The 115,343-nt window shown below is 38.2% G+C and carries 109 protein-coding genes (1 of these 109 running past the window's edge); 80 read left to right on the top strand and 29 right to left on the bottom strand.

Features of this window, described 5'->3' with window-relative positions; genetic code table 11:
* From Q4489_RS10740 to ettA, 5 genes are all read right to left on the bottom strand, one after another.
* Positions 1–823, bottom strand: partial view of a Ppx/GppA phosphatase family protein gene (locus Q4489_RS10740; RefSeq protein ID WP_303480077.1) — the 5' portion only. The gene continues 695 nt to the left of window position 1, outside the view; only the first 823 of its 1,518 coding nucleotides appear in the window; it begins with the start codon at positions 821–823; the stop codon falls past the left edge of the window.
* Between the two features lie 7 nt (positions 824–830).
* The gene (gene ppk1 / locus Q4489_RS10735; protein ID WP_303480075.1) at positions 831–2,963 is read right to left on the bottom strand and encodes a polyphosphate kinase 1; all 2,133 of its coding nucleotides are present in this window, start codon (positions 2,961–2,963) and stop codon (positions 831–833) included.
* 133 nt (positions 2,964–3,096) lie between these two features.
* Positions 3,097–3,594 carry a glycine cleavage system protein R gene (locus tag Q4489_RS10730; RefSeq protein ID WP_303480073.1) on the bottom strand — a complete coding sequence of 166 codons (498 nt, stop codon included), beginning with the start codon at positions 3,592–3,594 and terminating at the stop codon, positions 3,097–3,099.
* 26 nt (positions 3,595–3,620) lie between these two features.
* The gene (locus tag Q4489_RS10725) at positions 3,621–3,983 is read right to left on the bottom strand and encodes a PilZ domain-containing protein (protein WP_303480071.1); all 363 of its coding nucleotides are present in this window, start codon (positions 3,981–3,983) and stop codon (positions 3,621–3,623) included.
* A gap of 317 nt (positions 3,984–4,300) precedes the next feature.
* Positions 4,301–5,983 carry an energy-dependent translational throttle protein EttA gene (ettA, locus tag Q4489_RS10720; RefSeq protein WP_303480069.1) on the bottom strand — a complete coding sequence of 561 codons (1,683 nt, stop codon included), beginning with the start codon at positions 5,981–5,983 and terminating at the stop codon, positions 4,301–4,303.
* A gap of 184 nt (positions 5,984–6,167) precedes the next feature.
* Here ettA and Q4489_RS10715 point away from each other — a divergent pair, with 184 nt between their 5' ends.
* On the top strand, positions 6,168–7,259 hold the full coding sequence (locus Q4489_RS10715; protein ID WP_303480068.1) for a GGDEF domain-containing protein: 1,092 nt from the start codon (positions 6,168–6,170) through the stop codon (positions 7,257–7,259).
* Between the two features lie 82 nt (positions 7,260–7,341).
* Positions 7,342–8,904, top strand: a complete 1,563-nt coding sequence (locus Q4489_RS10710; protein WP_303480066.1) for a YdiU family protein — start codon at positions 7,342–7,344, stop codon at positions 8,902–8,904.
* 9 nt (positions 8,905–8,913) lie between these two features.
* On the opposite strand, the gene Q4489_RS10705 is transcribed toward Q4489_RS10710, so the two are convergent.
* Positions 8,914–9,354 carry a CBS domain-containing protein gene (locus Q4489_RS10705; protein WP_303480065.1) on the bottom strand — a complete coding sequence of 147 codons (441 nt, stop codon included), beginning with the start codon at positions 9,352–9,354 and terminating at the stop codon, positions 8,914–8,916.
* Positions 9,355–9,546: 192 nt separating this feature from the next.
* On the opposite strand from Q4489_RS10705, the gene Q4489_RS10700 reads away from it, so the two are divergent.
* The 6 genes from Q4489_RS10700 (at position 9,547) to Q4489_RS10675 (ending at position 17,259) form a co-directional block, all read left to right on the top strand.
* A complete protein-coding gene (locus tag Q4489_RS10700) occupies positions 9,547–11,781 on the top strand; it encodes an ABC transporter permease subunit (RefSeq protein WP_303480063.1) in 2,235 nt (744 codons plus the stop codon).
* Between the two features lie 14 nt (positions 11,782–11,795).
* A complete protein-coding gene (gene pstA / locus Q4489_RS10695) occupies positions 11,796–13,430 on the top strand; it encodes a phosphate ABC transporter permease PstA (RefSeq protein ID WP_303480060.1) in 1,635 nt (544 codons plus the stop codon).
* Between the two features lie 74 nt (positions 13,431–13,504).
* Positions 13,505–14,329 (top strand): phosphate ABC transporter ATP-binding protein PstB, encoded by an 825-nt coding sequence (gene pstB / locus Q4489_RS10690; protein ID WP_303480057.1) that lies wholly within the window; start codon positions 13,505–13,507, stop codon positions 14,327–14,329.
* Between the two features lie 26 nt (positions 14,330–14,355).
* Complete coding sequence (gene phoU / locus Q4489_RS10685; protein WP_303480055.1) at positions 14,356–15,057, top strand: phosphate signaling complex protein PhoU; 702 nt, start codon at positions 14,356–14,358, stop codon at positions 15,055–15,057.
* Between the two features lie 217 nt (positions 15,058–15,274).
* Positions 15,275–15,955 carry a TIGR00153 family protein gene (locus Q4489_RS10680; RefSeq protein WP_074498892.1) on the top strand — a complete coding sequence of 227 codons (681 nt, stop codon included), beginning with the start codon at positions 15,275–15,277 and terminating at the stop codon, positions 15,953–15,955.
* Positions 15,956–15,963: 8 nt separating this feature from the next.
* Positions 15,964–17,259 carry an inorganic phosphate transporter gene (locus tag Q4489_RS10675; protein ID WP_303480051.1) on the top strand — a complete coding sequence of 432 codons (1,296 nt, stop codon included), beginning with the start codon at positions 15,964–15,966 and terminating at the stop codon, positions 17,257–17,259.
* Positions 17,260–17,403: 144 nt separating this feature from the next.
* Here the strand turns inward: Q4489_RS10675 and Q4489_RS10670 are convergent, their stop codons facing one another.
* Positions 17,404–17,688 carry a peptidylprolyl isomerase gene (locus tag Q4489_RS10670; RefSeq protein ID WP_303480047.1) on the bottom strand — a complete coding sequence of 95 codons (285 nt, stop codon included), beginning with the start codon at positions 17,686–17,688 and terminating at the stop codon, positions 17,404–17,406.
* 294 nt (positions 17,689–17,982) lie between these two features.
* On the opposite strand from Q4489_RS10670, the gene Q4489_RS10665 reads away from it, so the two are divergent.
* From Q4489_RS10665 to Q4489_RS10655, 3 genes are read left to right on the top strand one after another with little or no spacing between them, the layout of a single operon-like run.
* A complete protein-coding gene (locus Q4489_RS10665; RefSeq protein WP_303480042.1) occupies positions 17,983–18,531 on the top strand; it encodes an RNA polymerase sigma factor in 549 nt (182 codons plus the stop codon).
* Positions 18,524–19,234 carry a hypothetical protein gene (locus Q4489_RS10660; protein WP_303480040.1) on the top strand — a complete coding sequence of 237 codons (711 nt, stop codon included), beginning with the start codon at positions 18,524–18,526 and terminating at the stop codon, positions 19,232–19,234. Before Q4489_RS10665 ends, Q4489_RS10660 begins: the two co-directional genes overlap by 8 nt.
* Before the next feature lie 3 nt (positions 19,235–19,237).
* Positions 19,238–20,185, top strand: a complete 948-nt coding sequence (locus Q4489_RS10655) for a hypothetical protein (protein ID WP_303480037.1) — start codon at positions 19,238–19,240, stop codon at positions 20,183–20,185.
* Positions 20,186–20,231: 46 nt separating this feature from the next.
* Here the strand turns inward: Q4489_RS10655 and Q4489_RS10650 are convergent, their stop codons facing one another.
* From Q4489_RS10650 to Q4489_RS10625, 6 genes are all read right to left on the bottom strand, one after another.
* The gene (locus Q4489_RS10650) at positions 20,232–21,326 is read right to left on the bottom strand and encodes a serine hydrolase (protein WP_303480034.1); all 1,095 of its coding nucleotides are present in this window, start codon (positions 21,324–21,326) and stop codon (positions 20,232–20,234) included.
* A gap of 305 nt (positions 21,327–21,631) precedes the next feature.
* Positions 21,632–22,027, bottom strand: coding sequence for a hypothetical protein (locus Q4489_RS10645; RefSeq protein ID WP_303480031.1), 396 nt, complete (start codon positions 22,025–22,027; stop codon positions 21,632–21,634).
* Between the two features lie 169 nt (positions 22,028–22,196).
* Positions 22,197–24,398 carry a malate synthase G gene (locus tag Q4489_RS10640; protein WP_303480028.1) on the bottom strand — a complete coding sequence of 734 codons (2,202 nt, stop codon included), beginning with the start codon at positions 24,396–24,398 and terminating at the stop codon, positions 22,197–22,199.
* 352 nt (positions 24,399–24,750) lie between these two features.
* Positions 24,751–25,419, bottom strand: a complete 669-nt coding sequence (locus tag Q4489_RS10635; RefSeq protein ID WP_303480026.1) for an LrgB family protein — start codon at positions 25,417–25,419, stop codon at positions 24,751–24,753.
* 34 nt (positions 25,420–25,453) lie between these two features.
* Positions 25,454–25,804, bottom strand: a complete 351-nt coding sequence (locus Q4489_RS10630) for a CidA/LrgA family protein (RefSeq protein ID WP_303480023.1) — start codon at positions 25,802–25,804, stop codon at positions 25,454–25,456.
* Positions 25,805–25,809: 5 nt separating this feature from the next.
* Complete coding sequence (locus tag Q4489_RS10625) at positions 25,810–26,757, bottom strand: LysR family transcriptional regulator (protein WP_303480021.1); 948 nt, start codon at positions 26,755–26,757, stop codon at positions 25,810–25,812.
* A 322-nt stretch (positions 26,758–27,079) separates the two neighbouring features.
* Between Q4489_RS10625 and Q4489_RS10620 the strand changes: the two genes are divergently transcribed.
* The gene (locus tag Q4489_RS10620; protein ID WP_303480019.1) at positions 27,080–28,681 is read left to right on the top strand and encodes an isocitrate lyase; all 1,602 of its coding nucleotides are present in this window, start codon (positions 27,080–27,082) and stop codon (positions 28,679–28,681) included.
* An 81-nt stretch (positions 28,682–28,762) separates the two neighbouring features.
* On the opposite strand, the gene Q4489_RS10615 is transcribed toward Q4489_RS10620, so the two are convergent.
* Positions 28,763–29,116 (bottom strand): DUF3718 domain-containing protein, encoded by a 354-nt coding sequence (locus Q4489_RS10615; protein ID WP_303480015.1) that lies wholly within the window; start codon positions 29,114–29,116, stop codon positions 28,763–28,765.
* A gap of 421 nt (positions 29,117–29,537) precedes the next feature.
* Here Q4489_RS10615 and Q4489_RS10610 point away from each other — a divergent pair, with 421 nt between their 5' ends.
* The 9 genes from Q4489_RS10610 (at position 29,538) to Q4489_RS10570 (ending at position 40,056) form a co-directional block, all read left to right on the top strand.
* Positions 29,538–29,864, top strand: a complete 327-nt coding sequence (locus tag Q4489_RS10610) for a YebG family protein (protein ID WP_303480012.1) — start codon at positions 29,538–29,540, stop codon at positions 29,862–29,864.
* A 26-nt stretch (positions 29,865–29,890) separates the two neighbouring features.
* The gene (locus tag Q4489_RS10605; protein ID WP_303480009.1) at positions 29,891–30,622 is read left to right on the top strand and encodes a M48 family metallopeptidase; all 732 of its coding nucleotides are present in this window, start codon (positions 29,891–29,893) and stop codon (positions 30,620–30,622) included.
* A 701-nt stretch (positions 30,623–31,323) separates the two neighbouring features.
* Positions 31,324–31,689 carry a response regulator gene (locus tag Q4489_RS10600; protein ID WP_303480006.1) on the top strand — a complete coding sequence of 122 codons (366 nt, stop codon included), beginning with the start codon at positions 31,324–31,326 and terminating at the stop codon, positions 31,687–31,689.
* Positions 31,686–32,294 carry a chemotaxis protein gene (locus tag Q4489_RS10595; RefSeq protein WP_303480003.1) on the top strand — a complete coding sequence of 203 codons (609 nt, stop codon included), beginning with the start codon at positions 31,686–31,688 and terminating at the stop codon, positions 32,292–32,294. The genes Q4489_RS10600 and Q4489_RS10595 overlap by 4 nt, the downstream gene beginning before the upstream one ends.
* On the top strand, positions 32,294–33,250 hold the full coding sequence (locus Q4489_RS10590; protein ID WP_303480001.1) for a diguanylate cyclase: 957 nt from the start codon (positions 32,294–32,296) through the stop codon (positions 33,248–33,250). Before Q4489_RS10595 ends, Q4489_RS10590 begins: the two co-directional genes overlap by 1 nt.
* Before the next feature lie 264 nt (positions 33,251–33,514).
* The gene (gene thrA / locus Q4489_RS10585; protein WP_303479998.1) at positions 33,515–35,971 is read left to right on the top strand and encodes a bifunctional aspartate kinase/homoserine dehydrogenase I; all 2,457 of its coding nucleotides are present in this window, start codon (positions 33,515–33,517) and stop codon (positions 35,969–35,971) included.
* Positions 35,971–36,945: a homoserine kinase gene (thrB, locus tag Q4489_RS10580; protein ID WP_303479996.1), complete on the top strand. Its 975-nt coding sequence runs from the start codon at positions 35,971–35,973 to the stop codon at positions 36,943–36,945. Before thrA ends, thrB begins: the two co-directional genes overlap by 1 nt.
* A 37-nt stretch (positions 36,946–36,982) precedes the next feature.
* Complete coding sequence (gene thrC, locus Q4489_RS10575; RefSeq protein WP_303479993.1) at positions 36,983–38,275, top strand: threonine synthase; 1,293 nt, start codon at positions 36,983–36,985, stop codon at positions 38,273–38,275.
* 257 nt (positions 38,276–38,532) lie between these two features.
* Complete coding sequence (locus Q4489_RS10570; RefSeq protein ID WP_303479991.1) at positions 38,533–40,056, top strand: aminotransferase class V-fold PLP-dependent enzyme; 1,524 nt, start codon at positions 38,533–38,535, stop codon at positions 40,054–40,056.
* Here the strand turns inward: Q4489_RS10570 and Q4489_RS10565 are convergent.
* Complete coding sequence (locus tag Q4489_RS10565; RefSeq protein ID WP_303479989.1) at positions 40,044–40,622, bottom strand: GNAT family N-acetyltransferase; 579 nt, start codon at positions 40,620–40,622, stop codon at positions 40,044–40,046. The two genes, Q4489_RS10570 and Q4489_RS10565, sit on opposite strands and share 13 nt — an antisense overlap.
* A gap of 81 nt (positions 40,623–40,703) precedes the next feature.
* Between Q4489_RS10565 and Q4489_RS10560 the strand changes: the two genes are divergently transcribed.
* A complete protein-coding gene (locus Q4489_RS10560; protein ID WP_303479988.1) occupies positions 40,704–42,041 on the top strand; it encodes an FAD-binding oxidoreductase in 1,338 nt (445 codons plus the stop codon).
* A gap of 20 nt (positions 42,042–42,061) precedes the next feature.
* Here the strand turns inward: Q4489_RS10560 and Q4489_RS10555 are convergent, their stop codons facing one another.
* From Q4489_RS10555 to Q4489_RS10545, 3 genes are all read right to left on the bottom strand, one after another.
* Positions 42,062–43,018 carry a D-2-hydroxyacid dehydrogenase gene (locus Q4489_RS10555; RefSeq protein WP_303479985.1) on the bottom strand — a complete coding sequence of 319 codons (957 nt, stop codon included), beginning with the start codon at positions 43,016–43,018 and terminating at the stop codon, positions 42,062–42,064.
* Between the two features lie 5 nt (positions 43,019–43,023).
* On the bottom strand, positions 43,024–44,229 hold the full coding sequence (locus tag Q4489_RS10550) for an NnrS family protein (protein WP_303479983.1): 1,206 nt from the start codon (positions 44,227–44,229) through the stop codon (positions 43,024–43,026).
* 86 nt (positions 44,230–44,315) lie between these two features.
* Positions 44,316–44,561, bottom strand: a complete 246-nt coding sequence (locus Q4489_RS10545; protein ID WP_303479980.1) for a DUF2164 domain-containing protein — start codon at positions 44,559–44,561, stop codon at positions 44,316–44,318.
* A gap of 304 nt (positions 44,562–44,865) precedes the next feature.
* Here Q4489_RS10545 and iscX point away from each other — a divergent pair, with 304 nt between their 5' ends.
* The 12 genes from iscX to Q4489_RS10485 all read left to right on the top strand — a co-directional run bounded on the left by iscX (position 44,866) and on the right by Q4489_RS10485 (position 58,273).
* A complete protein-coding gene (gene iscX, locus Q4489_RS10540; protein WP_303479978.1) occupies positions 44,866–45,063 on the top strand; it encodes a Fe-S cluster assembly protein IscX in 198 nt (65 codons plus the stop codon).
* Between the two features lie 338 nt (positions 45,064–45,401).
* Positions 45,402–47,093, top strand: a complete 1,692-nt coding sequence (locus Q4489_RS10535) for an NAD-dependent malic enzyme (protein WP_303479976.1) — start codon at positions 45,402–45,404, stop codon at positions 47,091–47,093.
* Between the two features lie 268 nt (positions 47,094–47,361).
* Complete coding sequence (ndk, locus tag Q4489_RS10530; RefSeq protein ID WP_303479973.1) at positions 47,362–47,793, top strand: nucleoside-diphosphate kinase; 432 nt, start codon at positions 47,362–47,364, stop codon at positions 47,791–47,793.
* A gap of 291 nt (positions 47,794–48,084) precedes the next feature.
* Positions 48,085–49,254 (top strand): bifunctional tRNA (adenosine(37)-C2)-methyltransferase TrmG/ribosomal RNA large subunit methyltransferase RlmN, encoded by a 1,170-nt coding sequence (locus Q4489_RS10525; RefSeq protein WP_303479969.1) that lies wholly within the window; start codon positions 48,085–48,087, stop codon positions 49,252–49,254.
* Between the two features lie 8 nt (positions 49,255–49,262).
* The gene (gene pilW / locus Q4489_RS10520) at positions 49,263–50,507 is read left to right on the top strand and encodes a type IV pilus biogenesis/stability protein PilW (RefSeq protein ID WP_368389593.1); all 1,245 of its coding nucleotides are present in this window, start codon (positions 49,263–49,265) and stop codon (positions 50,505–50,507) included.
* 11 nt (positions 50,508–50,518) lie between these two features.
* The gene (gene rodZ / locus Q4489_RS10515) at positions 50,519–51,571 is read left to right on the top strand and encodes a cytoskeleton protein RodZ (protein WP_303479965.1); all 1,053 of its coding nucleotides are present in this window, start codon (positions 50,519–50,521) and stop codon (positions 51,569–51,571) included.
* 11 nt (positions 51,572–51,582) lie between these two features.
* Positions 51,583–52,704 carry a flavodoxin-dependent (E)-4-hydroxy-3-methylbut-2-enyl-diphosphate synthase gene (gene ispG, locus Q4489_RS10510; RefSeq protein WP_303479962.1) on the top strand — a complete coding sequence of 374 codons (1,122 nt, stop codon included), beginning with the start codon at positions 51,583–51,585 and terminating at the stop codon, positions 52,702–52,704.
* Positions 52,705–52,788: 84 nt separating this feature from the next.
* On the top strand, positions 52,789–54,063 hold the full coding sequence (hisS, locus tag Q4489_RS10505) for a histidine--tRNA ligase (protein ID WP_303479959.1): 1,275 nt from the start codon (positions 52,789–52,791) through the stop codon (positions 54,061–54,063).
* 10 nt (positions 54,064–54,073) lie between these two features.
* Positions 54,074–54,712 (top strand): tetratricopeptide repeat protein, encoded by a 639-nt coding sequence (locus tag Q4489_RS10500; protein WP_303479957.1) that lies wholly within the window; start codon positions 54,074–54,076, stop codon positions 54,710–54,712.
* Between the two features lie 40 nt (positions 54,713–54,752).
* A complete protein-coding gene (gene bamB / locus Q4489_RS10495) occupies positions 54,753–55,955 on the top strand; it encodes an outer membrane protein assembly factor BamB (RefSeq protein ID WP_303479955.1) in 1,203 nt (400 codons plus the stop codon).
* A gap of 86 nt (positions 55,956–56,041) precedes the next feature.
* Positions 56,042–57,484: a ribosome biogenesis GTPase Der gene (gene der / locus Q4489_RS10490; RefSeq protein ID WP_303479953.1), complete on the top strand. Its 1,443-nt coding sequence runs from the start codon at positions 56,042–56,044 to the stop codon at positions 57,482–57,484.
* A gap of 105 nt (positions 57,485–57,589) precedes the next feature.
* On the top strand, positions 57,590–58,273 hold the full coding sequence (locus Q4489_RS10485; RefSeq protein ID WP_303479951.1) for a PilZ domain-containing protein: 684 nt from the start codon (positions 57,590–57,592) through the stop codon (positions 58,271–58,273).
* Here the strand turns inward: Q4489_RS10485 and xseA are convergent.
* Entirely contained in the window at positions 58,270–59,604 is a 1,335-nt protein-coding gene (xseA, locus tag Q4489_RS10480) for an exodeoxyribonuclease VII large subunit (RefSeq protein ID WP_303479949.1), read from the bottom strand. The genes Q4489_RS10485 and xseA overlap by 4 nt on opposite strands.
* Before the next feature lie 152 nt (positions 59,605–59,756).
* Here xseA and guaB point away from each other — a divergent pair, with 152 nt between their 5' ends.
* The 16 genes from guaB to Q4489_RS10400 all read left to right on the top strand — a co-directional run bounded on the left by guaB (position 59,757) and on the right by Q4489_RS10400 (position 73,326).
* Positions 59,757–61,229, top strand: coding sequence for an IMP dehydrogenase (guaB, locus tag Q4489_RS10475; RefSeq protein ID WP_303479946.1), 1,473 nt, complete (start codon positions 59,757–59,759; stop codon positions 61,227–61,229).
* Positions 61,230–61,350: 121 nt separating this feature from the next.
* Positions 61,351–62,928: a glutamine-hydrolyzing GMP synthase gene (gene guaA / locus Q4489_RS10470; protein WP_303479943.1), complete on the top strand. Its 1,578-nt coding sequence runs from the start codon at positions 61,351–61,353 to the stop codon at positions 62,926–62,928.
* A gap of 111 nt (positions 62,929–63,039) precedes the next feature.
* Positions 63,040–63,426 (top strand): energy transducer TonB, encoded by a 387-nt coding sequence (locus Q4489_RS10465; RefSeq protein WP_303479941.1) that lies wholly within the window; start codon positions 63,040–63,042, stop codon positions 63,424–63,426.
* A 28-nt stretch (positions 63,427–63,454) separates the two neighbouring features.
* Complete coding sequence (locus tag Q4489_RS10460; protein WP_303479938.1) at positions 63,455–63,961, top strand: arsinothricin resistance N-acetyltransferase ArsN1 family B; 507 nt, start codon at positions 63,455–63,457, stop codon at positions 63,959–63,961.
* Positions 63,962–64,086: 125 nt separating this feature from the next.
* A complete protein-coding gene (locus tag Q4489_RS10455) occupies positions 64,087–66,138 on the top strand; it encodes a TonB-dependent receptor (protein WP_303479936.1) in 2,052 nt (683 codons plus the stop codon).
* 357 nt (positions 66,139–66,495) lie between these two features.
* Entirely contained in the window at positions 66,496–66,930 is a 435-nt protein-coding gene (locus Q4489_RS10450; protein ID WP_303479933.1) for a hypothetical protein, read from the top strand.
* A gap of 247 nt (positions 66,931–67,177) precedes the next feature.
* Entirely contained in the window at positions 67,178–68,689 is a 1,512-nt protein-coding gene (locus Q4489_RS10445) for a serine hydrolase (RefSeq protein ID WP_303479930.1), read from the top strand.
* Between the two features lie 25 nt (positions 68,690–68,714).
* Complete coding sequence (locus Q4489_RS10440) at positions 68,715–69,308, top strand: glutathione S-transferase family protein (RefSeq protein WP_303479927.1); 594 nt, start codon at positions 68,715–68,717, stop codon at positions 69,306–69,308.
* 179 nt (positions 69,309–69,487) lie between these two features.
* Positions 69,488–70,354 carry a tetratricopeptide repeat protein gene (locus Q4489_RS10435; RefSeq protein WP_303479925.1) on the top strand — a complete coding sequence of 289 codons (867 nt, stop codon included), beginning with the start codon at positions 69,488–69,490 and terminating at the stop codon, positions 70,352–70,354.
* Positions 70,355–70,412: 58 nt separating this feature from the next.
* Positions 70,413–70,877 (top strand): OsmC family protein, encoded by a 465-nt coding sequence (locus Q4489_RS10430; protein ID WP_303479922.1) that lies wholly within the window; start codon positions 70,413–70,415, stop codon positions 70,875–70,877.
* 13 nt (positions 70,878–70,890) lie between these two features.
* Positions 70,891–71,184 (top strand): hypothetical protein, encoded by a 294-nt coding sequence (locus Q4489_RS10425; protein WP_303479919.1) that lies wholly within the window; start codon positions 70,891–70,893, stop codon positions 71,182–71,184.
* A 105-nt stretch (positions 71,185–71,289) separates the two neighbouring features.
* Positions 71,290–71,793 carry a GNAT family N-acetyltransferase gene (locus Q4489_RS10420; RefSeq protein ID WP_303479917.1) on the top strand — a complete coding sequence of 168 codons (504 nt, stop codon included), beginning with the start codon at positions 71,290–71,292 and terminating at the stop codon, positions 71,791–71,793.
* Between the two features lie 138 nt (positions 71,794–71,931).
* Positions 71,932–72,105 (top strand): hypothetical protein, encoded by a 174-nt coding sequence (locus tag Q4489_RS10415; protein ID WP_303479915.1) that lies wholly within the window; start codon positions 71,932–71,934, stop codon positions 72,103–72,105.
* Between the two features lie 288 nt (positions 72,106–72,393).
* Positions 72,394–72,744 carry a RidA family protein gene (locus tag Q4489_RS10410; RefSeq protein ID WP_368389595.1) on the top strand — a complete coding sequence of 117 codons (351 nt, stop codon included), beginning with the start codon at positions 72,394–72,396 and terminating at the stop codon, positions 72,742–72,744.
* Positions 72,745–72,754: 10 nt separating this feature from the next.
* The gene (locus tag Q4489_RS10405) at positions 72,755–72,955 is read left to right on the top strand and encodes a DUF4177 domain-containing protein (protein ID WP_303479911.1); all 201 of its coding nucleotides are present in this window, start codon (positions 72,755–72,757) and stop codon (positions 72,953–72,955) included.
* Positions 72,956–73,071: 116 nt separating this feature from the next.
* Complete coding sequence (locus tag Q4489_RS10400) at positions 73,072–73,326, top strand: hypothetical protein (protein WP_303479906.1); 255 nt, start codon at positions 73,072–73,074, stop codon at positions 73,324–73,326.
* Between the two features lie 76 nt (positions 73,327–73,402).
* On the opposite strand, the gene Q4489_RS10395 is transcribed toward Q4489_RS10400, so the two are convergent.
* A complete protein-coding gene (locus Q4489_RS10395) occupies positions 73,403–73,891 on the bottom strand; it encodes a peptidylprolyl isomerase (RefSeq protein ID WP_303479903.1) in 489 nt (162 codons plus the stop codon).
* A 20-nt stretch (positions 73,892–73,911) separates the two neighbouring features.
* Positions 73,912–74,913: a tRNA-modifying protein YgfZ gene (gene ygfZ / locus Q4489_RS10390; protein ID WP_303479900.1), complete on the bottom strand. Its 1,002-nt coding sequence runs from the start codon at positions 74,911–74,913 to the stop codon at positions 73,912–73,914.
* Between the two features lie 213 nt (positions 74,914–75,126).
* Here ygfZ and Q4489_RS10385 point away from each other — a divergent pair, with 213 nt between their 5' ends.
* Entirely contained in the window at positions 75,127–75,378 is a 252-nt protein-coding gene (locus Q4489_RS10385) for a succinate dehydrogenase assembly factor 2 (RefSeq protein ID WP_074498841.1), read from the top strand.
* Positions 75,338–75,805: a protein YgfX gene (locus Q4489_RS10380; RefSeq protein WP_368389591.1), complete on the top strand. Its 468-nt coding sequence runs from the start codon at positions 75,338–75,340 to the stop codon at positions 75,803–75,805. The genes Q4489_RS10385 and Q4489_RS10380 overlap by 41 nt, the downstream gene beginning before the upstream one ends.
* Here Q4489_RS10380 and nadB read toward each other — a convergent pair.
* Positions 75,765–77,372 (bottom strand): L-aspartate oxidase, encoded by a 1,608-nt coding sequence (gene nadB / locus Q4489_RS10375; protein WP_303479891.1) that lies wholly within the window; start codon positions 77,370–77,372, stop codon positions 75,765–75,767. The genes Q4489_RS10380 and nadB overlap by 41 nt on opposite strands.
* 207 nt (positions 77,373–77,579) lie before the next feature.
* Here nadB and rpoE point away from each other — a divergent pair, with 207 nt between their 5' ends.
* From rpoE to Q4489_RS10315, 12 genes are all read left to right on the top strand, one after another.
* Positions 77,580–78,158 (top strand): RNA polymerase sigma factor RpoE, encoded by a 579-nt coding sequence (rpoE, locus tag Q4489_RS10370; RefSeq protein ID WP_074498839.1) that lies wholly within the window; start codon positions 77,580–77,582, stop codon positions 78,156–78,158.
* Between the two features lie 25 nt (positions 78,159–78,183).
* On the top strand, positions 78,184–78,783 hold the full coding sequence (locus Q4489_RS10365) for a sigma-E factor negative regulatory protein (protein ID WP_303479890.1): 600 nt from the start codon (positions 78,184–78,186) through the stop codon (positions 78,781–78,783).
* Positions 78,780–79,751, top strand: a complete 972-nt coding sequence (locus Q4489_RS10360) for a MucB/RseB C-terminal domain-containing protein (protein ID WP_303479887.1) — start codon at positions 78,780–78,782, stop codon at positions 79,749–79,751. Before Q4489_RS10365 ends, Q4489_RS10360 begins: the two co-directional genes overlap by 4 nt.
* Positions 79,748–80,230, top strand: a complete 483-nt coding sequence (locus Q4489_RS10355; protein ID WP_303479885.1) for a SoxR reducing system RseC family protein — start codon at positions 79,748–79,750, stop codon at positions 80,228–80,230. The genes Q4489_RS10360 and Q4489_RS10355 overlap by 4 nt, the downstream gene beginning before the upstream one ends.
* Positions 80,231–80,348: 118 nt before the next feature.
* On the top strand, positions 80,349–82,139 hold the full coding sequence (gene lepA, locus Q4489_RS10350) for a translation elongation factor 4 (protein ID WP_303479883.1): 1,791 nt from the start codon (positions 80,349–80,351) through the stop codon (positions 82,137–82,139).
* A gap of 9 nt (positions 82,140–82,148) precedes the next feature.
* A complete protein-coding gene (lepB, locus tag Q4489_RS10345) occupies positions 82,149–83,069 on the top strand; it encodes a signal peptidase I (RefSeq protein ID WP_303479880.1) in 921 nt (306 codons plus the stop codon).
* The gene (gene rnc / locus Q4489_RS10340) at positions 83,069–83,794 is read left to right on the top strand and encodes a ribonuclease III (protein ID WP_303479877.1); all 726 of its coding nucleotides are present in this window, start codon (positions 83,069–83,071) and stop codon (positions 83,792–83,794) included. The genes lepB and rnc overlap by 1 nt, the downstream gene beginning before the upstream one ends.
* Positions 83,787–84,692 carry a GTPase Era gene (gene era, locus Q4489_RS10335; RefSeq protein ID WP_303479874.1) on the top strand — a complete coding sequence of 302 codons (906 nt, stop codon included), beginning with the start codon at positions 83,787–83,789 and terminating at the stop codon, positions 84,690–84,692. The genes rnc and era overlap by 8 nt, the downstream gene beginning before the upstream one ends.
* A 12-nt stretch (positions 84,693–84,704) precedes the next feature.
* Entirely contained in the window at positions 84,705–85,391 is a 687-nt protein-coding gene (gene recO / locus Q4489_RS10330) for a DNA repair protein RecO (RefSeq protein ID WP_303479872.1), read from the top strand.
* Between the two features lie 2 nt (positions 85,392–85,393).
* Positions 85,394–86,125, top strand: coding sequence for a pyridoxine 5'-phosphate synthase (gene pdxJ, locus Q4489_RS10325; RefSeq protein ID WP_303479869.1), 732 nt, complete (start codon positions 85,394–85,396; stop codon positions 86,123–86,125).
* Between the two features lie 4 nt (positions 86,126–86,129).
* Positions 86,130–86,510 carry a holo-ACP synthase gene (acpS, locus tag Q4489_RS10320; protein WP_303479866.1) on the top strand — a complete coding sequence of 127 codons (381 nt, stop codon included), beginning with the start codon at positions 86,130–86,132 and terminating at the stop codon, positions 86,508–86,510.
* A 115-nt stretch (positions 86,511–86,625) separates the two neighbouring features.
* A complete protein-coding gene (locus tag Q4489_RS10315) occupies positions 86,626–86,874 on the top strand; it encodes a hypothetical protein (protein ID WP_303479864.1) in 249 nt (82 codons plus the stop codon).
* A 12-nt stretch (positions 86,875–86,886) separates the two neighbouring features.
* Here the strand turns inward: Q4489_RS10315 and barA are convergent, their stop codons facing one another.
* Positions 86,887–89,754, bottom strand: coding sequence for a two-component sensor histidine kinase BarA (gene barA, locus Q4489_RS10310; RefSeq protein ID WP_303479861.1), 2,868 nt, complete (start codon positions 89,752–89,754; stop codon positions 86,887–86,889).
* Between the two features lie 237 nt (positions 89,755–89,991).
* Here barA and relA point away from each other — a divergent pair, with 237 nt between their 5' ends.
* Genes relA through Q4489_RS10290 form a run of 4 tightly spaced genes read left to right on the top strand, consistent with a single transcriptional unit; the run spans position 89,992 to position 95,013 of the window.
* Positions 89,992–92,187 (top strand): GTP diphosphokinase, encoded by a 2,196-nt coding sequence (gene relA, locus Q4489_RS10305; protein WP_303479858.1) that lies wholly within the window; start codon positions 89,992–89,994, stop codon positions 92,185–92,187.
* Positions 92,188–92,189: 2 nt separating this feature from the next.
* Complete coding sequence (gene mazG, locus Q4489_RS10300; RefSeq protein WP_303479857.1) at positions 92,190–93,002, top strand: nucleoside triphosphate pyrophosphohydrolase; 813 nt, start codon at positions 92,190–92,192, stop codon at positions 93,000–93,002.
* 2 nt (positions 93,003–93,004) lie between these two features.
* Positions 93,005–93,808, top strand: coding sequence for an enoyl-CoA hydratase-related protein (locus Q4489_RS10295; RefSeq protein ID WP_303479854.1), 804 nt, complete (start codon positions 93,005–93,007; stop codon positions 93,806–93,808).
* Positions 93,805–95,013, top strand: a complete 1,209-nt coding sequence (locus tag Q4489_RS10290; protein WP_303479852.1) for an iron-containing alcohol dehydrogenase — start codon at positions 93,805–93,807, stop codon at positions 95,011–95,013. The genes Q4489_RS10295 and Q4489_RS10290 overlap by 4 nt, the downstream gene beginning before the upstream one ends.
* Before the next feature lie 71 nt (positions 95,014–95,084).
* On the opposite strand, the gene Q4489_RS10285 is transcribed toward Q4489_RS10290, so the two are convergent.
* The 4 genes from Q4489_RS10285 to Q4489_RS10270 form a co-directional block, all read right to left on the bottom strand.
* Positions 95,085–95,816 carry a YebC/PmpR family DNA-binding transcriptional regulator gene (locus Q4489_RS10285; RefSeq protein ID WP_303479849.1) on the bottom strand — a complete coding sequence of 244 codons (732 nt, stop codon included), beginning with the start codon at positions 95,814–95,816 and terminating at the stop codon, positions 95,085–95,087.
* Positions 95,817–96,125: 309 nt separating this feature from the next.
* Positions 96,126–96,278, bottom strand: coding sequence for a hypothetical protein (locus tag Q4489_RS10280; RefSeq protein WP_303479846.1), 153 nt, complete (start codon positions 96,276–96,278; stop codon positions 96,126–96,128).
* A gap of 13 nt (positions 96,279–96,291) precedes the next feature.
* On the bottom strand, positions 96,292–96,807 hold the full coding sequence (locus Q4489_RS10275) for a hypothetical protein (protein ID WP_303479844.1): 516 nt from the start codon (positions 96,805–96,807) through the stop codon (positions 96,292–96,294).
* 158 nt (positions 96,808–96,965) lie between these two features.
* Positions 96,966–97,844 (bottom strand): LysR substrate-binding domain-containing protein, encoded by an 879-nt coding sequence (locus tag Q4489_RS10270; protein WP_303480109.1) that lies wholly within the window; start codon positions 97,842–97,844, stop codon positions 96,966–96,968.
* Positions 97,845–98,362: 518 nt separating this feature from the next.
* Between Q4489_RS10270 and Q4489_RS10265 the strand changes: the two genes are divergently transcribed.
* The 12 genes from Q4489_RS10265 to Q4489_RS10210 all read left to right on the top strand — a co-directional run bounded on the left by Q4489_RS10265 (position 98,363) and on the right by Q4489_RS10210 (position 113,082).
* Positions 98,363–99,238 (top strand): ABC transporter ATP-binding protein, encoded by an 876-nt coding sequence (locus tag Q4489_RS10265; protein ID WP_303479841.1) that lies wholly within the window; start codon positions 98,363–98,365, stop codon positions 99,236–99,238.
* 10 nt (positions 99,239–99,248) lie between these two features.
* Positions 99,249–102,824: a M1 family aminopeptidase gene (locus tag Q4489_RS10260; protein WP_303479838.1), complete on the top strand. Its 3,576-nt coding sequence runs from the start codon at positions 99,249–99,251 to the stop codon at positions 102,822–102,824.
* Positions 102,825–103,017: 193 nt separating this feature from the next.
* Positions 103,018–104,205 carry a methyl-accepting chemotaxis protein gene (locus tag Q4489_RS10255; RefSeq protein WP_303479836.1) on the top strand — a complete coding sequence of 396 codons (1,188 nt, stop codon included), beginning with the start codon at positions 103,018–103,020 and terminating at the stop codon, positions 104,203–104,205.
* 39 nt (positions 104,206–104,244) lie between these two features.
* Positions 104,245–104,613 carry a response regulator gene (locus Q4489_RS10250; RefSeq protein WP_286269770.1) on the top strand — a complete coding sequence of 123 codons (369 nt, stop codon included), beginning with the start codon at positions 104,245–104,247 and terminating at the stop codon, positions 104,611–104,613.
* Between the two features lie 41 nt (positions 104,614–104,654).
* Positions 104,655–104,984 carry a lipid asymmetry maintenance protein MlaB gene (locus Q4489_RS10245; RefSeq protein ID WP_303479832.1) on the top strand — a complete coding sequence of 110 codons (330 nt, stop codon included), beginning with the start codon at positions 104,655–104,657 and terminating at the stop codon, positions 104,982–104,984.
* Positions 104,984–107,170, top strand: coding sequence for a chemotaxis protein CheA (locus tag Q4489_RS10240; RefSeq protein ID WP_303479829.1), 2,187 nt, complete (start codon positions 104,984–104,986; stop codon positions 107,168–107,170). The genes Q4489_RS10245 and Q4489_RS10240 overlap by 1 nt, the downstream gene beginning before the upstream one ends.
* Positions 107,171–107,178: 8 nt before the next feature.
* Entirely contained in the window at positions 107,179–107,682 is a 504-nt protein-coding gene (locus Q4489_RS10235; RefSeq protein WP_286269764.1) for a chemotaxis protein CheW, read from the top strand.
* A 38-nt stretch (positions 107,683–107,720) separates the two neighbouring features.
* On the top strand, positions 107,721–109,409 hold the full coding sequence (locus tag Q4489_RS10230) for a methyl-accepting chemotaxis protein (protein WP_303479825.1): 1,689 nt from the start codon (positions 107,721–107,723) through the stop codon (positions 109,407–109,409).
* 12 nt (positions 109,410–109,421) lie between these two features.
* Positions 109,422–110,237 (top strand): protein-glutamate O-methyltransferase CheR, encoded by an 816-nt coding sequence (locus Q4489_RS10225; RefSeq protein ID WP_303479822.1) that lies wholly within the window; start codon positions 109,422–109,424, stop codon positions 110,235–110,237.
* A 25-nt stretch (positions 110,238–110,262) separates the two neighbouring features.
* The gene (locus Q4489_RS10220) at positions 110,263–110,739 is read left to right on the top strand and encodes a chemotaxis protein CheD (RefSeq protein ID WP_303479818.1); all 477 of its coding nucleotides are present in this window, start codon (positions 110,263–110,265) and stop codon (positions 110,737–110,739) included.
* Between the two features lie 21 nt (positions 110,740–110,760).
* Entirely contained in the window at positions 110,761–111,837 is a 1,077-nt protein-coding gene (locus Q4489_RS10215; protein ID WP_303479817.1) for a chemotaxis response regulator protein-glutamate methylesterase, read from the top strand.
* A gap of 30 nt (positions 111,838–111,867) precedes the next feature.
* Positions 111,868–113,082, top strand: coding sequence for an EAL domain-containing protein (locus Q4489_RS10210; RefSeq protein WP_303479815.1), 1,215 nt, complete (start codon positions 111,868–111,870; stop codon positions 113,080–113,082).
* A 61-nt stretch (positions 113,083–113,143) separates the two neighbouring features.
* On the opposite strand, the gene Q4489_RS10205 is transcribed toward Q4489_RS10210, so the two are convergent.
* Both Q4489_RS10205 and Q4489_RS10200 read right to left on the bottom strand, forming a co-directional pair.
* Positions 113,144–113,596, bottom strand: coding sequence for a hypothetical protein (locus Q4489_RS10205; RefSeq protein WP_303479812.1), 453 nt, complete (start codon positions 113,594–113,596; stop codon positions 113,144–113,146).
* A 543-nt stretch (positions 113,597–114,139) separates the two neighbouring features.
* Entirely contained in the window at positions 114,140–115,069 is a 930-nt protein-coding gene (locus Q4489_RS10200) for a glutaminase (RefSeq protein ID WP_303479811.1), read from the bottom strand.
* Positions 115,070–115,343: the final 274 nt, after the last annotated feature.

Genomic DNA, 115,343 nt, shown 5'->3' with positions numbered 1-115,343 from the left:
CACCAGAGCAGAGCACATTGCGGCGGCTTTCCTTTAGTGTTGGCAGGTTTATTTCGTCAAAATGCGTAAAGTTAAGTAATGCGCTCTTAAGGTTTTCAACATCTTCAAGTGTGATATCACGGGGGATTTCTTGCTCTGCATTAATGATTTTAGCAATCGCTTTTACGGTACCAGATGTACCAATAGCGTGTTGCCAGCCCAAATTAATAAAGCGTTTTATGATACTATCAACTTGATGAGAGGCGCTTCTAATCGCCTGTTCGAATGCCTGTTCTGAAATAATATGGTCGGAAAAAAAGGCTTGTTGGTAACTCACGCAGCCGAGTTGTAAACTGTCTAGTGTTTTTATCTGGTAGGCTTGTCCGATTATACATTCTGTACTACCACCACCAATATCAATGACTAATTGTTGTTCGTTAGTTTGTCTGTGATGCGCCACACCTTGGTAGATTAGCCGGGCTTCTTCATGGCCTGAAATAATTTCAATGGTAAATGGGAAGATGCGCTTTGCAGCGGTTAAAAATTGTTCTGCATTTGTTGCTTGTCTTAAGGTATAAGTCGCAACCGCTCGAAAGTTCTCCGGTGTGATATGTTGTGAACTGGTAGCAAGTTTCTCTAAAGCGTTTATCCCCCTAGCAATGGCTTGGTCAGACAGCGTGAAAGTATTATCAAGACCTTGTGCTAGTTGTACTCGGTACTTTTCAGCATGCAAAATTTGAATCTGTTGGTTTACATGTCGTGCTAAGACAAAGTGAAAACTATTAGAGCCAATGTCTAATGCAGCTAAGTATTGCTCGTGTTGAGTGTGTACATTGTGAGTCATTAGTGCCTTATTTATCAATATTCTGCAGTGCTATTCGGTCATTATTTTCCTGTTCTGCTAAGTAATTATAGATAAGAATCTGTGATCTAATTGGCTTTTTATTGCCTTGTGGTATGTAAGTGTTGTCTTGATGTTCGTTAATTAATCTCGCTTTCTGATTATCTTTTAACTGAATGTCGAGAATATCGATGATACGTTTTTTCAAAACAGGATCATATATCGGACAAGCAACTTCAACTCGTTGGTCGATATTACGCTCCATCCAATCAGCAGAACTGATATAAAGGTTTTTTACGCCGTTATTATGAAATAACATGATTCGAGGGTGTTCTAAAAATCTATCGACAATGGATATCACATGAATATTTTTACTCATGCCTTTTTTGCCGGGGATTAATGAGCACATTCCACGCACAATTATCTTAATAATTACCCCTGCATTGCTGGCATTATAGAGTTTATTAATCAAACCAATATCTACTAAGTTATTAACTTTTAGCGTGATTGTTGCTTTTTTGTTGTGTTTGGCATGTTCAATTTCATTATCTATCAATTGATAAATACGACGACGTGATGTTAACGGCGAAACAATTAAATGATTGAATCGAAAGCGCTTATAGCTGTGGGCGATAAATGAAAACACATTATCTACCTCTTGTGTGATTTCCTTGTGGTGCGTAAATAAGGAAAAATCAGTATAAATGCGCGCATTTTTTTCATGGAAGTTTCCCGTGCCAATATGTGCATAGCGCACTATTTTATCATTTTCAATACGGGTAATAAGGCATAACTTTGAATGTATTTTAAGCGTATCAATGCCAAATTCTACATTAATACCAGCGTCTTTCATGCGGTGAGCCCACGTGATATTGGTTTGTTCATCAAACCTTGCTCGAAGCTCTACAACAACCGTTACTTGTTTTCCGTTTTTTACTGCCTCCATTAAAGAATGAATAATTTCCGACTTTTTTGCTACTCGGTAAATATTAATTTTAATGGTTCTTACTAGTGGGTCATAAGATGCCTTTCTGACAAATTCGGTGAAATGTCTGAATTTGTAATAAGGGTAATACACTAAAATATCTTGTGCACGAATGGCATCAAAAGATAAATTTTTATGTACTAAACCTGTAGCATCTAATGCTGGCAGCTCTTGATTTTCTAATTCGGGGCCACCCAGGTTAGGAAAGGCAATAAAATCTTTATAATGACGATATCTAACACCTGGGATTAAATCGTTAATATCCTTTATTTTTAACGCCTTTCTCAGGTATTTCAACATGTAATCGGGCATGTTCTTATCATAGCCTAAGCGAACGGGCTCAGCGGTTAAACGTTGTTTTAACCCTTTTGACATTTTATCAAGTAAGCTTTGATCGAGCTCATCATTTAAATCATATTCGGCGTCACGGGTAAGCTTAAGTGAATATGCTTCGATTGATGTGTAGTTGATGATCCCTTCAAATACATCATCTAAAAAATAATGTACCACATCATCAAGCATCACAACGCGCTGTAAGTTTTTGTGATTTTCTTTGGGTAAAATAATGAAGCGATCCACTTCTGAACGAGGAATTTCGATTAAGGCATATTGCACATCGTCAGTTTGTTTGAGGGCAACAAGAAAATAAATTCCATCATCGTCAAGACAACTCACTAACTGAGTGTTTGAATTAATAAAAATAGGCGTAATAAAACGTACGATATGGTTATGATAAAACGTAGTGATAAAACGCTTTTCTTCAGGCGTTAAATGGATATTAAAAGCAGTTGAGTTTTCTTCGTTGAACAGTAATTCGATATGGTGTTCTTTTAATTGTGCAAATGCATGTTGTGCATAAAGACGAAACTTTTCGGTTAATTGACTTACAGAATGATTTATTTCACTTAATAATTGCTTTAAATACAGGTATTGAGCGGAATCTTTATCGCCTTCACTTGTTGCGCGTTCTAATAAAAGTTTTCGTCTTAATTTCGCTACGCGAACTCGGAAAAATTCGTCAAGATTTGCCGAATAAATGGCCAAGAAACGAATACGTTCAATTAAAGGCACTCGCTCATCGCCTGCTTCTTGCAAAACACGTTCGTTAAACGATAGCCAGCTTAGTTCTTTGTCGAAAAATAACTCTTTATCAATCATTTACTAAAGTTTTATTGAATATTATTAAGAGTATAGCTAGGAATTATGACAGAAATGAGAAAGTTGACATATTTCTGTCATAGAAAATTAAGTGTTCACATAACGATGGGAACGACGTTAGTGTATTTTCGCCTTAGCGAGAAACATCTACCATTAAATCATCAGCGGTACTTTCTAATGCAGTTATCAGTTCATCAACCTTATGAGGAGCAACATCAATGCTTACTTTTGCTTTAAATAAGGCGACCCCAGTGTGAGCTGCGGCCTCATGTGCGCTAACTAGTTTTAATAAATTTCCACCTTGTTGATGAACAACAGAGGCAATATCTTGCACGATACCTGAGCGATCATTAGCCGTTAACTCTAATACAATACTTGCTTGAGATGCAGAGTGTTGGTGTGTTTGTTCGATAATACATTTAATAGTTGGAATACTATGTATTTTATCAATAAGTGCAGTGGTGTTTGCCTCTGAGACTGCAATTTCAACAACACCTGAAAAGAAACCTGATAAGTGATGTAAGCTACTAGTTTGCCAGTTACCTTCATGCTGCTTTACTACGTCAGATAAGGTGTCGACTAATCCTGGGCGATCAGGGCAAATAAAGGAAAGAATAAGTTGATTCATCATGCGTCCTTTTGATTGGATTAAAAGCGTTAATCGATAAATGTACGAGTTAATTGTGAAAGTTCTTTATGTAATTGGCTATCATCTCCTAAGTTGAGTTCGACTAAACGTCGAAGATGAGTAACACTATCAATATCAATAGCATTACAACGTAAACCGACTTCCTCTGACTCAACGTGAACAATAGCAACATGCATACTCACAGGAGTTTCATTCAGATTGAAATGGAGTACACCTAATTTATTCAAAATATCAACGTGTGTATTTGGCGCACTGACTAAGGCCCCGTTTAACGAAATATCATGAATGTTAACGGCGTAAATTTTTTCGTCTACTTCAAGTTGAGCATCTATCGAGAACAATATGCGTGTAAATTGACGTCTGTTTTCCATTGAGCAAGTAAAATGAATGAACTGATACATTTAGCATAGCGTCATTTATAAAAAAAGCACCTTAAATATTCATTAAGATGCTTTTTAAGGTAAACATTTGAGAGTGTTGATCTTTCAAGTTTATTTTTTGCAGCAATTAGTTTGGTGCTTATACAAGGCAGTGCTTCTAAACCTTTAAATGCACACTAAGCGATCGCCTTCTTAGACGCATGGAATTAACCATAGAATGACTATGCAATTATCCAAGTGCCGCGATCAGAAGGCGTTTAATTTGAACAAACCTCAAACAAAAAAGTTCAACATACTCTATTTATCAGTTACTTACTGATTCGTTTATACTTAATACGATGTGGCTCAGCAGCGTCTTTTCCTAAGGTTTTTTTCAGCCATTCTTCATAGTCAGTATAATTTCCTTCATAAAAATTGACCTGACCTTCATCACGGTAGTCAATAATATGCGTTGCGATACGATCAAGGAACCAACGGTCATGGGAAATAACCATGGCACAACCAGGAAATTCAAGTAATGCTTCTTCAAGCGCTCGTAATGTTTCAACATCAAGGTCGTTGGTTGGCTCATCGAGTAGTAATAAGTTACCGCCGGTTTTAACTAGTTTAGCTAAATGTACGCGGTTTCGTTCACCACCAGATAAATCTCCCACAAACTTTTGTTGATCGTTGCCTTTAAAATTAAAACGTGAACAATATGCACGGCTAGGGATTTCATAATTGCCAATAGTAAGAATATCATGACCTTCTGATATTTCTTCGTACACAGTAGCTTTAGGGTTCATGTCATCACGGAATTGGTCAACACTGGCTAATTTCACAGTATCACCTAATTCTACGCTACCAGAATCTGGTTGTTCCGTTTCTGATAACATTTTAAAAAGTGTCGATTTACCAGCACCGTTAGCACCGATAATGCCGACAATAGCACCTTTTGGAATACTGAAGCTTAAATTATCAATAAGCACGCGATCACCAAACGACTTAGTTAAATTATTAACTTCTAATACTTTATCGCCTAATCGAGGCCCCGGTGGAATATAGAGCTCGTTAGTTTCATTGCGTTTTTGATGCTCTTGATTATTGAGCTCTTCAAAACGTGCCATTCTGGCTTTACTTTTCGCTTGACGGCCTTTAGGGTTTGAACGCACCCACTCGAGTTCATGTTTTATGGTTTTTTGTAAGGCATTCTCTGTTCGCTTTTCTTGTTCTAAACGCGCGTCTTTTTGCTCAAGCCACGAAGAGTAATTACCTTCCCATGGAATGCCGTGGCCACGATCAAGTTCTAAGATCCAACCGGCTACATTATCTAAGAAATAACGGTCATGGGTAATGGCAACCACAGTGCCTGCGTAATCATGTAAGAAGCGCTCCAACCATGCGACCGATTCAGCATCTAAATGGTTCGTTGGTTCATCAAGTAATAACATATCTGGCTTAGAAAGTAATAAGCGGCACAATGCAACACGACGACGCTCACCACCAGAAAGAACCTCGATTTTTTGCTCCCAATCGGGTAAACGAAGCGCATCAGCAGCTCGTTCTAAAACGTTATCAATGTTATGTCCATCTTGCGCATTTATGATGTTTTCTAATTCACCTTGCTCTTTGGCTAAGGCATCAAAGTCGGCATCAGGTTCGGCGTATTCAGCATATACTTGGTCAAGACGGGCAATCGCGTTTTTTACCTCAGCAACAGATTCTTCAACAATTTCACGCACTGTTTTTGCTTCATCTAACGCGGGTTCTTGTGGTAAATAACCAATGTTAGTACCTGCTAAAGCCGTTGCTTCACCTTCAAACTCAGTATCAACACCAGCCATAATGCGCAGTAAAGTAGATTTACCAGCACCATTTAAGCCAAGTACGCCAATTTTTGCCCCCGGAAAGAAAGAAAGGGAAATATCCTTTAAAATTGTACGTTTAGGTGGCACCACTTTGCTTACGCGGTGCATCGACATAATAAATTTGTCAGGTAATGGTTGTGCCATTAAAAAACCTTTAGTTTTGAAAACAGAATGATGTCGATATTTTAGGTGAATATCATCAACAATCAATGGTTGTTATAAATATATTCTTGAATTAGCTTTTCATTACACCTTTGTTACTTTTGGTTGTTATTTAAGTTGCAGCTCGCAAAGAATTTAATTTATGCTATTGCTTATTAAAGGCTAATTGCTAAATAACAATGATGGCGACCGTATGGATTGGTGGGATAAGTTCTCAGAACGAGCAACAATTGATGATATAGAACGTTACCGTAAGAAATCGATCTTTTATCTAATTAGTTTTTGTGGTGCCGCAGTTATTTTGTATTTTTCTGCAAAAAGTTACCAATCTTATGATGTTACATTATCAGTGTTTTTGTTTTTTGGAGCAATTTTTATTACAGCTAATGCTGTTCTTGCTGTTTTATTTAAAAAAGATGAAATACATTTTTATTTTGCAGCAATTTGTGTGTTTATTTTGTTATTAGGGGTTGTTTATACAGGTGGTTACAAAAATACTGCGTTGTACTGGTTATACCCTATGCCACTTATCTTTTTTGTCTTACTTGGGGTGAAAATAGGTGGCGTAGTCAATTTTTTATTTTTTATCGCTTTACTTATATTATTGCACCCGTCAATTGCAATACCCGCCTCTTACGCACCTGCCGAAACTTCTCGCTTTTTTACTTCTTTTGCTTTAATGAACTTTATCAGCTTTATTGCAGATTATTTTCGCCACCAAAGTCACAGTAAGCTAGCTAAAATTAGCCACACTAAATTAAGACAAGCCTATACAGACAGTTTGACAAAGTTGCCTAATAGGCGCTTTTTGTCTTCAGTGTTAACCGATCGTTTTATGAAAAATAGCGAGTATTTCCCTTTGTCTTTAGTGAATATAGACATCGACCACTTTAAAGCAATTAATGATACCTATGGTCATCAGGTAGGCGATGAAGTGTTAAAAAACTTCGCCGCTTTATGTACTGAAAATATTAGAAAAGATGATGTGATAGTTCGCACAGGTGGCGAGGAATTTTTGCTTTTCTTCGTGAACACCACAAAAGATCAAGGTACTGCATTAGCGGAAAAATTAAGAGAACTTATCGCCAGTAATTTAGTCCATGTTGATGGGCAAGTATTTACTGTAACGGCAAGCTTTGGAGTCGCAGAGTGCCATCGATTTGAAGCACTAGATCACGCATTAAAAATTGCAGATAAACGTATGTATTTGGCTAAACAGTGGGGCCGAAATCAAGTTGTTTCACAAGAGCCCGAGTAATTTTGTGATGTGCTTTAGCTAAATCGGTTGATCGCGTACACTTAGTACCACTAAATTAATCTTTTATGAGTGGTAGAGAACGTTGCGTGTATTTCAGTGTGGTTTTAATGATAGTTTTGTTCAGCAATTGCCTGCTGATCCTGAATCAGAAAACTTTTGCCGTTCAGTAACGCAAGCGGCGTATTCTTTTGTGACACCAGCTACCACTGCTGATCCTTCGCTACTTGCGTTAAATTCAGCACTCGCGACAACATTAACGTTAAAGGTTAATGACGAAATAAAACTCGCTCAGATATTTACCGGTAACACCTTACTGGCAGGAACAACACCTTATGCGATGAATTATGGTGGCCATCAATTTGGGCATTGGGCTGGACAGTTAGGTGACGGTAGAGCTATTAATTTAGGGCAACTTGATGTACCTGATATTGGCCTTAAAACGCTTCAATTAAAAGGAGCTGGTAGCACGCCATACTCTCGTCGAGCGGACGGCTTGGCTGTATTACGATCGTCAATAAGAGAATATTTGTGTTCTGAAGCGATGCATCATCTAGGTGTTCCAACAACAAGAGCGTTGAGTTTATGCCTAACAGGTGACTTAGTTACTCGCGACATGTTCTATGATGGTCACCCGAAAGAAGAGCTTGGTGCAATTGTCTGCCGCGTATCATCAAGTTTTCTTCGTTTTGGCAGCTTTCAATTACCAGCTTCGCGTGGTGATATTTCATTATTAAAGCAACTGCTCGATTATACAATTACTACACACTTTCCTCATCTTGGTGAACCTAATAAAGCCAGCTATTTAGCTTGGTTTGATCAAGTGGCTGATGAAACATGTCAGCTAATGGTTCACTGGATGCGTGTTGGCTTTGTACATGGCGTGATGAATACTGATAATATGTCAATTCTAAGTGAAACCATAGATTATGGTCCTTATGGTTGGATTGACAACTTTGATTTAAATTGGACTCCAAACACAACAGACGCACAAGGTAAGCGTTATTGCTTTGGTGCTCAACCTGAAATAGCGCAATGGAACTTGTTTCAACTAGCGAATGCAATTTATCCTTTAATTGAAGATGCAGAGCCACTTAATACAGTATTGTCAACGTTTGCCAAACAATATGAACAGCGTTGGCGACAAATGATGGCGGATAAATTAGGCTTTGAACAACTGGATAACGATGCTGATCCCTCATTATTTATTGCTCTAGAAAAATTAATGACTGACACAAATGTGGATATGACGATTTTCTATCGCTCATTGGCAAAACTGCCAGTCGAACCTGATCTTTGGTTAGCACATTTGGATGATTGCTTTTATGAGTTGCTAACGCAAGCACAACAAGAACAGTGGCAGCAGTGGCTAACGGTGTATACTCAACGCCTCGCACATAACTCGATATCCAGCGAAGAGAAAGCGTCTAGAATGAATCAAGTTAACCCGAAATATGTGTTGCGTAACTATTTAGCACAACAAGTGATTGAAAAAGCTGAAAAAGGTGACTATACCGCGCTTAACCAGTTGTATGAGGTATTAAAAAGCCCTTATCAGGAACAACCTGAAGCTGCTCATTTTGCAGGGAAACGCCCAGATTGGGCAAAGCATAAAGCAGGCTGTTCTATGTTGTCATGTAGCTCTTAATTATCAAAATTATGTTTGATGTGCTTGTTGTAATTTATTGCGGTATTGTAAGGCGATAATTTTCACAATATCTCGCCATGATATGATACCTACAGGTCGGAAATGCTCATCAACAATAGGTAAACATGAAATTCTGTTGTCATAAAAAAGTAACACCGCTTCGTTAAGTGTTGTGTTTATTGTTGCAGTAACCAACTCTCTACTCATAAAAAGATGTACTTTTTGATGCAATAAAGAAGTATCGCGTGGTGTTTCTTTTCGCGTATTTATGTGTGGGCTTAACTGTTTGTATAAATCTCGATCGGTAAAAACGCCAACAAGCTCTTTACCGTTTAAGATCAATATATGATGAATAGGGTGTTGATCAAATGCGATCTTTGCTTTTGCTAAGTCATCGTCGATGTCTAAGCTTATAATATTTTTTGACATTAATTTTTCAATGCTACTCATCACTTCCCCTGAAATCATTAATAACCTACTGTTAGTAACATATCAAAGCAGATTATTTTAACAATAGCCATGACGTTTTTGTCATAAATTTATCCAATTATTAAACGATATTGTTACTTGTCACAAATGTGTCATAAAAGTGTCTTATAATCGCTGCAATTAAGATTATCTATTGACCAAAAGGTACCTTTAGTGACAATAGCATTGAAATCAGTTGGCACTCGACAGCTGAAAAACTCGTTAGCGCGATGGTTGATCACCCTAGGTGGAATCAGTGTGCTTTTTACCTTAGTGCTCATTTTTCTGTATTTATTATACGTAATTAAACCTGTTTTTGAATCAGCGAAAATAGAACAAGTTCAGACGTTTACCATAGCATCAGGCGATAATGCATTAGCCATTGGCATTGATGAATTGCAAGAACTTGCTTATACCATTAATCAGCAAGGGCAGGTTGAATACTTTTCGTTAACCGATAATGAAAACAAAACCCGTTCGCCTGTATATTCATTGTCTGTATCAGAACATCCGATAAAGAACGTTATTGATGTAGGCGCCGAAAATAAACTAATACTTGATGTACAAGGTAATGTGCAGTTAGTTTCACCTGGCTTTCAAGCAACATTTGGTGACGGCTCTCGTGACATTATCCCGAATGTGACATATCCACTGGGTGAAGACTTTATTATTGTTGATGAACAACAAGCAGCGTTTACTCATTTGTCGTTTGCAATGAATGACGAACGTGCTGTATTTGTTGGTTTTACTGAAGATAATCGTCTGATAAAAACATCACTCATTGCTGAAGATGATTTTAATTATGACCCAGCATATGATATTGAATACCAAACCGTTATTCTTGATACTCGCAAAGTAGATCAAGTACTAGTCACACCTGATTTAGCCATGGCATTTGTGCGAAGTGGCGATCAAGTGCTAGTGTTTGATCTGACTTATGATGATGAAGTTCCACTAAAAGCAACCATTATTCCGCAACTGGCACAATCAAGAAGTAAACCATTACATTTATCTTCAATGGCGTTGCTATCTGGCGGTAGCTCGGTATTACTGGGTGATAGCGCTGGTACTGTTAGCCAGTGGTTTGAAGTTGCGGGTGATGACGGCCGTGAATTTAAACAAATTCGTACATTTTCAGCGAGTGAAAACGAACCTGTTAGTCAAATAATTACAGAGCAATATCGAAAAAGTTTTTATTCACTCACCTCATCAGGCGACGTGGGCGCTTTTTACACGACGAGTGATAACGATTTATGGCGCGGGCAATTAAGCAAAACTATGCCAGATGAATTCATCATTTCACCTCGCGCTGATGGTTTGTTATTGTTGCAAGATAATCAATTTTCACTTTATGCCGTTGAAAACGAACATCCTGAAGTTACCTGGCATGCCTTATGGCAACAAGTATGGTATGAAGGGTACCCCGAACCAGAATATATTTGGCAATCAACGTCTGGTTCAGATGATTTTGAAGCAAAATTCTCATTAGTTCCCATCTCGTTCGGTACAATTAAAGCTGCTTTATATGCGATGTTATTTGCTGTACCTGTAGCGTTAGCCGCAGCAATTTATACCGCTTATTTTATGACATCTGAAATGCGTAAAAAGGTAAAACCTACCATTGAAATTATGGAGGCTTTGCCTACTGTTATTCTCGGTTTCTTGGCGGGTCTTTGGTTAGCGCCAATTGTGGAAAATAACTTGCCGGCGATTGCTTTAATGTTATTACTGTTGCCGCTCACGGTTTTTCTCACGGCATATTCTTGGTTTAAATTACCACGAAAAATTAAAAATGTGCTGCCAGATACTTTGGCGCCACTGATCCTTATACCTGTACTTTGTTTGGCGGCTTATTTTGCCTTTTCACTGTCGCCTTGGATGGAAGAAGCCTTTTTTGGTGGCGATGTTAGGCAGTTTATCACTAATGATTTAGGCATTTCATTTGATCAGCGAAATGCCTTAGTGGTTGGCATCGCAATGGGCTTTGCAGTGATTCCTACTATTTTTTCGATGGCTGAAGACGCAATTTTCAGTGTGCCAAAACACTTAACAAGTGGCTCATTAGCATTAGGTGCAACACCTTGGCAAACCTTAATAAAAGTGGTGCTACTTACCGCAAGTCCCGGCATTTTCTCAGCAGTTATGATGGGCTTAGGCCGCGCAGTAGGTGAAACAATGATTGTATTAATGGCTACAGGTAATACGCCGATTGTTGATTGGAGCATTTTTCAGGGGATGCGGACATTATCGGCCAATATTGCCGTTGAAATGCCAGAATCTGAAGTTGGTAGCTCTCATTACCGTATTCTGTTCTTAGCTGCTTTTGTTCTGTTTATATTTACATTTATTTTTAACACGTTAGCTGAATTTGTACGTCAGCGATTACGTGAAAAATATAGTTCGTTGTAAGGTAGGGTATCAAGATGAATAATTGGTTTAAATCAGGCTCTCCTTGGATTTGGCTTTCAGCGGGCGGTGTTAGTATTAGTTTAATTTCCGTTGTTGGCTTGTTGTATCTAATTGCTTCGCATGGGTTGTCGTACTTTTGGCCTTCTACTTTATATCAGTTTGATATGATTGATCAGCAAGGAAAGCCACATACGGTTATTGGTGAAATTTATGATCGAGAAAAAATTCCAGTTAAGCAATTAGCACACATGGACTTGGCGTTAGGTGATCAAGAATATCTTGAGCGCTACCTAGTGAAAACGGGTAACCGTGAATTAGTCAGTTTGGATTTTCGCTGGATTTTAGTACCTGAAATTAAGAAGACTTCTACACCGAAAGACCTAGTGGTAATTGAGCGCAGAACAAACGGTAATTTTTATGGTTTTATTGAAAGTCTGCATTTAGACGGTGAGCAAGTTTCACTTGATAAAATGGATGAATTGTTAGCGCGCGTTACGGTGTTTCAGTCTGAAATTGAACGTTTACAAAAAAGCGATATTGGCGCCATCAATTATCAAATTGAACGTTTACGACTACAAGAACGTAAATACCGATTGCAAGAGAAGTTAACACCAGAGAAAGAGCAAGAAATAAAAGCAAAAGTTGCTGCGCTGCGTGATGATTATCTCGTGCTTGAAAAAGAGTTGATGGCATTGCGTGCTAAGGTTGCCCGTGATCATATTAAAGTACGTGCGATGGATGGCCAAGTTGTCACGATTAACTTTGAACACATTTTGAAAGTTGAAGCGAATAATCAGTATAGCTTTTTAGAAAAACTAGCGACGTTTTTTAGTAAAATTGGTAGCTTTATTGTTGACGATCCAAGAGAAGCTAATACCGAAGGTGGTGTGTTTCCTGCCATTTTTGGTACGGTGCTCATGGTATTGTTAATGACCGTAATTGTGTCGCCACTAGGTGTGGTTGCTGCGATTTATTTGCATGAATATGCAGGTAATAATGCCCTGACCAAATTATTACGTATAGCGGTGATCAATTTAGCGGGTGTGCCTTCCATTGTATATGGAGTCTTTGGCTTAGGCTTTTTTGTTTATATGGTTGGTGGTTCACTTGATCAATTGTTTTATCCTGAAACTTTACCAAGCCCAACGTTTGGCACACCAGGTGTATTATGGTCAGCACTTACGTTAGCAATCTTAACCTTACCTGTGGTGATTGTTTCAACGGAAGAAGGCTTAGCACGTATTCCATCTGCTATGCGTCATGGTAGCTTGGCACTTGGCGCGACAAAAGCAGAAACCCTTTGGCGGATTATTTTACCGATTGCCAGCCCGGCAATAATGACGGGTATTATATTAGCGATTGCACGAGCTGCAGGTGAAGTTGCGCCTTTAATGTTAGTTGGTGTCGTTAAAATGGCCCCTAATTTGCCACTTGATGGGAACTTCCCCTTCTTACACTTAGATCGTAAGTTTATGCATTTAGGCTTCCACATTTATGATGTTGGTTTTCAAAGCCCAAATGTTGAAGCAGCAAGACCGTTGGTTTATGCCACAGCGTTATTGTTGGTCACCATTATTGTTGCGTTGAATATGACCGCCGTTTCAATTCGTAATAGATTACGTGAAAAATATCGCATGTTAGAGCATTAAGGATTAGTTTCCTAAATAGCTTTAAGAGGAAGTACGCTTCCAACTGCAAAATTATTGAATTTAAAGAGAATATTATGATTACAGTTAGCCCGCAGAATATTTTAGATAGTCAAAATAAATTAGACTTAGCTAATATGTCTCCAGAACAGAAAGCGCTCGATATTCATAACTTAAACTTGTTTTATGGTGAGAAGCAGGCATTGCAAAATATCACCATGGCAATCCCAAAAGGGCAAGTTACTGCGTTTATTGGACCAAGTGGTTGTGGTAAATCTACATTATTGCGTTGCATAAATAGAATGAATGATCTAGTTGATAGTTGTCATATTGAAGGGGAAATAAACCTTCATGGTCAAAATATTTATGATAAACATGTCGATGTTGCTGCATTGCGTCGAAAGGTTGGCATGGTATTTCAGCGACCAAACCCATTTCCAAAAAGTATCTATGAAAATGTTATTTATGGCTTGCGTATTATGGGTGAAAATAACCGTAGAGTTTTAGATGAAGCGGTTGAAAACTCACTAAAAGCAGCGGCGTTATGGAACGAAGTTAAAGATCGCCTTCATGACAGTGCCCTTGGACTTTCTGGCGGTCAACAGCAACGTTTAGTGATTGCCCGTGCTATTGCCATTGAACCAGAAGTGTTATTACTAGATGAACCAACGTCAGCGCTTGATCCAATATCAACGTTGACCATTGAAGAGTTAATTAACGATTTAAAACAGCAGTTTACGGTAGTAATCGTGACTCACAATATGCAACAAGCCGCGCGTGTATCTGATCAAACGGCTTTTATGTATATGGGCGATTTAATTGAATATAGTGATACTAACACGCTATTTACAACACCTGTTAAAAAGAAAACCGAAGATTATATAACCGGACGCTACGGTTAATTTGACGGTGTGAGAGGAGAAAATTTGTGGATAATTTAAATATCGGTCGTCATATATCAGGCCAGTTTAATGAAGATTTAGAGCGTGTGATAAATCACGTGATGCAAATGGGTGGCTTAGTTGAAAAGCAGCTTAGTGATGCGTTGACCTCTGTTCATGAGTCTGACGAAGAGCTTGCGAAAATCGTTCATCAAAGTGATTACAAAATTAATAATCTTGAAGTGAGTATTGATGATGAATGCACACGCATTATTGCCAAAAGGCAGCCAGCTGCCGGCGATTTACGACTAATTATGGCGATTGTTAAAACCATTGCTGATCTTGAACGTATTGGTGATGAAGCAGAGAAAATAGCAGAAGTGACCCTACAAAGCTTAAGTAATGAGCATCGTGGTTTACTGATGAATCTTGATAATCTTGGGCGTAAAGTGCTTGAAGTATTGCAAAAAACGTTAGATGCATTTACCAGAATGGATGTTGATGCAGCTATTAAAACGCATGGTAGTGATGATACTATTGATCGAGAATATGAAGCATTAATGCGCCAGTTGATGACCTACATGATGGAAGAGCCTCGTTCAATTCCTCAAATCATGACTGTAATCTGGTCTGCTCGTGCGTTAGAGCGCATCGGTGATCGATGCCAAAATATTTGTGAGTACATTATTTATTTTGTCAAAGGCAAGGTGGTTCGTCACACGTCAATAGAAGATGTGAAGAAGTTATAAAACCTTAGAAAACTTTCAAACTAGTAACCGAGCACTTTTTGTGTTTTGATAGCAACTGTTTGAATTATCGACTATCTTTAGCTGATAAAAGCGTAGTCGTTTATCATATGCGGATTTCTACTAACTTTTGAGGTTAAATACTATTGTATTTAGCGCCAAATGCGTTAATATCCGCGCCGTCGAATAATAAAGAGCAGATTTGCTCCTGGAAAAGTTTATGGCCAGTAATTCAATCTTGGGTGTTTTTGCAAAATCACCCCTGAAACCATTAGAAAAACACATTCGGAAAGTTTCGAAATGTTCAAATCACTTAATTCCTTTTTTTGCTGCCGTTGTTGAAAATGATTGGTCAACAGCAGGTAAGATCCGCACAAAAATATCAAAACTTGAGCACGATGCCGATGAGCTAAAACGCCAATTGCGTTTAGAGTTACCTGGCGGCTTATTCATGCCTGTTGATCGTGCTGATCTTTTAGAGTTGTTAACGCAGCAAGATAAGATTGCTAATAAAGCGAAAGATATTGCTGGCCGTATTATAGGCCGAAAACTCGAAATACCTGCTGAATTACAGCAAGAGTTTACTCAGTATGTTGAACGTTGTATTGATGCAATTGATAAAGCAGCAGAAGCAATTAATGAGCTAGACAGCTTGTTAGAAACGGGCTTTAAAGGGCGTGAAGTAGATATAGTTGAGAAAATGATCCTCCAACTTGATGAAATAGAAGATGATACGGACTTATTGCAAATTTCTATTCGTAAAAATTTATTAGCAATTGAAGACAATTTGAAACCGGTAGATGTTATGTTCTTATATCAAATTATTGAGTGGGTTGGTGATTTAGCTGACCTGGCAGAACGAGTTGGCGCTCGTTTAGAAATTTTACTCGCTAGAAAATAGGATTAATCATGGATATTTTAGCTACACATGGTTCAATCCTTGTAATGATCGCAGCCATCGTTGGCTTTTTTATGGCTTGGGGCATTGGAGCAAACGATGTTGCCAATGCAATGGGAACGTCAGTTGGTTCTAAAGCGCTAACTATTAAGCAGGCGATTATTATCGCTATGATATTTGAATTTGCTGGCGCTTATTTAGCTGGTGGTGAGGTAACTTCCACTATCCGTAAAGGTATTATTGATCCAAGTTATTTTGCTGCTATACCTGAACAACTCGTATTCGGGATGATTTCAGCCTTATTAGCCGCCGCGACTTGGTTATTAATTGCCTCTGTGCTTGGTTGGCCAGTATCTACTACACACTCTATTGTAGGTGCAATAATTGGTTTTGCTGCTATTGGCGTTAGCCCTGAGACTGTTGCTTGGGGTAAAGTGCTGGGCATTGTTGGTAGCTGGGTGATCACACCATTAATTTCAGGGGTTATTGCTTTTCTTATTTTTAATAGTGCACAAAAACTTATCTTTGACACCGATAAACCTCTAGATAACGCCAAACGCTATGTGCCTTTTTATATGTTTTTAGCAGGTTTTGTTTTATCGTTAGTTACGATTAAAAAAGGCTTAAAACATATTGGGCTAGATAATATTGACCTTGGTATAGTTAGTTTTGAATTAGACGGAGCCGGTGGTTATTATTTAGCAATAATTGTTGCCGTTGTTGTAGCTATTATCGGAAAATATTTCATCTCTAGATTACACTTTGAACAAGATGCAGATAAATCTGCTCATTATGCGAATGTTGAAAAAGTGTTTGCTACCTTAATGGTTGTTACTGCATGTTGTATGGCATTTGCACATGGCTCTAATGATGTGGCAAATGCTATAGGGCCACTTGCTGCTGTTGTGAGCATTATCGAGAACGGCGGAGAGATCGTGAAAAAATCTCCGCTAGTGTGGTGGATACTACCTTTGGGCGGTCTAGGGATCGTTGCAGGTTTAGCCATTTTCGGTCATCGTGTAATCGCTACTATCGGTAAAGGTATTACTCATTTAACACCTAGCCGTGGTTTTGCTGCGGAACTTGCTGCAGCTTGTACTGTTGTGATCGCTTCAGGTGCTGGTTTACCTATATCAACAACCCAAACGCTTGTAGGTGCGGTATTAGGTGTGGGTATGGCGCGTGGTATTGCTGCAATCAATTTAAATGTTGTACGTAATATTGTGGTTTCATGGGTTATCACGTTACCAGTAGGCGCGGGTCTATCAATAATTATTTTCTGGACGTTACAAAGCGTTTTCACCTGAACCAGCGTATATCGTTATAGATAAAAAAATGTCAGCATTGCTGACATTTTTTTTGGATGTTACTTCTCAATTTTCAATTAATCGTATTTAGCCGAAACGAAAAACAATTAAAATATGAAGTAATATGTACTTACTAAAGAAGGACTATTTATCTGTTCGGTTGGTGACTTCAATTAAGTGATACCCAAATTGGGTTTTTACCGGCCCTTGAATGGTGTGTAATTCGGCAGTAAAAACTATATCGTCAAACGCTTTCACCATTTGTCCTCGACTAAATGAACCTAGCGCTCCACCTTGAAGCTTAGACGGACAATCTGAATGCTGCTCTGCCAGTAAGCTAAAATCAGCGCCTGAGGCTAATTCAGCTTTTAACTGCTCACAAAGCTGTTCATCATTAACTAAAATATGACGCGCGGAAGCTGTGATCATTTTATTCCCTTAGTCTTTGAAACATTTTAATTAACAGTACCGTATTTTTAGAAACAGTAAAATCAATTGATATAGTTGATTAGTTTAGCATGACATTAGCGCATTTAAATAACTCGAAAGTCTTAAGAAGTGTGGTGTAACAAAATAGCCTGTTGAATTATATCGAGTATATTTTCTTGCTATGAAAGAGAAAGTATTAAAATAAAAAAAAATGATACGATTTCAAACTATTTATTCTCCAACATCGACATATTAGATAACGAATGAAAAATTTTAATAAAAATAGGAAATTGCGTGTTCGAACGAAGCGATGAAACGCTAGTAAAACAAGCGCTAAAAGGTAAAAAGTCTGCCTGGATAACGTTGGTCAAGCGCTATGAAAAAGCCTTGTTTAACTATGCATTACGTATGGTTAACAATCGTGAAGATGCGCTTGATTTGATGCAGGATGTTTTCGTAGCAGTGTTTCGAAATTTATCTTCTTTTAGAGGAGAAAGCCCCTTTAAAGGGTGGATGTTTAAAATTGCACATTATCGTTGTATGGAGTTTTATCGTCGTAAAAAACCAACACAATCTTTAGATGACGCACCCGAACAAGAAGATATTGACGAACAAGCTTGCCCTGAAAAGCAGATGACATTGAATCAACAACAGTTAGATATAAAACAGGCATTAGACAAACTGCCTGTTAACCAAAAAATAGTGATTGAATTAAAATTTTTCCAACATGCAACATTTGATGATATAGCTTATCAATTGGGCATTTCAATCAATACAGCAAAATCTAGACTTTATAGTGGTTTAGATAAATTGAAAGAATATGTGGAGTTAGATTATGTCTAAAAATACTGACAGCAAACATGATGAAGCGTCATTAGATACTAAATTTAGCGAGTGGTTAATGGATAAAAGCGCTGGAACTGCACGACGTAATAGAAGTGATTTAAAACAAGATCACGTATGGGAACAACGCGCACAGATCACTGAGAAAATAGAACATTATGCCGATATAACCCCAGATGAACCCGTACCAAACTGGGATCGTTCAGCAAGCTTTGAAACAGAAATAAAGCCTTGGTGGCAATGGCAAGGACTACCAGCCATGTCATTTGTGTTCTCATTATTCGCAGTATCCTTGGTTTTTTTGAATGTAGAAGTCGTGATAAAAGAACAGGGGGTTAGCGTTAGCTTTGCAGGTAATAACCAAGCAGACATAACCCAAAATGTTGAAACATTACTGGATCAAAAATTACAAAATTTTGCCAAAGAGCAACAAATAGTATTAGCGAATTATGCGGCTGATATCACTGGTAAACAGCAAGAAAGTAATATTCAACTGGCAAGTTATATCATGGGTGTTTCGCGTAAAGAACGTAAAGAAGACATGAATGATTTTATTAACTATATCAATGATCAACGACAAGATGATCAACGACAACAACAATTAACATTTAAACGATTCGCTGAAACCATACTTTATCAGAGCGCGAGTGTTCCATCTGCAAACGATAATGTAACCACAGCTAACTGGATCACAGAGGAGTAACCCATGAAAAAGTACGCAACTACGGCTTTATGTGCCGCAATACCCGCTTTTATGTCAACGACTGTATTGGCGTCATCTACTGATGAGTTTGCTGCTATGCATAAACAACTAGCGATAATGAGTAAAATCATTAAATCAGCCTCAACACAAGAGCACAACGGAAAAACAATCGCAATAAACGGGGTTGAAACTACCTATCTTAAAGGACAGGGCGTATTGTTTTCCATTAGCTCAAGCACATTTCGAAACCATTGGGGTAATGCGAGGTTTAGTTTTGATTTGCCAGACGGCGTACCATTGCCACCTAGAGCACCAATACCACCTTTACCTTCAGTAGAAGATATTGAATTTAATGGACTAGTTGATGTTGAATTGGAGCAAAAGGTTGCAGAAGCGATGGAAAGTGCCGCCAGTAATTATGAACAAGCCATGGAAGCAATGCATGAAAATCATGAAAGTTACCGTGATTTAAGAGAAAGGCGTCGTGACACAACGTATGAGCTTCGAGAAGTAGAGCGAGAGTTAAGAGATCACGAGTTCCAATTACGCAGAGCAGATAAGGAATCAAAAGCTGAATTGCAATCAGCCGTAAAATCATTACAAGCTCAAAAAGACAAGCTAAAAAGTTTAATGAAGTCATTAGAAAAGCAAGACAAGGAAGTAAGAAAAGCACAGCTTGTTAAACAAGCAGAACGCGAAAAAGAACGTATTGCTTACTATAAATCGTTGTCTTATTCACTGGCAGAAACGTTTTGTTTATATGGTAATGGCTTAAAAGCAGTGCCAAGAACTGAACATGTAAATTTACTGATTAAATCGGGCGGTGCAAAACAGGGGAATCGCTATAAAGACAGCGTTATCGTGTTTAGTAAAAAAGACATTAGTGACTGTGCTGGCGACGATATTAACACTAAGCAATTATTAGCGAAGTCTAAACGATATCAATTTTAAACCTCGTTAAATAAAGGGTCCATTGATAGTGACAATGGACCCTTTATTATTGCTCTAATGCATCAAATACCAATGAAATAATTTTATATAGGTTTTTTTGTTCAAATTGAACAGTCGACTCGGTATCTACCTGATGTACTAAAACAAAATCTGAACCTGGGTAAACCGCTAACATATGAACGCCAACACCTGTATGGTAAAACGCTTTGTTTGGACGGGTCTTATTAGCATTAATAACATACCAAAGCATGCCATAACCAAAATCTAAATAAGGGTTTGTAATAGAGTAAGATGTAGTACTTTTGGTTATCCAATCTTTTGATATAAGTTGATTGTTATGCCAAAGACCATTCTTTTCATATAACTGTCCAAAAAGTGCTAAATCATAGGCCGACATTCTAAAATGATATGCAGGAAATTTTGATTTATCGCGTTCATATTGATAAAAGCCATCAGCAGTTAGCTTAGCTATATCAGTATTGTTATCTATAGTGATATATTCACCTTTATAATCAAGCATATTCAAAGGCTTAGCTATTTCTTTGTAAAAGGCTGAATAAATGTTTTCTCCGGTCAACTTTTCAAAAATAGCGCCTGCTACGTTGAAGTCCCAGTTATTGTAAAAAAACTTTTCTCCGGGTAAGAACTCACCTCTCTTAGGCATATTGTCTAGCATAGCTGGTGAGGTTGCAGCAGAAGGTAGGTAAATTCCGGATCGGCTTTGTAAAATTTGTTTAATAGTGGCTGATTTCTCAATTTTTGTGAGCGGAGTAATATCATCTATTGATAAAGAAGCAAGGGGCGTATCTATTTTGATCTTACCTCGGTCAACATATATACCATATAGGGCGTTTAACATCGGTTTTCGTATTGAATGAATGGTATGTTTTTTATGTATATCGCCAAACGAAAATAACACCTTCCCTTCGCTCATTAATACTAAAGAAGAAGTATTTGATGTTTTGAGAAACTCATTGAGCTTTTGCAGCTTTTGCGGATTAAACGTTGCTAAGTTTAGTGTTGGTACAGCAGTCTCTTTTTTAATACCAAGTGAGTTATTCAAGGGTTGTAAAGTATAAGTGTGTGCATGACTAAATGTCGAGAGTAGTGCTAAACAGGTTAGGGCGTTAAATAAATTCATAAATATCCTTTATTATTATGTATTAAACATAATAAATTTAATAAGTTAGCACAAGGCTTTATGGTGTTTTGGTTATTTTACTAAATCAACTTTAATAACAAGGTAATGTGATAATGGATGAGTTTTTTTTGCTGTGTGGGTTAGCTCTTAGCGGTTTTAATAGCAGAATTGCGTGTTTTGTAAACCGTCTTCTCAGTTCTGGAAATTAAATGTTAAGGCAAAGGCATTGAACTCAATGTTTTTGTTTTTCATTGTGATGAGAGTTAAAAATTAGGAATGTAGAGGATTTTAGAGTGCCTATATTTTTAACCTTCAATAGGTAAGGCTTCTTTATTTTCACGTTTATCGGCGAATTGATACTTTGGTGTTTCATCGAAATATGACAGCAACACATGTAACTTATCGCTAATAATGGTTGTTAACTCATACAGCTCGTTTTTCTTTTTGGCACAACGTGCAAGTTGAGAGTGCTTGGTATTATTGGTGAGTAGTGCTGAATAATGTTGCGTAGATGTAAACAGAGAAGAATAATTAGTCCCTTGAGACATCACTTGCGGTGCAAAAAAAATATAATTTGTTTGAGCTTTTGTTAAATGTTCAGCGTCGATGTTTGTTCTTGGCCCAGCGCTTATACTTCCTGTTCCTAATAAAAGTATGCAGATGGTACTTTTGATTAGTATTTGCTTAGCCAATGATTTCATTGTCTCATCCTCTCACCAAATTTATCGCGCAATTAACAATTTGCTAACTTTCGCATTTACTCGTTTTTACATTTTTACTTTAATTGTAATAACGGGTAAATGCGAATGCTTTGGGATAAGCGGTCGAAATTTTGAGATTAATCGTTGTTACCGTTGAATTATTTGTTCATTACGCGATTAAACTGACTGCTTTGTCGGTGCTATTCAAACGCTTAACCTTTAATCGGTAGGCATGTAATAAAGGTTCTGTATAACCATTGGGTTGTGTTTCAGCTTCAAAGACAAGGGCTTTAGCGGCATTGAATGCCACATTTGATGAAAGATCATGGCACATAGGCTGATAAGCTGGGTCATTACTATTTTGTTGATCTACTATTTTTGCCATTTTTTTGAAACTATTTTCTACCTCTTCAACTTGGCAGATCCCGTGTTTTAACCAGTTAGCTACATGCTGACTTGAAATACGCAGTGTAGCCCTGTCTTCCATCAAACCAACATCGTTAATATCAGGCACTTTCGAACAACCAATGCCTTGGTCAATCCATCTAACGACATAGCCAAGAATTCCTTGAATATTATTATCGAGTTCATCGGCAATTTCTTGTTCACTCCAATGGGTATCTTTAGCTAAAGGAACCGAAAGCATGTCGTCTAAGTTTGCAGGAACACGCCTGGAAAGTTGCTCTCTTAGTTGGAATACATCAACTTGGTGGTAGTGCAAGGCGTGTAACGTTGCAGCTGTTGGTGATGGTACCCAAGCTGTGTTTGCGCCCGCATTAACATGGGCTATTTTGCTGTTTAACATATCAGCCATATTATCAGGGATCGGCCACATGCCTTTTCCTATTTGTGCTTTTTTAGATAAGCCACTTTGTAAGCCAATATCAACATTACTATTTTCATATGCGCTAATCCAAGGGGTATCTTTAATGGCATTTTTTCTTTCCATTGCACCGCACGCCATAGAAGTATGTATTTCATCACCGGTACGATCTAAAAAGCCAGTATTAATAAACACTACGCGCTCTTTCGCCGCAAAAATACATGCTTTTAAATTAACACTTGTGCGCCGTTCTTCATCCATAATTCCCATTTTAATGGTATTTTTAGCAAGACCTAATGCGCGTTCTACACGATCAAATAAGGTTACTGAAAAGGCGACTTCTTCTGGGCCGTGCATTTTGGGTTTTACAATATAGATAGATTTTTTAGCGCTGTTGGTTAATGGGTTTTTGCCTAAAATATCGTAAAGAGCAATAGTAGCCGTGATCATTGCATCAAGAATTCCCTCATAAACAGGCTTTCCTTGTTGTGTGATAATTGCGTCGTTTGTCATTAAGTGGCCAACATTGCGAATAAACATTAAACTGCGCCCACTTAAAGTGAAACTGTTTCCTTCTGGGGTTTTATAACATTTGTCGCTGACCATTGTGCGCACAAATTGTTGGTTGTTTTTGGTAACGTTCGTTGATAGCTTTCCTTGATTAAGCCCTAGCCAGTTGCGATACGCTGATACTTTATCTTCAGCATCGACGGTTGCTACAGAGTCTTCACAGTCCATAATTGTTGTTAAAGCTGACTCTAAAGTAATGTCGCTAACACCAGCTAAATCTCTCGAAGCAATTTCACTGTTTGCGTTAAAGTTAATTTCAAAGCGTAAACCGTTGTGCTCAAATAATAAGCAACTAGGCTCAGTCAGTTCACCTTGAAACCCTAACAATTGAGAAGGGTTATTTAATCGAACGGTTTTTTGATCAGCAAGGGTAATAATTAACTCATTATCAATATATTGATAACTCACGGCCTGTTGATGAGAGCCAGAGGTTAATGGCAAGGCATTATCTAGAAAATCTCTACCATAACTGATCACTTGTTGTCCCCGCACGGGGTTATATTCATGGGTTCTTCTATAACCTTCTTGATCAGCGATTGCATCAGTGCCATATAACGCGTCATACAAACTTCCCCAACGTGCATTCACCGCATTGAGTGCGAATCGTGCGTTGGTAATAGGCACAACAAGTTGTGGGCCTGCCATTCGTGCTAATTCATCATCTACATTTTCAGTCGTAATATGAAAGTTTTCTACTTTCGGTACTATGTAACCGATGTTTTCAAGAAAGCTTTTATAACTTTCGGTATTATTTACATCATTGTGAGGTTGTTCGTGCCAAGTCGTAATTGCTTGTTGTAAATCGGCTCTAGTTTGTAGTAACGCAGCATTGATAGGGGATAAATCTTCAATAATTGCAGCAAATTGTTGCCAAAAGTCAGCTGTTTTTATCGGTAAATCAACTAGCACTTCGTGCTCTACAAATTCGTAAAGGCATGTTGATACTTGTAACCCTGCTATGTGCGTGCGTTCAGACATGATGATTCCTCGTCATAATTCGTTGTGATCAAAGTAACAACATCAAAAAGAAAGTTTTCAGGGGTGTTGTCAATCTAGTGTCAGCATGAATGTACCAGTTAACAATGGTTATTCAATAGCACGAAAGTCTATGTGAAGTTTTTAGTAAAAATATACAATAAGACACAAGGCTTGCGTGTCAATTTAAGTATTTGATTTTAAGTAATAAATTGTTTTTGGTGGTTATTATTCAGCTTCGCAACAAACAATTATTGTCTTTTGTGATAACAAACATTCATAATGTGAATGTATATTATAAAGAGTTAATGTTTGCTGAATGTTTGATATGAAATGCTACGCTATTAGCAATACTCTAGCTAAGCATTACCATCAATTGGTGGATGATCGCGGGTGAAATAATTGCTGTTATAGTGGCTGATATAATTAGGGCTAAAGAACCATAGGCGGCATGTTGAAACGATAGTTGACTAATCGTAGCAGTGCCTAAAACATGACTCGCGGCTCCTACAGCAATACCTTGGGCTTTATGAGATTTTACACCAATTAATTGTAACCACGGCACTCCCATCAATGCGCCAAATAAACCTGCAAGTATTATCGCAAAAGCAGTAACTGCCTGATTGCCATTTAATTGTTCAGTAATGGCTAGTGCAATAGGGGTAGTAATTGACTTTAAAGCTATGGAGACCGAAATGCCGTACTCTTTGGTGATAATATAAGTGAATAAAAAACTAATAATAACAACGAGTGAAGCGGAAATAGTGAGTAATATAGTGATACTTTTCCATTGACTTCTCATACTGTGCAACTGCTGATAAAGTGGATAACCAAGTGCTACTACTGCAGGCTGTAATAACCACGTAATTATTTGACTATTCGTTTGATAGGTATGATAGTCAATTTGGAACCACATCAGCAGTGCAATAATCGTAATTACTGAAAACAACATTGGATTTAACCACACCTGATTTAATCGGTTTTGTAGTTTCACGAAGCCTTGATAAATCAAGATGGTTATCATACAAAAAAACAAAATAGAGCCAAAAAATACCATGTTAACGTGCTTTTTTATTTTCTTGTTGTTGTACTGTCCACCCGACAAAGGTAAGCAGCAGCCAAGTGGTAACAAAGGTAATGATAACCATAGCAATACCATGTGACCTTACTAAGTCATAGTGTTCAATAATGCCCACACCTGCTGGTACAAAACAGACTCCCATGTTTTTTAAAGTCCAACTGATACTATTTGCTACGGTTTTATCATCTATTAGTTTGTAGTGTAACGAGATGGTAAATAGCATCATTCCGTAAAGACTAGGGGGTAAACCACCAACAGCAAAATTAATTCCGTAACCTGCAAACAAACAGATTAATATGACAATAATTGAATATAATGGCGCAGGCATAATGTTTAACGGTCACTGCTGTGTTCATTTGCTGCTTCAATGACTAACTGTCTGAACCAAATATGACTTGCATCATGGTGTAGTAAAGGGCTCCATATCATTTTTAGCTCAATATCTGGAATGTCAAAAGGGGGTTTTAAAATGGTGTAATTCGCATCATCTTTATGAAGCATAGCTGCTTTAGTCGGCAGTGTTGCAACTAAACCATCTTCAAAAGCGAGTTGCATTGCCACGTGATAACTCCGGGTGAAAACCTTTATATCTCGCTTTTTACCTAAACGTGCTAATGCTTCGTCAACCCACCCTAGTTTTTGCACATCTTTCGGATCCATACCAACACCTACACCAAAACCGGTTTTAGATACCCAAACATGTTTTGAAGCTAAGTAACTGTTTAGGTTGAACTTAGTAACAACTTCATTATCTGCACTTAATAAACATGAAAATTCGTCACGCCAAATAGTTTTCTGATGAAATGATTGTGGTAGTTCATCAAACCGGTTAATTGCCATATCAATTTTACCGGCTTCAACATCATGAAAGTTAACGTCACTAGGGGTCATAATGTCTATTGTCACGTTGGGTGCTATGCGATTTACTTTTCGAAGTAAAACTGGCAAGAGAGTAGATGCGGCGTAATCGCTTGCCATTAATCGAAACACTCGCTGACTGGTTTTCTCGTTAAACTCTTCTTCACCTTGTAATGCTTCTTCTAATTCTAACAGGATTTTTCTTATCATCGGTGAAAGTGCTCTAGCACGCTCAGTTGGCACCATTCCATCAGATGTTCTTACTAAAATAGGATCGTTAAACAATGTGCGTAAACGCTTCAGACCATTACTCATGGCAGGCTGAGTAATATTTAGTTGACTTGCGGCTCGAGTCACATTTTTCTCTCGAAGCAATACGTCTAGATAGATAAGTAAGTTAAGGTCAATTTTTGAAATATTCATCTGATTAATAGTTTATATCATTTAGATAAATAAGCTTTATGTCATTTATAACGCGTCAAATCAACTAGATTTTAGTCTAACGTCTCCCTCTTTTATGTTTTATAGTATTTAATCATTATAATAAATGTTGCTTAATTGGTTGTTATTTAAGGTAAAGAATATTTTGTTTTTCACGGTATTTTTTATGTGAATAGTCATGATAAAAAATATACATTATATCTATGAGTAGTGGTTGGTTTACTCTTTTTGTTGTTCAGTATGACAAGTTACAACATGAGTTACATATTGTGATTGTCTTATTTAAAATTGCTAGGAGAGAGTAATGACCACATATCGTCAACAAGTTGAAAACGCTAAGTCATCAATTAAACAGCAGCATAATTGGCAATCAATTGATGCTGAATCAGTAACACGTATGCGTTTACAGAATCGATTCAAAACAGGGCTAGATATTGCTAAGTACACAGCAGCAATTATGCGTAAAGACATGGACGCCTACGACAAAGACTCTAGTTTATATACACAATCGTTAGGTTGCTGGCATGGTTTTATTGGTCAACAAAAGATGATTTCAATTAAAAAGCATTTTCAATCGACTGAGCGACGTTATTTATACCTTTCTGGTTGGATGATTGCAGCACTTCGTTCTGAGTTTGGTCCTTTACCCGATCAATCAATGCATGAAAAAACGTCGGTTCCTATGCTTATTGAAGAACTTTATACCTTTCTTCGTCAAGCAGATGCAAGAGAATTAGGTGGTTTATTTAGAGAACTAGATGCAGCTAAAGAAAGTGGCGATGATGTTAAATTGAATGCTGTACAGCAACAAATTGATCAACATCAAACGCATGTCGTACCGATTATTGCAGACATAGATGCGGGTTTCGGTAATGCTGAAGCAACGTATTTATTGGCAAAACAAATGATTGAAGCTGGGGCGTGTTGTATTCAAATTGAAAACCAAGTGTCGGATGAAAAGCAATGTGGACATCAAGATGGAAAAGTAACGGTGCCGCATGCAGATTTTTTAGCAAAAATAAATGCAGTTAGATACGCTTTTATGGAGTTAGGCGTTGATGATGGCGTTATTGTTGCTCGTACCGATTCGTTAGGGGCTGGTTTAACAAAGCAAATTGCTGTAACAGAAAAACCAGGTGATTTAGGTGACCAATACAACAGCTTTTTAGATTGTGAACAAATAGCCGAAGAAGATATTTCAAACGGTGATGTGTTATTAAAACAAGAGGGTAAATTGATGCGCCCGAAACGCCTTGCGAGTAATTTATTCCAATTCAAACCAGGTACTGGTGAGCAACGATGTATTTTAGATTGCATCACCTCACTACAAAATGGTGCCGATTTAATTTGGATTGAAACTGAAAAGCCGCACATTGGCCAGATTGGTAATATGGTAAACGAAATTCGTAAAGCGGTGCCTAATGCAAAACTTGTTTATAACAACTCACCTTCATTTAATTGGACATTAAATTTCCGTCAACAAGTGTTTGATGCAATGAAAGAAGCAGGTAAAGATGTATCGAGTTATGATCGTGATCGTTTAATGAGTGTTGATTACGACAACACAGAGTTAGCGGTAACCGCTGATGAAAAAATCAGAACATTCCAACAAGATGCTGCACGTGAAGCTGGAATATTCCACCATTTAATTACGTTACCAACATATCATACCGCTGCTTTATCAACTGATAACCTAGCGAAAGAATACTTTGGTGAGCAGGGCATGCTTGGCTATGTGTTAAATGTGCAACGTCAAGAAATTCGTCAAGACATTGCCTGTGTTAAACATCAAAATATGGCAGGCTCAGATATGGGGGATGATCATAAAGAATATTTTGCTGGGGATGCGGCGCTAAAAGCTGGTGGTAAAGACAATACTATGAATCAGTTTGCCAATATTGCATAAGCAGATTTTTAATCCATAGAGTTTTAATTCAAGTGACGCTAAAAATCCCGTTTTTAAACGGGATTTTTGTGTTTAAAAAAGTTATTCTTTGAATGTGATGCTCATTTTATTCACTGCTGCAATATCAGTTATGGAAGTAGAACTATGCAAGTGTTTATCTAGCCTGTTAGCTATTTTATAAGCGCCATGTTTGCGAGCAAATTCTGTTACTTCACTGCCATTACACACTAAACCGTTCGCGATTGTTTTGTCAGTCAGGTGATAGTATTTCAAGGTACGGCTAAAGTTCAGTAAATTACCTTTCATTGTTGATTTGCAAACTGCAATTAATGACTTTTCTAAATAGCTATCCATAGGGGTGGCTTGTACGTGGTTGGTTAGCAGGGTTAAAAATCCTGTGGTTGTTAAACTAAGTGTTAATAATAAAGTTTTCATTGTATTCTCCATTCTGCGCGAGGTTTTAAAACAAAGGGGTATTTGTTTGTTCCTTAATAATGGCGAATAATGAATCAGAATGTATACATTAAATAAATTGGCAATGTAAAAGTTTATGAAATAAAGTTCATGGTGTTTTATTTTATAAATAATTGTTTTTAAATGGTTTATATTTTTATGTGACAATTATTAGTTTAGTTTAATTCATAGATTTTTACATTCTCCTTCAAACGTGAAATATCATTTATTATTTTCTGCACTTTATCGCACGTTTAACTACGATATATTTTTCAATTTTTACATTTCTGATTGCATTTTTTTATAAATAACGTATCTTTACTGTGTAAATGTACAGTTTTGTTGTTTCACCAATAATTGGTGAGAGTATTGTTAAATTTTACCTGTTAAATAAGGGAAACTAATGGCCGTTGAAAGTCGATTTGTTGTCATAAGACAAGGTGTGGAGGTTGAAACATTCATGGATAAAAAAGCCGCTGATGAATACGACAAAATGTTAGACATGGCGGATAACCTTGCCGAAATGTTGAACCAAGTACCTGTTAAGTTAACCGATGCTGATAAAGAAGAATTAAGCGTTTATCTGGCAAAACATCGTGAAGACGTATTAATTGCATTGCAAGCGAAAAAACCAAAGGCAGCACAAAAAGCGCCAACTAAAAAAGAAAAGAGCGCTGCGACAAAAGTAACTGCTGATAAAAAAGCACAAAGTACTGATGAAGCCGCATAAGTACAATATCTTTATTAGGCTGTATTTTGAGCAATACTACTATGATGACTAGCTCTGCGGGGTTGAACTTTCAACTGTTACGTTGTCATCGGCGTAAACGTATTGCTTTACAGGTTAAGAACAAAGATATTATTGTTAAAGCACCTTATGCTGTGCCCTTGCAGTATATCGAAAACCTTGTTGTGCTCAAAAAACAATGGATTGAAAATATTCAAAGCAAGCAGCAACTGGCAACAAGATATCAAAATCAACTTGCACGACATGGACAAGTGTGGTTTTTCGGTAAGTTAACACCACTTATTGTTAATGAAGGTAAAAGATCTCTGGTGACAGTTGGAAAGCATGACATTGTTGTCACTTTATCTGCCCGAAAAACATTGTCAGATACCACTGAGAGTATGCGAGTTAAAAAGCTATTAGAAGGTTGGTTTAAACAACAGGCTGAAGTGTTTTTAACCGATAAAATGGCATGTTTTAGTCGGCAAACAAACTTATTACCAAACAATCTCTATATTAGGCAATATAAAGCTCGTTGGGGATGTTGTGATAATCGAGGCCATATTAAACTTAATTATTTATTGATGATGTTACCTGAGTCAGTGATTGATTACGTGATCATTCATGAGCTATGTCATTTGAAATTCTTAAACCATAGTGCTGATTTTTGGAATTTAGTTGAATCTTTCTTGCCGGATTACAAAATGGAAAAGCGATGGCTTAAAGAACATCAGCATTATTTAACTTGGACCACAGACTAAAAAGCTTACATTTACCCTACCTAATTTATAGAAGGCCTATCCCAAAAAACATGCTGAATCCAGTGTTTTTGCGAATGACAACCACATCATTTTTTTCGTTTTAAAAAGTCAACTTACTGATTGGCATAAATATTGTTTAATTAATGTTGTTAATTTATACACACTTGACGTGACATTTTTTTGACAACTTAAGGGAGGTTAATGATGAAAGCATTTAATGAACTTTGGAAAACAGCGATAATTTATTTAGTGTCTGCGAGTATTTCACTATGGGTGATCATGTTAATCACAGGCTAATAAACACTGATAATAGAAATTTAAAATATTAATCTAGCAATAAATAATGACGTTTAAGAAATGGTTGTTCTGAGGTAAACCTTTACCCGCTGATTATTTAACTGAGTTTAACTGTGCTATGCAAAGTTAATCTGTCAGAGCTCAATACGTTTTATATAGGGAAACACACTAATTTACTGTTATTGATAATACAAGCGATTAAAAATTATAAAAGCTCACATGGCCAAAGTATAAAATACTAAGTATTTTTAACTGGTTAGCTAATACATGCCGTTAAAAACAACAATTAATACTATTTTTGTGCAAAAAAAAATTAAAATTTAACCGTTTATTCATTAACAGATCGTTAAAATTAAGGTAAATTAAGGGTACAAAAATAATAATTTTATAAGGTTTCTCTTTTCATGAGCCTGTCTGTACTTATCTGTGACGACTCTAACCTAGCGCGAAAGCAAGTGTTACGAAGCTTACCTGAAACACTTTCTGCGAATGCTCAAATTGCCACTAATGGCGTTGAAGCGTTGAAAATTCTGCGCTCAAATAATATCGACGTTTTGTTTCTTGACCTGACAATGCCTGAAATTGACGGCGTAGGCGTATTGCAAGGTATTCAAAAAATGGGCGTCACACCAATCGTTTTTGTGATTTCTGCCGATATTCAGCCTGAAATGCAAAGCAAAGTGTTAGAGTTAGGCGCAAAAGCCTTTATCCGCAAACCGGTAAAATCTGAAGTGTTATTACAGCACCTCAAGGAAAATGGTTTAGTATGACCCACTTTGATTTAACTGAAGATCAACAAGATTGCCTACAAGAAATTATTAATGTAGCAATGGGGCAAGCAAGTGATCAACTTGCGCGTTATTTGGATACTTTTGTCTATTTGAAAGTGCCTAGTATAGAACAAGTCAGTTCTAAACATATCTCTGATGCGCTTAACGTTGAAGATCAAGCCGCAGCGGTAGTTAGCCAAGGTTTTTTTGGTTACGAAGGTATTCGCGGTGAAGCTTTACTGGTTTATCAACCAAAAGATTCTGATCGCTTAGCAGATCTTCTCGGTTATGACCCTGACGAATTAACGCTTGAAGAGCAAATTATTGATCTAAGTTCAATCCTCACAACAACGTTTCTTAATGTTTTTGCGAGTCAGATTAATAACCAAATGTCATACAGTGCTCCGCGCTTTTTACCGTCAAATAAATCAGCATTTTCTGAACATATTGAGCAACAATCTTTTAACTGGGATCTTGCACTAAAAGTTAAAATATCGTACCAAGTAACCGATTATTCTTTCAATTGTGACATGATTTTACTGATCCCTGAATCGGCGATCATTAATATTGCACAAGTGATAGACCGTATTTTGGAAGAGTACTAATGCGTATTCCTGACATAGGAAAAACAATCGCTGAACAAATTAATACCGGGGTCATTGTCGTTGATCTTGAATGTAATATTGTTGAGTTTAATCGCTTTATGCAGGTACATGCGAATAAATCACTAGAGCAAGTGATTGGTTGTAGTATTTTTGATGTTTTTCCTGAATTGCCAACGCGCTGGTTTAATCGAAAACTTAGCAGTGTTAGCTCGTTAAACTCACCGGGGTTTTGTTCCTGGGAGCAACGTCATCATTTATTTGAATTACCTCATCATCGCCCCATTACAACAGATAGCCACTTTATGGCACAAAACTGTACCTTTATTCCTATCGAGGACAATAATAAAGTTGAGTATGTTTGTATTCTTATAGAAGATGCAACTGATGTCGCGCATTATCAAGGAAAACTAAATAAAGCACTGGAAGAATTAGCAAAAGCTAACCGTATTGATGGCTTGACGCAAATATTTAATCGCAAGCATTGGGAAGAATGCCTTGATAAAGAGTTTTCACGTGCTCGCAGGTATGATCATGATTTAGCGTTAATCATGTTCGATTTAGATCATTTTAAACGTTTGAATGACAATTTTGGTCATCAATGCGGTGATAAAGTTTTAATAGAAACGGCACAGCGTGTTAACGCATTATTGCGCTCATGTGATCTATTTGGCCGTTACGGTGGTGAAGAATTTGCGGTTATTTTGCCCGAAACTGAAGTCAGTGGTGCGTTAGATGTCGCTGAGCGAATACGTGCTGAATTAGAAAAACAAGTGTTTGTTTTTCAAGATCAGGAGTTAACGGTTACAACAAGTGTAGGTGTTGCGAGTATTCAGCCAAGCGATACACGCTATGAAAACCTTATTGCAAATACTGATGCAGCATTATATAAAGCGAAAGCATTGGGTCGTAATCAAACGTATCAATATAAAGTTAATCATTTGAGTAATGCAGTTTAATTTAGCTAAATTACGTAATAAATATACATTTTTAGTTTTAGTTTATTCATAAATCGTCTAGTTCTATTCAATTTAGTAGTTGACAGAAAATGACATATTTGGCATTTTACCTACCATGAAATCTATTACACGCACGATTACCATTATTACCACTACCACCCTGTTAGGGATGGTGGTCGACGGCTAACGTGTAAAAGAAAGTATTTTATCAAAGCCCGTGACCACAAAGGTTCCGGGCTTTTTTCGTTTTTAGGGGAAGTAAACATGCGCGTGTTAAAATTTGGCGGTTCATCATTAGCTACAGCAGAACGCTTTGTTCAAGTGGCTGATATTATCAAGAACCAGAGCAAGGAATCTTCGGTAGCAGTGGTTGTTTCTGCACCTCAAGGTGTTACTAATCATTTAGTGGCGATGGCTGAAAATATTAGTGATGAAGAAAAATTACAAAGTGATTTAACGCATTTCTCAGCAGCCATTGAAACCATTATTGAAGGGCTTAGTGCAACGTTACCGCAATTTAATAAAACTCACGCTGAACAAGCGCTAGCGAATTGGGAGCATCAATTAAGCCGCTACTTGCAAGGGGCAACAATGTTGTCTTATTGTCCTGATCATATACGCGCCATTATTATCAGTGTGGGTGAACGAATGAGTGTTGCGATTCTAGATTCTGTATTAGCAACGTTAGATTTCGACGTTAGTTTAATTGAACCTGAAAAGTTTCTACACACCAATGATGCTTACCTAAATGCGTTAGCTGATTTAGTTCTGTGCAAAGACAAATTTCAACAATACTACCCATCGCTCAATCGAGTTGCTTTAATGCCAGGATTTATTGGCGTAAATAGCCAAAATCAAGTGACCACTTTAGGTCGCAATGGTTCTGATTATTCGGCAGCTGTGCTTGCTGTATGTGCACAGGCTGAATGCTGTCAAATTTGGACAGACGTTAATGGGGTTTACAACGCAGACCCTCGTTTGATTAAAGATGCGCGATTACTTGATTACTTATCTTATCAGGAAGCTATGGAGTTATCGTATTTTGGCGCAAGTGTGCTTCACCCTAAAACGATTGGACCAATTGCGCAATTTCATATTCCTTGCTTGATCAAAAACACCGGTAACCCTAAAGCTCCAGGAACACTGATTGCGAATGAGAACGATCAGAAAAAACAAGTTAAAGCAATTTCTAATTTAGATGACCTAACCATGGTAAATGTTTCAGGCCCAGGCATGAAAGGTATGGTTGGTATGGCCAGTCGAGTTTTTGCTACGATGAGTCGTGAAAATATATCAATCGTATTAATCAGCCAATCATCGAGCGAATATTGTATTAGTTTTTGTATTTATACAGCAGATGCAAAACAAGCGGAACAAAGCTTAAAACAAGAGTTTGAATTAGAATTACTTAACGGCTTATTAGAACCCGTTGCATTACAGCATGAACTGTCTATTGTTTCTTTAGTGGGTGATGGTATGCATCACCAACAAGGCGTAGCAGCTAAATTTTTCTCTTCATTAGCTCAAGCTCGCGTTAATGTGGTGGCTATAGCACAAGACTCGTCTGAACGTAGCATTTCAGTGGTTATTGAAAACCGTAAATGTACAGATGCATTGAAAGTGTGTCACCAGAACTTTTTCTCTCACAAACCCACTATCGATGTATTTTTAGTCGGTTGTGGTGTGGTAGGAAGTGAATTAATTGCACAAATTGCTCGTCAGCAACCTAAATTAAAAGCGCAAAATATTTCATTACGTGTTTATGGAATCGCAAACAGTAAAGGCATGGTATTTGACCAAGAAGGTATTAACCTTGAAAATTGGCAGGCATGTCTAGGAAAAGGTGCTGTGGCGGTGACGGCCGAGAATGTGAAGCGTTTTGTTCGCGATAATCATTTAATAAACCCTGTATTGGTTGACTCAACGTCAAATGAAGCGCTTGCCATGAGTTACGTTGACTTTATTAAAGAAGGTTTCCATGTAGTCACACCAAATAAAAAAGCGAATACTGATTCATGGGAATATTATCAAGCGATAAGACAAGCAACCCAGGAAACTAATCGACGTTTTCTTTATGAAACAACAGTAGGCGCGGGTTTACCAGTAATTGATACATTACAAAGCTTAATCAAAGCAGGTGATGAATTATTACAATTTGAAGGTGTTTTATCAGGTTCTCTTTCCTATATTTTTGGAAAATTAGATGAAGGAATGACGTTATCGCAAGCAACAGCTATCGCTAAAGAAAATGGCTTTACAGAACCAGATCCTCGTGATGACTTAAGCGGCATGGATGTAGCCAGAAAATTACTTATTATGGCGAGAGAAGCAGGCATGCAATTAGAGCTCTCAGACATTAAAGTGGATTCGGTACTCGGTGAAACATTTGATGCCAGTGGTGATGTCGCAACCTTCATGACGAATTTAACGCAGCTTGATGCTGAGATCGCTGAACGCGTAAATAATGCTAAACAGGAAGGGAAAGTATTACGCTATATCGGCAATATTATTGATGGTAAGTGCCAAGTATCCATTGAAGCGGTAGGTGCTGAACATCCTTTATATAGTATTAAAGATGGCGAAAATGCCCTAGCTATCCATAGTCGCTATTATCAACCTTTACCGTTTGTACTTCGTGGTTATGGTGCTGGTGCCGCAGTTACTGCGGCCGGTGTATTTGGTGACTTATTAAGAACATTAGCATGGGAGCAACAGCACTAATGAGTGTTTCAGTTTTTGCGCCGGCTTCAATCGGTAATATGAGTGTTGGTTTTGATGTATTAGGCGTAGCCGTAAAACCTGTTGATGGTACGTTACTGGGCGACATAGTGACAGTTGAAGCAAGTCCAGAAAACCGTTTAACAGTAGTGGGTGCATTTGCGAATAAATTACCCCAAGATCCCAAAGAGAATATTGTTTGGGACTGTTTACAGCTTTTTAATGAAAGCTTGTTACAGTCTGGACAACAACCTGTAACCGTCAACATTATACTTGAAAAGAAAATGCCAGTTGGTAGTGGACTTGGTTCAAGTGCTTGTTCGGTAGTTGCAGCATTGGAAGCATTGAATTACTTTTACAAAGTAACAACTGAATTTCAATTTAGTAAAGCGGTCATGTTGAAATTAATGGGGCGTATGGAAGCACAAATTAGTGGTAGCTTGCATTATGATAATGTAGCACCATGTTATTATGGCGGCATACAGTTAATGGTGCCAGATGACAATGTGATTTGCCAAACACTCCCACAATTTGAAGATTGCTATTATGTTATGGCGTATCCTGGAATTGAGGTCTCAACGAAAGCAGCACGTGAAGTATTACCCGCGTCATATTCACGTAAAGATGTGATTACTTTTGGACAAAACTTAGCTACATTTGTTGATGCTTGTCATCGTGGTAATAAGGCGTTGGCATTTTCCGTCGTTAATGATGTTATCGCACAGCCATATCGTCAGCATCTATTACCGGGTTTTGAGCAGGCGTGCGCTCACTTGCATGAGCAAGGTTGTTTGGCGGTTGGTATTTCAGGTTCTGGCCCAACGCTATTTTGTGTGACCGACAATGAACAAAAAGCCAATGATTTTGCTAATTGGCTAAAAGCACATTATTTACAAACATTAAGTACAGGGCAAAGTGAAGGATTTGTTCATGTTTGCCGTGTTGACAATCAAGGTGCTTGCCCAATAAATAAGTAGGCGAGCAGCAATATTAAGTTTTAGTAGGATAACAATTTTGAATTATTATAACCTTAAAGAAAATGATGAACAGGTAAGTTTTGCCGGCGCAGTAAAGCAAGGGCTAGGGAAAAACCAAGGTTTGTTTTTTCCTGAAGATATTCCCGCATTAGGTAATATCGAGCAACTTTTAGCATTACCTATGGTAGAGCGAAGCGTACAAGTACTCTATCCTTTTGTACAAGGTGATTTAACGAAAGCACAATTAACCGAAATAGTGACTGATGCATTTAATTTTCCTGCTCAAATTCAACCGATTAGTGAAAACCGCGCTATTTTAGAATTATTTCATGGCCCTACATTAGCTTTCAAAGATTTCGGTGCCCGCTTTATGGCTCGCTGCTTGCAAACGTTTAGCGGTGATAAAAATCTCACTATATTAACCGCAACATCTGGTGATACTGGTGCAGCGGTTGCTCATGCTTTTCATGGCATTGACAATATTCGTGTGGTTATTTTATATCCGAAAGGCAAAATAAGTTTGCTGCAAGAAAAAATGTTTACAACCTTGGGGGGCAACATAGAAACGATTGCTGTTGAAGGTGATTTCGATGATTGCCAAGCATTGGTGAAACAATCTTTTGATGATCAAGAATTGAAAGATACTATCGGCTTAAACTCTGCAAACTCAATTAACATCAGCCGTTTATTGGCGCAAGTGTGTTATTACTTTGAAGCCGTTGCTCAACTGTATCGCCAGCAAGGTAAAACAGCGCTTCAAGATCTAGTCTTCTCTGTACCAAGTGGTAATTTTGGTAATTTAACCGCGGGGTTATTTGCTAAAGCAATGGGATTACCCATTAAACGTTTTATTGCCGCGACTAATGCTAACGACACTGTTCCGCGTTATTTAAAAACCGGTGAATGGTCGCCAAATGAGACTGTTGCCACCATGTCAAATGCGATGGATGTGAGCAACCCAAATAACTGGCCGCGTGTTGAACATATGCTTAAGTCAGGTATTGTTCCAGAAGATAGTGTGAGCTCTTTTGCAATAGATGAAGAACAAACACAAATGACGATGTTATCACTTTCTAAGCTCGGTTATATTAGTGAGCCCCATGCGGCAGTTGCCTATAAAGCACTGCAATATAGCGCTAGTGATGATGAATTTGGTGTGTTCTTAGGGACTGCACACCCTGCTAAGTTTAAAGATGTGGTTGAAAGTATATTAGGGCAACCTATTGGCTTGCCGAAAGAGTTAGCGGATTGCGCAACTGAAACTATTTTATCTAGCGAACAAAGTACTGAATTTTCAGCATTACGTAAATACTTACTTGATAAGGCATAAGTTAGCGAATACTTCTTCCTTTCATAAATAAAAAGCCAACATTCTGTTGGCTTTTTAGAAAAATTTTCTTGATATTCATTGATAAAATAAACATTTTTTCTTTAAGAACAAGGATTGATAGGTAAAATAAATTAATAATCACAAATAACGGTATATGTTAGTTTAATATTGCAAGTTAATGGTATTTGTTGGTTTTTAATTGCCAAAACTGTGTTGTTTTGTAGAATGTTTTGAAGTGATAGAGCTTCGGAACATTTATGTCAACAGAACACTATTTTTCCCCCTTTCGTAAACATGTAATTGGGCAACAGTTAACCCACTCAATCAACGGTCAATCTCTGCCAATCATCTATGCAGATTGGACGGCAAGTGGTAGGTTGTATCAGCCGATAGAAACCTATATAACGCAAACGCTTGGGCCTTATGTCGCCAATACTCATACCGAAACTAATTTAACCGGTGGGGTGATGACACATGCTTATCATGAGGCACAATCGGTGATCAAAAAACATGTTAATGCATGTAAAAATGATATTTTGATCACAGCTGAAGCGGGTATGACCGGTGTTATTAATAAATTTCAACGGATCTTAAATTTACGCATACCTGAACGAATGAAAGATCAAATATCTTTCAATGAGCAAGACAGACCTGTTGTTTTTATTACGCATATGGAGCATCACTCTAACCAAACTTCCTGGTATGAGTGCGATGTAACTTTGGAAATAGTTCAACCTAACGAAAAGGGTTTACCTTCGTTAGAGCATCTTGAAGAATTGCTTGAACAATATGCTGATCGTAAACATAAAATTGGTTCTTTTACTGCTTGTTCCAACGTTACGGGTATTAAAACCCCTTATTATCAAATGGCAGAAATTATGCACGAGCATGGTGGGGTTTGTTTTGTCGATTTTGCTTGTTCTGCGCCATATGTTGATATAGATATGCACCCAGCAAACCCAAAACAAACCTTAGATGCTATTTATTTCTCACCACATAAATTTCTAGGTGGTCCTGGAAGTTCAGGGGTTTTACTGTTTAATAAAGCGCTTTACAAAAATAAAGTGCCAGATCATCCCGGTGGCGGCACGGTAACCTGGACCAATCCGTGGGGAGAACACAGTTTTTTTACTGATATCGAAATGCGCGAAGATGGTGGTACACCAGGGTTTCTTCAGTGTATTAGAACCGCGTTAGCAATCAAAGTGAAAGAAGAAATGGGCGTTGATAACATCACTGCGCGTGAACAATGGATCACCAATTATGTGATGGATAATTTAGCTAAACTTGAGCAAGTTGTTATGCTGGAGCCAAACATTCGAGACCGGCTATCGATTGTGTCATTCTATGTTAAAGGGGCTCACTATAATTTAGTGGTGAGATTACTCAATGATAAGTTTGGGGTACAAACGCGAGGTGGTTGTTCTTGTGCTGGTACATATGGGCATATTTTACTAAATGTGGATCACGACACTTCATCGAAAATTACCGAACAAATAGATCTTGGTGACTATGCTGAAAAGCCAGGTTGGATCAGAGCATCTTTTCACCCAACAATGACAGATAAAGAGATTGCTTTTATTGTTGATGCGATAAAACAAGTCAGTGAAAACATTGAAAGCTGGAGTAAAGATTATCGTTTTAATCCCGCTTCCGGTGATTTTGAACATACTAAGCAAGCCGTTAATATGCCAACACTAGCAAATTTTAATGCTCAACAAGTCGCTGAAAATTCAACGCAGAAAAGCTCGTTTTTCAAACGAATTTTTCAATCGACTTGATCAAAGGTGATCAGCATTTCTGCGGCAGAACAATGACAGTCGTTAATACAAACAGGGCACATATAACCCTGTTTGCTTAATTCATTCCATCTGTCAGGGTGTTTTTTTATTAAGACGCCGCCGCACTTAGTAAAATACTTTACCGCGCTATTTCCAGGGCTTTGCATCCATAAATGGCTTACACCCGCTTTAGCGCCTTGTTGTTTAACAGCATCAATAGAGAGTTTTAGCAATTTACTTCCGATGCCGTAACCTCGATAGTGCTCATCAACGGTATTACATTTAAAGTAACAAACACTTGCTTGCTCATAAGGCCAATCTTCAGGCGTACACCATTGGTCAAGTTGCCATTGCCGTGGAGAAAAAGTAATACGAAACCCTACCAAAACGTCTTTATCATAGGCAACAAAGTGACTGTTGATGTTATCTTTGATACCTTGATTGAACCATTCCTGTGCACTAGTTTGATCCATGTAACCTTCACCATGTACTTGGGTGGCCAAGCGGATCACTTGTGTGAAATCAGCAGGTGTCATTTCACGGTATATTATGGTCTTTTTTTGCATTAAATATTCATTATTCATCGGAGTTAAGGTAAGTTTACCAAAGAATTATCACAATCAGCTACCTTCACATTAGTTAATATTATGTATGATCCTTTGTATCACCAATCTCCTGGCTGCGGCGAACGCTATCCTGATAGCTACTGGGCGAGTATTTCAGGACAAGCGCCGAATAATTTAGGCCCCTTAAACGTAGATATAGACGTTGATGTTGCTATCATTGGTGCTGGTTACACCGGCATGTCTTGCGCGCTTCATTTAGCGGAAGAATATGGCATTAAAGCAACCATATTAGAAGCAAACCAAAGTGCTTGGGGATGCAGCGGTAGGAATGCTGGTTTTATCTTAAAAACCTCAGGGAGAAAATCTTTTGCTCAAATGCAACAGCAATGGGGAGAAGAGGCAATGCGAGCGACCTATCAAGAAATGTGCGAAGGTGCTGAGCGTGTACAACACCTGATTTCCCGAGGCATTGACTGTGATGTACAACCTGCGGGCTATTTAAAAGTCGCCCATAAAGCCAATAAATTAAAAGACTTAATGGCAGCTGCTGCATTGCAAAAAAAGATGTTTGGTTATCAAGTAGAAATATTATCCAAACAGGAAGTTCGTCAACAATATATGGATGATCAGAACGCATTTGGCGCTATTCGATACCGTGATGGCTTTGGTTTAAACCCGTTAAAATTAGCTTGGGGCTATCAAAAACTTGCTGTTGATGCAGGCACTGAAATGTATTGCAGTACGCCTGTTACGCAAAGTAGGCAATCAGCAAAGGGTTTTGAACTGATCACACCGTCTGCGGTGGTAAAAGCTAAAAAAGTGGTGCTTGCCACCAACGGTTATACTCCACAAGGCTTTATGCCTGCGGTAAATAATCGTTACCTGCCTGTGCTTTCTCAAATTATCGTTACTGAACCACTGACAGAGCAACAGCTATTAGATAGCGGTATTAAAACAAATCAAGTGGTCATGGATACCAGAGCATTAAAATATTATTACCGAAAACTACCCGATAATCGTATTTTGTTTGGTGGTCGAGGGGCTATTTCTGGAAAATCTGCTAACGATCCGTATTACGCAAACCGATTGCTTTCGGTGTTAAAAAGTAGTTTCCCTGCGCTGCAAACTTTGCGTACTGCCTACGCGTGGTCAGGATGGATTTGTATGGCGCTAGACGATATTCCTCATATTTATCAGAACAACGAACAAAATTTGTTTTATAGTATGGGCTATTGTGGAGCAGGTGTTTCATTTTCCTCACAAGCTGGCAAACGACTAGCTGATAAAGTGGCTGGAGCGGCAGTACCTAATATTCCACTTTACACTTCACCGTTACCGAAATTTCCATTTGCCCCGTTACGAAGAGTGGGACAGTGGGGGTATTTTCAGTATGGCAAGGTCAAAGATAAATGGTTTTAAATTAGCGAATATTTTTGTGCTTAACCTTCAACTCTGTTGGTGTTTTTACCATCGGTGTAATCAGCAATATTTAAGGCGATTAGATCTAACAGCCGTTGCTGGGATTCGTTACTTGCCCAAGCGATGTGTGCCGTTATTTTTAAATTAGTCGGTTGCTGCGTTAATAACGGATGATCCGGTGTTGGCGGTTCTTGGTTTAACACATCTAAAATCGCGTAGGCTATCTTCTTTTGTGTTAACGCTTGTAAAAGATCTGTTTCATTGATAACACCACCTCTTGCAGTATTAACTAACACTGCTGTTGGCTTCATTAATGAAAAAGCGTGGTGATCGAATAATTGATCAGTGTCTTCGGTTAATGGACAATGAAGACTAACAATATCTGCTTGTTGTAGCGCTGTTTCAAACGCAATGCGGCCTTCTCTTATTTTTGTTATCTTAGGACGTTCAGCAATTAGTACTTTCATGCCAAATGCATGGGCAATGGTTGCCACCGCTCGGCCTAAATTACCGTAGCCGATTATTGCGATATGCTTGCCCGCCAATTCTTCACTGCCAAGACCATGTACACAAAAGCTTGGGCTCTTTTGCCACTCACCTTGTTCAACAACCTTTTGGTGTGCTATTGGGCGACTAAAATACGCTAATAATTGTGCAAAGACATATTGGCTAACAGAAGGTGTTGAGTAGCCGCTAACATTCGTGACTGCAATGCCTAAACGCTTAGCTGCGTTAAGATCAATATTGTTAACACCTGTTGCTGCGATACAAATTAAACGTAATTTAGGAAGTTTGGCGAGCGTGGTTTCTGACAGTAGTACTTTATTGGTAATTATAATGTTAGCATTTTTGCAACGCTCAATAATTTGATCTTCCCGCGTTAAATCGTACGCTTTAAAGTGTGTTACTTGGTGTTCAATATTGATTGTTAAAACTTGATTAACAAATGTTTTTCTGTCTAAAAATACACAATTCATCTCAGTTATCCCAGTCTACCATCTGTGCGTTGTTGAACAAGATAAGGTATGTAGCGATATAAGAAAAGTAAAAAGCTCGCACAAGCAAACCCTGTTGCTAACCAATAAAATGTAGGCGTAGTAGCGGGCGAAAAAATTGGTAAAATTGCGCGGGTAAACGCAGCGATAAAAATGAATAAAAAGCTGAGTTTTATAAGCTTTCCTACTATTAGCGGTCTACCGGTATGGCCAAGTGAAACACGTGCTATCATCGCAAGTATAACACCGCTGATCCCGCCAACCGTTAATAAATGCCAAAGGTGATTAGCAGGAAATAGGTTAAATAAATAAGACAGGCCAAGTAGTAATAGGGCTAGCCATATACAAAAGAAAGCTAAATGTAGTGACCACAAAAGTGGAACTTTAAAAGTAACCCAAGGACGCCATCTCGTTATTCTATACGATTGAAGTGTGCCAGCAATGGCAAAAAGTAACCCAAATGTTTGCTGACTCATGGTTAATATAGGGCTGATAAAATACATCATAAAAATAACCAATAACGTGATGTTTGCGCTAATTTCAAGCCAAGGTAAGTTCGTTACTTTTTCGGTTTTGCTTCCGTTAGCGGTAAACATTGGGGTTACTCTGCCGCCAATAATAGAAATTAGCAATGTGATCAACATAATACCGGCATAGCCAGAAAATTGAACACTTGCGTTATCCCCTTGATAAAACGCAAGGTGCATTTGACCATTTACCAAGGTGAACATTAATAGCAAAGGTACGAAGAATAAGTTTCGTTTTTGTTTCACGGCAATAATCGGCTTAGCTAACATGTAGGCAGCTACAGGTAAAAAACTCAAATCAATAATGGTGATCATTATATGAGGCAGATATGCCGGTAATAATAATGCAATGCGGCCAGCTAACCATAAAATGACAAGCCAAAATAACGCGGTACCATGTACGCTTCTAATCCCTGTCCAAGTTTGCACTGCTGTTAACAAAAATCCAGCAATAATGGCAGCAGCGAAGCCAAAGATCATTTCATGAATATGCCACCAATAACCACTAGCAAAAGGTTGGAAGTTAACCTTTCCGTAAAAAATCAATAACCATAGTGTCAGGGCGATAATGGCAAAAGCAGGGCCAAGTAGAAAAAAGGGACGAAAACCTAACCTTAATATGGGCGGTAACTTTTCTTCTTGCGCTAAATCGGTAATTTGCATCATATTAGGTACCTTAGAGTGGCGATGAGGTTAGTATATCGCATGCTATTTGTTAGACTTTGTTTTAAATCAATACGGTGATAAAAAATTTACGTTGTGGGTTTTTCTAATTCATATAACGTTTCGCTGATATGATCTATTTTCTCGTTAATAATGTGCTGTGCGTCATATAAACCCTGATTATAAAAATAACTACCGAAATTGTCGCCGATAAAATCAAGTAAAAAGTCAGCATCGAATTGGCCTAATTCAATAGAGAGTTCTTGTTCAAAATAATGTTGTAACTTGTTAATAAGTTGGTGTTTTGCGTCATCAGACAAAGTAATGTTAGCCATTTTTACATTCGCGATTATATTGTTTGTTGTATATTATACCAAGCCCTACAAAGAAGTGCTCTTTTAACGAAATTTAAACGTTTATAGAAAAGGCATTGTTTGCAAAGAATGGAATTACTCTATACTTAACTTTAACGGTAAAATTATGTCAAAACACTTTTTTGGAAAACTAACCGATTTGTGGCGTACAGACTGCCAATTTTGTCGTCGTGTGAGATTGATCTTTATTTGGTTACTTATCATGTTATTGGCCGACTTTTATTGGTTCCATTTGATATTTTAGTATAAACAATGAGGGGGCTTTATGGGGCTTCGCTGGACAGATTCACTCGACATTGCGCTTGATTTAATCGAGCGGCATCCTGATGTGGATCCTTACAAAATACATTTTACTGAGTTACGTGAATGGGTTTTAGCACTTGAAAATTTTGATGATGATCCGAACCATTGCGGCGAAAGAGTCTTAGAAGCGATTCAATTAGCGTGGATGGATGAAATGTAGTTGAAAGTTCAGCAGTTAAAATTTACTGCGCTCAATGTGTATTCATTATTTTGTCGGTGATCGTTTTTTTGCGAAAAGTTTTAATACGTTGTTATTGCTTTATCATGAGGAATAACCACACATTAATCGCAATGCTTTGTCTAAATACCAATAAACTGCTGCAAAAATAAACGCGAAAGATCAACAGACACTAAAGAATGTCTTTTTTTTCTCTATTTTTAACAGTTTGTCCAGTGCTCGGGTTTGTTGAACGCATTAGTTCGACTATAATCAGGCGCTATAGCTTATGCTTAAATTTAAGTCTTATCGCAACTAACTGGCGCAAATAATACAAACTTATGACAACAAACAATCAACGCCCTCTATATATTCCCTATTCAGGTCCTAATTTATTAGAAACTCCTTTGCTTAATAAGGGGTCTGCTTTTTCTCGTGAAGAACGAAAGCAGTTCAACTTAACCGGTTTATTGCCTCCGTCATACGAAACGATTGATGAGCAAGTAGAACGTTGTTATATGCAATACAGTAGTTTTCGCACCAATTTAAATAAGCATATATATCTGCGTGCAATACATGACAAAAATGAAACCTTGTTCTTTAAGTTAGTGCAAGCACATTTAGCGGAAATGATGCCGATAATATATACACCGACAGTAGGCGATGCGTGTGAAAAGTTCTCTGATATTTATCGCAGCAATCGTGGTTTGTTTATCTCCTATGAAGATCGTCACGACATAGACGATATATTACGCAACGCGACTAAAAATAAAGTTAAAATAATTGTAGTAACCGACGGTGAGCGTATTCTTGGTCTTGGTGATCAAGGTATAGGAGGCATGGGTATTCCTATTGGTAAACTTTCTTTATACACCGCTTGCGGTGGAATTAGCCCAGCATATTGTTTACCCGTGATGCTTGATGTGGGCACAAACAACGAAAAACTACTAAACGATCCAATGTATATGGGTACGCGCAAGCCACGGATTGATCAACAAGCATATGATGAATTTGTCGATCTGTTTGTTCAAGCAGTAAAACGCCGCTGGCCACACGTCATGTTGCAGTTTGAAGATTTTGCCCAGCCTAATGCTATGCCGCTTCTAAACCGTTATAAAGATCAAATTTGTTGTTTTAATGATGATATTCAAGGTACTGCATCGGTAACGGTAGGTACTCTACTGGCGGCTTGCCGAATAAAAGGTGGGCAGTTATCAAAGCAAAAAGTGGTATTTGTTGGCGCGGGTTCAGCCGGTTGTGGTATTGCAGAACAAATTATTGCACAAATGATCAGTGAAGGTGCTTCGCCAGAACAAGCACGCAGTCAAGTGTACATGATCGACCGTCACGGTTTGGTTACTCAAGGTATGGAAGGGCTTAGAGACTTTCAAGAAAAGCTTGGTCAACACAAGTCAGCAATTGCCTCGTGGAAAGTCGCTGGTGAATATGCAACGCTACTAGAAACAGTAGAACAAGCACAACCTGATATACTCATTGGTGTATCTGGTGTGGCTGGCTTATTTACTGAAGACGTGATTAAAGCCATGACAGTATATAATGATAAACCGATTATTTTTCCACTGAGTAACCCAGTACGACAAGTAGAAGCAACGCCTGAACAGGTCATTAATTGGACAGAGGGCAAAGCCATTGTGGCGACTGGTAGCCCGTTTGAGCCAGTCGAGCATAAAGGTGATATTTTCCCTGTTGCACAATGTAACAACAGTTATATTTTCCCTGGATTAGGTCTTGCGGTTGTTGCCGCAAATATTAACCGGATCACAGATGAAATGTTAATGGTTGCTAGTAAGACACTAGCACAAGCTTCTCCTTTGGCAAATACGGGTAAAGGTGAATTGTTACCACCACTAACTGAGATCGCTAATTTGAGTAAAGAAATAGCTTTTGCCGTGGCGCAAGTAGCGTTTGACCAAGATTTGGCCTTACGTATTGATGATGATGCGTTAACTGCCAAAATTGAACGTAACTTTTGGCAACCTGCTTATCGACAATATCGTCGTTGTAGTCTGTAACTTTTGAATTTATATGAAGCAGCCCTTTAATAACAAAGGGCTGTTTCTTTAAGTTGATAATTGATTTTCACGGTTGAAATTTTTCAAAATTTTGCAAATTTCGTTTTCGCTACCTATCCAGATAGCAATAAGAATGGGCCAAAATTGATACTACAAAGTTAAACACCCCCTAATTAAAACAATCTTTATTCCTAGGTAGGCATTTGCTAACAATTGGTCTATAATCGCGCCAAAATTTATATTCTAGTTCAAAAATTGAGGGCTTATCATGGCTATCGAACGTACTTTTTCTATCGTAAAACCTGATGCAGTAGCAAAAAATGTTATTGGTCAAATTTACAACCGCTTTGAAACTGCTGGCTTAACTATTATTGCTTCAAAAATGGTTCACCTTTCTAAAGAACAAGCTGAAGGCTTCTACGCTGAGCACAGCGAACGTCCTTTCTTCGGTGCTTTAGTTGAATTCATGACTTCTGGCCCAGTGATGGTTCAAGTGCTTGAAGGTGAAGGCGCAGTATTAAAAAACCGTGAAATCATGGGTGCTACTAACCCTGCAGAAGCATTAGCGGGTACTTTACGTGCAGATTACGCAAACTCAATCGACGAAAATGCTGTTCACGGCTCAGACGCTGTAGAATCAGCGGCTCGCGAAATTGCGTACTTCTTCTCAGATGACGAGATTTGCCCACGCACTCGTTAATTTTCATTAAACACTACGCATAGCGACGTTAGACTATCGGCGGTACTTACCTAAGGTAAAAATGGGTATTGCTATTAAGAAAGTTACTAAGCGTTTAGTTTAATTGATAAAAGATAATAAAAGGGTTTTATCGGTTTTCGGTAAAATCCTTTTGTTTTGTTAGATGATTAGCATAAGTTATCGCTGATAAAAGCTAATAGTGAATTTATGCTAGTTATCTTAATTGTCTCTTTTGTTGAAAAAGTGTACAATTTTGCCCCTTGAATTTTGTAGTATTGAGAGTTTTTTAATATGAGTGAAGCCGCAACCGTTGTTCAACCAACTATGAAGAAAGTTAATTTATTAAACTTTGACCATCAAGGGTTGCGTGAGTATTTCGCTTCAATCGGCGAAAAACCGTTCCGTGCTGATCAAGTCATGAAATGGATGTACCATTTTGGTTATGACGACTTTGAACAAATGACAAATTTGAATAAAAAATTGCGTGAAAAATTATCGCGTAACTGTGAAATTCAAGCTCCAGAAATCTCGCAAAAACAAGTATCAACGGATGGCACAATAAAGTACGCATTAAAGTTAGAAGGGGGGCAAGAAGTTGAAACGGTTTGGATCCCTGAAAATAATCGTGCAACTTTATGTGTTTCTTCACAGGTAGGTTGTGCCTTAGAGTGTACTTTTTGTTCAACAGCTCAGCAGGGTTTTAATCGCAATTTATCAGTCGCTGAAATTATTGGTCAAGTATGGCGTGTTGCTAATGATATTGGTGCAACTCGTATTGCTGGTAAGCGACCAATCACTAACATAGTGATGATGGGGATGGGTGAACCATTATTAAACATGAAAAACTTACTGCCAGCGCTTGATAACATGCTAAATGATCTTGGCTATGGTTTATCTAAACGTCGTGTAACTGTGAGTACGTCTGGTGTTGTTCCTGCACTTGCTATGTTAAAAGAGAAAATTGACTGTGCCTTGGCTATTTCAATACATGCACCCAATGATGAGTTACGAAACGAACTTGTGCCGATAAATAAAAAATATCCATTACAAGACTTTCTAGCAGCCTCTCGTCAGTATATCGATGGTTCAAAAGCACAAAAAGCAGTGACCGTTGAATATGTGATGATCCAAGAAGTGAATGACTCTACAGAACATGCACATGAACTCGCTCATGCATTGAAAGACACCCCAAGTAAGGTGAACTTAATTCCTTTTAATCCTTATCCTGGTTCGCCGTATAAACGTTCAAGTAATTCACGTATCGATAGGTTTGATAAAGTGCTACAAAGTTATGGCTATACCGTGATCACAAGACGTACGCGAGGGGATGATATTGACGCCGCTTGTGGACAGCTTGCCGGCGAGGTTTTAGACCGTACAAAACGTACAGCAACCATCGCAGAACAAGCAAATGAAAAAAAACAGGTGAAAGCTGAACAAATTTCAGTGAAAATAGTCTGATAACAATAATGCTTGTGTCGGTATATATGGATAATTTTCTGAGAACAATAACTTGTTTGATCATTTTTTTAAGTTTAACGGGCTGTGTAACCCAAACATACGAAAATGATAAAAACACGCCCGTGATACAAAATGAGTCATCGAACAATGAAATTGCGATGACCAGAATATCTCTAGGGCTTGGTTATTTAAAAATGGGGAATACCACGCAGGCGAAACTTAATTTAGAAAAAGCAAAACGTTCAGCCCCTAAACTTGTTCAAGTGCATACAGCTTTTGCTCATTATTATGATACTGTTGGTGAGCCCAAACTCGCAACCCAAGCTTATGAGAAAGCATTATCAATTAACGGCGATGACCCAGATACTCTGAATAATTACGGTGTATTTCTTTGTAAACAAAAGAAATATGCGCTTGCTGAACAGAAAATGTTAAAGGCCATTGCCGTCCCCACGTATTTATTAGTGGCAAAAAGTTATGAAAATTTAGCATTATGCCAACTTGACGCCGATGCCTTTGACAAAGCCGAACATTATTTACATAAATCAATTCAGCACAGCCCAAGTAACGCTTCTGCCATTTTGCACATGATGCGCTTACAGTATGCAAAGGGTGATTATCAATTAGCAGAGCAGTACTTAAAGCGTTATGAGAAAGCTACCCGACGATTTATGCCAGAAGCCTTGGCATTAGCGTTTAAAACATACCAGAAACAAAATAAAATGGGTGTTGCTAAAAATTACGCGAGTATGTTAGTGAAAATGTTTCCGCAATCATTCCAAGCAAAGCAATTTTTACTCAATGGGCTTGATCATACAGAAGCTGATGAGTTAGCTGAGAAATACCAGTTATTAACAAAGCCGTTACTGGTGCATAAAAAGAAAAAGCGTGTGGTGAAGCTATCCCCTAAAAGGTATAGTGCTGAATCAATAAATGAAAACGCGAAACAGCGTGATATTACTAAAAAGTCTGAGCGTGATAAACGTAAAGCTGATGACAACAGTGCTAAGTCAGTAAGTCATGTAGATAGCAAAAAAACAGAGACTAAGGTGACGCCTGCGAATGAAAGTATCACGACAACTGTGGAAAAACCGTCAATTCCTCAACATATTGTAAAAAAAGGCGATACGTTATTTTCCATTACCGTAGAATATAATATTCACATGAAAGCGTTAGAACGCTGGAATAACTTTTCTCGAAATCAGTCAATTAAAATAGGTGATGTAATTTTTCTTGCTGATCCTAAGAAGTAACAACCATCATAATGACCAACATGACGCAAAACGAACAAATAAACGAACATAGTGAAGAACAAGAAACATTAAGCCCTGGCAAAATGCTTGCTCAAGCACGCAAAAAAATGGGTTTAAGTGAATTAGATGTCGCGGATCGATTGAATTTCAGGAAAGCTTTAGTTGGTGAAATAGAGCAGGATATTTTTGATACGTCACTGCCTTCTACCTTTAATCGTGGCTATTTAAAAAATTACGCCAAACTTGTTAATTTGCCGGAAGCTGAGGTATTAGCGAGTTATGAAGCACTGAATATTGTATCTACGCAAGATAAGCAAGGCTCACCGATGCAAAGTTTTTCAAAGGAAACCGAAAAACAAGCAGAAAATAGTAGGCTTATGTTGCTGACGTATTTGATTTTAGCAACACTTGTCGGTTCTAGTGTGATTTGGTGGATCCAAGATGCCAAGCAAAGCCAGAAAACAGAGGCCGTTGATACATCTAGCACAGAAGCACAGCCAACCTCAGTGGAGCAACCATCGTTAACAACTGATGTTGACGAACAACCTGAAAACGAAATTATTGATGACGCGAATATTGCGCCTTTAGCTGAAACGTTAAAAACAACAACTGAGAGTCATGAAAAAAACATAGCGACAGATACTGATGCAGAACAATTATCAACTGAATTGACTCAACAAGCTGATAATGCAACGCCTAATGACGTAGCCTTAGCAAATGAGCCTGTTGTGCAAAATAGTTTAAGCAATATGGATGCTGAAGCTAATGATAAGCAAGAGTCTCTTACCCCAACTGATGAACCGTTAGTGTCTGCACAATTTACTTTTTCAGGCGATTGTTGGGTCAATATCTATGACGCTACAGGTGAACGTGTGGCTTGGGGTATCAAAAAAACAGGCTATGTGATGAATATATCAGGACAAGCACCGTTTAAAGTCACGCTAGGAAAGCCAGAATTGGTGGCAATTGCTTTTCAAGGTGACAATATCGATATGTCGCAATTTTCCCGTGGCAACATTGCGAAATTTACCTTGCCACTCGACGCAGAAAATCAAGCAGAGTAAACGAATTTATTATGTTTAAAGAATCTCCTATTATACGTCGCAAATCACGCCAGATTATGGTCGGTAATGTACCTGTTGGTGGTGATGCACCTATAGCGGTTCAGTCTATGACGAATACATTAACCACTGATGTTGCCGCTACGGTTAAACAAATAAAAGCTTTAGAAGCTGTTGGCGCTGACATAGTAAGGGTAAGTGTACCTACTATGGATGCCGCAGAAGCCTTTAGAGAAATTAAACAACAAGTTTCTGTACCGTTAGTAACGGATATTCACTTTGATTATCGTATTGCCCTTAAAGTGGCTGAATATGGTGCAGATTGTTTACGTATTAATCCAGGAAATATCGGCCGTGAAGATCGCGTTAGAGCGGTAGTAGAATCTGCACGCGATAAAGGTATCTCAATACGTATTGGGGTTAATGGCGGCTCGTTAGAGAAAGATATTCAAGAAAAGTATACAGAACCTACCGCTGAAGCATTACTTGAATCAGCAATGCGTCATGTTGATATTCTCGATCGATTAAACTTCCATGATTTTAAAGTCAGTGTTAAAGCTTCCGATGTTTTTTTAGCCGTTGGCTCGTATCGATTATTAGCAAAACAAATAGATAATCCATTACATCTCGGTATTACTGAAGCTGGCGGGCTACGAGCGGGTGCGGTTAAGTCATCTGTTGGATTAGGTTTGTTATTATCTGAAGGTATTGGTGATACGTTACGTGTTTCTTTGGCGGCAGATCCTGTTGAAGAAGTAAAAGTAGGATTTGACATTCTAAAATCGTTAAAATTACGTAGCCGTGGTATCAATTTTATTGCTTGTCCAAGTTGCTCTCGTCAAGAATTTGATGTGATAAGCACTGTGAATGAATTAGAACAACGCGTAGAGGATATTATGACACCGATGGATGTTTCTATAATTGGCTGTATTGTCAATGGCCCAGGTGAAGCAACAGTGTCAGATTTAGGCTTAACTGGCAGTAGTAAAAAAAGTGGCTTTTACTTAGATGGCATTAGGCAAAAAGAGCGCTTTGATAACACCCAATTGGTTGATCAACTTGAACAACGCATTCGCGCAAAAGCGAAGTTAATGGATCAAGCCAATAAAATTGCGATCAAAGAGATCGACAATTAAGCTCGGTAGTTTACGTTTATCGCTAAACTGCCTATAATGCGCGCTGCATTTTACATTTCCAATAGCAAAAAGAGAGCCTTCTAGGTGAGTAAAACAATTCAGGCTGTTCGTGGTATGAACGACTGCCTCCCTTCAGAAACGAATATTTGGCAGATGGTTGAATCAGTCTTACGCCGTGTTGCCAGTAACTATGGTTTCGCCGAAATTCGTATGCCAATTGTCGAATCTACCGCACTTTTTAAACGCTCAATCGGCGAAGTCACCGATATCGTTGAAAAAGAAATGTACACCTTTGATGATCGTAATGGTGACAGTTTAACGTTGCGTCCGGAAGGCACAGCTTGTTGTGTACGAGCGGGTAATCAACATGGTCTGCTTTATAATCAAGAGCAACGTTTATGGTATATGGGGCCGATGTTTCGCCATGAACGTCCGCAAAAAGGGCGCTATCGTCAATTCCATCAATTTGGCTTAGAAGCCTTTGGTATAGCAACACCTGATATTGATGCAGAAGTTATTTCATTAACTTATCGACTTTGGAAGGAACTTGGCATCGATGAGTTTGTCACACTAGAGTTAAATTCGTTAGGATCTAACGAAGAGCGCGCGGCGTATCGCGATGCATTAGTGACCTTTTTATCTGAAAAAGAAGATTTACTGGATGATGACTCAAAAAGGCGTATGCATACTAACCCGTTGCGAGTATTAGACAGTAAAAACCCTGACGTACAAAAAGCGTTAGAGGGGGCACCTAAATTAGCTGACTATTTTGGTGAAGAGTCAACCAAACACTTTGAAGGTGTATGCCAGCGTTTAGATGCAGCAGGTATTAAATATGTACTTAATGATAAATTGGTACGTGGATTAGATTATTACAATCGCACTGTATTTGAATGGACAACAGATAGCTTGGGCGCACAAGGAACAATCTGTGCCGGTGGTCGTTACGATGGCTTAGTTGAACAATTAGGCGGCAAGGCAACACCTGGTTTTGGATTCGCATTAGGCATTGAACGGTTAGTGTTAATGTTAACGAGTTTAGATAAAGTGCAAAATGTAAGGCCACAAGTTGATGCCTATGTGATCAGCTTAGGAGAAGGCGTAGACATTAAAGCTACAGCACTTGCCGAACAATGGCGAGATGAAGTCCCACAAACGCGTATACAAACACATTGTGGTGGCGGTAATATGAAAAAACAAATTAAGCGTGCTGATAAGTCAGGCGCACAGGTTGCGCTTATTTTAGGTGAAGATGAGCTCGTTAATCAGCAAGTCACGGTAAAATATTTACGTGGTCAACAAGAACAACAACAAATGGCATTTGATAAAGTGCCAGCGTTATTAAAAAGTTTACTTTAAAGGAATCGTTGTGGATATACATCAAACAGAAGAACAACAAGTTGAACAACTTAAAAGAATTTGGAATGAATATGGTAATGCCATCATTGCTGGCTTAGTGTTGGGTTTTTCTGGCTTTATTGGTTATGGCTATTACAAAGATAATAAGTTAAGCCAAGAAATAGAAGTTTCGGAAAATTACCAGCAAGTGATCACTTTATTAGAACAAGATGATGACGCGTTTCAAACACGTGGTCAGGACTTTATTAAAAATCACAGTGGAACAAGTTACGCTAGTTTAACAGCGCTTGCTTTAGCAAAAGACTCTGCCGAACATAAAGACTGGGCACAAGTTGAAACGTATTTAAATCAAGCGATTGAAAATACTACTAACAAAGCAATGCAAGCATTAGCTAAATTACGCTTAGCACGTGTGCAAGTTGAAACTAAGCAAATTGAATTAGCGTTAAAAACGTTAAATGGTGAATTTCCAGAAGCGTTTAATGCCGAGCGTGAAGAAATTAAAGGTGATGCCTATGTTTTAAATGGTGATAAGGCAAAAGCTCGCACGGCTTATCAGGCAGCATTAGACGCAAGCTCAGCTGGTACAAATCCTGTATTACAAATGAAGTTTGATAACCTAGCAGAGCAAATTGTTCTACCTAAATAACCTTGCTTTTTAAATAACGCGTGATTAAACGGAGCCATTAGTGCTAAAAATAACAAACGTATTACGACATAAAACATTGCTTATGGGCTGTTTATTAACAGGCTTAATGGCATGTTCTTCTACTGATGATGAAATCGATCCTAATGAACCGGTGGAACTCACAGAGATTACTGAACGATTTGAAGCTGAGGTAGCTTGGGAAGAGAGCATTGGTGGTGTAGGTAAATATTTTTCACGTATTACCCCTCTTGTTGCCTATGACAAGCTATACAGTGCTAGCCGCGAAGGTGAAGTCTATGCGATGGACCCAGCGACCGGTAAAGAATTATGGCGCACTGATTTACGCAAAGAAGGCGAAGGCGGATTTTTCTCTAGTAAGCCAACAGCGTTTCTTAATGGCGGCCCAACTGCAGCAATGAATAAAGTATTCATTGGCAGTGAGAATGGCGATGTCTATGCCTTAGACGCAGAAACAGGTGAGCTAAGTTGGCACAGTAAAGTGAAAGGTGAAGTGTTATCCGCACCAGGCTTCGATGCTGGCGTACTTGTTGTAAATACTGCATCAGGCGTTGTTAAGGCGTTTAACGCCACTGATGGTGAAACACTATGGCAAATAGAGCAAGATGTACCACCATTAACACTCAGGGGTACCAGCTCACCCGCATTAGCTGCTGGTGGTGCGGTTGTTGGTGCACCAAATGGTAGTTTGACGGTATACTTGTTAGAAAGTGGTCAACAAGGATGGACATCAGAAATAGGCGAAGCAACGGGTTCAACAGAATTAGACCGTGTTGTTGATATTGATTCAAGCCCAATCATTTATGGTGACAAGGCTTATAGTATTTCTGCTCGCGGTAACTTAGCGTCAGTAGACTTACGAAGCGGACGAGTGTTGTGGAAACGTCAATACTCTTCTTATCGTGACCTTGAAATCAGTGGTAACACGATTTACTTAACTGACGTTAAAGGCCATGTTTATGCGATTGATCGCGTAAACGGCACAGAAAAATGGAGTCAACTTGCACTCACTAACCGTAATGTGACAGGACCAAAAGAATTCGATAACTATATTGTAGTTGGTGATTTTGAAGGCTATGTACATTGGTTAGACAAAGAGTCAGGCGATATTGTTGCTCGTCATCACGTTGATGGCAGTGGTGTATATGCAACACCAACGACAGATGGAAATTTACTTTTTGTACTGTCAAAAGATGGTGATTTACAGGCGATTAAAAAGCCTTAATCTCATTTAAAGTGCTAAGATTAAAGCGGCTCTGCAATGTTTGCAGGGCCGCTGTTGTTTATTAAATAGAAAATTCTGAGGTAATCATGCTTCCTGTTGTTGCGCTTGTAGGGCGCCCTAATGTTGGAAAATCAACTTTATTTAACCGTTTAACGCGTAGTCGCGATGCTTTAGTTGCTGACTATCCGGGCTTAACGCGAGATAGACAATACGGCCAAGCAGAGGTTGAAGAACATCCTTTCATTGTGATTGATACAGGTGGTATTCACGGCAATGAAGAAGGCATAGACGCCTTAATGGCTGAGCAATCTTTAATGGCCATTGAAGAAGCTGATGCGGTGTTATTTATGGTGGATGCTCGTGCTGGCTTAACATCGGCTGATCAAGGTATTGCTGATTACTTGCGAAAACAGAATAAAAAAGTTTTTCTCGTTGCCAATAAAATAGACGGAATTGACGCTGATTCAGCAGTTGCTGAATTTTATCAATTAGCACTTGGAGAGGTGCATCAAATTGCTGCTGCTCATGGTCGTGGCGTGACGCAGTTATTAACACTGGCATTAACCCCTCATATTGAAGCGCTTGGTGAAACCAACAGTGATGATGACAATGAAACGTTATCTGACGAAGCATTAATTGATCAAGCTCCTGATGAAAACGACACGATAAAATTAGCGATTATTGGTAAACCGAATGTGGGTAAATCAACATTAACCAACCGTATTTTAGGTGAAGAGCGGGTGGTGGTTTATGATATGCCTGGCACAACGCGAGATAGCGTTTATATTCCAATGGAACGCAATGGCAGAGAGTACACCTTAATTGATACTGCAGGGATCCGTCGTCGTAAAAATGTGACAGATGTCGTTGAAAAGTACTCTGTGATCAAAACACTTCGAGCAATTGAAGATGCAAATGTATGTTTGCTTGTTATTGATGCCCAAGAAGGTATTTCTGATCAAGATTTAAGTTTGCTTGGTTTCATCCTTGAAGCTGGGCGTTCATTAGTGGTTGCGGTAAATAAATGGGATGGACTCGATGATAGTGTTAAAGATCGTATCCATAAAGAATTAGATCGTCGCTTAGGCTTTATTGACTTTGCTCGAATTCATTTTATTTCTGCACTGCATGGTACCGGTGTTGGTCATTTATATGAATCAGTTGAAGAAGCATTTGTGTCTGCAACGAAACGCATTTCGACTTCAATGGTGACTAAAGTATTAGATATGGCGGTGTTTGATCATCAACCGCCTATGCATAATGGTCGTCGTATCCGTTTAAAATATGCTCATGCCGGAGGTTATAACCCTCCAATTATCGTGATACATGGAAATCAGGCGAAATTTTTACCGCAATCTTATAAACGTTATTTAATGAATTATTATCGTAAGTCATTAAAAATTATGGGAACGCCGATAAAAATTGAATTTAGAGAAACTTCTAACCCGTTTGCCGGTAAGAAAAAACTATCTTACAGCGAGCAAAAGAAGTTAGCACGTAAAACTCAAGGCTACAAAACCTCAGAGTAACAATGTAGCGTGATAAATTAATGTTATTTCTGTGCGCTAATACGTTGCATTACAACGTATTTTTAGCTAATTTTATAACTATTATTTATCACGACTATAAAAAACATGCCTTCGTCGCCAACCAAAATAGAAACGGTAGATCGGCTTAACCGCAATTTAGGGTTACTACTTGCCGGCTCATTAGTTACGATTGATATTGCCACACCAGCCGGTCAAAAAGGTAAGTTCAGAACAACGTTTATTGGCTATTTACCTAAAAAATACGTGCTTGTTCAATTTCCCGATAAAAATAAACTCGGCAGTTTTAGTCAGTTTTTAACGCAAGGTGTTGCAGTTACTGTTCGGGGATTAATTGAAGGGCACGAAGGTTCGGTCGCTGCTTTTGTAAGTACGGTTAAACAAACCTTGCAAATACCCTCTAAAATTATGGTGTTAGATTTTCCGCGTTCATTAAGTGTGCAAAGTTTACGTAAATCTATTCGTATAGATACCGACATCGTGTCTAAAGTGTTTGTTGAAAATAACTATTGGCAAGGACTCATCACCGATCTTTCGCTTTCAGGTTGCCAAATACTGATTAAAAATGGCGAAAAGCTTAATATGACCAAAGATAAATCTATCAGTGTGATCATAGAAAACTTTCAAGATCTTAATAATTTAAAATTGCCAGGTACTATGTGTACCATTAAACCTGTACTGAACGGTGTTTCCATTGGGGTAAAGTTTAGTGAAAATGCGCGTGAGTTAGTGATAAAGTTACTTCATCATGTCATCACGTTAGAAGTTTAACTGTCATTGACAGAAGTAACCGTTGCAGCAAATTTTCCGTCAGAAAGTTGTACCTCAACACTCTTACCAATATCAACTTGCTTTACAGACTTGACAATACCCATTGTTGTTCGTGTCACGCTGTAGCCTCTTGCTATGGTAGCTAATGGACTTACTAATTGTAATTGTTCAATACATTTAACAAATTTTTGTTGTTTACGTTGATGACTAAAGTTTATTGCCTCAATTAAACGTGTTTGCAACGATTCTGAATGCTGCTGTTGTCTGGTGATATTTTGTTGAATAGGCAACTGTGCAAATCGCTGATTAACCAATTTACTCGGTAAAGAAAGCCGAGCTAACCGGTTTAGTTGAGCGGTAGTTAATCTGTTTGCTAATTCATCTGCTCGTTGTTGTTGTGTGACAATCTGTTGCTCAGGGTGAACACGGTCAAGACGATGGGTTATGTTTGTTAGTTGCTGTTGCCATTTCTCGGTGATGATTGATAATTGTCGTATTAATCGTTGCTTCAACTGCAAGGCTTTATCGAGCGTATCAGCGGTATTTTTCGATGCTAACTCTGCAGCCGCAGAAGGAGTAGCTGCTCTAATATCTGCTACATAGTCAGCTAATGTAGTGTCAATTTCATGGCCAACAGCGCTAATGATTGGAATTTTGCTTTGAAATATTGCTTCTACGACGATTTCCTCGTTAAACGACCATAAATCTTCTAGGGAGCCACCTCCGCGACCAACAATCAGTACATCGCATTCACGTCGAATATTCGCTTGTTCAATGGCTGCAGCAATATCACGCTTTGCATCTTTACCTTGAACTAGTGCAGGATAAATAATAACGTGGGTTTGCGGACTTCTGCGTTGTAATACCGATAAAATATCTTTAATCGCTGCACCTGTTGGTGATGTTACTACGCCAAGAGTATTAATATGCTCGGGTAATGCTTGTTTGTTTTGCGTTGAAAAATAACCTTGAGCATTTAATGTTTTTTTTAATTTTTCAAATTGCTGTTGAAGTAAACCGTCACCAGCATCATCCATTTGATCAATGATTAATTGAAAATCACCGCGAGGCTCATAAAGAGAAACACGAGCACGTACAAGCACTTGTTGGCCGTTTGACGGCTTAATACGCACTTTATTATTGTTGCCCTTAAACATGGCACATCTTACTTGAGCTTTACTGTCTTTTAACGATAAATACCAGTGGCCTGAAGCAGCAGCAACAAAATTTGATATTTCGCCTGTCAGCCATACGGTATTCATTTCGCTTTCTAAAAGGTACTTTACTTTCTTCGTAAGTTCGCTAATTTTTAAAATATACTGTTGGCTCATAAGGAAACAAAATTAAGATAAGGATCATTTATGCCAGCCATTATAAGTTTTTCTATAAAATAGTAAAAATTAAGTTTACCTGACAGGCGAAAACGGTTAAAATTCTGCCGCAATATTTCCTCCCTAGCCACTTTAATTAGAGAGATGTTGCGATGCTACGAATTGCTCAAGAAGCACTAACTTTTGATGATGTTCTACTTGTACCTGCCCACTCAACGGTACTGCCTCATACGGCCGAATTGAAAACCAAATTAACCCGAAAAATTGAATTAAATGTACCAATGGTTTCTGCATCGATGGATACAGTGACTGAAGCGCGTTTAGCGATTACGTTAGCGCAAGAAGGGGGTCTAGGTTTTATTCATAAAAATATGACCATCGCTGAGCAAGCTAAAAACGTTTCTACGGTGAAAAAGTTTGAAAGCGGTATTGTTACTGATCCTGTCACGGTAAGCCCAACTGCTTCTATCGAGTCTGTGATGATGTTAGCTGATGAACTTGGCTTCTCTGGTTTTCCTGTTGTTGATGACGCTAACAATCTTGTTGGTATTGTCACCGGTCGTGATTTACGATTTGAAACTGACCTATCAAAACCTGTTTCTGCATTAATGACTGAAAAAGAGCGCTTAGTAACGGTTAAAGAGGGTGCTAAGCGAGAAGAGATTTTAGGCTTAATGCATGAACACCGCATTGAAAAAACTTTGATGGTTGATGATGCCTTTAAATTAACAGGTCTTATTACCGTTAAAGATTACCAAAAAGCTGAAAGTAAACCGAATGCTTGTAAAGATGAATTAGGCCGTTTACGTGTTGGTGCTGCAGTAGGTGTTGGTGCCGGAACCGATGAACGTATTGATGCATTAGTTGCTGCGGGTGTAGATGTGTTATTGATTGATACTTCGCATGGTCATTCGCAAGGTGTACTCGATCGCGTAAAAGAAACCCGTAATAAATATCCTGATTTACAAATTGTTGCAGGTAACGTGGCAACAGGCGAAGGTGCAAAAGCAATGGTTGATGCTGGTGTTGATGCCGTTAAAGTAGGTATTGGCCCAGGTTCAATTTGTACAACACGCATCGTTACAGGCGTGGGCGTACCGCAATTAACGGCAATATCAAATGCTGTTGATGCTATTAAAGGCACTGGTGTGCCTGTGATTGCCGATGGCGGAATTCGCTTTTCTGGTGATATTGCAAAAGCATTGGTTGCAGGTGCGCATTGTGTCATGGTTGGTAGTATGTTCGCGGGTACTGAAGAGTCACCAGGCGAGGTAGAGCTATACCAAGGGCGTTATTACAAATCTTATCGCGGTATGGGGTCTTTAGGTGCTATGTCGCAAAAAGAAGGCTCAAGTGACCGTTACTTCCAAAAATCTGATGGTGAAGCTGATAAATTAGTACCTGAAGGCATTGAGGGGCGTGTTGCTTATAAAGGCCCTGTTTCAGCAATTATTCATCAGCAAATGGGCGGCTTACGCTCTTCAATGGGCCTTACTGGTTCAGCTACAATAGAAGAAATGCGTACCAAACCGCAATTTATGAAAATAACAGCTGCCGGCATGGGTGAATCTCATGTGCATGATGTTGCCATCACTAAAGAAGCGCCTAATTATAGAATGGGCTAATGTGCATACGTTTAATGGCTTTGTGTTTTAGTAAAACATTAACGCATTAAATGTTGTTAGTTATTTTACAGGCTGATTTTTAAATCAGCCTGTTACTTTTAAACTTATAAAAGGTTTTGATATGACCAAAGATATCCATGATTCACGAATACTCATTCTAGATTTTGGCTCGCAATATACTCAATTAATCGCACGACGTGTACGTGAAATAGGTGTGTATTGTGAGTTATGGGCTTGGGATGTAACCGAAGAGCAAATTAAAGAATTCAATCCTAGCGGTATCATTTTAGCCGGTGGCCCTGAATCTGTTACTGAATTAGATTCACCAAGAGCACCTGAATATGTATTTAATGCAGGCGTACCTCTTTTTGGTATTTGCTATGGTATGCAAACCATGGCTGAACAGTTAGGTGGCGGCGTTCATGGTTCAGAGCATAAAGAGTTTGGCTATGCAGCAGTTGAAGTTATTGCAGAATCTCGCTTGTTTACAAATATTGAAGATCGTATTGCAGATAACGGCAAAGCGTTATTAGATGTTTGGATGAGTCATGGCGATAAAGTGTCAGCGATTCCGCCAGGTTTTAAAACGCTTGCGCAAACACCAAGCTGTAAATTTGCTGCAATGGCCAATGAAGAAAAGCAGTTTTATGGTGTGCAATTCCACCCTGAAGTTACTCATACCAAACAAGGTATGCGCATTTTAGAGCATTTCATTGTTGATATCTGTGGTTGTGAAAAACTATGGACGCCAAGTTCAATTATTGAAGATGCGATAGAAAAAATAAAAGAACAAGTAGGCGATGACGAAGTCATACTTGGTCTATCTGGTGGTGTTGATTCATCAGTGGTTGCGATGCTTATTCACCGCGCCATTGGCGATAAACTAACCTGTGTATTTGTTGATAACGGTTTACTTCGTTTAAACGAAGGGCAACAAGTGATGGACATGTTTGGCGATCACTTTGGTCTAAATATTTTACACATTAATGCTGAAGATCGCTTTTTAAATCGGTTAAAAGGTGAGGCAGACCCTGAAGCCAAGCGTAAAATTATTGGTAACGTATTTATTGATGTTTTCGATGAAGAAGCCGGTAAACTTGCTAATGCTAAATGGTTAGCTCAAGGCACTATTTATCCTGATGTCATTGAATCTGCAGCGTCAAAAACAGGTAAGGCTCATGTGATTAAGTCGCACCATAATGTGGGTGGTTTACCAGAAGACATGGAACTTGGTTTAGTTGAACCATTACGAGAGCTTTTTAAAGATGAAGTGCGTAAAATTGGTTTAGAATTAGGGTTACCTTACGACATGCTTTATCGTCATCCATTTCCTGGTCCAGGTTTAGGTGTGCGTATACTTGGTGAAGTTAAAAAAGAGTACGCTGATTTACTTCGTCGTGCTGATGCCATTTTCATTGAAGAATTACATAAACACGATCTATACAACAAGGTGAGTCAAGCATTTACGGTATTTTTACCGGTTCGTTCAGTTGGTGTAATGGGTGATGGGCGTAAATATGATTGGGTGGTAAGTTTGCGCGCCGTTGAAACAATCGATTTTATGACCGCACACTGGGCGCATTTACCTTACGATTTCTTAGGACTGGTCTCTAACCGGATAATTAATGAAATTGATGGTATATCGCGTGTCGTTTATGATATTTCAGGTAAGCCACCTGCCACTATTGAGTGGGAATAACAATGAGTGACGTTTAAGTAGTAGAAAAAACCAGTGATATATCACTGGTTTTTTGTTTAAATAGTGTTCACTGGTATGTTTAACGTCATTATGTGAAAGGGAAATAAAATAATGAAAAATCTAATACTTTGCTTAGCATTAACAATATTTAGCTTATCTGCTATTGCCTCTTCTAGTTACCCTAAAGAGTGCAATGACTTTACATTAAAAGTAAAGCCTATGTGGATACCTAAAATGCCCAAGTATCCTGAAAAAGCCTTAAAATCCGGCGTTGAAGGCTGTGTGGTGTTAACATTTACTATTACTTCTCATGGAAGCGTAAAAAATGTCACGGTTGTTAATGAATACCCTAAAGGAAAAGGTTTTGCCGAAGAAGCTAAAAAAGCAATGTCACGCACTAAATATAAACCATTGGTTAAGAACGGCGAACCACTAATACAAGAGAATGTACAATATCAGTTTTCATTTCGTGATGGCATTGTTCATAAATCCGAGTAAATGTTAACGCTGAGTATGCTATTTATTTATGATTATTGAAGCGCTCCCTAAGCATGCAGGTGCAATAGCATCTATTTATAATCACTATATACAACATACCACGATTACCTTTGAAACTGAATCTGTAGGTGCTGAGGATATCGCTTGCCGGATGCAAGATTTCGCTAAAGCAGAGCTTCCTTGGCTAGTTGCAATAGAGAATGAGCAAGTAATTGGTTATGCGTACGCGAGCAAATGGAAAGGACGTTGTGCATACCAATACTCAGTGGAGGCAACTGTCTATCTATCTCCCTCTTTTATTAGTAAGGGGTGGGGTACAAAGCTATACCAAAATTTATTGTCGCAATTAAGGACTAAAAATTTGCATGCAGTTATTTGCGGTATTGCATTACCTAATGAAACAAGTGTTGCCTTACATGAAAAACTAGGGATGGAAAAAGTAGCACATTTTAAGCAGGTTGGACGAAAGTTTGATCAATGGATAGACGTAGGTTATTGGCAACTCCTATTGAATCATGAAGATGAGATGCTTTAGGTAAGGTTAAAAATAAGGCATAACAAAAACTCACACTTACTGACAAAGCAACAACAGATCACCACAAGTAAAAAACACTCTTACTGCGTAAACTTTTGGCATATTTTCTTATATGCCAAACTACCATGGACAAAAAACTACTTATTAACTTTTTTACTGTAGGTATTTGCTTGCAATTACCATTGTTAGCCGTTGCTGATGAACTAAATCAGCAAGCTGTAAATGAGACGATCGAAAAAATAGAAGTCAAAGGAAGAAGAAACCAACCTATTACCCAATTAAGTGCAGAAACTGAAAAGCTATTAGCAATAGCAGGAATAGCACATGATCCGCTTAATTCTGTCTACAGCTTGCCCGGCGTTGTCTATGCCGGAGGGGATGATGGAGGAGAACCTGCAATTAGAGGATCTTCACCCGATGATAATGCATTCTATATAGATGACCTGCCAGCAGGGTATATCTTTCATTTATTTGGCGATAGCATTTTTAACGAAAATGTAGTTCGTGACTTTAAACTGCATCCCGCGGCATTTAATAGTCAGTATGGCAACGCTACTGGCGGCATCTTTGACGTGAAATTACGCGACCCTAAGCAGCAAGATATTGAAACGATTGTTGATCTAAGTTTTTTAAAAACGGGGATCATGGTTGAAGGTGGGGTAACTGAAGATCAAGCATTTTATTTTTCATATCGACGAAGCTTGATGCACTTATTCTTATCTGAAGGTGATGAAGAAGACGGATACACTGTATTTAAAGCGCCAATGAGTGATGATTATCAAGGAAAGTATCAATGGTTGGTTGGCAATGACCACAAAGTTACTTTTACCGTCAATGGTGCCAGTGACGTTGGTGGTATTAATATTTCTGCTGCGTCTGAACAAGGTCGTGTTGATCCTGATTCTATTGGCGATTTAAAGCTAAAAACACGCTTTGATAGTCAAGGCCTATCTTGGCAGTATTTTGGTGATGCTGGTAAAATTATGCAATTGGTTTTTGGTCACAATCAGGAAAAAATTGAAGAGTTTTATGGTGAAGGTCAGTTTATCGATATTGATAAAAAGCAATTTGATTTAAGGTTACATTATCAAATTGATTGGTTTAAAGATCATAGGTTAACCCTCGGTAGCGACTTACAAAATAAGGTGTTTAATTATAGCTTTGATGCAATTCCATATTACTGTACTGACCATGATCAAGACTGTGAGAGTAAAAAAGGCGAGAGAATACAAGATGAAGATAAACTCACTAATAATTATATTGCGCTTTATGTTAATGATAAATGGTACGTTAATCGAGCATTGCAATTAGAGGTAGGGTTAAGAGCTGAACGAAATGATTATACAGAACAATCTTTTTTACATCATCGTTTAGCACTTAACTGGTTTGCCACTGACGCGTTAACGTTTCGATTGAAACAAGGCTCGTATAGTCGCTTCCCCGATATTGAAACTGTGTTACGAAAGATAGGTAATCCGGCATTGAATGCACCAAAAGCTCAGCATTATGCGTTGAGTACCGAATATCAAGTGAATGATCTTTGGCATAGTACAGTTGAGCTCTATTACAAAGATCTTAACGATTTGCCAAGATCACTGGGTGAAGATGATACAAATGCGGAATTACATTACAGTAATGATATATCTGGTAGCGCGAAAGGAATTGAATGGGTATTAAAGCGTGAATTAGCTGATGGTTGGTATGGTTGGGCTTCTATTAGTTGGTCTAAAAGTGACCGAACAGATGAATTGACAAAAAGCACAACAGAGTACTATTTAGATACACCGTTATTAGCCAATCTTGTAGCTAATTATCAATATAATGAGCGTTGGGACTTTGGCATAAGGCTTACAGTGCGCAGTGGTCAAAAATACACACCAATTATAGGGCTTCGAAAAAATCCAGATTACCCTGAGCATTTTTTACCAACATATGGTGAGTTAAACAGTCAAACATTACCCACTTACCATCGTTTAGATCTACAAGCGAATTATAAAACACGTTATTGGGGGCACAATGCACAATGGACATTTGCACTGCTAAACGCGACAAACAGTGATAATTTTTCTGGCTACTATTTCGCGCCTGACGGCAACGAAACACTAACGGATTACAACATTGAAGGTGAAGAAGGAATGGGTATGTTTCCTTCTATAGGCTTGAAAATGACGTTCTAGCGACAAGCAATTGAACTTAAACTGTTGAGTTTAAGTTCTGGTGAATATTATGAGGTGAATAGATCTACCTTGAGTGATTTAGGTATGATCTTTCACATAGAGCAAAATGAGAAGGCATAAACTTAACGTAATATTAAGCGATAACAATTCTAGGACCTAGACTACACAAGGTACCCTTAACCTGAATTGACAATTCAAATACCTGTATGATTGTGACTAATTTTTAGTTTTTTGCAATTTCTTACAGCTGAAGCCAGTTTACTTACACTTTATTACTAAGGCTGTACTTCTTTATACAGACCACACCAGTCAAGATTTCTATAATTAAATTCCGTTTATTTGTAATGAAGATTTTTAATGTATAGATTTATATTTGTAAACATATTTTTTGTCATGATGTCTGGCTGTGCTTCACCAGGCGTTGATCGAGCAGAGCAACAAAAACTCATTCAAGAGTTTTATGCCTCAGTGGTAGATATTACACCAGTAACGTTATCATCTAATGTTGGAACAGGTGTATTAGTTGGTGCAGGAGTTGGCATTCTAGATGAATCAGACGGTAATAGTGATGATATGATAGCAGGAGGTATCGCTGGCGCATTAATTGGTGGTTTGTTTACGGCCATTACAGAAGGAAGTGACGAAGCATTTGAATATTCCCTTTTTAATGCTGAACGGGGAAACCTTACACTTATCCAAAAAGAACACCTGACTAACGCGACTTGTGTCAAAGTAAGGATTGCAGATATCGCAACGATAAGTGTTGTGAATAGTGCTTTTTGCACAGTCTAGTTTCTTTTATTAATCATTAATAACATTTTCAACGTTTGAAGAGTATGTTTACATCAATGATGATAGAAACATTGTTTCTAAGCTTAAGCTAAAACGGTTAATTGTTTGACAGCCATTTACTCAAAAGTTATGGTTAAGTATTACGACTTGGTTCGTACTTTCGTTCCTATATCTATAATCATTGATAGCAACGACATCGATCGTGATAAATAACGATAATAATAAGTGAACAAGGATCATATAAACGATGAAAAAGTTAGTTTTGGGGCGTTTCGCTGTACTGTTCTCTGTTTTAGCTTGCATGCAGTTCAACGTTCAAGCGGTTGAAACCTCTGCGTTATTAAATTTCAATACCATTCAGTCATCAGGTACTCATTCTACAAAACAACAGGCGATGAAAATTAATGCCTTGATGAATGACTATCACGCGTTGCGAGAGCTAAATGGTAGTGTGCTTGTAGCAAAAAATGGCAAAATTATTTTTGAAAAAGGCTTTGGTAAAGCAAACTTTCAATGGGGTATAAAAAATGATCCCAATACTAAGTTTCGCATTGGTTCTTTAACAAAGCAGTTTACTGCAACACTAATTTTGCAGTTAGTTGAGCAAGGGAAAATAGCGTTAAACCAACCTATCAGCGAATACTTACCTTATTACCGAAAAGATAATGCTAATAAAGTTACAATTCATCAATTACTTAATCATACGTCGGGTATCCCAAATTATACTAGAGATAAAGATTTTAGAGATCAAGTGAGCAGAAATCCTTATGAAGTGAAAGCATTTATACAAAAGCACTGTAGTGATGAATTAGCCTTCGAACCAGGCAGTCAATTTCAATACAGTAATTCTGGTTATTTTATCTTAGGAGCGATCATCGAATCTGTAACAGGTGATACTTATGCCGAAGTATTAGAGCAACAAATTTTATCACCATTAAAAATGCATGATACTGGATATGATAACGGCCAAGAAATCCTCACCAACAAAGCTCAAGGCTATGATAAATTGTTAGAAGGTTATCAACACACTAGCTATGTGGATATGTCAATTCCTTACGCTGCGGGCTCAATGTATTCAACAACACGTGACTTGTTAAAATGGGACAGCGCTTTATATCAACAAACACTATTGAAAACCAGTTCATTAGCGAGAATGTTTGATGATACAAGTGGACGAAATTATGGCTATGGTTGGATGATTGAACAGCTACCCGCTGAAAAGTTTGGTCAAACGAAAACAGTGGTGAAGCATGGTGGCGGCATTAACGGTTTTAATGCGTTTATCACGCGAGTAATCGAAGATAAATACCTAGTTATTATTTTAAATAATGCAGGTGGTGCGCCAATGACAGCCATGACTGAGGGCATACTGAATATTTTGTATAATAAATCGGTTGCACCTGCACAGCAACATCCAAGATACGCACTCTATCAGCAGTATAAAAATGGTGGTATTAAAGCATTAGAACAGCATCATAAGTCGCTTAGCCAAAAAGACGAGAGTATCAGTGAACGTCAACTTAATTCTCTTGGTTACTCGTTGATTAGTGAAAAGCGATTAGCTGACGCGATCAAAATATTTACCTTTACCACGCGCGTATATCCTAAATCTGCAAATGCCTATGATAGCCTTGCAGAAGCGTATTATCTTGATGAACAATTCGAACAAGCCATGAAGTTTTATCAAACGTCACTGTCAATTGACAAGAGCAATGATAACGCTAAACAGATGATCGAAAAAATATCAGCATTGTTATAACTTTTTAACGATTATAGGAATTTGGATGAAAGTATACGGAGATAGCCAGTCCGGCAATTGTTATAAAGTTAAGCTGATGTTGTCACTGCTTGATTTAAAGCATGAATGGATCCATGTTGATATTTTAAGCGGTGAGTCTCACACCGAGGCATTTCTTGATAAAAATCCTACGGGTAAAATCCCGCTTTTAGCGCTTGATGATGGGCGTTATATTGCGGAATCAAATGCAATTATTAATTATCTTGCTACGGGAAGTGAGTTCCTCTCTACAGATCCTTTTGACTATGCAAAAGTTCAGCAATGGCAGTTTTTTGAACAATATAGCCATGAACCCTACATTGCGGTTGCAAGATTTATCGCAAAATATCTAGGGTTACCGGCAGAGCGTAAAGCAGAATATCTTGCTAAACAAGCAGGGGGGCATAAAGCGCTTCAAGTGATGGAACAACAGTTATTGAAAACGCCTTTTTTAACAGGAAATAAGATCACAACTGCTGATATCACATTATATGGTTATACACACGTTGCTGATGAAGGGGGGTTTGATCTCTTAAGATATCCCGCTATCATACAATGGCTTAAACGAATTCAGTCTTTACCAAACTTTATAGCGATGTAATAAATAGGTAACTATTGGTGATATAGCCATTCACGCAATGGTAAGTTATAGATTCATTACGTGATAAACTATAAATATCACCACATATTTATTCATGAATATAGACAACTAAACTGATGACTGTGGCTGTTTAAACGTGGTTAAATTGATACTCACCTGATCGGAGCTAATGAATTCTCATGCGCGTATACCCTATTTTAGTTCAGATATTCATCTTGAGCTTTTTACTGACTAGCTCAGCTCTAGCCCAAGAAACTGAAACCATTGATAAAAAGGTCAATGAATTAGAACAACCACTGTATAGCCCATTTATTGAACGGTATATGCTTGATGAACTCAAATCATTACGCCAAGAACAACAAGCATTAAAAGCTGAGATGATCGATAAAGTTGCTAATGCAAAGTTAGAATCATCTGACCGAGCACTTCGGTATACCGCAGACACTACAAACAATATTTTTTATATTATTACCGCTGCGGCATCAATTTTAGTCTTACTCGGTTGGAAGTCGATCAACGATATTAAAGTGCATATGGAATCAAGCACAACGAAAAGAATTGAAAAGCTTACTTTAGAATATGAGAAACGACTTAACGCCTTAGAAGATACGATTAAAGAACGCTCTAATCAAATTGTGACTGCTCAAAAAGAGTTATCAGATAGTAACCTTGTACACTCTCTTTGGATGCGGGCTGGCTTAGAAAAAAGTGATCAAGAGAAAATGAATATCTATGATCAAATATTAGAATTAAGTCCGCATGATGTAGAGGCATTGACCTACAAAGCCGATATCTTACTTGATATGAACGATGATTCGTGGGCAATATCGTTGGTGAATCAAGCGTTAGATATTGATAGTGAATATGCATTTGCCTACTGGCAAAGAGCATGCGCAAAAGCTAAGTTGGAGCAAAAGAATGAAGCGATTGAAGACATTAAACAAGCCATTGATTTATCTCCACCCTTAAGAGAAGAGTTAATGGGTGAAATGTATTTTGAAAGTTTAAAAGACGACGAAGCGTTTATTGCCTTAGCCGAGTTGTAATGGCAAATGCGTTAGCATTAGCTAAATAACAAATAAAAATCAATGAAAGGAAGGTTTAATGGCAATATATCGCGCCTTAGTACATTGGCAAAAGCAGATAGATGAAGCTTATTTAGATAACAAATATAGCCGAGGACATACTTGGACATTTGAAGGTGGCGTTAGTGTGCCTGCGTCGTCTTCCCCACATATTGTGCCGCTTCCATACTCTATCGCTGAAAACGTTGACCCAGAAGAAGCGTTTGTTGCTTCATTATCGAGTTGCCATATGTTGTTTTTTCTCGCTATGGCAGCGAAAAAGCGTTATATCGTTGAGAGTTATCAAGATAATGCCTTTGGTGAAATGGCAAAAAAAGAAGGTAAAATAATGATGACACGCGTCACGTTAGTACCAAAAATTGTCTTTAGTGGTGAGCGAATTCCAACAGCATTAGACATCGAAAAATTACATCACCTTGCCCATGAGCAGTGTTTTATTGCAAACTCAGTGAAAACTGAAGTTGTTGTTGAAATACCAGAGTAAACTAGGATTAGCAATGTCAGCTGAGTATGATTGGTATGTGGTCGATTTAGGCGATGCAATTACTGCAGATATCCCGCTTGAACGATGCAAAGCAATATTAGAACAAGGCTATCAATCAACTCATAATTTGTTGCCAATGGCCGCGTTTTATCGATATGAATCGGCAGGACTTCACTGTCACATCATGCTCTACTTAACAGCTAGTTTTCAAGACGTGGCTCAGTTACCTCAAGCTGCTTTGTGTACTAAACCCACGAACCAAGCGTTGCAGTACTTAGCGGGTGATGAAAACTATATTGTGACATAGGTATACGACGGTAAATATTTAATCAATATAGTAAAGAATACGAGCGTATGTGATTTAATTGTCACTGCTTTATTATTTTTAATTGGTATAAATGGCTTAACGCTAATGATCACCCTAAGAGCTTTTAATAATAACGATAGTGAATTACTGGTTAATTATTTAAATAATTCACAGGTTACACAATATATTACCAGTGCAATTCCTCAGCCCTATACCGCACAAGATGCCCAGTGGTGGATTTCACACAGTCAACAATCAAGTCTTATTAAAGCCATTGAATATCAAGGTGAATTTGTCGGTTGTATTTCTGCACAACGAGGAGATTTTGAATATTACCGCAGTGCAGAATTAGGCTACTGGGTTGCTCAAAAATTTTGGGGGAAGGGCATAGCAACAATTGCCGTTAAAAACTTCAGCGAATGGTTATTTACTCAAACTGATATTCTGCGACTGCAGGTTTCTGTGGTGTCATTGAACAAAGCATCTAATCGAGTGCTGGCTAAAAATAACTTTACTTGTGAAGGAATGCGTAAACATGTTTCTTATAAAAATGGTCAGTTCTTTGATGAAGAACTATGGTCATTATTAAAAAGCGACGAAGAACGTTAAACAGTTAAGTTGTTAGTACTATTACATGTGTGTGCAAATAATCTACATTTTATTGAGTGTCGGCTGGTTATAGTGCTATGTTGTAGTGATAGAAATAAAAAATAATAAAAGCACATCAAAACAACAAAGGGATAGGGCATGTCTAAAAAAAGTAATAGTGGTTATTTATTTATCTTAAGTGGCGTTTTGTTTTTATTTGCAGGGTTATTAGGCGATCAGTTGTCTTTCTACGGTGTTGCCATCATGTTTGCTATTTTAGGAGCTGTAACTATCGCTAAAAATAAGTCATCCGCTGATTCTCAACAAGAATAACTCTTTCAATTGGAGTTGGTTTTACGTTCAATCGAATAAATGTTCAGGCGATCGCTAAATTTTAACACCTGCATTACTTTGATGTGAGTGGCACTAAACGTTGGTAATTGGCATGATTAGTAACCCTTGGGTCGTCTTCCGCTACCATTGAGTAATTTTATCGAAAATGTAAACAACGCCCATCCCATTTTTAGGGAAGATCCATTATATGTCATCGCATTTTCTTATTTGCTCAAAATCTAACAACGATTATGATGCATGCACTTTTTGCTAACAGACGACATAAACATGATTGAAAGAATGGAAACAGGCGCTCGTATGAGCCGGATAGTTAAGCATAACGGTACTATTTATCTCTGCGGCCAAGTGTGTAAAGACGCAAATGATACTATTGTTGGCCAAACAACGACCATGCTTGAAAAAGTAGAAGCGTTATTAGTACAAGCTGGCAGCTCAAAAGAGCACATGTTGTCGGCAACAATATATTTGAAAACGATGGACGATTTTGCTGCAATGAATGAGGTTTGGGATGCTTGGGTGCCAGCAGGCCATGCACCCGCTAGAGCATGTGTGCAAGCGCCAATGGCAAGAGATGTGTTGCTAGTTGAAATATCTGTGATTGCTGCGGAATGTAAATAAGGAATTTTAAATGACCGTAAAATGGCAATATAAAACGTTGAGATTTGATAAGAAACAGTTTATTTCAGGCAGATTAGATTTGTCATTGCTAGATGAGAAATTAAATGCCTACGGTGATATGGGTTGGGAATTGGTCAGCCTTGATACGAATTCATCAGTATTTGGTACTGATATCGCTGCAGTTGCTGTTTTTAAACGAATAAAAGAATAACTACATTATACGCTAAATCAATGAATTAAAAAAAATGTCTGATTGTTGTAATAATTTAAGCAATGATCAGACTACATTAAGTGTAAATTACTTATTTGTTATTAGGGAGTATAGTTATGCTGGAATATTTATTGAGCCTAGATATAGTTGTTGTATTTGTTGTCGTTTTTTGTATCAGTTATTATTTTTTTGATGGTCGAGATATGTTAGCAAGTGAATGGCTAGGGTTTGAGTCTGAATCTTCAGTATCTGATGAAGACTTGACCAGTAAAAACCAAGAAATTCAGCAGTTAAAACAACGTATAGAAACTCTAGAAAAACTAGTGACGGATCCTCAGGAACAATTAAAAAGAGAAATTGATGCTCTTTAGTGTTCCAAAAAACAAGCCCAATATATAATTGGGCTTGTTACTTATTTGCCGCGAATATTTGTTAGCGGTGTTTTAATTAATGTTCATGCCCACAACCGCCTTCTGCATGTACATGGCCATGTTCAAGCTCTTCAGCTGTAGCGTCACGTACTTCGATAACTTCAACATCAAACTTTAAATCAATACCTGCAAGAGGGTGATTACCATCAACAGTAATTTCTTCATCTTGTACATCAACAACAATAACGGTTTGCTCGCCTTCATCTGTTGTTGCGCGTAATTGAGTACCAACATCTAAATCTTCAATGCCTTGGAAAAGTGACTTAGGGACCGTTTGCACAAAACCATCATGACGTTCGCCGTAGGCATTTTCTGCATTAACCTCTACTTCAAACTTATCACCAGCTTGGTGATCTGTCAGTGCTTCTTCTAGACCAGGGATCAAATAACCCGTACCGTGGATAACGGCTAAAGGTTGATTATCGTAAGAACTGTCAATAAGTGTGTCTTCGCTGTCAGAAACGGCGTAATGTAAAGTAACGACTTTGTTAGGGGCTATTTTCATAATAATTCCTAGAATTGAGGTTATTGAATTTCAAGCGTGTATGGCAGAGCCATTAAAGAAAGTTGGCACGATTGAGGGGATTTAAGTCTGTGATTGGTTGAGTCATCAGTATCACTTGCTAAAACTGCTTGAACGTACAACTCACCGTTATCGGCAAGATAATAACTGATAATGTCTCCAGCTTTTCGCCAGTTTTCGCCTAATTGTTTTTCAACCGCAAGTGGCGTTGAAAGTTCATCGCAACTACCAGTTAACGCAAACATCGCTTTTTTATTTCTACCTAGATATTGCATTCGAGCAACAGTTTCTTGGCCTAAATAACAACCTTTGGTAAAGCTAATACCATTAATGGCTTGCATGTTCAGCATTTGTGGCACATATTCTTGTTCAGCGTCAACCAAGTTAGGTATACCTTGGCTGATTTCTAATAAAGACCATACATCTTGTGAAAGCGTTGGTATTGATAGTGAGTCAATACAGTTGTTAACGGTTTCCTTTTCACCAACAAGCAGGTAACGTGGAATAACTCCATCAATATAAAGCAGGGTGATGTTGTGCTCTGTAATTGTGGGAGAGTTAATGTCAGGCAATTGAGAAAATGACTTGCTCAAGTGATTTGCTGCTTGTGTGCCACAAACTGCTGCAAAACTGACATGCGCTTGTTCAATATCAACTTTAGCGAATACACCAAATTTTTGTAGCTCGGTTAACGATTGCGTTAACGTACTAATTGGTTGAAGCAGTATTAACGCTTGTTGGTGTAAAAATAAACGAAAGCATGAGAGCACCTTCCCTTTTGCGGTACAGTGAGCGCCATGCAATAATTTATTTTCCGTTAATGATTCTACATCACAGGTAACTTGGCCTTGTAAATATTTAACTTGTTCTTCGCCTGATATGCTGATGGCGGCAACGCTACGTAACGGTAAAGTAAAAGCGTCGGGTAAAGCAGATAAACTTGGTTTCATATGCGTTTTGTGATCTGTCATGATGTAATGTATTTGATAGACTAATGATGACATAAATAAGGGCATTTGTATAAGAGACAAGCCAATAAATTCACGGTAAACCTATCTTTTTCCGTTAGGTAATTCATCAAATAACTTGGTATCGTTTAAGAGTCAGCCTGTCTGATCACATGAAAGAAAACTAACGATATAATTCGCTTAACATCAGTAGATGTTGGTAAAGTGAATTTGCTACAATGTGGCTAATGTCGTATTAAGGTAAAAAAAATGTCAGAACCTGTAAATAAAGCTAGACTCAAATGGGCATGTCGTAGAGGTATGCTAGAGTTAGACGTATTGTTTATGCCTTTTGTAGATGAAGCCTATGACGCACTTACAGAAGATAAAAAACGGATTTTCGAACGCTTATTAACTTGCCAAGATCCAGAGTTGTTTGCGTGGTTTATGGGGCACGAGGAATGTGAAGACCCACAATTCAATGAAATGGTGCAATTTATACTTAATAGAGTCAAAGTATAGAATACGTATTAAGCACTCTTTAATACTAAACCGCCTAAGCAAGGTAACCATAACCTTAGTTTTTCTATCGTTAGTAATGGTAATGTTGATGCCTTACTCTATAGGGGGGCAGTATGCTTTATTACTCAGTGGTTTATTGTATTTTTTCAGTGTTAATGTTCGCAGAGTCCATGCGAAACATTATGTAGTTAGTCTGGATAGTTTAGGACTTGCTGCCGTTAATCAGCAAAGTGCTCAGCCAATTGTACAAGGAAGCCGAATTGGCTGGTTAGGCTGTTGGTTGTATTTAGCACCTGTAAATGATGTTAGAAAACAACCAACGAAATTATTTATTTTCAAAGACAGTGTCAGCAAGCAAGACTATGCGCGTCTTTGCCGTCACATTCTTAGGTTTCAAAAGTATAATTTACAGGACGTAACTCAGTAACCTGTGCTTTTGGTAACAGTTCTGGATAATCAAGCGTGTAATGTAGCCCTCTACTTTCTTTTCTCGTCATCGCACATTTAATGATGAGTTCTGCAACCTGAACTAAATTTCGTAATTCAAGTAAATTGTTACTCACGCGAAAGTGACGATAATATTCGTCAATTTCTTTTTGTAATAATTCAACACGATGCAATGCACGCTCGAGACGTTTGGTGGTGCGTACGATACCCACGTAGTCCCACATAAATAACCTTAATTCATGCCAGTTATGCTGTATGACTACTTCTTCGTCTGAGTCAATCACGCGACTTTCATCCCAAGGCGGTAAAGCATGGTAACCTTGTTTGTGATCTAACGCTTGTTCTATATCCTTTGCAGCCGCTCGCGCAAACACTAAACATTCAAGTAATGAATTACTTGCCATTCTATTAGCGCCATGCAAACCGGTATAAGCCACTTCCCCGATAGCATAAAGGTTTTTAACATCTGTTTGGCCTTGTTGATTTATCATTACGCCGCCACAAGTGTAATGTGCGGCAGGTACTATGGGAATTGGGCTATTGGTCATATCAATACCCAATGACATGGTTTTTTCGTATATGGTTGGAAAATGCTGTTTAATAAAATCAGGTGATTTGTGGCTGATATCTAGATACATACAATCAGCGCCCAAGCGCTTCATTTCAAAATCGATAGCACGGGCCACAATGTCTCGCGGCGCTAATTCTGCACGCTCGTCAAAACTAGGCATAAACCTGCTACCGTCCGGACGTCTTAATATTGCGCCTTCACCGCGTAAAGCTTCAGTGATTAAAAAATTACCTGCTTCGGGGTGGAATAAACAAGTAGGATGAAATTGATTAAATTCCATATTTGCTACTCGACAGCCTGCTCGCCATGCCATCGCGATACCATCGCCACTGGCAATATCAGGATTCGAGGTATATTGGTATACTTTTGATGCGCCACCAGTCGCTAAGATGACTTTTTTTGCGTAAATACCTTCTACTTTTTCGGCATTACGGTTCCACACATAGGCTCCTATGCATGGCTTATTTGACTGCTTATGATCACGCACTAAATCAATTGCGTTATAGCGTTCAAAAATACGAATACGGTTATGTCGCTTTACACGTTCGATTAACGTAGTTTGTACTGCTTGACCCGTTGCATCAGCGGCATGAAGTATACGGCGATGGCTGTGCCCGCCTTCTCGTGTTAAGTGATATTTCACATCACCGTTTGAATTGTCTTCTTGATCAAACGCGACGCCTTGTTCAATTAACCACTCTAAACAAGCTCTAGCATTTTCTGCGGTATACTGTACGGTGCGTTCATCACATAACCCTGCACCTGCAATTAAAGTGTCTGCGACATGTGACTCAATACTGTCATTTTCATCGAATACGGCTGCAATGCCGCCTTGTGCATAAAAAGTTGAACCTTCATACATTTTACCTTTACTTAAAATAACCACGTCGGCATTTTGAGCTAAATGTAAGGCAAGAGTAAGTCCGGCAGCGCCACTACCAATAATTAAAACGTCACAGTTATGTTGATGATTCATATACGTGGTGAACTAAGGTGTTGTATAATGACAGGGATTTTATCTTGTAATAGGCGTTGATAACAGCATATTGGTTAGAGATCTTTATCTTTTTTAAAATAAATTAAAACTTTTTAGAACTTTTTAATGTTTCCTCAGTCTCACTTTATGCGTTTGTTATGAGCCAAATGTTTTTAAATTAAGTTGTTTGTAGGAGAATTGGCTCGAATGAGCGAACTGAACGTCGACCAAGAATTGGTTGAGCGGGTACAACGTGGCGACAAAAATGCCTATAACCTGCTAGTAACGAAGTATCAGAACAAAGTAGCAAACTTGGTGTCACGCTATGTAAGAAATCATAGTGATGTGCCCGATATTGTTCAAGAAGCGTTTATTAAAGCGTATCGTGCATTGCCTAATTTTAGGGGTGACAGTGCCTTTTATACTTGGCTATATCGAATTGCTGTAAATTGTGCAAAAAACCATATGGTTTCGAGTGGTCGTAAGCCACCAGGCACAGATGTTGAAATTGAAGATGCAGAGATATATGATTCAGGTGATGCTTTACGTGAAAATGCATCACCCGAAAAATTACTGCTAACCAAAGAAATTAAAAAGATGGTGTTTAGTACCATTGAACAATTACCGGATGATTTGCGTACAGCAATTAATTTACGTGAATTAGAAGGGTTAAGTTACGAAGAAATTGCGACAATTATGGAGTGTCCTGTTGGTACAGTACGTTCTAGAATATTTAGAGCTCGAGAGGCTGTAGATAAAAAAATTCGTCCATTACTTCAGCGCTAATAACGAAAAGGTTTAAGGTTTTTCTATGAGTGAAAGCAAATTTGAAACAGTATCTTCGCTAGTCGATAATTTTCATCATGAAGATGCGGTTTTAGACGATGTGCTAAAAGACAATGATATGTCTGAAACTTGGCAGCGTTATCATTTAATTGGTGATGTTTTGCGTGACGATGTAGCACAATCTATAGATATCGATCTTTCCGATGCTATATCAAATGCAATTGCAGAAGAGCCAACAGTGTTAGCTCCGGTGAAGAAGCCTAGCTTGCCAAGTGTCGTCAAAGCAAAAGTTGTGAGCATGGTAAAACCATTCGGACAAGTTGCTATTGCAGCGTCAGCCGCTGGTTTGATGGTGTTTGGTGTGCAAACTAATGTGGCTGACAATGATACTGCCACGCCTTATCAAGTAGTACAAACAGGTTTAGCGGTTGGTGGTGTGGCACAGCCGGTAAGTTTAAACTTTCAACAAAATACTCGCGCTGATCAACAACAAGCGATAGTTGAGCAACAACGACGTTTTCAGGCGCTTTTACAAGATCATAAGCAACAGATGAAATTTAGCGCAGTTATTCCTTCTTCTAAAGATAAGCAGCAACCGCAAGAGGCTGATAAATCGGTTAAATGAAATTAACGACTTTCCTAATTTCACTGGTGTTGATGATATCACCAGTGAAAGCGCAAGAGACGCAAGAACCTACCTCCGCCGAATCATGGCTTAAACAATTATCACACTCACTAAAAACATTAAATTTTGGTACTTCTTTTGTCGTGGTAAAGAATAACCATGCAGAACCGTATCATTGGTTCCATGGTATAAGTGAACAAGGTGATGAACTAGAAATTTTATCATTACTCAATGGCCCACGGCGAGACGTACTTAGAAAAGGCGATGTCGTAAGTTATATTGAACCGGAATTACCACCTTATTCTGTTAAAACCAGTCAAATTACTGGGCCAATTCCTAACGTGTTAAGTAATGATTTAGCTGCTCTTCAAGCGCATTATAATTTTGTTTCTGTAGGTAAAAGTAGAGTGTTAGGTCGTGGTGCTCAGGTCATTCGTATTGTACCAAAAGATAATAGTAAGTACGCCTATTGGCTATGGTTAGATCAACATACAAGCTTATTATTAAAATTGGCCGTGATCACTCGAAAAGGACAGCAACTTGAACAAGTACAGTTTACCCACCTTGATATTACTGAACAGCCAGCAGAGAGCTTAATACAATTAAATAGTACTGAATTACCTGATGTTGTTGATATTCCTGAAGGCTATCAGCAACAAAAACTTGCATGGAAAGTGGAATGGCTGCCGCAAGGTTTTGAGCGTATTAATGCCAATAGACACCGCATTGTTTCAACAAAAGAACCTGTTGAATTTCAATTATTTAGCGATGGGTTAGCTGAGGTGTCAATTTATGTTACCCCGAGCAAAGAGCAGCAGCGTGCTACTGATTACGTGATGGACGGAGCAACCGTTGCATTAAGCCAAGTAGTGAAAGGGCTTGAAGTGAGCGTTGTTGGTAAAGTGCCTACCCAAACTGCGAAACGTATAGCTGATTCTGTTAGGCTTGTTTCTGGAGCAGCCCCTTGATAGAAGAGCATGCACAAGTCATAGAAATTAATGGTGAACAAGCTGTTGTGCAAACAACCGTTAAGTCAACGTGTAGTGGCTGCCAACAACTAGAGTCATGCGGCAGTGGTCAAGTAGCGAAGGCTTTTGGGCAAAAGCAAGTAAGTTATCAAATTAATGCAACCACACCCGTAAATATTGGCGATAATGTACTAATTGGTTTATCTGAACAGGTTTTATTATCGGCAGCTTGGCAGGTGTATTTATGGCCATTAATAGGGTTATTTGTCGGCAGTATTACCGGGCAATATTTTTTTGCTTTAATGAATTTTACTCATGAGTTATTTGCGTTATTTACGGGCATTTTAGGTGGATATTTAGGGTTTAAATGCGCGCAGTTTAAGCAACAACGTGCCGCATCAGATGAGCGTTGGCATGCAAAACTATTGAAAGTAATTCAACACAACGAAAGCTCTTCTCAACGCATTAATCTTAGTTAATAATCTATTAAAATACGATTTTTTCCTCAATATCCCAACAAAAGATAGCCCCCACGCGCTAAATTAGATAAAATCTCGCCACTATTATTTTGTGAAAGCTGTTTATTAATTTTCTTCTATGAAACATATCCGAAATTTTTCCATTATTGCTCATATTGACCACGGTAAATCTACGTTGTCTGATCGTTTAATCCAACATTGTGGAGGTTTGACTGCGCGTGAGATGGAATCACAAGTGCTAGATTCAATGGATCTTGAGCGCGAGCGTGGTATTACAATCAAAGCACAGAGTGTGACTTTAGATTATAAAGCGAAGGATGGTGAAACGTATCAGCTAAACTTTATTGATACGCCAGGACATGTCGACTTCTCTTATGAAGTTTCACGCTCGTTAGCGTCTTGTGAAGGTGCTTTACTTGTTGTTGATGCAGGTCAAGGTGTTGAAGCACAGACCGTTGCAAACTGTTATACCGCAATAGAAATGGATTTAGAAGTACTGCCAATTCTTAATAAAATTGATTTACCACAAGCTGATCCAGATCGTGTAAGTGAAGAAATAGAAGACATTATCGGTATTGATGCGACAGGTGCGGTAGCTTGTTCGGCTAAAACCGGTATTGGTATTGAAGATGTATTGGAATGCATCGTGGCAAATATTCCAGCACCAGAAGGTCAACCAGATGCTAATTTGCAAGCGTTAATTATCGATTCATGGTTTGACAATTATCAAGGTGTTGTGTCGCTAGTTCGTGTTATGAACGGAGAAGTGCGAAAAGGCGATAAAATGTTAGTGATGTCGACTGGGCAAACACACATTATCGATAAAGTGGGTATTTTCACCCCGAAACAAACAGAAACAGGCGTATTAAAAACCGGTGAAGTAGGTTTTATCATTGCCGGCATTAAAGAAATTCATGGTGCCCCTGTTGGCGATACCATCACTATTGCTAAGAAAGAAGCGGAAGCGCCGCTTGCTGGTTTTAAAAAAGCTCAACCGCAAGTTTACGCGGGTATTTTTCCAATAAGCTCTGATGATTATGAAAGCTTTAGAGACGCATTAAACAAACTTAGTTTAAATGATGCTTCTTTGTTTTTTGAACCAGAAAATTCTTCTGCATTAGGTTTTGGTTTCCGTGTTGGTTTTCTTGGTATGTTGCACATGGAAATTATTCAAGAACGTTTAGCCCGCGAATATGATTTAGACTTAATAACGACTGCTCCTACAGTAAATTATGAAGTTGAAACGACTAAAGGCGAAGTGTTATCTATCGATAACCCGAGTGATTTACCTCCGGTAAACGATATTGCTGAAATTCGTGAACCTATTGTTGTAGCCAATATTTTAGTACCCCAAGAGCATTTGGGTAATGTGATTACTTTATGTATTGAAAAACGTGGCGTACAAAAAGATATTATTTATCACGGCAAGCAAGTTGCGGTAACTTATGAATTACCGATGGCTGAAGTGGTCATGGACTTTTTTGATAAGTTAAAATCAACAAGTCGTGGTTATGCATCTCTTGATTATCATTTTATCCATTTTCAAGCGTCTGATATGGTTAGAGCTGACGTAATGATCAACGGTGATCGCGTTGATGCATTAGCGATGATCACGCATCGTTCTAATTCAGTAGCTCGCGGTAGAATGCTTGTAGATAAATTGCGTGAACTTATTCATCGTCAAATGTTTGATATTGCCATTCAAGCGGCTATTGGCAATAACATTATTGCGCGTACTACAGTAAAACAATTGCGTAAAAACGTAACGGCAAAATGTTACGGCGGCGATATTTCACGTAAGAAAAAACTATTGCAGAAGCAAAAAGAAGGTAAGAAACGCATGAAACAGGTAGGTAATGTAGAAGTACCTCAAGAAGCGTTCTTAGCAGTCCTTAAACTGGAAAATTAAAGGTAAATTATGGCGGTATATTTTTCGATTTTATTGGTCATATTGACAGTAATTACAGGTGTTGTATGGCTAGCCGATAAATTTTACTGGGCACCACAACGACGTGTGCAGTTAGCCATAGCGCAAAAGCAATGTGATGGTGAACTAGATTCAGACATAGCAGAAAAAATATTAGAGGCACCATTTTTCATTGATACGCCAGTACAAATATTTCCGGTGATTGCGTTTGTATTAGTGTTGCGCTCTTTTTTATATGAACCTTTTCAAATTCCGTCAGGTTCTATGATGCCAACCTTACTCGACGGTGATTTTATTTTAGTTAATAAGCACACTTATGGCTTACGTGACCCAGTATTACGTAATAAATTTATTGAAATTAGCGAACCTGAACGTGGTGATGTAGTTGTGTTTAAATACCCTGTTGATACACGTATAGATTACATTAAGCGTGTGATTGGCTTACCGGGTGATCGCATTATTTATCGAAATAAGTCGTTATATATTAAAACAACATGTACCGATGAAAACTCTGCATGTGAAGAGTTTACGCAGATCCCACATACCTTTGTCAGTAATGGTGATTATAGTGATGGTGACATTGAATTGACGCGATACACCGCTGAATTACCTACGAAAAAACACGATATTTTAGTTAATAATTTAATTGCACCTAGAACAGAGCACTATTACAAACAAAATGGTACGCAACGTGATGAATTTGTAGTACCTGAAGGCCATTATTTTGTGATGGGCGATAATAGAGATAATAGTCTTGATGGTCGTTTTTGGGGATTTGTGCCAGAAGAAAATTTAGTGGGTGAAGCGGTCTTTATCTGGATGAGTTTTGATTTCGAACGCACGGTAGATGATATTTTACCCACTTGGATACCTACAGGTATTCGCTTTTCTCGTTTAGGTAGCATTAATTAATGGTAAAAAATACGCCACAAGCAATGGCGCGGTTAGAAAAACGCTTAGGCTATCATTTTAATGATCCAGCCTTGTTATTACGTGCGTTAACACATCGAAGTGCTAAAGGGCAGCATAATGAACGCTTAGAGTTTTTAGGTGATTCAATCTTGGGTTTTACTATCGCGCAAGCGTTATATGAAAAGTTTCCGAAAGAAAATGAAGGTGACCTAACACGCATGCGGTCAAGTTTAGTACGTGGTGTAACTTTAGCGGAAATTGGCCGAAACTTTGAGCTTGGCCAACATCTCATTTTAGGCCCTGGAGAATTGAAAAGTGGTGGCCATCGACGTGAATCTATTTTAGAAGATGCGGTTGAAGCTATCATAGGCGCGGTCTTTTTAGATTCAAATATTGATATTTGTAAGCAATTAGTGCTTTCTTGGTTTGAACAAAGGCTCAATGATATTCAACCGGGTCATTCACAAAAAGACCCTAAAACACGCTTACAAGAGTACTTACAAGGTCGAAAAATTGCCTTACCACTCTATGAGGTTATTAATACAACAGGTCAATCTCATAACCAAGAATTTACAGTGCGCTGTTCCACACGAGAAATTTCTGAACCTGTGATCACTAAGGGCACAAGTAGACGAAAAGCAGAACAAGCAGCCGCTGAAAAAGTACTAAGTTTAATTTTGTCGACCAAAACAAACGCTAAGCAAGCGAGGAAAAAAGATGACTGAACAGCATTGCGGCTTAGTAGCGATTGTTGGTAGACCAAACGTAGGGAAATCTACTTTACTTAATGCACTATTGGGGCAAAAAGTAAGCATTACCTCTCGTAAACCTCAAACAACAAGACATCGTATTTTAGGTATTCTTACCGAAGAAGATAAACAAGCAGTATTGGTGGATACACCAGGTTTGCATGCTGATGAAAAAAGAGCAATAAACCGCTTTATGAATCGTGCAGCAAGCAGTTCTATCGCTGAGGTAGAGTTAGTGCTTTTCCTTGTTGAAGGTACGCATTGGACTTCTGACGATGAACTTGTATTAAACAAAGTAAAAAATGCCAAAGTACCTTGTGTGTTAGTGATTAATAAAGTGGATAATGTTCAAGACAAAGAATCGTTGTTACCGCACTTGCAAAAGTTAGGACAGCTGCATACTTTTCAAGAGATCATGCCAATATCTGCAACTAAAGGCGATAACGTAGAAAAAATTAAACAATTGTGTTTATCGTCATTACCGTCTGGTGAATTTTGGTTTCCTGAAGATTATATCACCGATCGTTCAAGTCGTTTTATGGCATCAGAAATTATTCGTGAAAAATTAATGCGCTTTACTGGTGATGAACTGCCTTATTCAACCACGGTTGAAATTGAGCAATTTAAAATGGACGATAAAGGCGTATTACACATTAATGCATTGATTTTAGTAGAACGTAATAGTCAAAAACGGATGGTTATCGGCAACAAAGGTGAACGTCTGAAAACCATTGGACGTGAGGCGCGCATTGATATGGAAGCGTTGTTTGAACGTCAAATATTTCTTGAATCATGGGTAAAAGTAAAGTCAGGTTGGGCTGATGATGAACGAGCTCTACGTAGCTTAGGCTATGGTGATGATTACTCGGGTTAATGGTACATACGCATGCAAGAGTTAGAGCAAAATGCTTTTTTGTTGCATGCAAGGCCCTACAAAGAACATCAAATAATTGCTGAATTTATCACGGAGCAACAGGGCAAAGTATCAGCAATCACCTATACAGGCAACTCTGTTAAATCAAGTAAAAAAGCATTATTACAACCTTTTATCCCATTAAAGGTGGCCTTTAAAGGTCAACGAAGCCTTAAAACTATCACGTTGTTAGAAGCAACAGCCAAATCATGGCATTTAACCGGAAATTATTTATTTAGTGGGTTTTATTTAAATGAATTGCAAAATAAATTACTGGATGAGTTATTGCCAATGCCCAATATTTTTCAGCAATATCAGCAATCATTAACGCAGTTGGCTGAGCAGCAACCGATAGAACCCATTTTACGTAACTTTGAACGTCATCTATTAGATGAGCTCGGTTATAGCATTGATTTTTCATTAGCATTTGCGTGTTCAACGCCGAATTGTCATTATGTGCCAGAACAAGGACTTGTAGTTGAGCAATTAAATTTACGATTGCCACGATATTCTGTTGAGCATTTACAGGCAATCGCACAAAATGAATTAGCAGACGAACACGTGTTACAGACCTATAAAAGATTAATGCGAGAAGTCTTCCATCATTTGCTTGATGGTAAACCACTGAACAGCAGAAAACTATTTATTAAAAGAGACTGAAGATGAAAGATATTTTACTTGGCGTGAATGTAGACCATATTGCAACGTTACGACAAGCACGTGGCACAAACTATCCTGATCCTGTGTATGCAGCCTCAGTTGCTGAACATGCCGGAGCTGACGGTATTACTATTCACCTACGCGAAGACCGCCGCCATATCTTAGATCGCGATGTAAAACTAATGAAGCAAACACTTCATACGCGAATGAATTTAGAAATGGCCGTTACAGAAGAAATGTTAACGATTGCTTGTGAAGTTAAACCTACTTTTGTTTGTTTAGTGCCTGAAAAGCGTGAAGAGCTAACCACAGAGGGCGGCTTAGATGTAGCTGGTCAGTTAGATAAAATGACAGGGGCAGTTGCTCGACTAGCTGATCAAGGGATTCAAACGAGTCTCTTTATTGATGCAGAAAAAGCACAAATTGATGCTGCAATTGCAAGTAAAGCGCCCTATATTGAGATTCATACTGGCCAGTATGCTGAAGCGAAGAATGAAGCAGAGCAAGCGATTGAGCTTGAGCGGTTAATTGAAGGTATTCAATATGCGCATCAAGGTGGTTTAAAAGTAAATGCAGGGCACGGTTTAACTTATTTTAACGTAAAACCTATTGCAGCGATCCCTGAAATAATTGAGTTAAATATTGGTCATGCGATCATCGCTCGAGCAGCTATAGATGGCCTAGATAAGGCAGTTCGAGATATGAAAAGGTTAATGCTAGAAGCAAGAGTTTAGCCATATGTCAGTGGTTGGAATTGGTACTGACATTGTAGAGATTGATCGACTTATTGCAATGTCAGACAAAGTGTTAGAAAAGCTTGCGCATAGGGTATTAACACCAACTGAGCTGAGTAAATATAAGTCACTTAAGTTTCCTTTACCTTTTTTAGCTAAACGATGGGCAGGTAAAGAAGCTGCTGCAAAAGCGTTAGGTACAGGTATTGCTGCAGGGGTGTCTTTTCAACAAATGGAAATTATCACCTTAGCAAGCGGACAGCCTAGCTTAAAATTAACTGACGTGGCATTAATGAAAGCGAAAGAACTAACCGCTGAATCTTGGCACATTTCTCTTTCTGATGAAACGCATTATGCAACCGCATTTGTTGTTTTATCACGTTAATATGAACATGTTAACGCTTATCATTAAACTATCATGTAGATAAAGTGGTCAAGCAGCTATTTTTTAGTCTATACTTGTTAATAGTTGTGTTTAAAATTTGCTCAATAGGTGTGTTATGCAGTCACTAAAACAACCCATGGTAGACAGGCGACGGGAACCTCCAGAACAGTCAGTGTGGTGGACCAAGTTATCATTAGCGCAAAAATTTTCAGCGAGCAGCCTTGGAAAGTTTGGTTACGAGCTTGCTTTTATTCGTAATGAAAATGGTCATAGTCTTGCAGTCTTAACCTGCAATGGCGGGTTGGCAGTCGTTAACGAAGAAGGTGATATCAATACGTCACCAGATATTCAATTACGTGACTAAATAATCTATTTATTAGTCCTCTTGTTTGTTTGATATGGTTTCTATTTCTGTTAAAGCTTGTGTAGAGTAGGCTATTATTCTATCTACGTGTTCAAAAAACTCATAAAATTCTGGTTCTAATTCATCTATTCCTGCCCCTCTTTTTAGCTCTGTTTCAATCTGGTGAACCATTTTTCCAAGATCAGGTACACCCGAATAACAGCAAGCTCCATTTAGCTTATGGATCAATATTTTTAATCGTTCTAGATCCTGTGAAGCGAGTGACTCGGTAACGTCTTGCTTTACCTCAGGTAGGCTTTCAATTAACCCTGTTAACATATCTTGTGCAAGCTTTTGTTTTCGTCCTGCACGTTTTAACGCTAGCGGCCAATTGATAATCGATGAGGTAACAATAGATATTGTACCGTTATCGCCTGTATTTTCTAAAAGGTTATCAGTTGGTAATTTTTCATGTTCGCTGGCAGAAAATTCAGCATTGAGTATTCTCGCTCGTGATGCTTGGGTACCGAGTAAATCTAAATCACAATACTCATAGATGGTGTGCCGTAACATGGTTTCATCAATAGGTTTGGTCATGTATGAATCAAACCCTTCTTTTAATAATTTATCTTTTTCGCCACTTAATGCATGAGCAGTAACTGCGATGATTGGTGTTTGTTCATTTAATGAATTTGCTTTTATATGTTTAAGTGCACTAATGCCATCCATTACTGGCATTTGAATATCCATGAATATAAGTGCAAATTTTTCACTTTGACAGATGTTTACTGCTTCTTGTCCATTAACAGCCGTGAGTACTTCACTGACTTGCTCCATTAATAATGCATTGATTAATTTTAAGTTTGCGTCATTGTCATCAACAGCTAACACTTTAATAGGCACTTTATGTTCTAATACTTCTGTTAAAGAATTAGCAAAATCAAAATGTTCTGGAACGAGCGATTTACATAACTTTTCTGGCGTTAATGGTTTACTTAAGCAGCTTTTTGCACCGAGAACGAGTAATGCTTCTTGTAAGTTAGGAGAGTTACTATTGATAGCAAGGTGAATCGAAGGTATGTGCGCTTTTAAAGAAACGATGAGTTGTTTTAATTCATTAATCGCTGTAGGTGTTATTTCATGACCTATAAGCGCATAATCGAATTGCTTTTTATTGGTTAATGCTGCCGTTACCTGCTCTAAATTTTCAACGGGTGTAACGTGCATCTGCCAACTTTCTAGAATTTCACTATTCGCGATTCGACTGTGTGTGTGTGATTCTAAGTATAAAATGCGCTTATTTTTTAAGGCAGATGGACTTAATAATGCATCGTCTGGAATCGGGTTGATTTCACATTGAAAAGTAAACCAAAAGGTTGAACCATTTTGCTCGTTACTGATAAAACCAATATCACCGTTCATTTCTTTCACTAAACGTTGTGAAATCACAAGGCCTAAACCAGTGCCGCCATATAATCTTGTAACACTTTGATCGCCTTGGCCAAAGGCCTCGAAAATCGAAGCTTGTTGTGAGGTATTAATACCAATGCCTGTATCGTGTACTGTGATCTTAAGTTGTGCAATATTGTCATTTTGACGTTCACAATCAATATCAATATTCACAGAACCTTTGTCGGTAAATTTAATTGCATTATTAGCTAGGTTTATCAGTACTTGCTTAATGCGCATGGCATCGCCAATTAACGAATCAGGTACGTTAGGCACAACACGTAACGATAACTCAATATTTTTGCTATGTGCGCTAGGCGCTAATAATATAGTAGATTCTTCAACGGTTTCACGCATTGAAAAAGGAATTTTTTCAATCACCATTTTACCGGCATCAAGTTTTGAAAAATCTAAAATGTCATTAATAATGGCGAGTAAATTAGCAGCTGAACGTTCTATTGTTTGTAAATAATCACGTTGTGTATCTGACAATGGCGTTTTTAATACTTGGCGGGTAAAACCGATAACACCATTTAATGGGGTTCTTAATTCGTGGCTCATATTTGCCAAAAACTCTGATTTAACTTTATTGGCTTCTTGTGCTTTACGTTTCGCAATATCTAATTCAACGTTTTGAATTTCAAATTGCTCTAAACTTTCTCGTAAATCAAGCGTTGCTTGGTCAATGCTTCGTTGCATTTCATCTTGATAATCACCAAGTGACTGCGCCATGGCATTAACACCATTTTTAAGAAAGTTTAATTCACCAATTAACTGCCCGGTGACTCGGCTTTCTAATTTTCCTTCTCTTATTCTATCAACCGCTTGCACCATAGAAGTGATAGGGCGTGTTACATTTTTAATTAACGTGATAGATAAAATAGCACTAAGAAATGCCCCTACCAAAGCAATAGAAAAAGCGATTAAAAATTGATTTTGTTGTGCAAATTGAACACTGTTCTTATCTATTTGCATGGCCACATAACCTAACGTAACTTGTTGTAAGTTATTGTTAGCAATGACTTGCGTGTTACTTTTCTCATCGATGATAGGGGTACGCAAAATAAGATGATCATCATGATGAATAATTTGTGTGTTCAGGGGAATTTGATCACCAACTGAAATACGCATAATTTCGGTATCACCATGATAAGCGCTGGTTACAAATACTTGGTTATCTTTAGTGAAAATTGTAATGCTTTTTACCAATGACGACTGACTACGGTGCGCAAAATTTACTAATTCTCTTAGGCTACTGCGTTCTTTCTCTTGTAGGCTTTTGGTGGCAGATATTGCAATTGGTTCAATGATACTACGGGAACGATTTTCTAAATATTCATTGAGATTTGTGTAACTGGAATACGAAAAATAACTTGCAATAAACAACCCTATTAAGGTTGTTGGTACGATAGTGAGTAAGATAACCCAGTCTTTTAGACTTAATTTCTGCATAAGTTATTCACGGTTCAACCGATTAGCTAAGGTAGGAGGTGTTTTACTTTGTTGTATGATATTTATTCACATTCAAAACATTCAAAGCAACACGCCCTAATAATTTGTCTGTAATCTTTCACACATTCCGTGTGATTTTTTGTATCATGGCATAGTCAACAAACAATTTCATTAGCTAAATCAAATTGTCCTTAGCTCTTATGTACATGATAAAACACCTAAAGGTATGGAAGTAAAATGGTTTCGGTACGTAAATCACATCAAATGACTCTCACGAGCTTTACACAATGGTTAGATACATTGTCATTATCATTTGAGAAAAAAAATGCGCTAGCGTTATTGTGGCAACAGCACTATACGTTATTTTCACAGCATAATGAATGTGAAACTAAAGCACTTGAAATGGTTGAAATTTTAGCAAGTCTTAACTTAGATAAAGACTCACTTTGTGCTGCTATTATTATTCCATTAATAGAATATCAATTGATCACGCTATCAACAGTGCAAGAAACGTATAGCAAAGATATTTACTTACTTTGCAAAGGCGTGTCTCAAATGGATGCTATTAAAACCTTGCAGCAAACGCAATCAAGTAATGTCTCTGTTAATCAAGTGGATAATATTCGCCGCATGTTACTTGCCATGGTTGAAGATGTACGAGCGGTTGTTATTAAGTTAGCCGAGCGTTTAGTGCATTTACGATTGGTTAAAAATGCTGATGAAGAAAACCGAGTACTTGCTGCCAAAGAAACTGCGAATATTTATGCTCCGTTAGCAAACCGTTTAGGTATTGGTCAATTAAAATGGGAACTGGAAGATATTTCTTTTCGCTATTTGCACCCTAATACTTACATGAAAATTGCTAAATTGCTTGATGAAAAACGCTTAGATCGCGAAAAATACATGGTAGATTTTGTTGCAAGCTTAACTCATAAAATAGCTGAAACTGGCATTATTGGTGAAGTCTATGGAAGACCGAAACACATTTATAGTATTTGGAAAAAAATGCAGAAAAAGTCGTTAGACTTCGATCAGCTTTTTGATGTAAGGGCAGTACGAGTTGTTGTAGACAAGCTTCAAGATTGTTATGGCGCGCTTGGTATAGTACATACAAACTGGAAACATTTACCAAACGAATTTGATGACTATGTCGCCACACCAAAAACCAATGGTTACCAGTCTATACACACGGTTGTCTATGGCCCAGAAGGCAAAACAATCGAAATTCAGATACGTACCAAGCAAATGCATGATGATGCTGAGCTAGGTGTTGCTGCACATTGGCGTTATAAAGAAGGTACAGCGTCAGGAAAGTCGACAGGCTTTGATGAAAAAGTTAGTTGGCTACGAAAAATTTTACAATGGCAAGAAGATGTTACCGAAAGTGGCGAACTTCTTGATGAACTACGCAGCCAAGTGTTTGAAGATCGAATTTATGTGTTTACGCCCAATGGCGATGTGATTGACTTACCTACAGGTGCCACCCCATTAGATTTTGCTTACTATATTCATTCTAATGTTGGGCATTGTTGTATCGGCGCGAAGGTGTTTGGCAGAATTGTGCCCTTTACCCACCAGTTACATACTGGCGACCAAGTTGAAATACTTACCAGTAAGACCCCTAATCCAAGCAGAGACTGGTTAAACCCTTCGCTTAATTACTTACACACGCCTAGAGCTCGTGCAAAAGTGCAACATTTCTTTAAGTTGCAAGACAGAGATAAACATATCAGCCTAGGCAAAGAACAACTTGAGCTTGAATTAACAAAGTTTAATTGTGAAAAAGCCGATTTATCAGCGGTTTGTCAACGGTTTAATGTAAATAACACTGAAGAGCTTTATGCTTCAATAGGCTCAGGAAATGCTAGGCTACAGCAAGTCGTTAATTTTATCGTTGCACAAGAAGAAAAACATAAGGGTGTTTCTGAAATTGATCCACAATCTTTAGTAAAACAGAGCCCTACTCATCAGCAACTTAAAGCGGATAAAAATGGCATTACGGTGTCTGGTGTCGGTAATTTATTGACTCATATGGCGAAATGTTGCCAACCAGTGCCCGGTGATGACATCGTAGGGTTTATCACCCAAGGCCGTGGTATTTCAATACATAGAAGTGATTGCGAACAATTTAGTCATTTATTAACGCAGCACCCCGAACGTGAGGTAGAAGTTCAATGGGGAGAGCATGATTCAACATCTTATCAGGTTTCTTTATTGGTCACAGCTTATGACCGTCAAGGTTTACTTAGAGATATTTCAACTATTGTGGCAAATGAACGATTGTTAATTATTGGTTTTGAATCAAAATCTGATAGAAACGAACATACCACAACTATGACAATACAATTAGAAGTTTCTCATCAAGAAAGGTTGCAAAAGCTCATTGCAAAATTTTCGCAATTAGATGATGTTATAGAGGTTAAAAGAAAATAATCATGCTTAACGAAAAGCCATCAATAGAAAAACTACGTTGGATCATGGCTAAATTGCGTGATCCAGATACAGGCTGCCCATGGGATATTAAACAAACTTACGCAAGCGTTGTGCCGCATACGATTGAAGAAGCTTATGAAGTTGCGGATGCAATTGCACAACATGATTATACAGAACTTGAAAAAGAACTCGGAGACTTATTATTCCAAGTGGTCTTTTACGCACAACTTGGTGAAGAAGAAAAACGATTTGATTTCGATTCAGTGCTCGCTGCAGTGTGTGAGAAGTTGATAAGGCGTCATCCACATGTATTTTCAGATAGTGATTTAACCTCAGATGAAGAAATTAAACGAAACTGGGAGCAAGAAAAAGCCAAAGAGCGTGCTGAAAAAAACAACTCAAATAATTTGAGCATTCTTGCGGATATTCCAAAGGCATTACCTGCTTTGTCACAAGCTGCAAAAATACAGAAACGTTGTTCGCATGTTGGTTTTGATTGGCCAGATATAAATCAAGTAATTGAAAAAGTAGAAGAAGAAATTCAAGAAGTAAAAGATGAACTTGCGGGTGACAAAGCAGGGCTTGCTGAAGAGCTTGGCGACTTATTGTTTGCCGTGGTGAATGTCTGTCGGCATGCTAAGCAAGATCCAGAAGCGCTACTTCGACAAGCAAACGCCAAATTCACCAGACGATTTCAGCATGTAGAAAAACAAGTGAGTTGTGCTAATAAATCATTTACTGACCATGACTTAGCGATGCTTGAACAATATTGGCAACAGGCAAAAGCTCAAGAAAAATTACAACATAAGGACTAATCATGCAACAACCCGAACTTGTCGATTGTCAATTAACGGTAGCCGATAACATCGCGACCTTAATGTTTGCCCGCCATGACGTGCGTAATGCGTTAACGGGTACTGCTATTGCCGATGATATTGTTGCAGTGGTAAATTGGGTCAACAGTCAACCGAGTATTGCGGTATTGATTATCACAGGTGAAGGGTCTGCTTTTTCTGCGGGAGGCAATATTAAAGATATGGCTGATCGCGTGGGTGATTTTGCCGGCGATGTTGAAACACTTGAACAACGCTACCGTCAAGGTATCCAACGTATTCCTAAAGCACTCTACCGTTGTGAAGTACCGGTGATAGCTGCCGTCAATGGCCCAGCAATCGGTGCAGGGTTTGATATTGCAAACATGTGTGATATTCGAATAGCAAGTGAAAGAGCCAAATTTGGCGAAACTTTCATAAATTTAGGTATTATCCCAGGTGATGGTGGCGCTTGGTTTATGCAACGGCTTATAGGCTATCAACAAGCTGCACATTTAACCTTCTCAGGCAAAGTAATTGATGCTGAAAAAGCGAAAGAACTTGGTATTGTGTTATCGGTTGTGCCTGACAATTCATTACAAGATGAAGCCGAAAAATTAGCAAAAGAAATGGCTGATAAACCGACTCATGCGCTGCGCATGAGTAAACGATTAATGCAGATTGCGCAAAGAACTGAATTAGATGACTTTCTAGATATATGCGCGGCCTTTCAAGGGATTTGTCACAATAACCCTGAGCATATCGAGGCTGTTAAAGGGCTAATGAATAAATTGGCCAAATCATCATGAACCCTTGGTTGCATCACTTTATTATTTTTATTCGAAAATATGCGAACAAATTGATACGCATCCCTTTACCTGCTTTAGTGACTGGGTCAAATCATTTAGATGATGTTCCTGAATTATTACAACGACATGAAAAGTCATGCGTTTTTATTGCTACCGACAATGGCTTAATGCAGTTAGGGTTAATCAAACCGCTGTTAAAACTGTTAGACGCAAAAGGTATCAAGTATCATGTTTTTGACCAAATCACACCAGATCCATCCATTGAAATCGTAGAGCAGGGAAAAAGGAGCTTTATTGAACATCAATGTGACGCCATTATTGCCTTTGGTGGAGGCTCGGTGATTGACTGTGCAAAGGGGGTAGCCGCCAGCGTTGTTAAGAATAAATCTATTGCTGCTCTTAGTGGTTTATTTCGAGTGCGTAAAAAGTTACCTTATTTTATTGCTATTCCAACTACTGCGGGAACAGGCTCAGAAACAACCTTGGTTGCGGTTGTAACGGATGTCGCTAAACAGCAAAAGTTTACTGTCATTGATCCGTGTTTAGTGCCTGCGGTAGCACTATTAGATCCCGTCCTAACGATTGGCTTACCCAAACAAATTACCGCGGAAACAGGCGTTGATGCTCTTACGCATGCCATTGAATCATATCTTAGTAAACATGCCACAAGGTTAACAAAATATTATAGTTTACAGGCATTGAAAGGTATTTTTACTTCATTACCGCTTGCTTATGAAAACGGTACAAACGAAACCGCACGGCATGAAATGTTGTTAGCCAGTTATTATGCTGGGGCTGCTTTTACAAGAGCTTCAATCGGCTATGTACATGCTATCGCCCATCAACTTGGTGCGGTGTATCATATCCCTCATGGCAGAGCGAATGCGGTGTTATTGCCGCATGTACTTGAGTTTTCAAAGCATAAATCTATCGAGAAGTATGCTGAACTTGCGGTCAGTTTAGGGTTTTGTGAAAAAAGCGAGAGTAACAAGTTTCAAGCCGATACCTTTTTAACGCGAGTAAATTCACTGCTTAGGCATTTAAATATACCTACTTACTTTGAACAGTTACGTACAAAAGATATTCCTTTATTAGCAAACCGAGCAATAAAAGAAGCTTATTGTGATTACCCTGTGCCAACATTAATGAGTGTCATGGAATGCCAAGCAATATTGCATAAGCTTTGTAAGAACAACCCTGTATAAATAGATGAGCATATACAGACTGTAAAAAAGAAAAAGCGCCAAATGGCGCTTCTTTACTTAAAAACTAGTGTTTACGCGTCGTTTGGTAAATCAGCGTTGTGATACACCTGTTGAACATCATCACAATCTTCTAACATGGCCATAAACTTTTGAAAGTTAGCAATATCTTCTTCTTCAGTAATGTCAACGTAGGTTTGTGGTACCCATGAGATTTCTTCAACTTCTAAGGTAAACTCTGGCATGGTTTCAGCGAATGCAGTTTTAATTTTATAAAACTCAGTGTGTGGTGCATAAACAGTGATCACGCCGTCTTCTAATTCAACATCTGTCACGTCAATATCAGCCATCATTAGGTTTTCTAGTACCACTTCGTCGTCTTCACCTTTAAAAGCAAAAACTGCTTGGTGATCAAACATGTGAGACACAGTACCGGTAGAGCCAATTTTTGAATGTGTTTTTGTAAAACACTGGCGCACATCTTTAATAGTGCGGTTGCCGTTATCAGTTAAACAATCAATGATCACCATACAGTTACCAGGGCCGAAACCTTCATAACGTGCTTCAGAGTAATCTTCACCACCCGCGCCACTTGCTTTATCAATTGCTTTCTCAATAACGTGTGAAGGCACCTGATCTTTTTTGGCTTTTTCAATCAAGCTACGTAAGGCTAGATTTCCGTCTGGGTCGCTGCCGCCACTTTTAGCTGTAGCGTAAATGGCTTTACCATATTTAGAATACACTTTGGTTTTTTGTCCGGCGGTTTTCGCCATAGATTCTTTACGGTTTTGAAACGCTCTACCCATCTTGCATCGTTCTCTTAAGGTTTTAAAATGCGTAGATTCTAGCAAGCTATGCTGATGCTTTCTAGTAGCTAAACTGAACTGGGGATAGCAATACTTGTTAAAATCAAAAATTCAGTAAAATAATTTTTAGTTTTGCTATGAATAGCTCGTTGTCAGTGACGTTAAATAGACATCAACGTTGTGCGGTTGTCACTCACTAAATGTACTTATAATGTTCGCTGGTTAATTGACAGAACTCATCTTTACGCTAGTGTGTGGATTAGAAAGAAGAGGCGAGAACTTAAGCTTCATTCTCGCCGAATTAGGTTATTAGTTGCATTCGTTTATATCACTCTGTCGTTGATTAATTATCTGTGTTTGCTGTAATACATTAATGTCCCATTGTGCGAGATTTAAATGTGTTAATTGATGCAATAATAGCGATTGTTTTGATAAGTAATCTGTTAGCATGTTGCGTTTCATTATATGCTCCTTATTATTCTGTTAACTCAACAGTGTCAGTACCTAAAGTTCTTTTGCTCATGCTTACTTTTAAATACGCTAAGTTATCTTTAATCACCTTGCTATCAGATAGTAAAAGCGCACTGCTAAAATCTTCAAGAGCACCATAGCTATCGTCTTGTAAATAACGAACAATACCGCGGTTACTTAACGCTAATGCTTTAATAAATTTACCTTCGCGGCTTCTTGCTGCATGAGCGTCAATTCCTTCGATTGCGTCAGAACAAGCTTCTTCTGCTTGGTCAAATTTAAGGTGTTTTAAGTTTGCGGCACATAATCCCATATCAATGTCGAAACTCGTAGATGCCTCTTTAGCTGAGGTTAGCTTATGCATGCCTGATGTATAATCACCTTGCATTAATTCAGCTGAGCCTGTGCTGTCCTTAATAACAGCAATTTTAAATTTTTCTAAGGTTGTTTCGCTTGGGCTGGCAGTTGCAAGCATACTTGCCATTGAAAGTGATAGTAGTGTTGGGCGTGTTAATTTCATTATTTATCCTCTTGTTTGATTTATGTGTTTTATCAATTGCGCGTTAAATGCAACCGATGGGTAAACAATAAGAGGAACCGACTTTACTGACAAACGATAAAAATACAGTCGTTAAGTGAATTTAATTCATCTGTCAGTGAAGTGATGCATTGCCTAATTTAATGATCGGCATTGAAGTTTCTTTCTACCCACTTAGCAAAAGTATCCATTGCGCTGCCAACTTCAATGTTTTCATGTTGAATCAAGTAATATTTGTCTTTTGTGACTAATTCTTGATCGAAAAGTTTAATCAGTAGCTTTTCACTAAACCATGTTTTGCTCATCGGCAAAGGTACTAACGCAATTCCCATGCCTTGCTGTGCGGCTCTTGCGACACCAAACATGCTGTCAAATTGAATAATTTGTTTTGGATCAAAATCATCAATATTCATTTTTTCAGCCCATTGATGCCAAGACCATGGTCTTGACTGATGTAAAATCAGTGGTACATGTTTAAGGGCGTCAATTCCATGGTTTACCCACTGTTTATAAAGCTTTTTATTACAAGCTGGTGCATAACGTATTGGGAATAATTCTTGTACGATGCTGGCGTTTGGTACGCCGTTAGCTAATACAATGGACAAATCAGCATTGCTAGATGAAGGAGAACTTGCTTTAACGGTTTCGAGTTGTAAATTAATATTTGGGTACTTCTCCGTCCAGTCACTTAATTTAGGTACAAAAAGCTCACTGGCAAAAAACTCAGGCATTGAGATTGTAATAGTTTGATTTTGTTGATTATGAGTGAAACTTGAAATAGTGCTTTCAAGCTCAGAAATAAGCGGATGAACTGCACTATAAAATTGTTTTCCTGCGCTTGTTAACGCGATAGCACGCGTTTGCCGTTGAAATAGCTCAAAACCTAATTGTTCTTCAAGCTGTTTTATTTGATGACTCACTGCTGAAGGCGTTAAAAATAGTTGTGAAGCAGCATGTTTGAAGCTTAAACATTTAGCGGCGATACAAAATGATCTTAAGCCGCGAATAGGGGTTTGAATAGCCATAAATACCTTGTCTTTATTAATCTAAACGATGCAGTGCAAGTGTTAAACCATAAATTAGAGTATTGATTTATAAAGATAAATTAAATGTCACATATAAAGATGCGTTGAGTTGATACATGTTTTGCACTGATGTGGTGCATTACGATATTAAGGGTAAAATTGAATGTGCAGCTTTAGCTAAAAAAAAAGCGCTGCAAATGCAGCGCTAGGACTTAAACATAAAGCGTCAAATGCAAGAAATCTGGGGAGACTTCAAAAGCAAGTGCAGAATATCGAGATGAACATCTTATGACAATTGAAATAAATTATCATGACGGGTGAATTTAATTAACTTATTAATTAACCTTATGATTTAATGGTCTATTTTTGTTAATTGGCTTGTTTTAGTCTAATGTTTTAAAGCATTTAAATATAATTGTTAGAAAGCGTGTAATAAAACTGTTAATGAATAGACTAAGCACTTGTTACATAAATAAATGTTCAAAGATAAAAATAAATATAGGAAATAAAAGATGCTAGAAATCAAGGGTTTGTCTAAAACTTATGACAATGGTGTACATGCACTCAATAATGTAAATTTGACCATTCCAAAAGGAATGTTTGGTCTACTTGGTCCAAATGGTGCTGGTAAATCATCGTTAATGCGTACAATTTCTACGTTGCAGGATGCAGACGAAGGTTCTATTGAATTTGATGGTATAGATGTATTTACAGATCCTCAGGCACTTCGTCAGCGCTTAGGATATTTACCACAAGACTTTGGTGTTTATCCAAGAATTAGTGCCTATGACTTATTAGATCATATGGCCATTTTGAAAGGTATTAGTAATAAAGCAGAACGCAAAGAGGCCGTTGAAGGTTTGCTTGCACAAACTAACTTATTTCAGCATCGTAAAAAAGCCGTTAGTGGTTTTTCGGGCGGTATGCGTCAGCGCTTTGGTATTGCGCAAGCGTTATTAGGAGATCCTGACTTATTAGTGGTGGATGAACCAACCGCGGGTTTAGATCCAGAAGAACGAAATCGCTTTCATAATCTATTGGTTAGTTTAGGTGAAGAAAAAGTTATTATTTTATCAACACACATTGTTGAAGATGTCTCTGAACTTTGTCCGAATATGGCAGTGCTAGCTTCAGGTCAAATTTTACTTGAAGGTAACCCCATTTTATTGACTGATAAACTTGGTGGTCAAATCTGGCGTAAAACAGTGACACAACAAGAAGCGGTAGAAATAGAGCAGAACATGCCTGTTATTTCAAAGCGATTATTTGCCGGTAAAACTATTATACATGTGATGGCTGAACAAGCACCTGAAGGCTTTGAAGCAGCCCCTGCAAACTTAGAAGATGTCTATTTTTCTACATTACATTCTCATCGTAATGCGGCTTAAGGGGTAAGTTATGTTTGCAAAAATGTTTTTATTTGAGTGGCGGTATTATACCCGTCAGCCATCTTTTATTGTCACGAGTGCGATTTTTTTCTTTTTGACATTCTTCGCAACAGTCAGTGATAACGTGCAAATCGGTGGTGGCGGTAATGTATTATACAATGGCCCTTTTTCTATCGCACAAACCTTAGTTATCATGGGGATTTTCTCCATGTTTTTGGTGGTTAACTATGTTGCGAGTACCGCAACAAGAAATGATACCAGCAAAATGGCTGAAATATTATACAGTAAGCCAATCAATCCAATTAGCTATCAATTAGGACGTTTCTTCGGTGCTTTTGCGATGGTAGCAACTGTGTTTGCATTTGTGCCTTTGGGTATTTTAATCGGTACGGAAATTGGTGGGTTAATGGGTTGGGTCGACTCTGAGCGACTAGGACCAACAAATTTTAGTTATTACTTTACCGCTTATTTTTATCTCGCATTACCAACATTATTAGTTCTATCTTGCTTATTTTATGCGGTCGCGATTCGGTTCCGTAGCATGATGGCGGTATACCTTATTGCCGTTGGTTTGTTTATCGCCTATTCCGTTGCAGGCCAATTATTCTCTGATCCAGAGTATCGTACCATTGTTGCGTTAGCTGATCCTTTTGGTGTGAATACTTTCGGTGAAGTTACACGTTATTGGACGATGTATGATAAAAACAATACAGCTGTTGAATTTACAGGTGTGCTACTTGAAAACCGTGTTATCTGGTTGATTGCTAGTATTGTTATTATGGCATTATTCGGTGGTTTTACTCGCAAAATATCGTTAACACAGCCTAAAGCTAATAAAAAAGAAAAACAAAAAGTTGAAGAAAGTTCTGACTCAGCGCTAGCCAACCGTGTTGACTATAAAAGTCAAGGTATCACAACAAGTGCGCATTTATGGCTGCGGATTAAATTTGAAGTCAAGCAAGTGATATTTAGCGCTCCGTTCTTAGTACTTGGCGCGTTTACAGTGTTCGCGCTTATTGCTCCTCTCATTGATCCTGGTGCCATGTTCGGTACTCCAAATTGGCCTGTTACTCAGTCAATGGTGCAGCTTATTTCTGGTTCAACAGCGTTACTAATGTTGATTGTTTTAACCTATTACAGCGCAGAAATTGTGTGGCGTGAACGTAATTCAGGCATGGGCGATATTGTTGACTCTATGCCAGTGAATAATGTCACCTTTTGGTTATCAAAAATTATTGCGATTAGCTTAGTGCTGGCGTTGTTATATGTTTTTGGTATGTCTGTCACTGTGCTCAATCAAATTATCAGAGGGTATGATAATTTTGAATTCTCACAATATTTTATTCGCTTAGGTTATGTAAATTTAGTACCGTTAATTATGACGGCTGTACTTGCCTTTTTCTTACAAGTGTTAAGCCCGAATAAGTATATTGGTATGCTGCTGTTTGTGCTTTATATCATTTCAACGTTAGTGATAAGTAGCTTCGGCTTTAGCCATAATATGTTCCAGTTTTCTGGTGCTCCTATTGTTTTTTATTCTGATATTAATACTTATGGCCACTTTTTAACGGCACACTCTTGGTATATGTTGTATTGGTTAGGCGCATCAATAATATTGGCAGCCCTTACTTATGCGTTATGGCATAGAGGCCCAGCTCAACCTTTAAAAGCAAGGTTTAGTAAAGTTGGTTACTACTTAGGCAATAAGGGTAAAGCTGCTATCGCACTTGGCCTAGCGATATTTATTGCTACAGGTAGTTATATTCACTACAACACCCGTGTGTTGAATGAATATGTCATTCAAGATGATCGCCAAGATCTACAAGCAGAATATGAAAAAAAATATGTTGCGCATAAAGATGATGACATACCTACTATTACTAAAACACACGCTAAAGTTGATATTTTCCCATCAGAACGCCGCGTTGAAGCTGTTGCTGATATCACAGTCAAGAATACCAGCGACACAGCGATTGAGCGTTTCTTAGTGTCTAAACCACGTTTTAGTGAAAAATGGGACGTAGTGCTAGCGGGCGGAAAGCTCACTGAATTTGATGACAAGTTCAATTCAGCATGGTTCGTTTTTGACCAGCCACTAGCGCCGGGAGAAACAGCAACTGGGCAATTAATTGCGCATCGTTTACATCAAGGCTTTACTGATGGTGATAATGATTTTGCTCTGGTTGAAAACGGAACATTCATTAATAACTTTGATTTGTTTCCAGTGTTTGGCTACCGCTCAGATTGGCAGATAGTTGACAGACACGAACGTAGACAGCGTGAGTTAGAACCTATTGAACGTGCTCATAAACTAGAAGACAGCCGTTACTACAATGAAAGCTTTTTTGGTAAAGGTGTTGGCTTTATTGATTTTGAAGCAACAATTTCAACCAGTGAAGATCAATTTGCTATTGCACCAGGTTATGTGCAAAGTGAGACTGTTGAAAATGGTCGCCGTACTTACCATTATAAAATGAATGCACCAATGGTGAACTTTTATTCAATAATGTCAGCTAAGTTGGAAGCAAAGAAAGAGCAATATAAAGGCATAAATATTGAAGTTTATTATCATAAAGATCACCATATGAATGTTGATCGTATGATTGAATCAGTACGTGACTCTATTGACTACTTTACTGAGAACTTTGGCCCGTATCAGCACAAACAAATGCGTATTATTGAATTTCCTGGTTATAGAAGCTTCGCCCAAAGTTTTGCCAATACAGTGCCTTATTCAGAGCAAATTGGTTTTATAACTGACTTACGCGATCCTGATGATATTGACCCTGTGTATTATGTTACTGCGCATGAAGTTGCACACCAATGGTGGGGGCATCAAGTAGGTGCAGCGAACGTACAAGGTAGTGCAATTATTTCTGAATCATTATCACAATACTCAGCATTGATGGTGATGGAGAAGAAATATGGCCCGGAAAAAATTCGCAAGTTTTTAAAGTACGAGCTTGATCGTTATTTAAGAGGCCGAAGTGTTGAAATCCTTGAAGAGATGCCATTATTCCGTAGTGAAAACCAGCAGTATATTCATTACCGTAAAGGCTCTGTTGTGATGATGGCGCTTAAAGATAGGTTAGGTGAGCAGCAATTAAATAAAGCATTAGCTGATTTTCTTGCTGAGTTTAAATACCAAAGCACGCCTTACCCAACCACTTTAGATTTGATGTCATATATTAATCAAAATGCTAATGAACAAGAAAAAGCGTTTGTTAACAGTTTGTTTGAGCATATTACGCTATATGATCTTAAAACAACTAATGTTGATGTTACTGAACGTGAAGATGGTAAATTTACGGTTAACGTGACAATTGATGCTGCAATGCTAACAGCTGATGGTCAAGGTGTAGAGACTGAAAAAGACTTTACAGACATGATTGATATCGGATTGTTTAGCGCTGATCCTGAAGATCTTTCTGCAGAGAACCTTGTGCAATATTTAGAAAAACATGAAATTAAATCAGGTGAAAACAAGATTGAAATCATTGTTGATGAAAAACCTAAATATGTTGGGGTAGACCCATTTGTACGGTTAATTGATCGCGATAGTGCTGATAACATTTATCGGCTATAAGCGATAACATAATGCAAAAAAACCACCATATTTTTGGTGGTTTTTTGATTTCAACTGATCTGTCACTAATGTATTTTTATGACACTTTAGGTGAGTTGTAAGAAATTATTTAAAAATCTCATTGAATCACATTTCACTTTTGAAATTATTGTCTATGCTTAAATCACAAGAGATTGATTTTGAGCGAAATTAAATGCAGAAAGAAACACAATTTATTTTGGCATGTTTAACTGTCATCGTGATAAGTGTTTTAACGCTTTGGTTAGCAAGTCCTTTAACAACTGTTATTTCGATAATAATCGTAGTGATTGTTTCCCTTGCAGCTTTTCTTTTATACACCTTTCATATCAAATTAGTTAACACGTTAACTGATGAAGTAGCGTTATTAACTCAACAATCACAAGTAACAGACGAGCATAATGATGGTTCTACACAGTATCTTTCATTAGTGAGTGATATTGTTCCTGTGTGGGCTAAACAGTTGGAGCTTGCGCGTTTTCAGGGAAATGACGCTGTCAATGAACTTTCGCACACGTTCTCACAAATCAGAGAAAAACTCGAAGGCGCAATTAATGCTTCACAAGCTACATCTGGTGATATGCACAGCGAAACGGGCTTAACGCATATTATTGAAAAAGCAGATAAAGAGCTGAATCAAATCCTTTCTTCTCTCAATGAAGCTATGCAAGGTCGAGATGAACTCCTTTCTGAAATAAATAACTTAACCACTATTGCTGAAGAATTATCACAAATGGGAGATGAAGTTGCTGGTATTGCTTCTCAAACGAATCTTTTAGCATTAAATGCTGCAATTGAAGCGGCTCGTGCCGGTGAAGCTGGCAGAGGTTTTGCTGTTGTTGCCGATGAAGTAAGAACGTTATCAACGCGTTCGGGTGAGACCGGAGCTAGAATCACAGAACGTATCGGTCAAGTAAACAGTACCTTATTTAATACGCTTGAAAAAACACAACAATTTACCGAACAAGATGCAAAAGTCATTGAAAAAGCAGAACATGTTATTGAATCTGTAATTAATGAGTATCGAGAATCTGGCGAGCAAATAATTGCTTCGGCAGGACAACTTGAAGAGGAAAGCCGCACGGTTAAAACTTCAGTGGAAGAGGTTATCGTTTTCTTGCAGTTTCAAGATAGAGTAAGCCAAATGCTCGATCAAATTCATTTAAACATGAATGCATTGTCTCCGAAATTATCTCAATGTTTAACGGATATCGAAGCGGGAAATACGCTCGAAGATATTAATAATACTCGGTGGATCAACGATTTTAAAAATACGTTTACTACGGTTGAGCAAGTAAAAATTCATGAAAATGAGCATGCAGAAAATAAAACGGCAGATACATCAGAAATTACATTTTTCTAATTAAACACATTAAGAACAAGGTGGTAAAGGAAACGTAGTATGAGCAAAACAATATTAATCGTTGATGATTCAGCCAGTGTCAGACAAGTGGTCGCAATGACGTTAAAAGGAGCAGGTTATGAGGTTATTGAAGCCGTAGATGGTAAAGACGGACTTAGTAAGTTGGATGGGAAAAAAGTACATTTGATTATTTCAGACGTTAATATGCCAAACATGGATGGCATTACTATGGTGAAAGAAATTAAACAAATGGCGAGTTATAAATTTACCCCTATTATAATGTTAACAACAGAAGGCGCGGAAGAGAAAAAGAAACAAGGACAAGCAGCTGGTGCAAAAGCATGGATTGTAAAACCCTTTCAACCTGCACAAATGCTGCAAGCTGTATCAATGCTTGTATTGCCATAATGCCGGTTACTTAATGCAATATTTATTGCTGAGTGCCTTTGATGACTACTGTAAAGATCACACAAAAGCGTAATGACTCTACCGAAATTATTATCTCGGGGGAACTGACAATTTATTCTGTGATGGACACCTATCAAGAATATTTTAAAGCGTTAAAGTTCAAGTCTCTTGTTATTTTGAAACTTGCAAAAATAGAAGAAATTGATACCGCGGGTATGCAATTGATTCTATCCCTCGTCAAAACCACTATCGAAGAAGGAAAAAGTTTTCAAATTAGCTCTACTAGTAGTGCTATCCAAGATTTTTGTCAGTTGTTTAATTTGTCTATTCTACTCAATGCTGATGTGCAGTCATCTCTAGGAGCTATTTAATGTCTTTCGAGTCAGCACTAGAAACTTTCTACGTAGAAGCACAAGAGCATTTAGAACTAATGGACAACAACTTGCTTCAAATGGATGACGGCGAGATAAATAATGAAATTTTAAATGACATCTTTAGATCTGCACATACGATAAAAGGCTCCGCGGGCATTTTTGCTCTTAGTCATATAGTTGAATTCACCCACGTAGTTGAAAATGTATTAGATAGAGCAAGAGACGGTTTGGTTGTTATTGAAAAACCATTAATAGATATACTGTTTAGATGTCGCGATCATATGGAAAAAATAGTTTCCTTAACCGTTGAAGAATTTAATGCTGATCAATTAACACAATCAAATGGCGCTATTTTACTTGCAGAGTTAATGCCGTGGTCTGATGAACAAACCAAAGATAATGCGATAAATGATAATGATGAAGCGGTGCAATCACATACAGATATTGAGTGTGATTTAGGGATAGGGCATTGGCATATATCATTACGACTTTCAGATGATTGTTTAAAAAACGGTATGGATCCTGTCTCATTTATTCGTTTTTTAGCGACACTTGGCACGATAAAGCACATTGAATGTATTCATAATAAACTTCCAACTTTATCAATAATTGATCCCGAAGAGCTATACTTTGCCTATGAAATATCGCTTGATTCTGAGGCTGAGCAAGAATCGATAGAAAATACTTTTATGTTTGTGCAAGATGGCTCGCAAATAACGATTTTGCCCCCGACAGCACCTGAGTCTTCACTTTGGACATTAATTGATAGTTTGCCAGAGGAAGAAAGCGAGCTCGTTGATATTTTCTTTCGGTGTGGTTCACTTAAAGCTGGCGCAACACGTTCGGAAAAAACAACAACTAATACGACAGAAAATCACACTATCTTAGCTGTTCAAGAAAAAACTACTCCTCCTGTTGAAGAGGCAACAACAACCAGTACTAAACCTGCAAGCGCGAGTAAGCAAATACGCATTGACTCAGACCGCCTCGATTATTTAATCAATTTAATTGGTGAGCTTGTCATTAATCAGCAACGCATTGATATATTGTCTAACCGAACAGGGAATAGTGAACTGCTTGAAGCCGTTGATGATTTTGAAGACTTCACTGAACAAATACGCGATGCTGCATTAAATTTACGTATGGTACCAATTGGTGGTACGTTTCAACGTTTTAAGAGGATCGTAAGAGATACAGCACAAGAACTTGGCAAAGAGATCAATTTGACAATAGAAGGTGCTGAAACTGAATTAGACCGTTTAATGGTTGAAAAAATAGGTGATCCACTTACTCATATCGTGAGAAATGCTATTGATCATGGCATTGAATCTGTCGATGAACGAATTGCTGCTGGTAAGAGTGCAAAGGGACAATTAACGCTCAAAGCATACCATGAAGGTGGTCACATTGTTATTGCTATAAGTGATGATGGCAAAGGCATTGACAAGAGTCGAGTGCGCGAAAAGGCGATTGAAAAAGGGATAATTACTGAACATGTTGAATTAAGTGATCATGAATTGTTTCATTTAATTTTTCATCCTGGTTTTTCTACAGCCTCTGCAGTCACCAACTTATCTGGTCGAGGGGTGGGCATGGATGTAGTGAAGCGTAATGTAGAGTCATTACAAGGCAGTATTGAGATATTTAGCGACCAAGGACAAGGTTCAGAATTTCGCATCAGTTTACCGTTAACGTTAGCCATTATTGATGGCTTTCACGTTGAAAGTTGTGGTACTCACTTTATTATTCCGCAAGCTACCATTATTGAATGCATAGACTTACATAGTCATTTAGACATACAAGAACGTAACTGTATTAAATTACGTGGAGAAATGATCCCTTTTGTCAAAATGGCAGATGTTTTTAACCTAACAAAGCCTGTAAAAATTACACCATTAAACTTGAATGGTAATGCAACTGAACAAATAAAACCATCGTCTCAAGAACTCGTTATTGTGCAATTTGGGGGAGATCTTGCTGGTATTGCAGTTGATAAATTAAATGGTGAAGTACAAACCGTGATCAAGCCTTTAGGGCCTATTTTTAAACCACTTAAGGGAATAGGTGGTTCAAGTCTGTTAGGTAATGGTGATATCGCTTTTATACTCGATATTCCACAATTAATTGAATTGGCGATTGGTCGAGATGGTTTATCTCACAATACGTTATTAACAAAGGAGTAAGTGGAGCGATGGCAAACACTGAACGGCAACAGAGTACTTCAACCCATCATAACCAATACCTTACTTTTACGATAGGTAAAGAACATTTTGGTATGGAACTGCATCAAACGAGAGAAATTATCGAGTATGCGGGCATCACAGAGGTGCCCTTGATGCCTCAGTTTTTATCTGGTGTGATTAATTTACGCGGCGAAGTTGTGCCAGTAATTGATCTATCAGTGCGCTTAGGGCGTGAGCCAATAAAAATTCACAAGCGGACATGTGTCATTGTTATTGAATTACATGGTTATGAGCAATATTGCGTACTTGGTTTATTAGCTGATGCTGTGAACGAAGTAGTAGAACTACCCGTTACGGATGTTGAAGAGGCACCAGCTTTTGGTGCCAAAATCCGGGCTGAATTTATTCAAGGTATCGCAAAAGTTAATGATGAATTTATTATTTTGCTTGATGCTGAAAAAACGCTATCTCCTATAGAATTAGCGAGTTTAGTTGAAGCGGAATTACAATAAATAATATACGTATCAATTAGGTACAAGAGGAAACTCACATGCTGAAAAATTTATCACTGAAAGTTAAGGTCTTGTTTTTAGGCGTACTAGTGACACTTGCTTTATTATTGCTTGGTTTAGTGTCACTAAATAAGCTGTCTGATTTTCATCAGTCCATTGAGCAAGACTTTACTAGAGTTAAGCAAAATGTTGAGCTTTATAATGAAATTACACATGCCCATGTACTGTTTAAAATTCAGGTACAAGAATGGAAAAATGTGCTAATTCGCGGAAACGATGCAGAACAATACCAGAAATACACGACACGGTTTCAACAAAACTCTGATCAAGTGCAAGTTTACTTAGCTAAAGCGATAGATGCAGCTAAAACATTGAACCTAGATACCACGAAGCTTGAAGATGTTAAAAGTGAACATAGTGATTTGAAAAAAGCTTATGTTTCCGCGTTAGCAAACTTCGATCCAAACGATGAATTAACGGGTAAGAAAGTAGATAAAAACGTGAGCGGCGTAGATCGCCAAGCAAGCCAAGGTATGACAGAACTTGCTGAAAAAACTGAAGAAAACTTCAACAATATAGTGCTTGAAACTGAAAATAGAATGACAGAAAAATACAAAACAGCACAAACATCACTAACGCTTTTTGTACTTATAGGCTCTGTAGTGGTCTTAACGGTAATGGCCTTTATTTTCTGGGACTTATTTAAAACGCTTGGCGGTGAACCAAGATATGCCGCTGACATTTGTAATAAAGTTGCTCAGGGTGATTTGAGTGTTGATATTCAATTACAAGCCAATGATAAAGGTTCGTTATTGATGAGTATTAACAATATGAAAAAACAACTATCGAATGTTATTACTGAAGTTAGAGCTTCATCTGAAGCATTAAGCGCAGCATCATCACAAGTGAACTCTACAGCTCAAACAATTGCGAAAGGTGCTTCGGTACAAGCAGCAAGTGTAGAAGAAACTTCCGCATCAATGGAGCAGATGTCTGCGTCGATTTCTCAAAACAATGAAAATGCTGGAATAACTGATGGTATGGCGCAACAAGCTTCAACAGAAGCTACATCAGGTGGTGCAGCAGTATCAGAAACAGTTAATGCCATGCAAAAAATTGCTGAGCGAATCAGCGTGATAGATGATATTGCTTATCAAACAAACTTGTTGGCATTAAATGCGGCTATAGAAGCTGGGCGGGCAGGAGATCACGGTAAAGGATTTGCGGTGGTTGCATCTGAAGTGCGGAAACTTGCGGAACGAAGCCAAGTAGCAGCACAAGAGATTGGTGAGTTGGCGAAAGACAGCGTACAACGAGCAGATAAGGCGGGTAAGTCATTACAAGAGATGGTGCCTTCTATTAATAAAACGGCAGACTTAGTTCAAGAAATAGCCGCCGCCTCTGCAGAGCAAGCAACAGGCGTGCATCAAATTAATGAAGCGATTTCTCAAGTTAATCAAACCATGCAACATAATGCTGCTGCTTCAGAGCAATTAAGTGCAACGTCAGAAGAAATGAATATTCAAGCGGTGAGCCTACAAGACTCGGTAAACTATTTTAAGCTTTCTGTTAGTGATCAACAACAAGCTGCGGCTTTTGCATCTCGAGCTTCGCAAGATCGTAAAATAGCTAAAGCGAATGCTAACACTTCGGCTAATGTGTCAATGCATGCTCAAAAGGCTGCCTCGAAAGACAGTGACGACGCAAAGTTTGTTGATTATGAGTAGTCATTGGTAGCGATGGGCACAACGACAAGAGAAAACATACCAACAAAAGAAGAGTTTTCTCTTTTTCAAACGTTAGCACATAACCGGCTTGGAATTAATTTACCCGCGCATAAGCGGGTGATGCTAGGCCATAGGTTATTTAAACGACTAATTGCTTTGCAGTTAAATAATTTTAGAGACTACTTTAATTACATTAATCATTTAGAGCATACAAAAGAGTTAGAGAAAGCATTAGAACTGATCACAACGAATGAAACATTTTTTTTTCGTGAAGAGAAACATTTTGAATTTTTACAACAAAAAATTTTACCAAACATATCGGTAAATAAAACGTTTAAAATTTGGAGTGCGGCAGCCTCAACAGGTGAAGAACCGTACAGTATTGCAATGTTAATGCAATATCATTGTGGGTCGTCTTGGCAATTAATGGCTTCAGATGTAAATAACAGTGTATTAACGCATGCTAGAAAAGGTATATATAACGATGAAAGAGCGCGATTTTTACCCGCACATTACCGAAAAGAGTTTTGTATGAAAGGTATTGATGAGTTTCAAGGGTTTATGCGTGTAAAACCAAACATTCGAAATAAAGTTCAGTATTTTACCTTTAATTTACTTGATGATATGTCGCCAATAGGGATGGTAGATTTAATTTTTATTCGCAATGTGATGATTTATTTTACTGATGAAACAAGACAAAAAATTATTGATAACATCCAAACAATATTAAACCCTAAAGGTTGGCTTTTCATTAGTCACTCAGAAACATTACATGGGTTGTCACATGATTTTAATATTGTTCAACCAGCAATTTACCAGCGGAATTAACGTTATAGGTTGAAGGTAGGTATAAGTGCAAAATGAAATAAATATTCAAGCGGGGGAAACCTATTTTGGTAGCAGTCCCTGTAAGATTAAAACGCTATTAGGCTCTTGTGTAGCCGTTACGGTATGGCATCAACGTTTAAAAATTGGTGGTATGTGCCACTATTTAATTGCTCATCCTGAAGGTTTAACGGAATATCAACCGCATATTGCAAGTTATAAGTATGGTGAAGATGCCTTGGAGTTTTTAAGTCAAAAAATGCGTGCACATGCAAATATGAATGAATATAAATTAGCTTTATATGGTGGGGCAAATATGTATACGCGTAAAGCTTCCCCTTCAATAGGCGATAAAAATGTATCGCTTGCTAAACGGTGGATAAAGCAAAATAAGCTGACTGTAGAGGAAGAAGATGTTTTGGAAAATATCTGTCGAACAATTACCTTAGATCTAGATACTGGTGAAGTATATTTAAGACGTTATCAACAAGAAAGTAACGCGTAAGCAACCTTTGGAGATGGTGCTATGAGTATACAAGTAATGATTGTTGATGATTCAGCAGTGGTTCGTCAGGTTATTTCATCAGTGTTAAATCAGGTAAGTGACATTAATGTTTATGCCGTTGCTAACGATCCAATTTTTGCGTATGACAAAATGCAAAAGCAATGGCCAGATGTTGTCATTCTTGATATTGAAATGCCGCGAATGGATGGGATCACTTTTTTAAAAAAAATAATGGCAGAAAAGCCAACCCCCGTAATTATTTGTTCATCATTAGCTGAACATGGAGCTGAATTATCACTTTCAGCATTGGCAGCAGGCGCTTTTGAAATTATCACTAAGCCAACAATAGGGGTGAAAAACTTTTTAGAAAGCTCAGGTAAAGAAATTATAACGGTAGTAAGAGCAGCTTCAGTAGCTAAAATTCGTCGAGTAAAACGACAAGTATCGGCGTTAACTGAAGATAAAGTAAAAAAACAAGATGATTTTAGTCACGAATCTATGAATATGCCTTTGGATACAGACTTAGCAAGTCTGGCGAAAACAACTGACCGTGTGGTTGGTATTGGTTCCTCAACAGGAGGGACAATTGCTTTGGAGAAAGTATTAACACAATTACCTAGAACTTGCCCAGGCATTGTTATAGTGCAGCATATGCCTGAAAAGTTTACTGCTGCATTTGCTGAACGGTTAAATTCGATTTGTGCAGTTGAAATAAAAGAAGCTTCTTCTGGTGACAGGATAATTCCAGGCCACGTATTAATAGCGCCAGGAGGTAAGCATATTCAGGTGAAAAGATCCGGTGGTCAATATATTACTATTGTTTCAGAAGGGCCTGCGGTTAACCGACACTGCCCGTCTGTTGATGTGTTATTTAATTCGCTAGCGGCTCATGTTAAACAAAATGCTACAGGGATCATTCTCACTGGTATGGGGAATGATGGGGCTAAAGGGCTATTAGCCATGAAAGTGTCGGGCAGTAAAACTGTTGCCCAGAATGAAAAGTCTTCTGTGGTGTTTGGCATGCCTAAGGAAGCAATCAAATTAAATGCTGCAAAAGAGATAGTTGATTTAGATGACATGGTTAAATTTATAAATTAGTCTGAAAAACAAGGCTTATAAGGTAAGTAGATGAATAAAACAAAAGTACTTGTAGTAGACGATAGTAAAGTACAACGCAACCATGTTATTGAGTTGTGTCGTCAGCAAGGTGTGATCAATATCGAAAGTGCGGAGAATGGTCAAGTCGCACTAGATATGTTGACAGCCAATCAATTTGATCTTGTATTTATCGATTTAGAAATGCCAGTGATGGATGGAGTTGAGTTAGTTAGTCAAATAGCTGAACGTAAATTAGTTGGCGCGGTGATTATTTTAAGTTCAAAAGATCCTTCGTTAATACTAAGTATTGGTACTATGGCTGAAAGCGACGGTTTATCAGTTGTAGGTACTTTTCAAAAACCAATGAAAGAAGAAGATCTAACCATTAGCTTAAACAGAATGACCAATGACTTTGTTAAAGTAAGTAAGAAAATAGTCAATGAAGAATTAACTAAAGAAGACTTGCTTCAAGCTATGGATAATCGTGAAATCACACTTTATTACCAACCAAAATTAACGGTTAAAGGGTTATTATTAAAAGGTGTTGAAGCTTTATCTCGGTGGCATCATCCAGAGCGTGGAATGATTTCACCGGTTCAATTTATAGATGCAGCAGAACGTTTTGGTGTGATTTCTCAATTAACTGAATATTTATTTGATATTGCATTACACGAAAAAAAGCAGTGGCAAGAACGTGGATTAAATTTTCATTTATCTTTTAATTTATCACCTTTATCGTTAGCGGACACACAGTTAGCAGAACAGATCTTTAAACAGGTAGAACGTTTCAATATTGCTCCTAAAGATATTGTGTTAGAAATTACGGAAAACGCACTTTCAGGTGAAGTATCAAAAGCTATTCAAACGCTTGCAACACTGAGGCTTAAAGGGTTTAATTTGGCAATTGATGATTATGGTACAGGGTTCGCAAATGCTCAGCAACTGTCAAGAGTTCCCTCGACAGAGTTGAAGCTAGATAGAATTCTTGTTGATAATGTATCTACCAATCCACACCAACAAGCCATTTTGAAAAGTACGGTTGCATTAAGTAAAGATTTACAATTAACAACGGTCGCCGAAGGTGTAGAGTACTTAGATGATTATAAGTTTATTTATCAGTTAGATGTCGATTTAGTGCAAGGTTATTATTTTGCGAAACCTATGGCGCCTAGCGATTTGATTGATTGGATTAAATATGAATTAGGTGAACATCGTAAAGCCATTCAACGTGAATTATCGTCTTAAGGTAACGATAAATTTATCGCAGCGTTAATTCCAGTAGCTGGCTGATGGATAAGATTGGTATTTATCCTTCCACAGTCCTAATAATGAAATATTCAGGCCAAATTTCTTTGACTTCATTTTGCCATTGCACATCAACACTGCCGTTGGGTAATAATTTCAACCAGTATTTTGCCCATTTTCGTACTATTTTACCTGACTTACTTAGTTTTAATGGGGCAAAACGGCACTGATATTGTTCATCGTTATATTCACATACCTGAGCACTTTTGGCTGTTTTAAATTTAATCATTAACACCTCACTGATCACTTCAACATTTGAATAAGGTAATAAGCTTTGTTCTTTTAATGTTTTTAGCATTCGTGCTTTTTCAACACAAACTTTATTGTAGGCGTCAATGTGTGGTGTATCGATATAGCCTGTTAACCCCCAAATAGCTTGACGCTCTCTGTCTGCTGTTTCTTTTAGCGGAACAAGCACTTGATTAATACGTTCAAGGTCGTTGAGGGTGTACATGGTAAATCTCAATATAGGTTTAGTGTTAAGTTGAGCGAGGGTGGGAAATGTAGCTTTTGAATATTACTATTGAGCAAGCCAAATAAGAAAAGCTTTAAAATCAATAGAGTTTGCAAAGCTAATGACGCTTGAACCACTTTTATGGTTCACCACCGCTCGGTTTTTATTAACAGAAATTGAATGCACAGGTTGCATTATCCGGATCTGTTGTCCGTTATAATTATAAGACATATAAAATCTCGAAAATAGAAGGCAATATTGCCAATATATAAAAATATTGCTGCATCGAAACAATAGCGTGAAATCAATCGAAAAATTCGATAAGCAATTACTTAGTTTTCTAAAGATGGCTAACTGGAGCTAGGAAAGACATTACAATAGGAATAATCAGATTATTTGTGAGAGGGAATATCAATCTGTTGGCGGAGTATAAAGCATGAATAAATAATATACAACCAACACCCCACATATATTTAGAGAAACAAACCAACTAAGGAGTGATCGCACGGTAAATAACGTTTGAGTTTGTTTCTCATTAAAATGCTAATAAATAGAGAGTCCCAGCTCTTCAGCAAGCCCAGCGATAAAATTCATCCCGACAACTGAATTGCCAAAACTATTTAATGGCGGACTCCATGCGCAAATTACACCGAAATTCGGTACAATCGCGACAATTCCACCGCCTACGCCACTTTTAGCCGGTAAACCTACAGAGAAGGCAAATTCCCCTGATTGGTCGTACATACCACTTGTTGATAAAATGGCATTAACTCTATGGGCTTCCTTTCGTGTGCACACAGCAGTATTGTTTAAAGGATTAACCCCTTTATTGGCTAGAAATAATAAGCTTTGCGCTAGTTGTTGGCAATTCATGGTGACAGAACATTGGGTAAAGTAATGTTCAAGCACATCAGGCACCTCAGCTTCAATATTATTAAAACTTTTCATTAAGTATGCTAATGCCGCATTGCGATTACCATGAGCAAGCTCTGATTGAAATACATCATGATCAATATGAATATCTTCGTCATTGGCAATAGTGCGTAAAAAGCTGATAAAGGCAAGTTTACTTGCAGAATAATGACTCACTAAAACGTCTGAAATTAAAATAGCACCAGCGTTAATCACGGGGTTACGAGGAATACCTTTTTCCCACTCAAGTTGTATGATCGAATTAAATGGTTGCCCAGAAGGCTCCATGTTTACTCGTTGCCATAGTGCATCGCCTACGCGGTTCATCGCCATGACTAAGCCAAACACTTTTGAAATGCTTTGAATTGAAAAAGCATGTTGATAATCACCTACACCAACAAAGTCCCCATCAATTGTTGCAATAGCTGCCCCCATTAAGTTCGGATCTACCTCTGCTAAAGCAGGGATGTAATCAGCGACATTACCACGAGCGCTCTTGTCACGTTGGGCCAATAAAAGTGCTTGTAATTTTTCGCGTAAATTCGATAAATCTTTATTCATTGATTGAGCTTGCGTTGACCTTTACAGAAGTGGCTATTTTACATAATTAGACATTGATAGATACCCCAGTAAAACAATCACTTTGGTTTAGCGTGGCTAAGCATAATGCAATCTTGATTTATTTTATCTGTATTACTCTGAATTCTTTGTTTTGAATTTTCCCAGGTGCTAGATGTCTAGTGAAACCTGGGAAGTCCAGGCTTTCTAAAACCAATAAGGTTTATAGAAAATCAGCCAATGACCCATGGTTGCTCGCTACATCACTGCCTCAAAC

The sequence above is a fragment of the Thalassotalea sp. 1_MG-2023 genome, assembly GCF_030546745.1.
Taxonomy (GTDB): Bacteria; Pseudomonadota; Gammaproteobacteria; order Enterobacterales; family Alteromonadaceae; genus Thalassotalea_C.
The sequence above is the reverse complement of the archived record's forward strand: the minus strand, read 5'-3'. Positions and strand labels throughout refer to the sequence as shown.

What these genes read in the sequence shown, in the direction of transcription:
- ppk1 (WP_303480075.1), bottom strand. Translation starts at nt 2,963, where the DNA reads ATGATTGATAAAGAGTTATTTTTCGACAAAGAACTAAGCTGGCTATCG.
- Q4489_RS10730 (WP_303480073.1), bottom strand. Translation starts at nt 3,594, where the DNA reads ATGATGAATCAACTTATTCTTTCCTTTATTTGCCCTGATCGCCCAGGA.
- Q4489_RS10725 (WP_303480071.1), bottom strand. Translation starts at nt 3,983, where the DNA reads ATGGAAAACAGACGTCAATTTACACGCATATTGTTCTCGATAGATGCT.
- ettA (WP_303480069.1), bottom strand. Translation starts at nt 5,983, where the DNA reads ATGGCACAACCATTACCTGACAAATTTATTATGTCGATGCACCGCGTA.
- Q4489_RS10705 (WP_303480065.1), bottom strand. Translation starts at nt 9,354, where the DNA reads ATGAGTAGCATTGAAAAATTAATGTCAAAAAATATTATAAGCTTAGAC.
- pstA (WP_303480060.1), top strand. Translation starts at nt 11,796, where the DNA reads ATGAATAATTGGTTTAAATCAGGCTCTCCTTGGATTTGGCTTTCAGCG.
- pstB (WP_303480057.1), top strand. Translation starts at nt 13,505, where the DNA reads ATGATTACAGTTAGCCCGCAGAATATTTTAGATAGTCAAAATAAATTA.
- Q4489_RS10680 (WP_074498892.1), top strand. Translation starts at nt 15,275, where the DNA reads ATGGCCAGTAATTCAATCTTGGGTGTTTTTGCAAAATCACCCCTGAAA.
- Q4489_RS10675 (WP_303480051.1), top strand. Translation starts at nt 15,964, where the DNA reads ATGGATATTTTAGCTACACATGGTTCAATCCTTGTAATGATCGCAGCC.
- Q4489_RS10670 (WP_303480047.1), bottom strand. Translation starts at nt 17,688, where the DNA reads ATGATCACAGCTTCCGCGCGTCATATTTTAGTTAATGATGAACAGCTT.
- Q4489_RS10660 (WP_303480040.1), top strand. Translation starts at nt 18,524, where the DNA reads ATGTCTAAAAATACTGACAGCAAACATGATGAAGCGTCATTAGATACT.
- Q4489_RS10655 (WP_303480037.1), top strand. Translation starts at nt 19,238, where the DNA reads ATGAAAAAGTACGCAACTACGGCTTTATGTGCCGCAATACCCGCTTTT.
- Q4489_RS10650 (WP_303480034.1), bottom strand. Translation starts at nt 21,326, where the DNA reads ATGAATTTATTTAACGCCCTAACCTGTTTAGCACTACTCTCGACATTT.
- Q4489_RS10645 (WP_303480031.1), bottom strand. Translation starts at nt 22,027, where the DNA reads ATGAAATCATTGGCTAAGCAAATACTAATCAAAAGTACCATCTGCATA.
- Q4489_RS10640 (WP_303480028.1), bottom strand. Translation starts at nt 24,398, where the DNA reads ATGTCTGAACGCACGCACATAGCAGGGTTACAAGTATCAACATGCCTT.
- Q4489_RS10635 (WP_303480026.1), bottom strand. Translation starts at nt 25,419, where the DNA reads ATGATAACCATCTTGATTTATCAAGGCTTCGTGAAACTACAAAACCGA.
- Q4489_RS10630 (WP_303480023.1), bottom strand. Translation starts at nt 25,804, where the DNA reads ATGCCTGCGCCATTATATTCAATTATTGTCATATTAATCTGTTTGTTT.
- Q4489_RS10625 (WP_303480021.1), bottom strand. Translation starts at nt 26,757, where the DNA reads ATGAATATTTCAAAAATTGACCTTAACTTACTTATCTATCTAGACGTA.
- Q4489_RS10620 (WP_303480019.1), top strand. Translation starts at nt 27,080, where the DNA reads ATGACCACATATCGTCAACAAGTTGAAAACGCTAAGTCATCAATTAAA.
- Q4489_RS10615 (WP_303480015.1), bottom strand. Translation starts at nt 29,116, where the DNA reads ATGAAAACTTTATTATTAACACTTAGTTTAACAACCACAGGATTTTTA.
- Q4489_RS10610 (WP_303480012.1), top strand. Translation starts at nt 29,538, where the DNA reads ATGGCCGTTGAAAGTCGATTTGTTGTCATAAGACAAGGTGTGGAGGTT.
- Q4489_RS10600 (WP_303480006.1), top strand. Translation starts at nt 31,324, where the DNA reads ATGAGCCTGTCTGTACTTATCTGTGACGACTCTAACCTAGCGCGAAAG.
- Q4489_RS10595 (WP_303480003.1), top strand. Translation starts at nt 31,686, where the DNA reads ATGACCCACTTTGATTTAACTGAAGATCAACAAGATTGCCTACAAGAA.
- Q4489_RS10590 (WP_303480001.1), top strand. Translation starts at nt 32,294, where the DNA reads ATGCGTATTCCTGACATAGGAAAAACAATCGCTGAACAAATTAATACC.
- thrA (WP_303479998.1), top strand. Translation starts at nt 33,515, where the DNA reads ATGCGCGTGTTAAAATTTGGCGGTTCATCATTAGCTACAGCAGAACGC.
- thrB (WP_303479996.1), top strand. Translation starts at nt 35,971, where the DNA reads ATGAGTGTTTCAGTTTTTGCGCCGGCTTCAATCGGTAATATGAGTGTT.
- Q4489_RS10570 (WP_303479991.1), top strand. Translation starts at nt 38,533, where the DNA reads ATGTCAACAGAACACTATTTTTCCCCCTTTCGTAAACATGTAATTGGG.
- Q4489_RS10565 (WP_303479989.1), bottom strand. Translation starts at nt 40,622, where the DNA reads ATGCAAAAAAAGACCATAATATACCGTGAAATGACACCTGCTGATTTC.
- Q4489_RS10560 (WP_303479988.1), top strand. Translation starts at nt 40,704, where the DNA reads ATGTATGATCCTTTGTATCACCAATCTCCTGGCTGCGGCGAACGCTAT.
- Q4489_RS10555 (WP_303479985.1), bottom strand. Translation starts at nt 43,018, where the DNA reads ATGAATTGTGTATTTTTAGACAGAAAAACATTTGTTAATCAAGTTTTA.
- Q4489_RS10550 (WP_303479983.1), bottom strand. Translation starts at nt 44,229, where the DNA reads ATGATGCAAATTACCGATTTAGCGCAAGAAGAAAAGTTACCGCCCATA.
- Q4489_RS10545 (WP_303479980.1), bottom strand. Translation starts at nt 44,561, where the DNA reads ATGGCTAACATTACTTTGTCTGATGACGCAAAACACCAACTTATTAAC.
- iscX (WP_303479978.1), top strand. Translation starts at nt 44,866, where the DNA reads ATGGGGCTTCGCTGGACAGATTCACTCGACATTGCGCTTGATTTAATC.
- Q4489_RS10535 (WP_303479976.1), top strand. Translation starts at nt 45,402, where the DNA reads ATGACAACAAACAATCAACGCCCTCTATATATTCCCTATTCAGGTCCT.
- ndk (WP_303479973.1), top strand. Translation starts at nt 47,362, where the DNA reads ATGGCTATCGAACGTACTTTTTCTATCGTAAAACCTGATGCAGTAGCA.
- Q4489_RS10525 (WP_303479969.1), top strand. Translation starts at nt 48,085, where the DNA reads ATGAGTGAAGCCGCAACCGTTGTTCAACCAACTATGAAGAAAGTTAAT.
- pilW (WP_368389593.1), top strand. Translation starts at nt 49,263, where the DNA reads ATGCTTGTGTCGGTATATATGGATAATTTTCTGAGAACAATAACTTGT.
- rodZ (WP_303479965.1), top strand. Translation starts at nt 50,519, where the DNA reads ATGACCAACATGACGCAAAACGAACAAATAAACGAACATAGTGAAGAA.
- ispG (WP_303479962.1), top strand. Translation starts at nt 51,583, where the DNA reads ATGTTTAAAGAATCTCCTATTATACGTCGCAAATCACGCCAGATTATG.
- der (WP_303479953.1), top strand. Translation starts at nt 56,042, where the DNA reads ATGCTTCCTGTTGTTGCGCTTGTAGGGCGCCCTAATGTTGGAAAATCA.
- Q4489_RS10485 (WP_303479951.1), top strand. Translation starts at nt 57,590, where the DNA reads ATGCCTTCGTCGCCAACCAAAATAGAAACGGTAGATCGGCTTAACCGC.
- xseA (WP_303479949.1), bottom strand. Translation starts at nt 59,604, where the DNA reads ATGAGCCAACAGTATATTTTAAAAATTAGCGAACTTACGAAGAAAGTA.
- guaB (WP_303479946.1), top strand. Translation starts at nt 59,757, where the DNA reads ATGCTACGAATTGCTCAAGAAGCACTAACTTTTGATGATGTTCTACTT.
- guaA (WP_303479943.1), top strand. Translation starts at nt 61,351, where the DNA reads ATGACCAAAGATATCCATGATTCACGAATACTCATTCTAGATTTTGGC.
- Q4489_RS10465 (WP_303479941.1), top strand. Translation starts at nt 63,040, where the DNA reads ATGAAAAATCTAATACTTTGCTTAGCATTAACAATATTTAGCTTATCT.
- Q4489_RS10460 (WP_303479938.1), top strand. Translation starts at nt 63,455, where the DNA reads ATGATTATTGAAGCGCTCCCTAAGCATGCAGGTGCAATAGCATCTATT.
- Q4489_RS10455 (WP_303479936.1), top strand. Translation starts at nt 64,087, where the DNA reads ATGGACAAAAAACTACTTATTAACTTTTTTACTGTAGGTATTTGCTTG.
- Q4489_RS10450 (WP_303479933.1), top strand. Translation starts at nt 66,496, where the DNA reads ATGTATAGATTTATATTTGTAAACATATTTTTTGTCATGATGTCTGGC.
- Q4489_RS10445 (WP_303479930.1), top strand. Translation starts at nt 67,178, where the DNA reads ATGAAAAAGTTAGTTTTGGGGCGTTTCGCTGTACTGTTCTCTGTTTTA.
- Q4489_RS10440 (WP_303479927.1), top strand. Translation starts at nt 68,715, where the DNA reads ATGAAAGTATACGGAGATAGCCAGTCCGGCAATTGTTATAAAGTTAAG.
- Q4489_RS10435 (WP_303479925.1), top strand. Translation starts at nt 69,488, where the DNA reads ATGCGCGTATACCCTATTTTAGTTCAGATATTCATCTTGAGCTTTTTA.
- Q4489_RS10430 (WP_303479922.1), top strand. Translation starts at nt 70,413, where the DNA reads ATGGCAATATATCGCGCCTTAGTACATTGGCAAAAGCAGATAGATGAA.
- Q4489_RS10425 (WP_303479919.1), top strand. Translation starts at nt 70,891, where the DNA reads ATGTCAGCTGAGTATGATTGGTATGTGGTCGATTTAGGCGATGCAATT.
- Q4489_RS10420 (WP_303479917.1), top strand. Translation starts at nt 71,290, where the DNA reads ATGATCACCCTAAGAGCTTTTAATAATAACGATAGTGAATTACTGGTT.
- Q4489_RS10415 (WP_303479915.1), top strand. Translation starts at nt 71,932, where the DNA reads ATGTCTAAAAAAAGTAATAGTGGTTATTTATTTATCTTAAGTGGCGTT.
- Q4489_RS10410 (WP_368389595.1), top strand. Translation starts at nt 72,394, where the DNA reads ATGATTGAAAGAATGGAAACAGGCGCTCGTATGAGCCGGATAGTTAAG.
- Q4489_RS10405 (WP_303479911.1), top strand. Translation starts at nt 72,755, where the DNA reads ATGACCGTAAAATGGCAATATAAAACGTTGAGATTTGATAAGAAACAG.
- Q4489_RS10400 (WP_303479906.1), top strand. Translation starts at nt 73,072, where the DNA reads ATGCTGGAATATTTATTGAGCCTAGATATAGTTGTTGTATTTGTTGTC.
- Q4489_RS10395 (WP_303479903.1), bottom strand. Translation starts at nt 73,891, where the DNA reads ATGAAAATAGCCCCTAACAAAGTCGTTACTTTACATTACGCCGTTTCT.
- ygfZ (WP_303479900.1), bottom strand. Translation starts at nt 74,913, where the DNA reads ATGTCATCATTAGTCTATCAAATACATTACATCATGACAGATCACAAA.
- Q4489_RS10385 (WP_074498841.1), top strand. Translation starts at nt 75,127, where the DNA reads ATGTCAGAACCTGTAAATAAAGCTAGACTCAAATGGGCATGTCGTAGA.
- Q4489_RS10380 (WP_368389591.1), top strand. Translation starts at nt 75,338, where the DNA reads ATGAAATGGTGCAATTTATACTTAATAGAGTCAAAGTATAGAATACGT.
- nadB (WP_303479891.1), bottom strand. Translation starts at nt 77,372, where the DNA reads ATGAATCATCAACATAACTGTGACGTTTTAATTATTGGTAGTGGCGCT.
- rpoE (WP_074498839.1), top strand. Translation starts at nt 77,580, where the DNA reads ATGAGCGAACTGAACGTCGACCAAGAATTGGTTGAGCGGGTACAACGT.
- Q4489_RS10365 (WP_303479890.1), top strand. Translation starts at nt 78,184, where the DNA reads ATGAGTGAAAGCAAATTTGAAACAGTATCTTCGCTAGTCGATAATTTT.
- Q4489_RS10360 (WP_303479887.1), top strand. Translation starts at nt 78,780, where the DNA reads ATGAAATTAACGACTTTCCTAATTTCACTGGTGTTGATGATATCACCA.
- lepA (WP_303479883.1), top strand. Translation starts at nt 80,349, where the DNA reads ATGAAACATATCCGAAATTTTTCCATTATTGCTCATATTGACCACGGT.
- lepB (WP_303479880.1), top strand. Translation starts at nt 82,149, where the DNA reads ATGGCGGTATATTTTTCGATTTTATTGGTCATATTGACAGTAATTACA.
- rnc (WP_303479877.1), top strand. Translation starts at nt 83,069, where the DNA reads ATGGTAAAAAATACGCCACAAGCAATGGCGCGGTTAGAAAAACGCTTA.
- era (WP_303479874.1), top strand. Translation starts at nt 83,787, where the DNA reads ATGACTGAACAGCATTGCGGCTTAGTAGCGATTGTTGGTAGACCAAAC.
- recO (WP_303479872.1), top strand. Translation starts at nt 84,705, where the DNA reads ATGCAAGAGTTAGAGCAAAATGCTTTTTTGTTGCATGCAAGGCCCTAC.
- pdxJ (WP_303479869.1), top strand. Translation starts at nt 85,394, where the DNA reads ATGAAAGATATTTTACTTGGCGTGAATGTAGACCATATTGCAACGTTA.
- acpS (WP_303479866.1), top strand. Translation starts at nt 86,130, where the DNA reads ATGTCAGTGGTTGGAATTGGTACTGACATTGTAGAGATTGATCGACTT.
- Q4489_RS10315 (WP_303479864.1), top strand. Translation starts at nt 86,626, where the DNA reads ATGCAGTCACTAAAACAACCCATGGTAGACAGGCGACGGGAACCTCCA.
- barA (WP_303479861.1), bottom strand. Translation starts at nt 89,754, where the DNA reads ATGCAGAAATTAAGTCTAAAAGACTGGGTTATCTTACTCACTATCGTA.
- relA (WP_303479858.1), top strand. Translation starts at nt 89,992, where the DNA reads ATGGTTTCGGTACGTAAATCACATCAAATGACTCTCACGAGCTTTACA.
- mazG (WP_303479857.1), top strand. Translation starts at nt 92,190, where the DNA reads ATGCTTAACGAAAAGCCATCAATAGAAAAACTACGTTGGATCATGGCT.
- Q4489_RS10295 (WP_303479854.1), top strand. Translation starts at nt 93,005, where the DNA reads ATGCAACAACCCGAACTTGTCGATTGTCAATTAACGGTAGCCGATAAC.
- Q4489_RS10290 (WP_303479852.1), top strand. Translation starts at nt 93,805, where the DNA reads ATGAACCCTTGGTTGCATCACTTTATTATTTTTATTCGAAAATATGCG.
- Q4489_RS10285 (WP_303479849.1), bottom strand. Translation starts at nt 95,816, where the DNA reads ATGGGTAGAGCGTTTCAAAACCGTAAAGAATCTATGGCGAAAACCGCC.
- Q4489_RS10280 (WP_303479846.1), bottom strand. Translation starts at nt 96,278, where the DNA reads ATGAAACGCAACATGCTAACAGATTACTTATCAAAACAATCGCTATTA.
- Q4489_RS10275 (WP_303479844.1), bottom strand. Translation starts at nt 96,807, where the DNA reads ATGAAATTAACACGCCCAACACTACTATCACTTTCAATGGCAAGTATG.
- Q4489_RS10265 (WP_303479841.1), top strand. Translation starts at nt 98,363, where the DNA reads ATGCTAGAAATCAAGGGTTTGTCTAAAACTTATGACAATGGTGTACAT.
- Q4489_RS10260 (WP_303479838.1), top strand. Translation starts at nt 99,249, where the DNA reads ATGTTTGCAAAAATGTTTTTATTTGAGTGGCGGTATTATACCCGTCAG.
- Q4489_RS10255 (WP_303479836.1), top strand. Translation starts at nt 103,018, where the DNA reads ATGCAGAAAGAAACACAATTTATTTTGGCATGTTTAACTGTCATCGTG.
- Q4489_RS10250 (WP_286269770.1), top strand. Translation starts at nt 104,245, where the DNA reads ATGAGCAAAACAATATTAATCGTTGATGATTCAGCCAGTGTCAGACAA.
- Q4489_RS10245 (WP_303479832.1), top strand. Translation starts at nt 104,655, where the DNA reads ATGACTACTGTAAAGATCACACAAAAGCGTAATGACTCTACCGAAATT.
- Q4489_RS10240 (WP_303479829.1), top strand. Translation starts at nt 104,984, where the DNA reads ATGTCTTTCGAGTCAGCACTAGAAACTTTCTACGTAGAAGCACAAGAG.
- Q4489_RS10235 (WP_286269764.1), top strand. Translation starts at nt 107,179, where the DNA reads ATGGCAAACACTGAACGGCAACAGAGTACTTCAACCCATCATAACCAA.
- Q4489_RS10230 (WP_303479825.1), top strand. Translation starts at nt 107,721, where the DNA reads ATGCTGAAAAATTTATCACTGAAAGTTAAGGTCTTGTTTTTAGGCGTA.
- Q4489_RS10225 (WP_303479822.1), top strand. Translation starts at nt 109,422, where the DNA reads ATGGGCACAACGACAAGAGAAAACATACCAACAAAAGAAGAGTTTTCT.
- Q4489_RS10215 (WP_303479817.1), top strand. Translation starts at nt 110,761, where the DNA reads ATGAGTATACAAGTAATGATTGTTGATGATTCAGCAGTGGTTCGTCAG.
- Q4489_RS10210 (WP_303479815.1), top strand. Translation starts at nt 111,868, where the DNA reads ATGAATAAAACAAAAGTACTTGTAGTAGACGATAGTAAAGTACAACGC.
- Q4489_RS10205 (WP_303479812.1), bottom strand. Translation starts at nt 113,596, where the DNA reads ATGTACACCCTCAACGACCTTGAACGTATTAATCAAGTGCTTGTTCCG.
- Q4489_RS10200 (WP_303479811.1), bottom strand. Translation starts at nt 115,069, where the DNA reads ATGAATAAAGATTTATCGAATTTACGCGAAAAATTACAAGCACTTTTA.